Raw genomic sequence first — 109993 nt, 5'->3', positions numbered from 1 at the left:
GGTGACCGTCTCGGCGCTCGCCCGGCGGTTCGACGTCAAGGTCGCGAGTCTGTACTCGCACCTGAAGAACTCCCAGGACCTCAAGACCAGGATCGCCCTGTTCGCGCTGGAGGAACTCGCCGACCGGGTCGCCGCCGCCCTGGCGGGGCGAGCCGGCAAGGACGCCCTGGCCGCCTTCGCGGATGCCTACCGCGACTACGCCCGGGAGCATCCCGGTCGCTACGCCGCCGCCCGGCTCAGGCTCGACCCCGAGACGGCGGCCGCCAGCGCCGGGGTGCGGCACGCACAGATGACGCGGGCGATCCTGCGCGGCTACGACCTGACGGAGCCGGACCAGACGCACGCGGTCCGGATGCTGGGCAGCGTCTTCCACGGCTACGTCAGCCTGGAGATGGCCGGAGGCTTCAGCCACACCGCCGTCGACTCGCAGGAGTCCTGGGCCTGGACCCTGGACTCCCTCGACGCTCTGCTGCGAAACCGGACCACGCCCTGACCGACGGGGGCCGTGCCGCCGGAGGCGGTCCACCGCGCCGCGCACCGGCGTACCCGAACCAATCCGGAAATCCTGATCAACAGGCTGGGGCAATGGGCAATGAGCACTGAGCACGACTGGATCACCACACCCGTCACCGCGGACATCCTGCGCGGTTTCCTCGACGTGGAACCGACCGCGCACGGCCTGCTGCCGCATCGGCTGCCCGCTCGGGCGCGTCGGCAGATCCCCGACGACCAACTGGCCGTGGCCGAGGCCCAGCCCTCCGGCGTGCGGCTGGCCTTCCGCACCCGGGCCACCACCATCGAACTGGACACGCTGCCCACCAAGCGGGTCTACCGGGGTTTCCCGGCCCCGGCGGACGGTGTGTACGACCTGCTGGTCGACGGCCGGCTCACCGCCCAGGCCACGGTGACCGGCGGTAACGTCCGCACGGTTGTCGACATGGTCACCCAGTCCGCCGAACTGCGGGAGGGCCCTGCCGGTACCGCCCGGTTCGCCGGTCTGCCGGCGCGCGACAAGGACGTCGAGATCTGGCTTCCGCACACGGAGATCACCGAGCTGATCGCCCTGCGCACCGATGCCCCGGTCGAGCCGGCACCGGACCACGGGCGCAGGGTGTGGTTGCACCACGGAAGTTCCATCAGCCACGGCTCGAACGCCTCCCACCCGACCGCTGTCTGGCCGGTCCTGGCCGCGGCCCGGGGCGGCGTGGAACTGGTCAACCTGGGGTTCAGCGGCAGCGCGCTGCTCGACCCGTTCACCGCCCGTGCGATGCGGGACGCCCCCGCGGACCTGATCAGCCTCAAGATCGGCACAAACATCGTCAACGCCGACGTGATGCGCCTGCGCGCCTTCACCCCCGCGGTCCACGGCTTCCTCGACACCATCCGCGAGGGGCATCCGACCACGCCGCTGCTGGTCGTGTCCCCCACCCTGTGCCCGGTCCAGGAGGACACTCCCGGCCCCCTCGCGCCCGACTTCGACGGCGGGACCCTGCGGTTCAAGGCCACGGGCGACCCCGCCGAGCGCGCCGCCGGGCGCCTGACGCTCAACGTCATCCGTGATGAACTCGCCCGGATCGTCGAACAGCGGGCGGCCGACGACACGAACCTGCACTACCTCGACGGCCGTGACCTCTACGGCGAGAAGGACTACGCCGAACTGCCACTGCCCGACGAGATCCACCCCGACCCCGCGGGACACCGCCGCATCGGCGAGAACTTCGCGCGGCTCGCGTTCGGCGACGGCGGCCCCTTCGCCGCCAGGACCGGCTGACCACACCGCGGTCGCGCAGACCGCGGTCACTACGCGGCCTCGCTGCTGTTGGGGGAGAGCCCGGAGTACCGGACCGGCCCACCCTCGCACTGGCCGGACAGCACGATGACCGGAGCCCGGTCGACGCCGTCGGCGATCCGACGGCTCCAGCCGCGGGCCTCTCCCGGTGTCCGGTCGACACCGCCGGGATCACGGACCTCTCCGGCGAGGAGAACGCGCCCGGCGTCAGAACGCACCTCGCCGCAGGCGGCGCGCGAAACCGATCGTTCTCATCGGTAACCGCTGTACCGGTTCTCGCCGAGGCCGAGGCCGAGGCCGAGTCCGTCGTGCGGCCAGCGGGCGCGGGACTGCTCGCGGGAGCGGAGGAGGGCCAGGGCGGGCATGCCCCGGTCCGGGCCGGTGGCGAGGAGGTCCGGGAGCTGGGGGAGCGGGGCCACGGCCGCCACGTCGTCCAGGACCAGCGTGAATGGTGGGTCGAGCCGACCGGAGGATGACCGTTCGGCCATGCGCCGGCCGTGCTCGACCACGCTTGCGGTGAGGGCCGTCAGCAACGGCATCGCACCCGGGCGGGTGCGGGGATCCTCGATGGACTCACCCACCACGTAGAGCGTGCCCCCTTCGTGGACGAAGGAATCCAGGGCGAGCGCATCAGTTCGGTCGGGTGTGCAGGCCTCGCGGACGTTGACCGTCGACAGGGCCGACAGCGCACGCGTCGTCAGTTGCTGTGCGATGTCCCGGCGTTCCGGGTGGGCGGTGAGCGTCGACTCCAGTTCGCCGGCGGCGCCCGGGGCCGCCTTCGGGCTGGTGCGCAGGATGCGTACCGCGTCCTGGACCTGGGTGCCCTGCGCCCAGCGGTGGACGTGACGGACGGTACGGCCGTCGATGGCGGCGGCGTGCAGGTAGCAGCGCAGGAGGGTCTGGGCGGTGTCGCTGACGGCCTGGTCGAGGCGGGAGGCGGGACGGACCGGGGCCAGCAGGGCGGCGGCGCGCGCGACGGCCGTGTCCCTGTCCTCGCAGCCGCTGGTGGGCGACCAGTGGAGGCGGGCCGGGGTGTCGCAGCGGTGGGTCGGGTCGTAGAGGTGGGTGGGGCCGAGCTTGGCCCGCGCGTCCTTCGTCTCCTCCCAGAGGGCGGGGTTCGAAGTCAGGACGAGGGCGGGGCCCTCCGCGTCCCGTACGGCCGCGGCGGCGGCGGTACGACGGGCGTCCGGAGGGCCGTAGACCACCGGCTCGGAGGACGGGGAGTGGACCGCGAGAGCCGAGGGGGCCGGGTTCTTCGGCGGCGGGAGGACTTCGGTGGGGGCGGGTTCGGCCTCCTGCGGTGGGGCCGTGGCCGGGAGCGGTTCCGTTTCCCGTTCCCGTACGGGCCCGGGTGCCGTTCTCGGGGTCGGCACCTCGTGCCGGACCGGCTCCGGCGAAGGTTCCGGCTTTGCCGCCGGGACCGTAGGGACCGCCGGGGCCCTCGCCGCGCGCCCCGCCGCCCGCTCCGCCTTCTGCCGGGCCCGCACCGCCCGCCACCGGGCCACCGTGCCCAGGACGAAGACGGTGAGGACGACCAGCAGCATCAGCTGGCCGATGAACAGGCCCCAGAACAACCCGTACCCCGAGAGGGCCGAGGCCGGGGTGTCCGGCCAGGCGCCCGGGACGTCGCGGGGCTGGGAGACGAGGTGGCGTATGGCGACCGGGGCGCGGGTGAAGGTGACGCCGGACGGCCAGGAGCCGCGGGCGAAGAGGCCCGCGAGGCCCGTGGCCGTCCACACCATCAGGGTGATGCCGAGCAGGAACGCGAGCAGCCCGACCAGCAGCCCGTCCGGGACGCCGCCCCGGCCGTCCCGCACCTGACCCTGTCCGCCGCCGTGACCGTCCGGTCTCACGTCGGTTCCCTTCCCCCTCTACGCCACCGTCGATTCGGAGTCGCCGATGTGCTGTTCCACGAAGGCCGCCGCCCGTTGCTCCGCCTCCAGTTCCGCGGCGCGCAGGGCGTCGTCGGCGGCGAGGAAGTCGATGGAGGACTCGGTCATCGCGCGGTCGGTGAAGACCAGCGGGCGCTCCGTCTCGGTGATGAGGTGTTTGACCACCTGCACGTTGCCGTTGACGTCCCAGACGGCGATGCCCGGGGTGAGCGAGGGGATGATCTCCACCGCCCACCGGGGCAGGCCCAGCACTCTGCCCGTCGCCCGTGCCTCGTCGGCCTTCTGGGCGTAGATGGTCCGGGTCGACGCCATCTTGAGGATGGCCGCCGCCTCCTTCGCCGCCGCCCCGTCCACCACGTCGGACAGGTGGTGGACGACCGCGACGAACGACAGGCCGAGCCGCCGCCCGAACTTGAGCAGCCGCTGGAACAGCTGCGCCACGAACGGGCTGTTGATGATGTGCCAGGCCTCCTCGACCAGGAAGATGCGCTTCTTGCGGTCGGGGCGGATCCAGGTGTGCTCCAGCCAGACGCCGACGATCGCCATCAGGATCGGCATGGCGATGGAGTTGCGGTCGATGTGCGACAGGTCGAAGACGATCAGCGGAGCGTCCAGGTCGATGCCGACCGTCGTCGGGCCGTCGAACATGCCGCGCAGGTCACCGTCGACGAGCCGGTCGAGCACCAGGGCGACGTCCAGGCCCCAGGCCCGTACGTCGTCTATGGCGACGTTCATCGCCTCCGCCGACTCCGCCTCGGGGTGGCGCAGGCGTTCGACGATGTCGGTGAGGACCGGCTGGCGTTCGACGATCGTCTCGGTGACGAAGGCGTGCGCCACCTTGAGCGCGAAACCGGCGCGCTCGTCCAGGCCGTGCCCCATCGCGACCTCGATGATGGTGCGCAGCAGGGCGAGCTGGCCGGTCGTGGTGATCGACGGGTCGAGCGGGTTGAGGCGGATGCCGTGGTCCAGGGCGGCCCTCGGGTCCAGCCGGATGGGAGTGATGCCGAGTTCCTGCGCGATGAGGTTCCACTCGCCGACGCCGTCCTCGCCCTGCGCGTCCAGGACGACGACCTGGCGGTCGCGGAAGCGCAGCTGGCGCATGACGTACGTCTTCTCCAGCGCCGACTTGCCGTTGCCGGACTCGCCGAGGACCAGCCAGTGCGGCGCGGGGAGCTGCTGGCCGTAGAGCTGGAACGGGTCGTAGATGTAGCCCTTGCCGGAGTAGACCTCGCGGCCGATGATGACGCCGGAGTCGCCGAGGCCGGGGGCGGCGGTCGGGAGGTAGACGGCCTGCGCCTGGCCCGTGGAGGTGCGCACCGGCAGCCGTGTCGTCTCGACCTTGCCGAACAGGAACGACGTGAAGGCGTCGGTGACGACGGACAGCGGATCCCGCATCAGAACTCAGCCCCTACCTTCGAATGCCGGTGGCGAACGGGAGAGTGTTCACGAAGGCGCGGTGGTGCTCGCGGTCGCACCACTCCAGCTTCAGGTACGACTTTCCCGCCGACGCCCTGATGGTCCGCTTGTCGCGGGCCAGCGCCTCGGGGGTGCGGGAGGAGACGGTGATGTAGCCGACGAGGTTGACGCCGGCCGCGCCGCTGGCGAGGTCCTCGCCGCGCTGGTCGAGGCGGCCGTGGGCGGCGATGTCGCGCGGGTCGACCGTGCGGTTCATCTTCGCGGCGCGGGACGCCTCGGCCTCGTCGTTGGTCTTCTCCGTCAGCATGCGCTCGATGGCGACCTCGGTGGGCTCGAGGTCCATCGTCACGGCGACCGTGCGGATCACGTCCGGGGTGTGGACCAGGAGCGGCGCCAGGAAGTTGACGCCCACCGGGGTCATCGGCCACTCCTTCACCCAGGCCGTGGCGTGGCACCAGGGGGCGCGGGTGGAGGACTCGCGGGTCTTGGCCTGGAGGTAGGTGGGCTCCATGGCGTCGAGCTCGGCCGGCCAGGCGTTGCGCTTGGTCATCGCCTGGATGTGGTCGATCGGGTGGTCCGGGTCGTACATGGAGTGGATCAGCGAGGACAGGCGGCTCTGGCCGAGCGGCTGCCGTACGCGGATGTCGGCCTCCTGGAGCCGGGAGCAGATGTCGGTCAGCTCACGGGCCATGACGACGGCCAGCCCCGCGTCCCGGTCCACCTTGCCGCGCCCCTGGGTGCGCATCGCGCGCGCCATCGCGTTGGCCTCGGCGGCCAGGTCGCGGTTGAAGTGCATACAGGCGACGAGGTACGCGCGGTGCTGCTCGCTGCTGGTCGACACCATCGACTGCAGCTGGTCGTAGGACTGCTGGAGCCACGGCGGCGCCTTGTCGTCCCCGCGCTGCGAGACGTCCTTGGCGTGCGCGTCGGGGTCGGCGGGCAGCGTGCGGGCGAGCATCTGGATGCGGGTGACGAAGCCGTCGCCGTTGGCCACGTGCTTGAGCAGCGTGCCGAAGCGGTCGACGAGCGCCTCCTGGTCCTCCGAGTCGCGCAGGCCCACGCCGGGGCCCTCGATCTCGATGGCGGCGGTCACCGTCCTGCGGTCCGCGTGCAGCTGCACGGCGATCTCGTCGGGCCCGAACGGGGCGGCGAGCCAGGTGATCCGGCCGATCCCCGGCGGCGGGCCGATCTCGACCTCCCGGCCGTCGAGCCGGGTGCCGGCTTCGACGACGCCCGAGCGGTACGTCGTGCCCTGGCGCAGGGTTCGCTTGTAACTGCGGTTGATTTCAAACCATTTGTAGAAGGTGCGGCCCCTGTAGGGGACATACACGGCCGCCAGCGCGATCATCGGCAGGCCCGCGAGCAGCACGATCCGCAGGGTCAGGACGGGGACGAGCAGACCGGCCATCATGCCGAAGAACGCGCCCACGACGATCAGCGCGATCTCACCGGTCTCGCGATTGCGGCCGACGATCGCGTTCGGCCGGGCGCGGCCGATCAGATACGTACGGCGGGGCGTGACCGGATGGGACATATGGGCTTCGGTCGTCAACGCCCTTCACCTCCCGTGCTGTTGTTGCTGTTGCGGTTCCCGTGGGGCGTGCTCACCGGGCTGCCCTGGCGGGGGGCGGGTGCGGCGGAGGGGACGGCTCCGCCGCCGCCGCTCGGGGTGCGCGCGCTGTGCGCGGCGACACCGCCGGAGACGGGGTTGGACGGGCGGGCACCGCCGGAGGACTGGCCGCCCCCGCCGCCGTTGTTGTCGGCGCGCGTGCTGTGGGTCTTGATGCCCTGCGCGACCATCGTCGCCGGGGAGGCCATGACCGCCGCGGCCTTGCCCTCGGCGCCCTGCATGAGGCGGTTGCTGCGCGAGTTCGCGATCTCGTCGCCGAAGCCCGGCACGAAGCGGTAGATCATCGCGCTGGCGAAGATGGCCAGCAGGATGATCGCCAGACCGGACACCACGGCGGAGAACGCGTCCGGGCCGTCCTCGGCCGACAGCGCGCCCGCCAGGCCCAGCACTATGACGATGACCGGCTTCACCAGGATCACCGCGATCATGATGCCCGCCCAGCGCCGGACGTGGCCCCACAGGTTCTTGTCGACCAGACCCGCGTACACGACCGTGCCCAGCAGCGCGCCCACGTAGAGCAGCGCCGCGCGGATGACCAGCTCCAGCCACAGCACACCGGCCGCGACGATCGACACCAGCGAGACGACGATCAGCATGATCGGTCCGCCGCCGATGTCCTCGCCCTTCTCCAGGGCGCCGGCGAACGTGCCGAAGAACGTGTTCGTCTGGTCGCCGGTCGCCTTCGCCAGCACGTCGGTGACGCCGTCCGTGGCCGACACGATCGTGTAGAGGATCAGCGGGGTGAACGCCGAGGCCAGCACCGTCAGCCACAGGAAGCCGATCGCCTCGGACAGGGCCGTCGTGAGGGGGACACCCCGCACGGCCCGCTTGGCGACCGCCATCAGCCACAGCAGCAGCGTCAGGATCGTCGACGCGGCGAAGACGACCGCGTACTGCTTGAGGAACGTCGGGTTCGTGTAGTCCACGGCCGCGGTCTCGTCGACGGCGGCACTGAGCTTCTTGATCGTCCAGGACGCGGCATCGGCGCAGCCCTGGGCGAGGGAGGCGAGGGGGTCCAGGGCGGAGGTGGGGCTGTCGAGGGTGCCGGATCCTCCGGAGCCGCCGTCGGTCCCTTCCTCGCAGCGTGTCAGGGCGGGGCCGCGGATTAGGTCGCACGGATCGTTGCTGTCTTCAGGGGTCGGTGTGGGTGTGGGCGCAGCGACAGCCCGGGTGGCGAGTAGGACCGCAGTGGCTTGTACGACGGCGACAGCGGCTGTGAGCTTGAGGAAGTGGTGGTTAGCGTGCATACGTGAACCCTCCGAACTCCTCAACAGCCTTCGTCATGTCCTCGGCGGTGGAGGCTTGCTGGTCGCGTCCGACCGGAACGGGGCCGTCCTTCTGCTGAAAGTCCGTGATCTTCCAGTCGCTTTCGACCCACTTCAGCTGGTACGTGGTCGTGTACCAGCTTTCGGTCACTGGGTTGGTCGACCTCTCGCCGGAGAGACCGAACAGGGACGTGTACCAGACCTCAACAGTGGCATCGTTCTCGGTCGACTTCGTGACCTTGGTTCCCACCGGGATCACACGCGAGATGAAAGTCTGTCCGGCGGGGGCCTTGCCGTCCTTGTCGAGGCCGATGTTCACCAGGAACTCTTCGCTGGAGTACGCCCGGTCAAGGTCCGCCTGCCGAGCGGCAGCGACCTCAGGGGTGTAGACGGCCGTGATGATCTCGCGTCGACGGTCCGTGTTGAACAAGTCGGTTGAACCCAGCGCGACGGAATAGTTAGCCGCCGCGCTCTCCGCCCCCTGGCGGTCCCGGGCGAAGCCTGAGGGGATGCCGGCGTTCGCCGACCGGACCGGCTTCTCCCCCGAGGGGGCCGTCGCCTCCGCCTTCGGGGAGTCGTCGCCCTCGCCCGATGCGGAATCGTCTCCTCCACGGTTCGCGAAGGCGATCGCGGCGATCAGGAGCACCACCACGCCGACCACCGTGACCAGGCTCCGGGACGACGTACGGCCGCCGCCTCTGCGTCCGCCGCCGTGCGGGCCGCCGCTGTCCGGCATGCGGGTACGGGTCTGGCCCGATCCGCCGTACCCGCCGGTGTTCTCGTACTCGTTCCCGAGACTCATACCGCCTGCGCCCCCTCAGCGTCGTGCGGAAACACCTCGTACTCCGCGTACTCCTGGTACGACGGTAGCCGTGCTGGTCCCCGCGCGGGCGCGGTGTTATGAGTCGACATCAGGGAAACGCAACCTCGGGCGGTGGGCGCGACGGGCGGGTGGGGTGGAGGGGAGGCCGGGCGTGCCCGGTCGGACGCACGGGGCGGGGCCCTAAACGGCCATTCCGTACACGATGGTGAACACCGTGCCCAGTGAACCGATGATGAACACGCCCGTGAGACCGGCGATGATCAGGCCCTTGCCCTGCTCCGCGCTGAACGTGTCCCGCAGCGCCGTCGCACCGATGCGCTGCTTCGCCGCGCCCCAGATGGCGATGCCGAGGCAGATCAGGATGGCGAGCGCCATGACCACTTCGATCATGACCTTGGCCTCGTTGCCCAGGCTGCCGAAAGGACCCCAGTCGGGAGCGATCCCACCGATGATGGTGTTGATGTCTCCCTCGTCGGCCGCGAAGAACATGTAAGTCACCGCCCCTGTCGGGTCGTTCCAGGCCCCTGCTGGCGCAGAGGTCAGAGCCCATTGTCGCCGACGATGGCGCCGTCGTATGCCGACTCGGCGTCATTAGTTGGCAGGTTTTGTATGAATAACCGCTGTCACCGGCGTGCGCCGGTCCCCGGGAGGGGCGTGGGTCGATGGGTGAGGAGTCGTATCATCACTCTGTGTATCACGTTCGGGCCAAGAAATGGTCGAACTCACCCGCACGCACACCCCGGACGAACGTGTCCCACCTGCGCCGGTCCGTCGTGACGGCGATGCCGGGGGCCCCGGCGGCACGAATACGGACCGTGTTGTCCTCGCCGAGGACCACCTCGATGCCGGATGGTCGGCCGTCGGCCACCTCCCGTTCCTCCTTGAGGACCTGAACAAGGGTCAGGAAGTCGTCGGGCGTGGTGGTGAGTATCGCTCCGCTGGGGTCGGCGGACTCGGTTATGTGGATGGCCCGGGTGGTTGCGGCTACGTGGACGCAGGACTCGCCTTCGCCGCAGTACGAGGACTTCTGCCAGTGAGGTGTGTGCATGACTGCCTCTCAGGTGGACTGGATGATCCGGTGGATGAGAGCCCGGCTCTCGATCTCGATCAGGCTGATGGCCAACAGTCGATCGAGGACCTTGCGGTACTTCTCCAGCTGGGCGTCGGCGTCCAGCAGGGCGATGCCATGGGACTGGTCGAGCTGGACGGTGTCGAGGGCCGGTACGGGACCGTGCACGTAGTAGATGGGCTGTCCGGCTCCGGGGAAGCCGCCCGCGTCGAAGGGGATGACGTGGATCGAGATGTTGGGATACTCGCTCATCTTCAGCAAGTGCTTGAGCTGTCGCTTCGCCACATCCCGGCCGCCGAACCGCATGTGCAGGGCAGCCTCGTGGATGATCGCCCGGTAGGGGACGGGCTGCTTGCGGAAGATGACGGCTTGACGCTTGATGCGGAACGAGGTCCGGTGTTCCAGGTCGGGGGGTGAGAGGTCCGGGACGACCTGGTGGAACACCTCGCGGGCATGGTCCCTCGTCTGCAAGAGGCCGGGAATGCCGGAGGTGTGGGCGGTGCGTAGTGAGGTGCCGTGATGTTCCAGTTCGGCCAGGTCCAGCAGTCCGGACGGCAGGATGTCCCGGTACTCCTCCCACCAGCCGCGTCGGCGTTCGCCGGTCATCGAGGCGAGCCCTTCGACGAGGTCCTTGTCGGGGCAGTCGTATTGGCAGGCCAGAGTGCGGACGCGATCGGCGCTGACCGGTTGGCGCCCTGACTCCATATTGCTGACCTGGGCTTGCTTGGTTCCGAGGAGCTGTGCGGCCTCCGTCGAGGTCAGGCCGGCACGCTCACGCAGTTTGCGCAGCTCAACACCGAAGCGGCGCTGCCGGGCCGTGGGGTTGGTTCTCACGGGCATGCCCGTCGCTCCTCCGTACCACTCGTCACCCATACAGGTGGAGAGAGTAGTTATAGCTCCGATTGGGACAAAGGAATTAGTCCCTGACTGCTAGCTTCCTTCGTGGCGCCCCACCCCAGAAGTGCACTGGTCGACGGATCGGCACGCCACTGGGGAGCAACCGTACGCAACTCTTCAACTGCCCACGGTAATCGGAGACTTCCATGCCCACCGTAACGCCGCCCTGGTCCTACACCCTCCAGCTCCCGCACGACCCCCGCGCTCCGCGCATCGCCCGGGTCACGCTGCGGACCGTGCTGGGGGCGCACGGGCTCGGGGAGCTCGTGCCCACCGCCGAACTGGTGGCCGCGGAGCTGCTGGCCAACGCCCACCTGCACACCACCGGGCCCTACGCGCTGCGGCTGCGGGCCGCCGAGGCGGGGAGGCTGCGGGTCGGGGTGTGGGACACGGACCCGCGGGTGCCGCCCGGCTTCGACGGCACCGCACCGCTCGCCGTGCCGCTCGCCGCCCCGCCGGACGAGTCCGAGAGCGGGCGGGGGCTGCCGCTGGTGCGGGCGTGTGCGTCCGCGTGGGGTGTGGGGGTCGTGGGGGGAGGGAAGGTCCTGTGGGCGGAGTGCGGCGGTTGACGCCGCACCTCGTGGTGCGTCCCGGCCGGCCCGCGCGGCGCGTGGGTTGCTCTCCTCACATGATCACCCCGGAGGGGGACGCCCGCCTCTACACTGACCACGGACGTGGGCGGCGGACTCCTGGACGACGAGGGGCGGTTGACGGTGCGTAAGGCCTGGATCGCGGTGGGGGTCGCGGGAAGTTCGGCGATCGCCTTCGTCATGCTGCTCGCCGTCGGGGTCTACGTCGTCGCGGGGAACCTCGCGGGCGGGGCCGGCGGCGGGGCCGCCAAGACGCTGGCGAAGGGTGCCGTGCCGGCCGAGTACCAGAAGCTCGTGGCGACCTGGGGCAATCTCTGTCCCGCCATCAACCCGGCGCTGCTCGCCGCCCAGTTGTACCAGGAGAGCGGGTTCAACCCGAAGGCGCAGAGCCACGCGGCGGCGCAGGGCATCGCCCAGTTCATCCCCGGCACCTGGGCCACCCACGGTGTCGACGGGGACGGCGACGGCGACCGGGACGTATGGGACCCGAACGACGCGATTCCGTCGGCGGCGACGTACGACTGCGCCCTCGCGGGCTACGTGAAGGACGTCCCGGGGAATCCGACCGAAAACATGCTGGCCTCCTACAACGCCGGGGCCTATGCGGTCATCAAGTACAGCGGTGTCCCGCCGTACGAGGAGACGCAGAACTACGTCAAGCGCATCCTCTCCCTGGAGAAGAGCTTCGCCGCGCCGGTCGGCCGGGTCGACCCGTCCGAGCAGGCGGCCGGAGCCATCAACTACGCGCAGGAGAAGCTCGGCACGCTCTATCTCTGGGGCGGTAACGGTACCGCTGACCAGGGAGGACGCTTCGACTGCTCGGGGCTGACGAAGGCCGCGTACGAGAGTGTGGGGATCACGCTCCCGCGGGTGGCGAACGACCAGTACAACGCGGGACCGCATCCCGCGCGGGAGGAATTGCTCCCCGGTGATCTGGTCTTCTTCTCGGACGACCTCACCAATTCGCGGGCGATCCGCCATGTGGGCATTTATGTCGGCGGCGGACAAATGATCAACGCGCCCCGTCCGGGCGCTGTGATCCGGTTCGACCCGATCGACACACCGGACTATTTCGGGGCCACTCGTGTCACCGAGGATGGCGCGAAAGCACTCCCCACGACGGTCTGAACGGCCGGTGAGCCAACCCCCTGAGCTGCGAAGACGTATCTCTCTTCGATAACGTCTGCGTGCTCATTCAGTGGATGTTGGAACGTACGGGCAAGGGTCGTGCGTTCCTGTTGTCGTAGCCCGAACAGTCAGCGGACCTACACACCACGGGGGTGGCGGAGCGGCGTATCGCACTGTGCGCCGAGACAGACCGACGAAGGAGCCGCAGCACCATGGCTGGACTCGCCGACTCCGGGTCGAATCCCGACGTCGACCTGCTTTACGACATCAACGGCCTGGCGAAGGCCGCGCCTCCATGGGTCGACGAAATCATGGGCTTCATGGGCGAGTTCGGCTTGCTGTTCGCCCTGGTCGGGATGGTGGTGTGGTGTTGGTGGGGCGTCAGACGGCGGGGCGGCGAGGACGCGGCCCCGACCGTGGCGGCCCTGGTGTGGGCTCCGCTCGCGGCAGGTGTCGCGGTCCTGGTGAACGTGCCGATACGCGGGTTCGTGGAGCGGCGCAGGCCGTTCTACGACCATGAGGGACTCGAGGTCCTGGTCGACGGCAAGACCGACTTCTCGTTCGTCAGCGACCATGCGACGCTCACCATGGCGCTGGCGGTGGGGCTGTTCCTGGCCAACCGGAGGCTCGGGCTCGTCGCCCTGGTGATCGGGGTGCTGGGCGGGTTCATCCGGGTCTACATGGGTGTGCACTACCCGACCGACGTCGTGGGCGGGCTCGCGCTCGGCACGGCCGTCGCCCTGCTGCTGTCGCCGCCCGCGATGGCGCTGCTGACGCCGCTCATGAGGGCGGTCGAGCAGTCGCGGCGGGGGGCGTGGCTGATCAAAGGAGGGCAGGCCCGGGCGCGGGTGATCCCCGGTGAGGCGCGGTCGTCGCAGGCGGGCAGGCGGGACCTGGCGGCGTAGACCGCGCGGTACGGACGCAGGCCGCAGACCGTGGGCGGCGGATCGATGGGGTGGCCCCCGGGTGGACTCCCGGGAAGGTCACCCCATCGCGTGTTTCCGGCCCTCGGCGCGGGCCAGGCTTCTGGCCCTTCGCGCGGGGCCGCGCCAGCCGCAACTGCAGCGGGCGAAGCAGAAAGGTCCCAGTTCGGCGGTGGTGATCCGGTGCTCCTGGGGGTGCTCCGTGTCGTCCTGCTCTTCCACGTCACCACGGTACCGCCCGGGCGTGGCCGCGTGGCCGAGTGGCCGGGTCCGTGACGGGGTTCCCTACCGGTCGTTAACCCTGAAAAAGGGATAGCCCGTGTCGGATGTAGCGGGGGTGGGCGGACCATGACTGGACGGCAACCGCGGCGTACGCGGATCGGTGGTGCGGTCGTTGTGCTCGGCGTGGCCGGCGGGCTGGCCCTCGGTGGTGTCTCGGGGTGCGGCCGCAGCGGGGCGGCGACCGGCGGCGGGGACGGCGGCACGGCCGACGGTGAGGCGGCGGTGGTGGTGCGGGGGGCCGCGGACGCGCTGGTGGACGCGGGCAGCTCCAAGGCGCGTACCTCCATGGAGATGGCCACCGGCGGCACCCGCGTGACCATCCGCGGCGAGGGCGTCTACGACTACCGGAAGCGGATCGGCCGGCTGAAGGTGCTGCTGCCGCAGGACCCGTCCGGGGTGCCGGTGCGCCGGCCCATCACCGAACTGCTCGCACCGGGCGCGCTGTTCATGAAGAACCGGGGCGCCGGAGTGCCCGACGACAAGTGGGTCCGGGTGGACACCGGGACCCTGCCCGACGGGAACCTCGTCACCGGTGGCGCCACCGACCCGTTCACCGCCGCCGAGCTGCTGCGCGGCGCGCGAACGGCGACGTACGTGGGCAGGACGGAACTCGGGGGCGCCGAGGTGCGGCACTACCGGGGCACCGCGGACCTGCACGAGGCCGCGCGGGCCGCCTCGGACGCGAACAAGGGGCCGCTCGGCGCGGCGGCGGACGGGTTCGCCACCGCCGAGGTCCCCTTCGACGTCTACCTCGACGACCAGGGACGCATCCGCAAGGTCCGCCACCGCTTCAGCTTCGTGAACGACGAGGAGTCCGCCCCGGTCGCGGTCGCCTCCACCACCCTGCTCTACGCCTTCGGCACCCCCGCCGACGTACGCCTCCCGGAGACCGACGACATCTACGCGGGGCGGATCGCCCTGCGGTCGGGCCGGGAGCCGGCCGAGGAGTGAGGGGGCGCGGGCCGGCGCGCGGGCCGGGAATGACCGGCGTGAACTAGCCCTTACGTGCCATGCGCGGGGGGTCGGGAGCTGCCTACCCTAGGAAACCTCTGACCGTATGACCGTATGGATGAGGTGACGTGCGTGGCTCCGCTCGGGGGTGGGTTGGTTCAGGACCATGTGGCCCTCGCCGAGATCGAGCTGTGCGGGGAGCTGATCATCGCCGCCTCCGCCGCCCAGGGGCCGCTCAGCCTGGAGAGCATCGACCAGGTGTTGCGCGTGGCCGAGGCGCGTGCGGAGACGACGGCCGTGGCGCGCCCGTAGGAGGTCAGGTGCGGAGCATGCGGGCGATGGCCTGGGTGGCTTCCTTGACCTTGGCGTCGATCTCGTCGCCGCCCTTGAGGGCCGCGTCCGCGACGCAGTGGCGCAGGTGCTCCTCCAGCAGTTGCAGCGCGAAGGACTGCAGCGCCTTGGTGGAGGCGGACACCTGGGTGAGTATGTCGATGCAGTAGACGTCCTCGTCGACCATCCGCTGCAGGCCCCGGATCTGGCCCTCGATGCGGCGCAGGCGCTTGAGGTGTTCCTGCTTCTCGTGGTGGTAGCCGTGGATACCCCGGTCGTGGTCGGTCACGATCTCGGTCCCGGCCGTTCCGGCGGGCGCGGGGACGGTCGAATCGGGCACATGCGGTGCGGTGGGCGCGTCTTTCGCTCCCGTTGCGGCCGTTACTTCCGTCACGTCCTTCACGTCCGACCCGTCCGTTGCGTCCGGAGAGGGGGACGCGTCCGCGCCGGCCTCGGTGGTCGTCATCGCGTCCTCCTGGTGCAATGGCGGGCGACATATACCCCTGGTGGGTATATCGTACCGAACTTTGCCGGGTATAGGCACTGTGGCCGGTACCGCCGGTGCCGGCCGCGGCGCGGCCGTCGGACCGCCCCCGTGTCCGTCCCCCTGCCTGATGGGTGACACTGGTGGGCGGCCCATAGCCGTGGCTGGGTGGTGCGCCTAGCATCAGCCACACCGAACCCGATGCACCCCGAGGACCACACGTGCGCTTTCGTCTGACCCCCAGGGAGACGAGCTTCTACGACATGTTCGCCGCGTCGGCGGACAACATCGTCACGGGCTCGAAACTCCTCATGGAACTGCTCGGGGCGGACACCCCTGCCCGGGGCGAGATCGCCGAGCGTATGCGGGCCGCGGAACACGCGGGTGACGACGCCACCCATGCGATCTTCCACCAGCTGAACTCCTCGTTCATCACGCCCTTCGACCGCGAGGACATCTACTCCCTCGCCTCGTCCCTCGACGACATCATGGACTTCATGGAGGAGGCCGTCGACCTGGTCGTCCTCTACAACGTCGAGGAACTGCCCAAGGGCGTCGACCAGCAGATCGAGGTCCTCGCACGGGCCGCCGAGCTCACGGCCGAGGCCATGCCGAACCTGCGCACCATGGAGCACCTCACCGAGTACTGGATCGAGGTCAACCGCCTGGAGAACCAGGCCGACCAGATCCACCGCAAACTGCTGGCCCACCTCTTCAGCGGCAAGTACGACGCCATCGAGGTGCTCAAGCTGAAGCAGATCGTGGATGTCCTCGAGGAGGCGGCCGACGCCTTCGAGCATGTGGCGAACACGGTGGAGACCATCGCCGTCAAGGAGTCCTGAAACCGTCCATGGACACCTTCGCTCTGGTCGTGACCATCGGGGTCGCGCTCTTCTTCACGTACACGAACGGCTTCCACGACTCGGCGAACGCCATCGCCACCTCGGTGTCGACCCGTGCGCTCACCCCGCGCGTGGCGCTCGCCATGGCGGCCGTCATGAACCTGGCCGGCGCGTTCCTCGGCTCCGAGGTCGCCAAGACCGTCAGTGAGGGGCTGATCCAGACCCCCGAGGGCTCGAAGGGCATGGGGATCCTGTTCGCGGCGCTGGTCGGCGCGATCACCTGGAACCTCATCACCTGGTACTTCGGCCTGCCGTCCTCCTCCTCGCACGCCCTGTTCGGCGGCATGGTCGGAGCGGCGCTGGCCGGCGGGACGACGGTGTACTGGAGCGGGGTGCTCGAGAAGATCGTCATCCCGATGTTCGTCTCGCCGATCGTGGGCCTGCTCGCCGGCTACCTGGTCATGACCACGATCATGTGGATCTTCCGGAACTCCAACCCGCACAAGGCCAAGCGGGGCTTCCGCATAGCGCAGACGGTGTCGGCGGCAGGGATGGCGCTCGGCCACGGTCTCCAGGACGCGCAGAAGACCATGGGCATCGTGGTGATGGCCCTGGTCATCGCCGACGTCGAGGAGTACAGCGACCCGATCCCGGTCTGGGTGAAGATCTCCTGTGCGCTGATGCTGTCGGCGGGCACCTACGCCGGCGGCTGGCGCATCATGCGGACGCTCGGACGGAAGATCATCGAGCTGGACCCGCCGCAGGGCTTCGCGGCCGAGGCCACCGGTGCGACGATCATGTTCGGGTCGGCCTACCTGTTCCACGCGCCGATCTCGACGACGCACGTGATCACTTCGGCGATCATGGGCGTCGGCGCGACGAAGCGGGTGAACGCGGTGCGCTGGGGCGTCGCCAAGAACATCATCCTGGGCTGGTTCATCACGATGCCCGCGGCGGCCCTGGTGGCGGCGGTCTCGTACGGGCTCGTGTACCTGGCGTTCCTGTAGCCGGTGCTGACACCTGACACCTGTCACCACCTGGTGTCCGGTGTCCCGCGCCCTGCGTCCGGCACCGCACGGGCAGACGAAGGGGCCCGCCCCCGGTAGTGGGGGCGGGCCCTTCTGCGTCCTCGCGGTGGCACCGCCATGCAGCACCGCGAGGGGTTCGGATCAGCCGAAGCGGCCGGAGATGTAGTCCTCGGTGGCCTGGACCGACGGGTTGGAGAAGATGCGCTCCGTGTCGTCGATCTCGATCAGCCTGCCCGGCTGGCCGACGGCCGCCAGGTTGAAGAACGCCGTGCGGTCCGAGACGCGCGCGGCCTGCTGCATGTTGTGCGTCACGATGACGATCGTGAACTGCTCCTTGAGCTCACCGATCAGGTCCTCGATGGCGAGGGTGGAGATCGGGTCCAGGGCGGAGCAGGGCTCGTCCATCAGGAGCACCTTCGGCTCGACCGCGATCGCGCGGGCGATGCACAGGCGCTGCTGCTGACCGCCGGAGAGGCCCGAGCCGGGCTTGTTCAGGCGGTCCTTGACCTCGTTCCAGAGGTTGGCGCCCCTGAGGGACTTCTCGACGACGCCGTCCAGCTCGGACTTCTTGTACTTGCCGTTCAGCCGCAGTCCGGCCGCCACGTTGTCGTAGACCGACATGGTGGGGAACGGGTTGGGGCGCTGGAAGACCATGCCGACCTCGCGGCGCACGGCGACCGGGTCGATGCCGGGACCGTAGAGGTTCTCGTCGTCGAGCATGACCTTGCCCTCGACCCTGCCGCCGGGCGTGACCTCGTGCATGCGGTTGAGCGTGCGCAGGAAGGTCGACTTGCCGCAGCCGGACGGGCCGATGAAGGCCGTCACGGAGCGGGGCTCGACGGTCATCGAGATGTCCTCGATGGCGAGGAAGGAGCTGTAGTAGGCGTTGAGGCCGCTGATATCGATGCGCTTGGCCATGTGGATCACTGCTTCTTTCGGGTCCGAGTCGCCGGTGGGCCGCGTCAGCGACCGGTGTTCGGGGCCTTCCAGCGGGCGATGCCGCGGGCCACGAGGTTGAGGATCATGATGAACGCGATGAGCGTCAGGGCCGCCGCCCAGGCACGGTCGTAGGCCGCGCCGGAGCCGCCGCTGTTGGCGTACTGCAGGTAGATGTACATCGGCAGCGACGCCTGCGGGTCGGAGAAGGGGTTGGCGTTGATCACGCTCGTACCCCAGACCAGCAGCAGCACGGGGGCGGTCTCACCGGTGATGCGGGCGACGGCCAGCATGACACCGGTGGTGATGCCACCGAGGGACGTGGGCAGGACGACCTTCAGGATGGTGCGCCACTTCGGGATGCCGAGCGCGAGGGACGCCTCGCGCAGCTCGTTCGGGACGAGCTTGAGCATCTCCTCCGTGGAGCGGACGACCACCGGGATCATCAGGATGCACAGGGCGAGCGACCCGGCGAAGCCGGAGTAGCCCATGCCCAGGATCACGATCCACAGGCTGAGGATGAACAGACCGGCGACGATGGACGGGATGCCCGTCATGACGTCGACGAAGAAGGTGACGGCCTTGGCGAGCTTGCCCCGGCCGTACTCGACCAGGTAGATCGCGGTCAGCACGCCGACCGGGACCGAGATCAGCGCGGCGATGCCGACCTGCTCCAGGGTGCCGAGGATGGCGTGGTAGATACCGCCGCCCGGCTCGCTGTCGGCGACGACGCCCATGGAGTGGGTGAGGAAGTAGCCGTCGAGGACCTTCACGCCCCGCTTGAGGGTCTCCCAGATGAGGGAGGCCAGCGGGATGACGGCGATCAGGAAGGCGACCCAGACCAGGCTGGTCGCGGTGCGGTCCTTGGCCTGGCGCCTGCCCTCGACCGCGGCCGAGGCGGCGTAGGAGCCGAGGACGAAGAGGATCGCGGCGATCAGCGCCCACTGGACGCTGCTGTCCAGGCCGGCCACGGTGCTGATGCCGAGGCCCAGGACGACGGATCCCGCGGCGACGGCCCAGGCGAACCACTTGGGGAGCCGGTCGCCGTGCAGGGAGTGCGCGGACTTGGGGGTGATCGTTGAGTGGCTCATGCGTTGGCCCCCGAGTACTCCTTGCGACGGGCGATGATCAGGCGGGCGCCGCCGTTGACCAGCAGAGTGATCACGAAGAGCACCAGACCGGACGCGATCAGCGCGTCCCGGCCCATCACGGTGGCCTCGTTGAACTTGCTGGCGATGTTCTGCGCGAACGTGCCGCCGCCCGGGTCGAGCAGGCTGGCGTTGATGTCGAAGGACGGCGAGAGCACCATGGCCACGGCCATCGTCTCGCCGAGCGCGCGGCCGAGGCCCAGCATGGATGCGGAGATCACGCCGGAGCGGCCGAAGGGGATCACCGACATGCGGATGACCTCCCAGCGGGTGGCGCCCAGGGCGAGCGCGGCCTCCTGGTGCATCAGCGGGGCCTGCCGGAAGACCTCACGGCTGACGCTGGTGATGATCGGGAGGATCATCAGGGCGAGCAGGATGCCGACGGTGAACAGCGAGCGCGCGGCGCCGCCGTTCCACTCGAAGATCCCGGTCCAGCCGAGGTAGTCGTCCAGCCAGCCGTAGAGGCCGTCCATGTGCGGCACCAGGACGAGGGCGCCCCACAGGCCGTAGACGATGGACGGCACGGCGGCGAGCAGGTCGATCACGTACGCGATGGTGCCGCCGAACCTGCGCGGGGCGTAGTGCGTGATGAACAGCGCGATGCCCACCGAGACCGGGACCGCGATGACCATGGCGATGATCGACGACACGATGGTGCCGTAGGCCAGGACCGCGATGCCGAACTCCGGCGGGTCGCCGCTGGGGTTCCAGTCGAACGAGGTGAAGAAGTTGGCCTCGTTCTCACTCAGCGCGAGAACGGTGCGGTAGGTGAGGAAGGCCGCGATCGCGGCCATGATCACCAGAACGAGGATGCCGGACCCCCGGGAGAACCCGAGGAAGATCCGGTCGCCGGGACGGGTGGCGCCGCGTGCGGCACGCTTCTGCTCCGTCGTGGGCGGCGGGGGTACGGGGGGTGGGGCGGTCTGCTGTGTGGATGTGTCCATCGGGGTCTCCGGTCTGCGGGGCCTCCCGCTGTTCGGGGGCCCCTGGCGGCGGTGCACCGGACGGTGCGGTCCGGCCCCGGGTTCCGGGGCCGGACCGCACTCGGGTCAGCTCAGGCTCGTGATGGTCTCGCGAACCTTGGTGATGATCTCCTCGGGCATCGGGGCGTAGCCGGCGTCCGCCAGCAGGCCCTGACCGTCCTCGGAGGCCATGTAGTTCAGGAAGGACTTCATGGCGGGCAGGGTCTCCGCCTTGTTGCCCTTGTCGCAGGCGATCTCGTACGTCACCAGGACGAGCGGGTAGGCACCCTCGGCGTCCGGGGTGTAGTCCAGCTCCAGCGCGAGGTCCTTGCCGGTGCCGACGACCTTGGCGGCGCCGATGGCGGCCGTGGCGTTGTCGATCGTGGCCTCGACCGGCTCGGCGGCCTCGGTCTTCACGTCGACGGTCGTGATGCCGTCCTTGGCGTAGGAGAGCTCGAAGTACGAGATCGCACCCGAGGTCTGCTTCACCTGCTGCGCCACACCGGAGGAGCCCTGGGCGGACTGGCCGCCCTTGGCCTCCCACGACTTGCCGGGCTCGTAGGGCCAGGCGTCGGGCGAGGCGGCCTTCAGGTACTTGGTGAAGTTGTCCGTGGTGCCGGACTCGTCCGAGCGGTGGAAGGCCTGGATCTTCAGGTCGGGAAGCTTCGCGTCGGGGTTCAGCTTCGCGATCTTCTCGTCGTTCCAGTTGGTGATCTTGCTGTCGAAGATCTCCGAGAGGGTCGCCGCGTCCAGGACGAGCGTGTCGACACCCGGGACGTTGAAGCCGACGGCGATCGGACCGCCGACCATCGGCAGGTCGATGGCCTGACCGTCGGTGCAGACCTTCTTGGAGTCCTCGATCTCCTCCGGCTTGAGCGCCGAGTCGGAACCGGCGAACGCGGTCTGACCCTGGAGGAACGCGGTGATACCGGCGCCGGAACCGTCGGGACGGTAGTTGATCTGCGCGTCCTTGCAGGCGGCCGCGTAGTTCTTGACCCAGGCGTCGATCGCGTTCTTCTGCGCGGACGAGCCGGAGGCCTGGAGCTGGCCGGAGGCGTCGGTGCAGTCGATGTTGCCGGCCTGCGCCGTGGCCGAGCTGTCGCTGGTCCCGCTGTCGCCGCCGCTGGTGTCGTCCGAGCCGCACGCCGTGAGGGCCAGGGCGCCGGACACGGCGAGAGCACCGAGAGCGAGGGCACGCCGGTTCTTGCGCTGAAGCTTCACTTGAGTTCCTTCCAGGTGCCGCCGTCCTGAATTCCGGCGGCGTGCGAAGTCTTAAGTCGGAGTCCGAGTGGTGCGAGTGCCCGTTCGGCAGGCGCATCGCATCCCGTAAGACCGAAATTAGGCAGAACAGGTGAAGCACCCCACGGTCGTAAATGAACGGAAGGTGAACCCCTATGGGCGGTGCGGTGAGGTCACGGAACGCTTACGTCAAGGACACGGACGGATACCGGGCGGGAACGGGGCGGTGGGCACGTTCCTACGGGGTGCGCGCGGGTCCGTCGCCGTCGTCGCGGCCGCCGTTCGCCGCCGTCGCGCGGAAGGTGGCGAGCAGGGCGTCCACCAGGTCCGCGTCCCGCGGCTCGGTGAGCCGGCGGCGGGCCATGTGCGGGGGGAGCCACAGGACGCGGTCCACCTCGTCGTTGGGTGTGAAGGTGCCGGAGACCGCCTCGGCGGCCCAGTAGCGGACGCGTTTGGGACGGCCGTTGGCCAGATAGTGCGCCGACGGGAGTTCGGCCACCGCCACGGCCGAGTGGCCCGTCTCCTCGGCGACCTCGCGCAGCGCACCGGCGAGTGCGTCCTCGCCGCGCTTCAGCTTCCCCTTGGGCCAGGACCAGTCGTCGTACTTGGGGCGGTGGACGAGACACAGTTCGAGCGTGCGCGTGACCGGGGAGCGGCGCCACAGGACACAGCCGGCCGCCTGGACGGTCAGGCGACCGGGACGGCCGGGTGTGCGCGGGGCGCCGGACGCGCGGTCGCGGGTGCGGCCGGAGCCGTGGTCGAGCGGGGCCGAGCCCACCGGGGCCTCCCTGGATCCTGTCGTCGCGTACCTGTCGTCCGCCCGCAGGGCGCGCCTTGCGGGGCCATGAGGGTCTTCCCGCCCATGAGGGTCTTCCCACTCATGAGGTCCCCCCGCTCATGAGGTCCCCCCGCCCGGGCGAAGCGGAGAGCCCGGGGAGCGAGCACGGCGCCGGGGCGGGCGGGAGCGTGACGGCACGGCCTACGGCGAGCCGAGGACGTCCTTGTGCCAGCTGCGCTGGAACGCGTACCGCGCCGCCTCCACCTCGTGCCGCTGGTCCGCGTGGAGCACCCCGAGCGCGTACGCCGTGGCCGGGGCGATGCGCGGGGTCCGGGCGGCGTTCGCCGCGGCCGCCGACGCCTCGGACGCGTCCCGGTGCCGGTCGAGGGCCTCGCAGGCGGCGAGCAGACGGACGTCGGGGGGCGGGCCGGCGGCGGTGGCGGTGGGCTCCGCGACCGAGGTGGTGCCGTCCGCGCCGGCGGTGGGGTGGTGCAGTGCCTCACGGGCGTACCGGTGCAGGCGCAGGAGCAGGCGGACCTGGTGCCAGGGGGCGTCCTGCGGATGCGGGGCCAGATCCGGGGACAGCCCGTGGACCAGCGCCTCCGCGTTGTACGGGCTCCCAGCGGTGAGCAGGGGCAGCGCCGCGACGGCGTCGGCCAGCCGCTCCCGCGCGGCCTCGGCCGGGGGACGCAGGTCGGCTCCGCCGGCGCCCGGGACCAGCGGAACCTCGCTGGCCAGCACGGCGACCTTGTCGGCGACCGCGTGGAACCGGGAGGAGCCAAGGGCCTGGAGCGCCGTGGAGTGCGCCCTGGTCCGGGCCAGGGTGAGCTGCCGGTCCAGCAGGGCGCCGGCCTTGGCGGCACCCACGGTGAGGCCGGCGCGCTCGGGGACGGTGGTGGTTCCGGCTCGGGTGGAGCCGGTTTTGGTGGCGAGGGAGGCGGCATCACCCCTGACGGCGACGGAGGCCGGGGCGGGGAACCGGGCCACTCCGTCCGCTCCGCCCGCCGGACCGGTCCCGGCCGGGTCCTGGGCCGGGAGCGCCGCCGTGCCGGACAGCCGGTGCAGCGCCTGGAGCAGTCGCTCCAGGCGCTGCGAGCAGGCGTGCTCCAGGGCCAGGGTGCCGGAGACCCAGGCCAGCTCCGGGCGCATCGCCTCGGACCAGCCGGGGTCCAGGACCGCCTGGAAGGTGTGCAGGCTGCCGCTGATCCGGCGGGCCGAGCGGCGCAGCGCGAGCGCCGCTTCGACGGAACCCTCCGAGGCCGCGCCCGCCCCCGCCTCCCGGTGGAGGCGCAGCGCGCGGAGGAACTCGGTGGCCTGGGCCCGCAGGTAGCCCGCCAGGGCCTCCGCGGACACCGGGCCGGCCGTCGGGCCGGTCGTCAGGCCGGTCGTCAGGCCGGTCGTCAGGCCGGTCGTCGGACCGGATTTCGAGCCGGTGCCCGGGTCCGCCGGGTCAAGGTGTCGCTGTGCCACGCCGGCGCCTCCGGGCGTCTATGAGCATCTCCTGGACATGTCGCAGGGGCTGGCCGTCCGCGTCCGTCGCGTGCCGGGTCCACTCGCCGTCCGGACCGAGGTGCCAGGACGTGGTGCCGTCGGACATGCCGGACTCCAGCAGCCGGTTCAGGGAGGCCCGGTGGCCGGGGTCGGTGACCCTGACCAGCGCCTCGATACGGCGGTCCAGATTGCGGTGCATCATGTCCGCGCTGCCGAACCACACCTCGGGCTCGCCGCCGTTGCCGAAGGAGAAGACGCGGGAGTGTTCGAGGAACCGGCCGAGGACGGAACGGACCCGGATGTTCTCCGACAGCCCCTCGACGCCCGGCCGGATCGCGCAGATGCCGCGCACCCACACGTCCACCGGAACGCCCGCCTGCGAGGCCCGGTACAGGGCGTCGATGATCGCCTCGTCCACCATCGAGTTGACCTTGATGCGGACGTACGCGGGGCGTCCGGCGCGGTGGTGCTGGGCCTCCTTGTTGATCCGGGAGACCAGCCCGTCGCGCAGGGACTTGGGGGCGACCAGCAGCCGCCGGTACGTCTCGCGGCGCGAGTAGCCGGAGAGGCGGTTGAACAGGTCCGAGAGGTCCGCGCCGACCTGCGGGTCGGCGGTGAGCAGGCCGAGGTCCTCGTACAGCCGGGCCGTCTTCGGGTGGTAGTTGCCGGTGCCGACGTGGCAGTAGCGCCGGAGCGTCTCGCCCTCCTGGCGGACCACCAGGGACAGCTTGCAGTGGGTCTTCAGGCCCACCAGGCCGTACACGACGTGGCAGCCGGACTCCTCCAGCTTGCGCGCCCACTTGATGTTGGCGGACTCGTCGAAGCGGGCCTTGATCTCGACCAGGACGAGGACCTGCTTGCCGGACTCGGCCGCGTCGATGAGCGCGTCGACGATCGGGGAGTCGCCGGACGTCCGGTACAGGGTCTGCTTGATCGCGAGGACGTCCGGGTCGGCCGCCGCCTGCTCCAGGAAGGCCTGCACGGACGTGGAGAACGAGTCGTACGGGTGGTGCAGCAGCACGTCCCGGCTGCGCAGCGCGGCGAAGACGTCCGCCGCGGACGCCGACTCGACCTCGGCGAGATCGCGGTGCGTGCCGGCGATGAACGCCCGGTACTTCAGCTCCGGCCGGTCGATTCCGTGGATCCGGAAGAGGCCGGTGAGGTCGAGCGGCCCCGGCAGCGGGTACACCTCGGCCTCGCCGATATTCAGCTCGCGCACCAGGAGGTCCAGGATGTCGCGGTCGATGTTCTCCTCGACCTCCAGACGCACCGGCGGCCCGAAGCGGCGCCGCATGAGCTCCTTCTCCAGGGCCTGGAGCAGGTTCTCGGTGTCGTCCTCCTCGACCTCCAGGTCCTCGTTGCGGGTGAGCCGGAAGGCGTGGTGCTGGAGCACCTCCATGCCCGGGAACAGCTCCTCCAGGTGGGCGGCGATGACGTCCTCGACGGGGACGTAACGGCCCGGGGAGCTCTCCAGAAAGCGGGACAGCAGCGGCGGCACCTTGACCCGGGCGAAGTGCCGGTGACCGGTGACCGGGTTGCGCACGATCACGGCCAGGTTCAGCGACAGACCCGATATGTACGGGAAGGGGTGCGCCGGGTCGACCGCCAGGGGGGTCAGCACGGGGAAGATCTGGTGCCGGAAGAGGGTGAACAGGCGGGCCTGCTCCTTCTCCGTCAGCTCGCTCCAGCGGACCAGGTGGATGCCCGCGTCCGCCAGCCCGGGGAGGACGTCCTCGTGGAAGCAGGCGGCGTGCCGTGCCATCAGCTCGCGCGAACGGGCCCAGATCATCTCCAGCACCTCGCGCGGCTGGAGGCCGGACGCGGAGCGGGTGGCGACACCGGTGGCGATACGGCGCTTCAGGCCGGCCACCCGGACCATGAAGAACTCGTCCAGGTTGCTGGCGAAGATCGCGAGGAAGTTGGCCCGCTCGAGGAGGGGCGTGGTCGGGTCCTCGGCGAGCTCCAGGACCCGCTCGTTGAACGCCAGCCAGCTGCGCTCCCGGTCGAGGAACCTGCCGTGGGGCAGCGGCTCGCCGCCCGTGTCGGCCTCCTCGTAGGCGTCGAGATCCGAGTCGATGTCGGGTTCCAGGTCGGAGACCGTCCCGGCCACGGTGTGCGGCCGGTGGGCGGCGATCGAGCCCACGGAGGGCTGCGCGTGTTGTACCTGACCCTGGGCTTTGGTGCCACTTGTGGCGTTCGACTGGCTCATGAACCCATTGTTCCGCGCCACGGGCTTCACAAGCGCGTCGGAGCGCGCGGGTGGGAGTGATCGTGCCCCTGGGACGTCCCCGTTCCCCCTGTGGGGCGGCGGCTCTGGCGCGGCGGGATGCATTCGCCGAGCGTCGCAAGACAGTCTGAATCAACGGTTACGAAGACATGACGTGCGGGATATCGGGGGGCGGCCCGCGGGGGTCGGGACGGACGTCCGCTCCGCGCGCCGGGCCCCGGCGCGCGGAGCGGACGCCCACACGGCGGGTACTGCCTCGATCGGGTGTGCTCGGGTCGACCGTATGTGCCGAGAAGGAGAGGGGACGGGGGCGGGGGCGGTGGGGGTGGGGGTTCGGAGTCCGGCCGGGGACGTGTGAACCGATGCGCGGGGCTCGTGCGATGAGGGGACGTGAGCGAAACGAGAAGCGACGGTGAGCTGCTGCGTGCCGTTGCCGAGGACGCCGACCGGCGTGCCTTCGAGGAGCTGTACCGGCGCTACGCCCCGTGGCTGACCGCCCGGATGCGCGGCCGGTGCGCCGACGCGGGGATCGTCGACGACGTCGTCCAGGAGACGTTCCTCGCGGTGTGGCGGGGGACGGCCCGGTACCGGGAGGACGCGGCGAGCGCGGCGGGCGGTGCTCGCGGGGACGCCGCCGGGTGGCTGTGGCGGATCGCCTCGCGCCGGCTGATCGACGCGCTGCGCGGTGCCGGGGCGCGCGGCCGGCTGCGGCAGACACTGGCCCGGCTGCGGCACCGGGACGAGGTCTCGGCGGAGGAACGCGTGCTCGCGGGGGTGGAGCACGGAGACCTGGCCGGCGCGCTGGTCCGGCTGTCGCCGGAGCTGCGCGCGGTGCTCCAGGCCACCGTCGTCGACGGGCTGAGCACCCGCGAGGCGGCCGTACTGCTCGGCATACCGCCGGGGACGGTCAAGACGCGGGCGATGCGGGCCCGCAAGCAACTGCGGGAGGCACTGGCATGACGGACGACTCGATGTACGACTCGACGGACGGCGTGGCTCCCGGCGGTGCTGCTGGTGAAGCTGCTGGTGGAGCGCGGAACGGTTCGCGGTGGCACGTGCCGCGGGAGGATCTGCGGGCGTACGCGCGCGGTGAGCTGACGGCGCCCACGCTGTGGTCCGCCGACACCCACCTCACCGCCTGCGCGCACTGCCGGGGCGTCCTCGCCGAGGCAGGGGACCCCGTCGCGCTCGACGCGGGCTGGGAACGGCTCGACGCCGAGCTGGACGCGCCCAAGCCGGGGTTCCTGGAGTCCCTGCTGCTGCGCCTCGGCGTCGCCGACCACACCGTGCGCCTCCTCGCGGCCACGCCGGTCCTGCGCCGTTCCTGGCTGGGCGCGGTCGTCGCCGTGCTGCTGCTGACCGTGGCCGCGGGCCATTCCGGCGCCCCGGCCACCGGTTCGCCCCTCCTCTTCCTCGCCCTCGCGCCGCTGCTGCCGCTCGTCGGGGTCGCGCTGTCGTACGGGCCCGCGCTGGACCCCACGTACGAGATGGCGGTCGTCTCCCCGACCCACGGGTTCCGGCTGCTGATGATCCGCACGGTGGCGGTACTCGGCGCCGTGTTCGGTCTCAACGGCCTGGCGACGCTCGCCCTGCCCGGGTACGGCGCGGCCGCGCTGGCGTGGCTGCTGCCCGCCCTCGCGCTCACCGCGACCGGCCTCGCGCTGACGGCCCGTATGGGACCTGTGCTGGCCCCCTCCCTCGTCGGCGGCGGCTGGGTCGCGCTGCTGCTCGTCGCACAGGCGGGCCGGGACGCCGTGACCGACCCGCTCGCTCCGTTCACCGCCGCCGGGCAGGGGGTGTCGGCGCTGGTCGCCGTCCTCGCCGCCGGGCTGCTCTTCCTGCTCCGCGACCGTTTCGACCTCAGCCGGGCGGATGGCACGGGCGGCGCCGGCGCGGTCTGAAGTCCGCCTTCGCCGTCCGCCTTCATCGTCTGTGACGTCTCGTCCTCTCCGCCTCATCTCCTTCTCCTTCTCCTTCTCCTTCTCCTTCTCCTTCTCCTTCTCCTTCATCTCCTTCTCTGCTTATTCCACGACCTGTACGGGAGTTCTGCATGACCCCGACCGTCTCCGCCTCCGGGCTGAGTCTCCGCTTCGGCGGCACCCGGGCCCTCGACGACGTGTCGCTGCGGCTGTCCACCGGCGTCACCGGGCTGCTCGGGCCCAACGGCGCGGGCAAGACCACCCTGCTGAGGGTGCTCGCCACCGCCGTACCGGCCGACCGGGGCGCGTTCACGGTGCTCGGCCACGACCCCGGCACCTCACGCGGCCGCCAGGAGGTCCGGCGCCGCCTCGGCTATCTGCCGCAGGCACCCGGTTTCCATCCCGACTTCACCGCCTTCGAGTTCGTCGACTACGTGGCGATCCTCAAGGAGCTGACCGACCGCACCGCCCGGCACCGCGAGGTGCGGCGTCTGCTGGACGAGGTCGGGCTCACCGACGTACGCGGCAAGCGGCTGCGGAAGCTGTCCGGCGGGATGCGCCAGCGGACCGCCCTCGCCGCGGCCCTGGTCGGCGACCCCGCCTTCCTCGTCCTCGACGAGCCGACCGTCGGACTGGACCCCGAACAGCGCATGCGGTTCCGCGAGTTGGTCGCGCGGGCCGGGGAGGGGCGGACCGTGCTTCTGTCCACCCACCAGACCGAGGACGTGGCGATGCTCTGCAACCGGGTGGTGGTCATGGCCACCGGCAGCGTCCGCTTCGACGGCACCCCCGCCGAACTGACCGCGCGGGCCGACGGACGGGTGTGGACCAGCGCCGAACGCGACCCCGGCGCGCGGGCGGGGTGGCGCACCGGGCTGGGCACCTTCCGCAACGTGGGCGATCCGCCCGACGGTGCCGACCTCCTCGAACCCACCCTGGAGGACGGTTACCTGCTCACTCTCGACGGCGTCGGTGGCGTCGGTGGCGTCGGCGCGGAGGTGGCGGCATGACCACGACGACCACCGCGACCGTGCCTCCGCCCGCGGCGACCGCGCCGGACGGTCCGGGTACGTCCTGGGCGGCCGTGTTCGCCCTGGCCGGCTTCGAGGCGCGCAGACTGCTGACCCGGCTGCCGGTGCTCGTCGCCTTCGCCGTGTACACCGGCTGGACGGTGTGGCGGACCCGCACCTCCTTCGAGGGCTTCCCCGCCCTCCAGGACGCCGACCGCGCCACCCAGAGCGCGCCCCTGCTCGTCGGACTCGCGGTGCTGTTCTCCGTCAACCAGGCCGTGCTGCGTTCGCGGCGGTACGACACCGAGCGGCACTTCGACGTGCTGGTGCTGCCGCCGTGGCGCCGTACCGTCGCGCACCTGCTGTCCCTTCTGCCCGCGGTGCTGCTCGTCGCGGTCTGCGTGGGCGGGCAGTTCGGGTGGGAGGCGCTCAAGTCCGGCGCGGTCGGCAACGGTTCGCCGGGCGAACTCCTCGTCGGACCGTTGTCCGTGCTGTTGCTCGGGGCGTTCGGGGTGTTGCTCGCCCGGTTGTTCACCTCCGCCTTCGCGGTGCCGCTGCTGCTCGTCGTCCTGGTCTTCCTCGCCATGTTCAGCACGGCGCCCCGGGAGGGCGACGCGACCCGGTGGCTGATGCCGGTGGTCGTTGAGTACGGCTCCGGGACCCTGCCGTCCGAGCTGCTCGGCCGCCCGGCCGCCTGGCACGCCCTCTACCTCGCCGGGTTCGCGCTGAGCGCGGCGCTGGCGGCGGTGCTGGTCTCCGGTGAGGGCTCCGGGCCCGCCGGCGGACGGGGCGTGCGAGGCCGGTTCGTCGGCAACCGGAGTGTGCACGCCGGACTCGCCGGTGCGGTGGCGCTGACGCTGCTGGGCGCGGTGATGCAGACGGGAGGGGTGCCGGCGCGGACGGAGGAGGCCCGTACGCGGTACTCGACCGTCCCGCAGGAACTGCAGAAGTGCGTCGAACGGGACGGCACGTCGTACTGCGCCTTCCCGGAGTGGACCCCGCGCACCGGTGACTGGGCCGAGGTCGTGGACCGGGTGCGCTCCCTCGCGGGCGACGCCGTGCGGGACCGGTCGCTCGTCGTACGGCAGCGGGTCGAGGCGCGCTACGGACTGACCGGCGACGCGGCGATGCCCCCGCTCACCGACCCGGACGAGGTGAGCGTCGGTACGAGGTGGGGCGGCAACCGCGTCCCGGAGTTCGCCGTCGCCGTGGCCGGTGTGCTGGTCACCGGCAAGGAGGCGAGGGCGGGCGCGATGTGCGACGGCCGGCTCGTCACCGTGATGTGGCTGGCGCTGGCCGGCCGGCCCGACCCGCTGTCCGACCTGAGCGGCATCCGCCTCGACGACAGTACGTCCGGTTCGGCGCTCGTCGTCTCGGAGACGGAGCCGCTGTACATGACCGCCGCGCACACCGAACTCGTCCGCGAACTGCTGGACCTGCCGCGGGAGGAGGCCGGCGCGAAGGTCCGGGCGAACTGGGCCGGGCTGACGTCCCCGGAGGTGACGACGGACCGCACCGCCGAACTGCTGGGTCTGGACGCGCCAAAGGAGGCGGACGAGTGCCTGGAGTGAGCAAAGGCCGCCCGGGCCTGTGGCGCGCGCTGGCGCGGCCGGTCGCGCGGACGGTGCCGTGGCGGGCGATCGGGGTGGTGGGCGGACTCGGGCTGCTGCTCGCCACCGCGCCCCGGCTGGTGGGGGAGGACGCGACCGACCGGCTGGCGCTGAACGTGCTGCGGGTGTCCGCCGTCGCCTTCGCACTCGGCGCGGCCTTCCTGCTGGACGACCCGGCCCGGCACACCACCGCCGCCGTACCGGCCCGGCGTGCCGTCCGGCACACCCTGCGGTTCGTTCTCGTCGTCCCGGTCGCGCTCTCGTGGTGGACGGCCGCGCTGCTGCTCGTCCCCGCGGGCATACGTCCCCCGGTCGCCGGCGTCACCCTCGAAGCGGCGGCGGTCCTCGCCCTCGCCCTGGCGGGAGCGGCGTTCGCCGTCCGCCGGTCGGACAGCACGCGGCCGGGGCAGGCGGTCGCGGGTGCCTTGTTCGCGTCGGCGGTGCTGGCGCCCCTGCTGTGGCCGGAGCGCTGGGCGCTGTTCGTGGCGCCGGACGACGAGAGGTGGGCGGCCGCCCATGACCGGTGGACGGTGCTGCTGTGCGCGGCGCTGGCGGTGTGGGCGGTGTGCGGGGCGGAACCGGTACGGAGGTGGAGGGGGAGAGCGGCTCTCCGGTCGCCGGGATCCTGAGCCGCGGACCTCCCGGCCTCCCCGGGGTCCGGGTACCGGGTTCCGGTCCTGCCGGTCCTGCCGGTCCTGCCGGTCTCTCAGGTCTCGGTGCGGTACATGAGGTCCGTCTCGTGGGTGAGGAAGCCCAGCCGTTCGTAGACGGCCACCGCCGCCTTGTTGTCGGCGTCGACGTACAGCATCGCGGTGGGCAGCCCCAGCTCCGCGAGGTGCCGCAGCCCGATCGTCGTGAGGGACTTGCCGAGCCCGCCGCCCTGGGCCTGCGGGCTCACCCCGAGGACGTACACCTCGCCCAGGCCCTCCGCCCGGTGCACCTTGGTCCAGTGGAAGCCGACGAGGCGGCCGTCCCGCTCGGCGAGGAAGAAGCCCTCGGGCTCGAACCACGGCTCGGCCTTGCGGTCGTCGAGGTCGCGCTGGGTGAAGGAGCCCTGTTCGGGGTGGTGGGCGAACGCGGCGGCGTTCAGCGCGAGCCAGGCGGCGTCGTCCTGACCGGGGACGAAGGCGCGCACGGTCACCCCCTCGGGGAGCACCGGGTCGGGCAGGTTCAGGCCGGCCAACGGCAGACGCATCTGACGCAGTTCGCGGAACAGGGTGAGCCCGAGGACCTGGGCGAGGTGCCGGGCGGCGGAGTGGCCGCCGTGTGCCCAGACGCGCAGCCGCTTGCCGGAGGCGGCGAGCAGCGCGGACCCGAGCGCCCGCCCGTGCCCCTGCCCACGGCGCGACGGGTGCACGACGAGTTCGGCGGCGGGGGGCTCGACCGGGTCGGTGTCCTCCAGTTGGGCGTAGCCGACGAGTTCGCCCTCGTCGGCCTTGTCGTCCTCGCCCGTGAGGGAGAGCAGCAGATGCGAGACACCCGCCCGCTCCCCGCCGCGCAACTGCAACCGCCCCTGCTCGGACACCGCCTGCTGTCCGTCGGTCCCGGCGGCCTCGTCCAGCAGGGCGAGGACCGCCTCGACCTGCTCCGGGGAGAGCACGGCGTACGTCCGAAGCGAGCGGGTGCGGCCGGAGCGTGCGATGTCGTCGCTGGTCATGCGTACGAGGGTAAGCGGAGCCCGCCGAAAACGGACGGGACACGGAGCACACCGTGACGGCCGATCGGGTCCGGCAACCAGTCACGGCGCGAAACATAACCAGGATGTAACCGCGAAACCCCTGTCGCGCTACGCGCGTTGACTTTAGGCTGCGGGGCGGTCGGCGCGCCTCGCGAGGCTCCCGCCCGGATTCACGTAGACCGGCCCCGACCACCCCGGACGCATCCCGAACCACGTACACGCAGACCCACTGGGGGGCACATGCCAGCCACACCCGATTCCTCGGCCTCGTCGGTGCACCGGCGCAGACGCCGTACGAACCGCCTTCTCGCGACCGCGGCCGGTGTGCTCACCGTCGGCGCGCTGACCGCGGCCGCCCTGCCCGCCGGTGCGGCGAGTGCCGACGGGGGCAAGGGCGGCACGTCGCACGGCCACCACGAGGGCCACAAGGGCGGAAAGGGCGACAAGGGCCGCTACCAGGATGTGCAGCTGCTGTCCTTCAACGACCTGCACGGCAACCTCGAACCCCCGACGGGCTCCTCGGGCCGGGTCACCCACCTCCACGAGGACGGCACGACGGAGACCATCGACGCGGGCGGTGTCGAGTACCTCGCCACCCACCTGCGCGAGGCCCGCAAGGGCAACCGGTACTCCGTCACCGCGGCCGGCGGCGACATGGTCGGCGCGTCCCCGCTGCTCTCGGGCCTGTTCCACGACGAACCCGCCATCGAGGCGCTGAACAAGCTCGACCTCGACGTCACGTCCGTCGGCAACCACGAGTTCGACGAGGGCGCCCAGGAGCTGGCCCGGCTGCAGAACGGCGGCTGCCACCCCACCGACGGCTGCTACACGGACAAGAAGTTCAAGGGCGCCGACTTCCCCTACCTGGCGGCCAACGTCCTGGACGAGAGGACGGGCAAGCCCGTCCTCAAGCCGTACTGGGTGTGGAAGCAGGACGGTGTCAAGGTCGGCTTCATCGGCGTGACGCTGGAGGGCACCCCGGACATCGTGTCCGCCGAGGGCGTCAAGGGCCTGTCCTTCAAGGACGAGGTCGACACCATCAACAAGTACGCCAAGGAGCTCCAGCGCCAGGGCGTGAAGTCGATCGTCGCCCTGGTCCACGAGGGCGGCTTCCCCGCCTCGTCCTCCTACAACTACGACTGCGACTCCCCGGGTGCGGGCGACGGCATCTCCGGCCCGATCGCGGACATCGCCGAGAACGTGTCGCCCCAGGTGGACGCGCTGGTCACCGGCCACACCCACGCGGCGTACGTCTGCACGGTCCCGGACCCGGCGGGCAAGCCCCGCATGGTCACCTCGGCCGCGTCCTTCGGTCGCCTCTACACGGACACGACGCTGACGTACGACCGCCGCACGGGTGACATCGCCCGTACGGCCGTGAGGTCGGCGAACCACGTGGTGACGCGGGACGTCCCGAAGGCGCCCGACATGACCCGGCTGATCGCCAAGTGGGACACCCTCGCAGCCCCCATCGGCAACCGCGCGATCGGCTACATCTCCGGTGACATCGTCAAGGACGGCACCGAGTCCCCGCTCGGCGACCTGATCGCCGACGCCCAGCTGGCGTACGGCAGGACGCTGGACCCGGAGACCGACCTGGCCCTGATGAACCCGGGCGGCATCCGCGCGCCCCTCACCCACGCGGCGAGCGCGGGCGAGGGCGACGGCGTGGTCACCTACGCCGAGGGCTTCACCGTCCAGCCCTTCGCCAACACGGTCAACCTCCAGGACTTCACCGGCGCGCAGCTGGTCCAGGTCCTCAAGGAGCAGGTGAGCGGCGCGAACGAGGCCTCGACGAAGATCCTCCAGGTCTCCGCCGGCCTGACCTACACCCTGGACCTGACCAGGTCCGGCGCGGACCGGGTGGTCACGGACTCCATCAGGCTGAACGGCGAGCCGATCGACGAGGCCGCCACCTACCGCGTGGCCACGAACAGCTTCCTCGCGGGCGGCGGCGACGGCTTCACCACCCTCGGCGAGGGCACGGACGACCTGGTCGGCGAGGACGACCTGACGGCCCTGGAGCAGTACCTGACGGCCAACTCCTCGGCGACGGACCCGATCGCACCGCCGGCGGCGGACCGCATCACGATCGTGCAGTAGCACGCCACAGCCTCAGGGCCCGGAAGCGACCCCCGGGCCCTGAGGCGCACCAAGACGGGTTCCAAAGACCCGGGGCCCGGCAGACTCCACGTGGCGGGTAACAAGGCTGCCGGACGGCAGTGGGCAAGCCGGTACCCCGGGGCGATCAGGGAAGCGGACGGCAGGTACGCGGCCTGCCTTGAGGCACTGGAGCAGGAGAAGAAGGCAGGGCAGGGCAGGGCAGGGCAGATGAGACTCGGCACCATGGCCGACCTGACGGCCGACATCACTCCCGAGCAGCGCGAGCGCATCGACGCCGCCAAAGCCGAACCGGTCGATGCCGAGCGGGGTCATGAACTGGCCGTTCTCCGTAAGGCCCAGGGTTTCACGCAGGCCCGGGTCGCCGCAGCGATGGGGGTCACGCAGGGGAGGGTGAGCCAGATCGAGCGGGGCGCCGCCCACTTGGACACCTCGACCATGGCCGCGTATCCGAACGCGATCGGTGGCGAGTTGACGACAACCGCCACCGTGGGAAACCTCTCCGTACGGCTGTAGGGCACAGCGAGCCGGCGCGAGGCCGCGGCGATCGGCGCGCGGTCTCGCACGGGGGAGCCGGCCGCCACGCGAGACCTGCGGGCGCCGGGCGCCTGCTTTCGGGTGAAGTCCGGGTGAAGAGGGACGCAGCCGTCAGACGGCGACCAGGTCGATGACGTTGATGACGACGTGGCGGTTGGACACGACGTAGGTGACGAAGCCGTCCTGGAAGCCCGCGGACCAGCTGTTGTCCCGATTGCTGACCGCCGGCGGTCCGAACGGGTTGAGAACGAGCAGCTTCTCGAGGTTCTCGAGCGAGGTCCGCCGGGAGGCCGGTAAGGCGGCCTTCCGCTGTGCCGCGCGGTCCACGTACCGGATGGCGTAGGCGCTCACCGGAGCTCTCCCGCATCGACGGACCGGCCGTCCGCGTCGTAGGCGTGGCCGTCCGCGTCGCGGAACACGAGGCCCTCGGTGTCGTCCTCCGCCATGCGCTTGGCGGTGTGCTCGACGTCCTCGAGATACCCCGGTGTGGCGCAGGCGCAGGCGAACGGGAACCACCTGTCGACGGCGGCGTCGAGCGCCGGCCGGTCGAAGTCGGCGGCAGCGCTCAGCCACTCCTGCTCGAAGGCCCGCAGCCAGTCCGGGCGCCGTTGCAGGGCGGTCCGGATCGCCTCGGGTGTCTTCTCGCAGGAGTTCGGATCCACCTCGTGGGCCATGGTCGGCTCCTTCTCTCCGGCCGGGGTGTGACCTGTGCGCCGGAGGTCCACGGTAGAACGCGAGGGGCGCCGGGCGGCTCCGGTCGTGCGTGTCCCCTGCCACCTGTCCCCTGTCACCTGTCCCCTGCCGCCTGTCCCCTGCCGCCTGTCCCCTGCCCCGACGCGTGCTCCCCGGCCGACCGCGACACGGAGCACGTCCTCCAGCGACCCCGTCGCCCTGGTCGGCGCGAAACGCACCGCCCGCTCACCGGCCCCCGGATCACCGGGCACGGCCCTGGCGCCCGCGAGCACCTGCTCGCCCGAGTCCAGTCGGTCCGCCTCGACGTCGTCGGCGAGCAGCGACAACCGGCTCCGGCTGCCGTCGTGTTCTCAACCGGCTTCCGGTGCGTCGTAGGAGAACCTGTACCCGGCGAAGTCGGCGACGTGGACGTATCCGATGCGCTGGTAGAGGGCGTTGCTGGTGGGGTTGGCCGGGTTCGTGAACAGGACGACGTCCGTCGCGCCCGCGGCCAGCGCGGCACGGCTCACCTCGACCGTCACGGCACCCGCGTAGCCGCGGCCCCGGAGGCGGGCCGGGGTGTAGACGGGGTCCACCCGGACCATGCCGCCGACGATCGAGGTCGCGGCCGCCATGGAGACGGGAGTACCGTCCGGGGTCTCCCAGAACGTGAAGTGTCTGTCGCCGAAGCGCGAGTCGGCCCAGGAGCCGGAGTCGATCAAGTCGATGGAAGGCCGCTCCCCGACGTCGACGCAGAACTCACGGCACCAGCGCACGATTTGCTCATGGTCCCTCCCACCCGCGATGCGCCCCTGGCCTTCTGGGCGCGGCTGCGGTGGGGTGAGCGTGCCGAGACGGTACAGATGAGTCCGCCAGAAGGGTTCCGGCGCTGCGCCCGCGTGCTGCTGCCACGCCTCGGCGAAAGCGGTGGCGGTGTCGTGGTCCGCGATGACGTGGGAGGGGAAGTGGCCGAGCCCGGCCAGATGAGCGGCGAGGTGACCGGCCTGCAGGGCAGAGAGGGGTGTGAGCCCCAGACGGCCACGCGGAGTGTGATAAAAGATGGCGCGGACCTCACCTCCTGACTCCAGTCGGCCGAAGACGGCGGCTTCGGCACCGTGTGCGTCCGCCCCGCGGGTACGCAGTTTCTCGATGTCCGTCAGCGGCGTGTTGTGGAGGGCGGGCCGCAAGCGCAGGAAGTCTCCGGCTCGGGCGAGGAAGCCGTCGACGTCTTCGGTGAGGTGCCAGTCGTCCGGGCGCATACTTCATGATCCCGGATGACCGGACTGCCAGGAAGGTGAAGGTCCAAAGACGAGTCGTCGCCATGCCGTGGACCCGTCGCCGAGAACGTTTGTTCACGCAGGAGTTGGTCCTGTCCAGCAGAGAGACGCCGGGCAGGAGAGGAGTTCTCCTCTCCTGCGGCCGGGGTGTGGCAGAGGGCGGGGCCACAGCAGAACGCGGGAGGTGCCGGGCGGGGCTGCTCGAACGTGGCACCTGCATCCGCCCACCGGCCGGCGGGCCGCCCGGTACGTCCGGTACGTCCGGGTGTCGGCCCCGCCCCGGGTCAGGCCCGCTTGGGGCCAGTGATCGCCTCTCCGATCACGAAGCCCATGGCGGGGCCCTTCGGGATGTCGACGTCGGTTCCGTAGGGGACCCGTACGACGCCCAGCCAGTCGGCCTTGTCGGGTCGTGGCTCGGTGAGGACGGTGACGGTGCCCTGTGCGTCATGGTCGTCGATGATCACGTACACGGGAATGCCGGCGCGGGCGTACTCACGGCGCTTCCTGACCCGGTCGCGGTCCTCGTGACGCTTCCCGGGAGAGACCACCTCGACCACCAGGCGAACCGCCGCCGCATCGACACCGAGCCCGTCCTCGTCCGCGTACGGCTCCAGGTCCTCCGGGGCGACGAAGACATCAGGGATCCATCCCTTGCGCCGGAAGATGACATTGGCGTCCTGGTACGCCGAGTACTCGCCGTTTCCCAGGAACGCACCAGCGCGTTGCGCAGCCGGTTGGCGATCTGGGCATGGAACAGGCGGCCGGTGGGCGACGCCTCGATGGCTCCCTCGATGATCTCGGCGCGGTAGCCCTCCGGGAGTTCCACAGTCTTCCACGCCTGCCACACGACCTCGTCCAGGTCGGGCCCGTTCTCGGTTCCGTTCTCCGGCCCGGCCGCGGTCCTGATCTCAGACATGGTCTCGGGCCTCTCGTACGCAAGAGCGGTCATGGTGACGTCACCTCCTCAAGTGTGGGCTGAGCGTGCCCAGGGCACAAGCAACGCGATCACGGTAGCCGCGGCGGTACGGCGGACCGGGGAAACGGCTTCGGCTCACCCGATCGGGGGAGAAACGGCGCCCGGCCCGGCCGACTGCGAGAACCCCTCGGCGGTTCAGGTCCCAAGCCCTCAGGTGCCAGCGCGGACCCGTCACGCTGAGGGGGCGTCTTTCGCCCCCGGCCACACGACTGCCTGTGCGACGACCACCCGGTCACCGTCGAACGTGACCGACGGTCCTTCGTGGAGCCGACAACCCGTCGCGAGGGCCTCGCTCACGCGACGACGGAACGCCAGGTCATCGGGACCGGTCAGCACGCGGTACACAGGCAGCCCATCCGGCGGTGCCTTCATGGCCCAAGCGTGTCGCACGCACCCTGCCGACCGTCGAGATGGCCACGCCACCCGTCCGTGGTCCGGGACGGTTACGGCGGCCCGGACACGTGTCACGCCCTGTACTGCTCCCTGCCGCGTCCCGAGTTCACCGGCATGTCCATCCTGCTGACGGACCGCGAGGAGAGCTGTCCGCCCGGTGTGGTCACCGTGGACATCGACTCCCCCGGGATGCTCGGCTTCCACTGAGGAGTCCGGACTGCCCCGGCCGCATGAAAGCCTGCGGCCGGAGACGGCTGCGCAGGCGTCAGAGGGCGACGAGGGCGACGACGTCTCCGGCCCCTCCGGCGTCTCTGGCCCCGATCGGCCCCTCCGGCCCCGATCGGCCCCTCCGGCCCCGGTCGGCCACTCCGGCTACGGCACCTCGGGGGGCGGGGTCGGGGCTCCGGGGAGGCGGATCGTGGCCGTGGTGCCCCCGGCGCCGTCCTCGGCGCGGGTCAGGGCGACCTCGCCGCCCGCCTGCTGGACCGTGCGGGCCACGATGGACAGGCCGAGGCCCGAACCGGGGAGCGCGCGGGCGGTCGGGGAGCGCCAGAAACGGTCGAAGACGTAGGGGAGTTCGTCGGCGGGTATGCCCGGCCCGTGGTCGCGGACGGTGAGGACGCCGTCGGCGAGGCGGACCTCGACCGTGCCGCCCCGAGGACTGAACTTCACCGCGTTGTCGAGGATGTTGACCACGGCCCGCTCCAGTGTGGAGGGCTCCGCGCGGACGTACCACGGCTGTACGTCCGCCGTGACGGTCAGCTCCGGTCCGCGCAGCCGGGCGCGGCGCAGCGCCGACTCCACGACGTCCTGCCAGGCGACGATCTGCGCACGCCCCTCGTGCTGCCCGGTGTCCGGGCGTGACAGTTCCTGCAGGTCACCGATGAGCGCGGCCAGTTCGGTCATCTGTGCCTTGACCGAGGCGAGCAGCGCCTTGCGGTCCCCGGCGGGCAGCGGGCGGCCCGTCTCCTCGCTGCGGGTGAGGAGTTCGATGTTGGTGCGCAGGGAGGTGAGCGGGGTGCGCAGCTCGTGACCGGCGTCCGCGATGAGCTGCTGCTGCAGGTCGCGGGAGCTGGCGAGGGCGGACGTCATGGAGTTGAAGGAGCGGGAGAGGCGGGCGACCTCGTCCTCGGCGTCGTCCGCCACGGGGATGCGGATGCCCAGGTCCTCGGTGCGGGCCACCTCCTCCACGGCCTCGGTGAGTTCGTCCACGGGGCGCAGGCCGGCGCGGGCGACCGCGAGGCCGGCGGCGGCGGCGCCCAGGACGCCCACGCCGGAGACGAGGAGCAGGATCAGCGCGAGGTCGTTCAGCGTCGACCGGGTGCCCTCGAGCGGTACGGCGACGAGGATGGCGGCCTTCGAACTGGTCAGCGTAACGGGGTCGTTGATCACCAGCGGCAGGGTCAGTACGCGCACCTCGGCGCCGTCCTGGTCGGTGCCGTTGCGGTAGAGGCCCGTCGAGCCGTCGCCGGCGCGCGCGATGACGTCCTGGTCGGACGAGGTGACCTTGATCCTGCCCGACGAGCGGGGGAGCAGGCAGACGGTGCCGTCGTCCCCGACCACCTGGGAGAACGTCTCGCCGAAGCCGCCGTTGACCCTGTCCCGGGGCGTGTCCGTGCAGTTGTTCAGCGCGCTGCGGATCTCGTCGCCCTGCTGCGGGCCCTGGAGCTCCGTCGCCTGCTCCAGGTCGCTGTCGAGCTGCTCGTACAGCTTCCCCTGCACGATGAACCAGCACGTCACCGACACCGCCGCCACCGCGAACGCCACCGCCGCCGCCACCAGCAGCGACAGCCGCGCCCGGATCGGAAGCGAACGGAACCTGCGGGCCAGCCTGTTCACTCCGCGCCGCCCTGCCGCAGGGCGTAGCCGACGCCCCTCACCGTGTGCACCAGACGCGGCTCGCCGCCCGCCTCGGTCTTGCGGCGCAGGTACATGACGTAGACGTCGAGGGAGTTCGACGACGGCTCGAAGTCGAAGCCCCAGACCGCCTTCAGGATCTGCTCCCGCGTGAGTACCTGGCGCGGGTGCGCCATGAACATCTCCAGCAGCGTGAACTCCGTACGGGTCAGCTCCACCTGACGCGCGCCCCGCGTCACCTCGCGGGTCGACAGGTCCATGCTCAGGTCGGCGAAGGTGAGGAGGTCGTTCTCCTCGTCGGCACCGGCCACGGCGGCCGCGTACGAGCTGCGGCGCAGCAGCGCGCGGATCCGGGCGAACAGCTCGTCCAGCTCGAACGGCTTGACCAGGTAGTCGTCCGCCCCGGCGTCCAGTCCCGTCACCCGGTCGCCGACCGTGTCCCGGGCGGTCAGCATCAGGATGGGCGTGGTGTCGCCGGTGGCGCGGATGCGGCGTGCGGCGGTCAGGCCGTCCATCCGGGGCATCTGGATGTCGAGGACGACCAGGTCGGGCCGGTACGCCGCAGCCTTCTCCAGGGCGTCCGCACCGTCGACGGCGACCTCGGTGCCGTACCCCTCGAAGGCGAGGCTGCGCTGGAGCGCTTCGCGCACCGCCGGCTCGTCGTCGACGATCAGGATGCGCTGGGGGTCACGGTCGCCTTCTGCGGGGCTCATGGGGTCGTGGTTCCTCTGGTCTGCCGGTCTGCCGGTCTGCCGGTTTACCGGTTTGCTGGACTGGGAGGGGAGCGCGGCCGGGGGCTCGCCGGGCTCTCAGGATCCCAGGCTCGCACGACTGCCCGGGGCGCGGAGAGGTGCGGTCCCTCACGGGCCGGCCGTGATCCGGTGGGGACCGGGTGGGGAGGGAGGTGAGGGGGAGGTGCGGATCAGCCGCGTACGGTACGGCGTCCGCGTCCGTCCGCGTCCGTCGGCGGTCCGTCGGCGGTCCTGCGGCGGGTCGTGGCCGGGGTGGCCTCCGGGGCCCGCCGCACCGGCGGGTGCAGCCCGGCCGCGACCTCCAGCGCGAGTACGAGACCGGCCGGGCCGGCGCCGGGGGCCCGGTGGGTGACCTGCTCGATCTGCCTGGTCTGCGTGATCATGCCGGACTCCTCGGGTGAGAACCTCGTCGGCCGGGTGTGTGCCGTGTCAGTTCGTGGCGCCGGACCGCAGGTCCGCCAGGTCCGCCTTGACTGTGTTGACCGGGATGGCGAAGCCCAGGCCCACGCTGCCGGCGTCGGCCGAGGAGTCGCTGCCGCTCGACGAGTACATCGCGGAGTTGATGCCGATGATGTCGCCGTTCATGTCGATCAGCGCGCCGCCGGAGTTCCCGGGGTTCAGGGAGGCGTCGGTCTGGATCGCCTTGTACGTCGTCGTGGACCCGCCGGTGTCGCCGTTGAACTCCTGGCCGCCGAACTCGAACGGCCAGCCGCCGGGCTGCCCCTGCTGCTGTTGCTGCCCCTGGCTCTCGTCGGTGGAGACGGTCACGTCGCGGTCGAGCGCCGAGACGATGCCGCTGGTGACGGTGCCGGTCAGCCCCTCGGGGGAGCCGATCGCCACGACCTCGTCGCCGACCCGCACCCCGTCGGAGTCGCCGAGGGTGGCCACCGTGAGGCCCGAGGCGTCCCGCAGCTTGATCAGCGCGAGGTCCTTCGAGCTCTCCGTGCCGACGACGTCCGCGGTGTACGTCCTGCCGTCGCTGGTCCGCACCTCGACCGAGGAGGCACCGCTGACGACGTGGTTGTTGGTGATGATCTCGCCGTCGTCCGTGATGATCACGCCGGACCCGGTGGACGACCCCGCGTTGGATTCGGCGTTGATCTCGACGATGCTCGGGCTGACCGCCTCGGCGACGCCGGACACCGTGCCCTTCTGGCCGGCCGGCACCACGCTGGTACCGGCCGAGCTCGAGGACGTGACGGTACCGCCGTCGGCCAGCTCCTGGATGCCGTAGGCGGTGCCGCCGCCCACGGCCGCCGCGACGATCGCCACGGCGGCGAGCAGCGCGACCGGGCCCCGGTTCCGCTTCCGGCGGGGCCTCGGGGCGGCCGGATCGGCCGCGTGGGCCGCGCCCTCGGGGGCCGTCGGGGCCTCGGAACCGGAGCCGGCCATGCCGTGCGGCTGTCCTGCCTGCGGCTCCGGCTCCGACTGCCGCACCGGCTGCTGTACCGATTGCTGCTCCGACCGCTGATCCGGTGCGTAAGCCGGCGGGGCCGGCCACTCCGGGTTCACGGGGGAGGAGTAGGGCTGGGAGCCGCCCGTCTGGGGGCTCTCGTACTCGCTGCTGCGGCGAAGGCTCTCGGTCATGTCGACGAGCCTGGCGCCCGACGATGAGAGCACCCTGAGTGTCCGCTGAGAAGCCCGACAGAACCTCGTATGCCCGATATAAAGGCGGCGAGGCCGCCCCTTCCATGGAGCCCGGAGCCCGGAGCTACCCGCAGCCGCAGGAGCGGCGGATCACCAGTTCGGACGGGAAGATCTTCAGCCGCTCGCGCTGCGAGCCGGCCACCCGCAGCCCGTCGTCGAGGACGAGGTCGACCGCCGCGCGCGCCATCGCCGAGCGGTCGGAGGCGACCGTCGTCATCGGCGGGTCGGTGAGCCCCGCCTCCTTGATGTCGTCGAACCCGACGACCGCCAGCTCGCCGGGCACGTCGATGCGCAGTTCACGGGCCGCGCGCAGCATGCCGACCGCCTGGTCGTCGGTGGAGCAGAAGACCGCGGGCGGGCGGTCGGGCCCGGAGAGGATGTCGAGCCCGACGCGGTAGGCGTCGTAACGGTTGTACGGGGCCTCGAAGAGGCGGCCCTCGGTCGGGATGCCGGCGTCCTCCATGGCCCGGCGCCAGCCCTCGACGTGGTCGGAGACCGGGTCGCCGACGGAGGGGGTCTCGGCGGTGCCGCCGACACAGGCCACGTACGCGTTGCCGTGTTCCAGCAGGTGGCGGACGGCGAGCTGGGCGCCCCCGAGGTCGTCGGTGACGACGGCGACGTCGTCGATGGCCTCGGGGCGCTCGTGCAGCAGGACGACCCGGGCGTCCCAGGCGTCTATCTCCGCGGCGGCCAGGTCGTTCAGCGCGTGGCTGACCAGGATCAGCCCGGAGACGCGCATGCCGAGGAAAGCCCGCAGGTAGTGGACCTCGCGCTCGCCGACGTAGTCGGAGTTCCCGACGAGCACCATCTTCCCGCGCTCGGACGCCGCCTGTTCGACCGCGTGCGCCATCTCCCCGAAGAAGGGCTGGCGCGCGTCCGGCACGATCAGGCCTATGAGGTCCGTCCGCCGCGACGCCATCGCCTGGGCGACCCGGTCCGGGCGGTACCCCAGCTCCTTGATCGCGGCGAGTACGCGTTCGCGCGTGGCCGGGGCGACCGGCCTCGGTCCGTTGTTGATGACATAGCTGACGACGGCGGTGGAGGTACCCGCCAGCCGAGCCACGTCATCCCTAGTCACCTTGGCCACGCGCGGAGTCTACGCGGATATAACCCGGCCGGGGCAGGCCGTGAACGACCCTGTGAACGGCACGGAAACGGCTCGCGGGCGCGGGTGCGGCGCTCGTGCGGGTGCCGCTCACGCCTGGGTCGGGGCCTCGGTGGCGTCCAGGGCGGCCGTCTCGTCCGCATCCGCCGCCTTTTGGCGGTCGGCCCCGGCCTCCTGCCGGTCGGCCTTGGCCTTCGTCTCCTCGGCGGCCCGCTCGACCTTCTCCGGCATAACGAATCGATAACCCACGTTCCGCACGGTGCCGATCAGCGACTCGTGCTCGGGGCCCAGCTTGGCGCGCAGCCGCCGCACGTGGACGTCGACCGTCCGGGTGCCGCCGAAGTAGTCGTAGCCCCAGACCTCCTGCAGCAGCTGGGCGCGGGTGAAGACCCGGCCGGGGTGCTGGGCGAGGTACTTCAGGAGCTCGAACTCCTTGAACGTGAGATCGAGGACGCGGCCCTTGAGCTTGGCGCTGTAGGTCGCCTCGTCGACGGAGAGGTCGCCGTTGCGGATCTCCATGGGGGAGTCGTCGCTGACGATCTGCTGGCGGCCCATGGCGAGCCGCAGCCGGGCCTCCACCTCCGCCGGTCCGGCGGTGTCGAGGAGGACGTCGTCGATGCCCCACTCCGCGGTGACGGCGGCGAGGCCGCCCTCGGTCACCACGAGGACGAGGGGGCAGCCGGGGCCCGTGGAACGCAGCAGCTGGCACAGGTTGCGGACCTGCGGGAGGTCGCGCCGGCCGTCGACGAGGATGACGTCGGCGCCGGGGGTGTCGACCAGGGCGGGGCCCTCGGCGGGGGCCACGCGCACATGGTGGAGCAGCAGGCCGAGGGCGGGGAGCACCTCCGCCGACGGCTGGAGGGCGTTGGTCAGCAGGAGCAGTGAACTCATCGCACCCCTCCTTGGTGTCCTTCGTGTCCGTCGTATCCGTCGAGGACACGGTCCTTGCCCCGGTGGTCGGTCCGTGGTGCTGCCCACGACCGGGCCGTCATTCGTACGTGCACGGTTCGCTCGCCCATAACGTCTGGTTCCTCCTCGGTCCCTGCGAGGACGTTTACGGCACTGCTTCGTGCGTTTCGACGGCTCGTACACCGGCGGTTTCCCGCGTCGTATACAACGCTTCCGAAAGCACAAAAGGACCCGGGGGCTTCACTGCCCGAGTCCTCTCCCCAGGAGAATAGCCGACATGAGCACCGGTTCGGCAGGTCGTGTGGCGCGTTCCCCCAAGGGGCCGCATGCCAGGACACGTGGTGTGACGCGCGAAGTCACAGGTGGCGGTATGTCTTTCCGGACGTTCTTGCACACGGCGGACGGTGTGCGAATCGATTCCGTATACAACCCGGCGGCGCCCGAAAAGGTGATCGTGAAGGACGACTCACGGCCACCCTCCCGTGACCTCGTGTTCGTGATCGCACACGGGTTCACGGGGAATGCGGACCGGCCGCATGTACGGCGGGTTGCGCGCGTGTTCGCGCGGTACGGGGCCGTCGTCACCTTCTCCTTCCGCGGGCACGGCGCTTCGGGCGGGCGGTCCACGGTCGGGGACCGTGAGGTGCTGGACCTGGCGGCGGCGGTGTCGTGGGCCCGGGAACTGGGGCACGCGCGCGTGGCGACGGTCGGGTTCTCGATGGGCGGCTCGGTGGTGCTGCGGCACGCGGCGCTGGGCGGGGAGACGGAGAGGGCGGGGGAGGGGGACGGAGGGCTCTTCGCGGGTGCCGGTGCCGGTGGTCCGGACGCCGTGGTGTCGGTGAGCGGTCCGGCCCGGTGGTTCTACCGGGGCACGGCTCCGATGCGGCGGCTGCACTGGCTGGTGACCCGGCCCTCGGGCCGGCTCGTGGGGCGCTACGGGCTGCGGACCCGGATCCATCACCGGGACTGGGACCCCGTACCGCTGTCCCCGGTCGAGGCGGTGCCGAGGATCGCGCCGACGCCGCTGCTGGTCGTACACGGCGACCGCGACGGCTACTTCCCGCTCGACCACCCGCGCATGCTGGCGGCCGCGGCCGGCGAGCACGGGGAGCTGTGGGTGGAGCCGGGCATGGGCCACGCGGAGAACGCGGCCCCCGACGGCCTGCTGCACCGGATAGGTGACTGGGCGGTGGCCCGGGCGGGCTAGCCTGACCGTGTCCACTGTCGAACGATGAGGAACCTGTTGATGGCAAAGGTCACGGTGCGGTACTGGGCCGCCGCCAAGGCCGCGGCCGGGGTGGCCGAGGAGTCGTACGAGGCGGTCACGCTCGCCGGCGCGCTCGCCGCGGCGCGTGAGCGACACCCCGGCGAACTCACACGTGTCCTGCGGCGATGCTCGTTCCTCGTCGACAGTGACCCCGTGGGCACCCGTGAGCATGAGACGGTACGGCTGGCCGACGGCGGCACGGTCGAGGTGCTCCCGCCGTTCGCAGGAGGGTGAGCGATGACCAACCAGCCGTATCAGGGCTACGACGGGTACGACGGACGCCGCGAGGGCCACGAGGGCTACGAGGGCTACGACCCCTATGGCGACCCCTACGGCCGGCCCCGGCATCAGCCCCAGCGGCCTGAGGACCAGGTGCAGCAGGGGCAGGCGCAGGCGTGGCCCGGTGGGCAGCAGGCGTACGACGATCCGCACGCCGCCCAGCAGTACACGCAGCAGTGGCAGGGACAGACGTGGGAGACGCGGATGCAGCCGCCGGTCCCGCCGACGGCCGCGGAGGAGACGTCGTACCTGCCCCCGCAGACCGGACAGGTTCCGCAGCCCCCTGCCGCCCCGCGGGCCCCGCAGTCCTCACAGATCGCGCAGACCCCTCCGGGACATGCCGGATACGCGGGTCGGGGTGACGGCGGCATGCCGAGCGGGCCCGCGGTGTACGCGGGGTACGGGGTGGCCTCCACCTACGAGGCGCCGATCCCCGCCTCCGCCCCGCCTGCCGCACCCCCGGCCCCCGACGCTCCCCATCTCCGTCCCCACCCCCACCCCCATCCCGCTCCCACTCCGCCTCCCGCTCCCGACGCCCAGGGCGGTCCCGGGTACGGGTCCGCCACCCTCGCCGGGAACGCCCGGGTCACGGACGCGCAGCGCGCCCGCGCGGAGGGGCGTTCGCCGATCATCGAGCCGGGCATGCAGCCGGCGGCGCTCACCGCGCTGCTGGGGCTGCTGCTCGCCGGCGGGGCGGCGCTGGGCACGTACGCCCTGCTCGTACCGCTGGTGGCCCTCCAGGGGCTCACCGCGGCCGGCTGGTTCCGGCTGAACGGCATGTGGCCCGCGCGGCAGGGCATCGCGCTGGGCTTCCTCGGGGCGCTGGTCGCGGACGTGGCACTGCTCGCGTCCGACCGGTCGCCGACGGCCGTCCTCGGCACGCTCGGCGTGTGGGTGCTGCTGTCACTGGTGCTCCAGCTCCGGTCGCACGCCGATCCCGACGAGCGGATGTACGGCCTGACGGCGACGGTCGCCGCGGCCGCGCTGGCGATCGTGGCGAGCGGCTACCTGGCGGCCGACGCCGACGCGGTGACCGTCGGCGGGATCGCTGTGGCGGCGGCGGTCGTGGCACGGGCGCTGCCCTTGCCGACGCCGGCGTCCGTGGTGGCGGCGCTGCTCGTGGCGGCCGGTGCGGGTGCGCTGGCCGGCGGGACGACGGGGTTCGGCGCCTCGGGCGCGCTGATCGGCGCGGGCGCGGCGGTCTGCGCCCTGATCGGCCACCGCGCCGCGAGCTACGACTACCCGTCCCGGTTCGTCCACTTCACGGCCGGAGTGGCCCTGCCCCTGGCCGCGGCGGCACCGGCGGTGTACGCACTGGGCCGCGTGGCCGGCTGACGTGGTGAGCTGTGCCTGTGACGGGTGCCCCCGGCGGGTGCCCCCGGCGGGTGCCTGTCACAGGTGATCGACAATTCCGGGGTTCTCCCGGCCGGGAGGGTTACTCTCGCGCAGGACGGCTGCCCGGTCGTCGGCCCGGTTGTCGGGGGACTGCCGTCGAAACGCACCTAGGTGGGGATTCAACCGCATGCGCGCACTGCGAATACTGCTGATCATCGTCGTGATCCTGGGCGGGATCTTCGTGATCGTCGACCGCCTCGCGGTCAACTTCGCGGAGGGCGAGGTGGCCGACCGGCTCAAGGCGAGCGAGAACCTCAGCACCGCCCCCGACGTGTCCATCAACGGTTTCCCCTTCCTCACCCAGATCGCCGGCGGCTCCCTCGACGAGGTGCAGATCGGGATCGAGGAGTACGAGGCCGGCACCGGCGACGGCGCGCAGAACATCCGGATCGACGATCTGCGCGCCGACATGAAGGGCGTCGCGTTCTCCGGTGACTTCGGCTCCGCGACCGCCGCCGACGCGATCGGCACCGCGAGCGTGACCTACGACGAGCTGCTCAAGACCGCCAAGTCCGAGTCCACGGACGTGGGCCCCGGGGTCACGGCCTCCGTCGTAGGCCTGACCGACGGCGGCAACGGGAAGCTCGAGGTCGCGGTGGAGGCCACCGTGCTCGGCACCAGGCTGCCCGAGCCGGTCACCGTCCTCAGCTCCGTGACGGTCGTGGACGGCGACACCGTGCGGGTCCGGGCGGACTCCCTGCCGTCGTTCGGCGGCGTCGAGATGGCCGAGGCGCGGGTGCGGGAGATCACCGACTTCGAGCAGAAGATCGACGGCCTGCCCGGCGGGATCGAGCTGGACAAGGTCGAGGCGGGGAAGTCCGGCGTCGACATCACCGTGCGGGGTTCCGACGTCCGGCTCGCCGGGTAGGCGGGTAGGCGGGCAGACGGTCGGGCCGGCGGGTCCGACGGACCTCGGGTGTCCGGCACGTGAGACAGGGGAGTCCGTAGAGCAGCCGCGAGAGTGGGCGCGGTCGGGCCCGGGGCGGGAGGCGGCGGGCTCGGTGCTCCCAGGATCCCGCATCGCGGACAATCTTGTCTCAGCATGCGACACGGCGGTGACACGCCCGCCCCGCCCTCCTTACGATCGACGGCATGCAGTGTCAGACGAGCGTCCTCCGAGCGCGGGGACAAGCGGATCTCACGAAGCGGCGGGCAGTGGACCTCTGCCGCGTCGCCGCCATGCTCTGTCGGCCTTTCTGAGCGGACGCCCCGCCGTCCGCGTCCCCACCTCGCCCCGCCGAGGTGTATCCGTGCGCCCGCTCCCGTCGGAGTGGCCGCGCGCTCTCGCACTCGCACGCCCTGCCGCAACTGCCCCGGAGGAGACAGAGCATGAGCCGTAACGACGTACTGGTCGACGCAGACTGGGTCCAGGATCACCTGGACGACCCGAAGATCGCCATCGTCGAGGTGGACGAGGACACCACCGCGTACGAGAAGAACCACATCAAGAACGCCATCCGGATCGACTGGACCAAGGACCTCCAGGACCCGGTCCGCCGTGACTTCGTCGACCAGGCGGGCTTCGAGAAGCTGCTGTCGGAGAAGGGCATCTCCAACGACCACACGGTGGTCCTCTACGGCGGCAACAACAACTGGTTCGCCTCGTACGCGTACTGGTACTTCAAGCTGTACGGCCACGAGAACGTCAGGCTCCTCGACGGCGGCCGCAAGAAGTGGGAGCTGGACGCCCGCGAGCTGGTCCCCGGCGACGAGGTCCCCGAGCGCGCGAAGACGGACTACAAGGCCAAGCCGCAGGACCAGTCCATCCGCGCCTACCGTGACGACGTCGTCGCCGCCATCGGCGCGCAGAACATCGTCGACGTGCGCTCGCCCGACGAGTTCAGCGGCAAGCTGCTCGCGCCGGCCCACCTGCCGCAGGAGCAGTCGCAGCGCCCCGGCCACGTGCCGAGCTCCCGGAACATCCCGTGGTCGAAGAACGCCAACGACGACGGCACCTTCAAGTCCGACGAGGAGCTCAAGGCCCTCTACGAGGACGAGCAGGTCGACCTCTCCAAGGACACCATCGCCCTGTGCCGCATCGGTGAGCGCTCCGCGCTGACCTGGTTCGTGCTGCACGAGCTGCTGGGCGTGGAGAACGTCAAGAACTACGACGGCTCCTGGACCGAGTACGGCTCCCTCGTCGGCGTGCCGATCGAGCTCGGCTCCGGCAAGTAGGCCCCGCCCGGACCACGACCCCGACCCCGACCAGACCACTAGACCAGTTCAGGAGTACGCCATGTGCGGTGCGAAGGCCGGTGGCCCGGACGCCTCGACGATCAAGCCCGGCGAGACCACCATCCAGGGTCACGTGACCCGTGACGGCGAGCCGGTGACGGGCTACGTCCGTCTGCTGGACTCGACCGGCGAGTTCACCGCGGAGGTCCCGACCTCCGCCACCGGGCAGTTCCGCTTCTACGCGGCGGAGGGCACCTGGACCGTCCGCGCCCTGGTGCCCGGCGGTACCGCGGACCGCACGGTCGTCGCCCAGCAGGGCGGGCTGGCCGAGGTCGCCATCGCGGTGTGAGGGCTCGCCGAAGGGCCGCGTTCCCCGGGGGACGCGGCCCTTCGGCACACCTGCGTATGCGCACCTGCGCGCCCGCGGCCCCGGTTCTACGCTGGAGGCATGTACGCGCGCAGGCGGCATGTCTACTTCGTCATGATGGGCACGTGCCTCGCACTGTTCCTCCTGGCCTGCGGTGTCGTGCGGCTCTGGTCGGTGCCGGTGGCCGTGGGCATGTGCGTGGTGGCCATGGTCATCCCGCCGTTCGCCGCCGTGGTCGCCAACCGGCGCGGCCCCGAGGACCGCTGGTGGGACGACCCCTCGGGCGACCCCGAGTCCGACGCGTGGTGGGACGAGCTGGACGGGAGGAAACGGCCGCGCTAGAACAGCGGCCATGCCCCCGACGAAGCTGTCCACCGTCGTGCTCGACGCGCACGACGCCCACGAACTCGCCGGTTTCTACCTACGGCTGCTGGGTTACGAGGTGCGCGCCGAGGAACCGCACTGGGTCCTCATCGGCCCGCCGCCCGGCACGGAGGGGACGGCACTGGCCTTCGAGACGGAACCCGCGTACGTGCCGCCCGTGTGGCCGACCAGGAGTCCGGGCGACCAGCAGATGATGCTGCACCTCGACATCGAGGTCGACGACCTGGCGGCACAGACCGCGCGGGCCGTGGCCGAGGGCGCCCGGCTCGCCGAGCAGCAGCCCCAGGACGACGTACGCGTCCTGTTCGACCCCGCGGGACACCCCTTCTGCCTGTGGACGCGGGCCGGTCAGTAGACGAGGGCCTGCGTGTCGTCCGCCAGTGCCTCCTGGACGAACACCTGGGCGCCCGCGATGCGTACGCCCGCGATGACGTCCTTCTCCGTGATGTCCCGGCGCGCCGCGCACTGGGTGCACAGGGTGAGACGGCCCCCCGCGACGATCGAGTCCAGCAGGTCGGGCAGCGGCGCCGCGTGCGGCAACTCGAACTCCGCGGCCCTGCCCGGCAGCGCGAACCACGCCGACTCACCGGTGAGCCACAGCGAGACGTCCACCCCGCTGGCCACCGCCACCGCCGCCACCGTGAACGCCTGCGAGCAGCGTTCGGGAGCGTCGGCCCCCGCGGTCACCTTGATCACGAGCTTCTTCGCCATGCGCGAATCGTAGTCACCCTCATCCCTCCGTACCCGCGAGCCCGCCGCCGGGTGACCGCAGGTCCCGGCCGCCACCCCCGCCGCCGGGTGGGTGCACGACGGGGCCGGGGGCCGGCCGCGTAAGCTGGGGGCTGCCCTGTGCACACGTCATGCACCGCACCCCGCTCAAGGAGCATCCCGTGGTTCTCTTCTACGAAGCCCTGCTGGTCCTGGTCGCCGTCGGCGTTCTCGCCTTCGCCGGGCTCGCCGTGAAGAAGCTGTACCAGGGTCAGCGCTGACCGCCCACTCCAGGAACTGTCACTGATGATCGAGATCCCGTCCGACCTCCACAAGGACCTCGTACCGCTCGCCTTTCTGCTCGGCGACTGGGCGGGCGCAGGCGTGCACGACTTCCCCGGCGCCGAGAAGTGCAACTTCGGGCAGGAGGTCTCCTTCACCCACGACGGCCGGGACTTCCTGGAGTACTCCTCCCGCACCTGGGTGCTCGACGAGGACGGCGGCAAGGCCCGGCCGCTCGAGTCCGAGCACGGCTTCTGGCGGATCGACGCCCAGCGCAAGGTCGAGGTCACGATGACCCGCGACGACGGCGTCATCGAGATCTGGTACGGCGAGCTGGCCCACCAGAAGCCGCAGATCGACCTGGTGACGGACGCCGTGGCGCGCACCGCCGCCTCCCGGCCCTACAGCGGCGGCAAGCGGCTGTACGGCTACGTCAAGAGCGACCTGATGTGGGTCGGCGAGAAGCAGACCCCCGAGGTCGAGCTGCGCCCCTACATGTCGGCGCAGCTGAAGAAGGTCGTCACCCCCGAGGACGTCGAGCGCTGGGCCAAGGCCCTGCCCGACGACATGCCGGACGACGGGATCGCCTTCTTCAAGTGAGTTCAGCGCCTCACTGATTCCCTCGCATCCCCCGGGACCGCACTGGCCGGGGGATGCGGCGCGTGGTGTCCCGATGGAGTGTGCCCGCCTGGACGGGGGTTAACAGAAATCACCGCATGGCAATGCTCTTGCTTGCGGGCGGCCTGTGTGGCTACAGTGTCGATGTCTTCGTGGAGCGGGTTACGGGGCTTCGCGAATGCGCGGAGCCCCGGTCGCACTACTTCTACGACCGGGGCTCCGGAGGCTGTGTCCTGGGTGGCTTGCGATGCAGAGGCGAGCCCAGAACGTTCGTCCACGACATTAGCACAACGCACACAACGAGGCGCTGGGGGAACTGTGAGCAATCGCCTGCCCGAATGGATGCTGCGGGACCTGTCCCTGCCGCGACTGCGGCGGTACATCCGCGCCGTGCACGGCGATGCCCGGGCCGCCGAACGCCTGTACTGGTGGAACGTCGAGGCATCTGCCGCCCTGCTCGGCCCGCTGCACTGCCTGGAACTGGCGCTGCGCAACGCCCTGCACAACGCGCTCGCGCGCCACCACGGCAGACCGGACTGGTGGGCGGCGGCGCCGTTGAACGAACGTGGGCACAGGCTCGTGAACGATGCGCGCCGTACCTGCGCGCGCCGCCTGAGGCGGGTCACGCCGGACGACGTGGTGGCGGAGCTGTCCTTCGGCTTCTGGGTCTCGCTGCTCAGCCATGGCTCGGGCTACGACCGGCACTTCTGGGTGCCCGTTCTGCACTCGGCGTTTCCGCATTACCGCGGCCGCCGTGACGGCCTCTACCGTGAACTGACCTCGTTGGTCCTGCTCCGCAACCGGGTCATGCACCACGAACCGGTGCACCACCGGCACCTCTCCGCCGACCATGACACCATCTATCGGGTGCTCGGGTACCTGAGCCTGGAGCTGGCCAAGGAGTCGAGGGCCATGGACCGGTTCCCGTCCGTGCTTGCCGGCCGGCCGGCCGTCCTGAGCGGCGTCCGCCCGCCGCGGTTCTGAGGGAGGAAGCGCTGTGACGGACTTCGACGCACGACGGGCCGGCACAGGTGCTGGGGCGGAGTTCGCCGACGTGCTCGTCTCCCGTTCCGACATCGCGCGGCTCACGGGAGTCAAACGTCCGGCCGTCACCAACTGGGAGCGTCGGCACGCGGACTTTCCCCGACCTGTGACCACCGGAGCCGGAGGCGGTGAAGCAGCCGGTGCCGAGGGCGAGCGGTTCCGCGCCGACGCGTTGCTGGCCTGGCTCTCCGGACGGACCGTTGCCGTGAACGCCCTGCGCCCGGGCGAGCCGTCGGGGACGACCTACGGCGACCGGTTCCGCGCGGGTCTGACCGGGAGGGCGGGAGGCGGACTGCTCAGGGCGGTCGAGCGGCTCGCGGGACCGGAGGCGGACCGACTGCGGGGGCCCATGCCACTGGACCAGTACCTCCTGTGGCTGCTGTACCTCGTCCTGAACCGGATCGTGGAACCCGGCGAAGGCCTGCCCAGGACTGTGGACGACTTCCGCGGGATGGCGCGGGACCACGGCCCGCCCGGAGAAGTGGTCCCCCGTCAACTGCTGAACACGCTCGCCGACACGCTCGGCCGTACCTCCGCGGGCTCCGCGCAGGAGGGCCGCGCGGCGTTCGACCACGTCCTGGTGCTGTGGCGAGCCGCGCAGGCGCGCGAGGGCGGCGCTTTCTTCACCCCACCTTCCGTGAGCCGGGTCATGGCCGGGGCGCTGGCCGCTGTCAGGCCTGGGGCGGTGCGCGTCCACGATCCGTACGGCCGTACCGGGGAACTGCTCGTGGCCTACTTGGACGCGGTCGCCGCACAGGCCGGCAGCGCGCCTCCCCGGGTGAGCGGCCGGGTGCCCGAGGCCCTGGAACGACAGGTGGCGCACATGAACCTGAGGGTGCACCACGGCTTGGCCCCGCGGCTCGACGAAGGACCGCTCACCCCGGCGCACGACCCCTTCGCCGACCCTCCCGGCGCCTTCGACGTGCTGCTGACCAACCCGCCCTTCGGCCGGCGTGTGGAGAACGCGGCCCCGCCCCCGTACTGGACCTTTGGTACCGCCCGCCGGACCGAGTTCGACTGGCTGCAGTACATCGTCTCGCGTCTTGCTCCGGAGGGCCGCGCCGCCGTGCTGCTGCCGGCCGGAGCCTCCTTCAACGCCGGTGCTGCCGAGACGGTACGGGCGGGACTGGTCGAAGCCGGGGCCGTGGAGTGTGTGATCGGGCTTCCTGCCGGACTCTTCGCGCTCACCGCCGTCAAGACGCAGATCTGGTTCCTGCGGGCACCTGGCTCCGGGGAGGCGACGGATCGCGAGGTGCTGTTCGTGGCGGGTGAGAACCTCGGGTACCGCCTCACCCGGACCCAGCAGACCCTGACCGATGACGACATCGCACGGTTGGTGGGGGAGTACGTGTCCTGGCACACGGCCGGAACGGCCGGACGTCGTTTTCCGGGGTCCCCCGGGCTGAGCCGGGGGGTGGCCGTGTCGGCGATAGCCGATCGTGGTCACTGTCTGGATCCCTCGCTGTACGTCAGGCCGCCCGGCTCGGCCTCGGCCGCCCGTGCGGCCGGCCCCGTCGAGACCCGGAACCGGCTGGCGAGGCTGACCGAGGAGACCGCGGCCCTGCACGCGAGAGCGGAGGCGGCCGACGCCCAGGCGACCCGGTGGCTGAGGAGGTACGGACTGTGACTACGGCCGACGAGTTCGTGCCACCCGCCGGATGGTCGTGCAGCCCCCTGCGGGAACTCTGCGCGTCCATCCAGTCCGGGCCGGGCCCGCGTGCCCAGGACAAAGGCCATACCCGGGCGAACGGCGGGACTCCCCTTGTACTGCCCCGCCACCTTGCGGGACAGCGGATCGTCACCGAGACCGAGGAAGCCGGGGCCGACCCTGCGATCCCCCGGGACCGGGCGCGGACACTGATGAAGTACGAGCTGGCCGAAGGAGACATCCTCCTCACCCGGACCGGCACCGTGGGCCGCTGCGCCCTGGTCACCGGGGAGCACGCAGGCTGGCTGTTCCACCCCAACCTGGTACGACTCAGGCTGCCGGAGGTGAGGCGGGTGTCGGCCCCGTATCTCACTGCTTGTCTGAGCGCGACGGCCGCGCAGGACTGGATCAAGGCCCGGACGGCCGGCTCGGTCATTCCGTCGTTGAGTATCCGGACAGTGGGCGAGCTGCCCGTCCTCGTGCCGCCGGCTGCCGAGCAAGCGATGATCGGTGCCACGCTCGCCGCCCTCGACGCCAAGATCCAGGCACACAGCGGGATCGTTCGCGTGACCCGTGAATACCGCAGCGTGCTCGCCGACGCCCTGATGACCGGCACTCTGCCGGCCGAACCGTGAGCCGGCCGGGAGCACCCTAGACTCGTGGTGTGGTGAGCACCGACTGGAAGAGCGATCTCAGGCAGCGCGGCTACCGGCTGACGCCGCAGCGCCAACTCGTGCTCGAAGCCGTCGACACGCTTGAGCACGCGACCCCCGACGACATTCTCGTGGAAGTGCGGAGAACGGCGTCGGGGGTCAACATCTCGACCGTCTACCGCACCCTGGAGCTCCTGGAGGAGCTGGGCCTGGTCAGCCACGCCCACCTCGGGCACGGCGCTCCGACCTACCACCTCGCGGACCGGCACCACCACCTCCACCTCGTCTGCCGGGACTGCACCGAGGTCATCGAGGCGGACGTGGAGGTGGCCGCCGAGTTCACGGCGAAGCTGCGCGACACCTTCGGTTTCGACACCGACATGAAGCACTTCGCGATCTTCGGCCGCTGCAAGGACTGTTCCCTGAAGGGTTCAACTACCGAGTCGTAGGCTAGGAGTATGAAAAGCCCCCTGCTGACCCTGCCCGGCGCCGTTCCCGCCGAGGGCGTGGACGAAGGCGTCGCCGCCCACTACGGCGACCTGTTCCGCGAGCAGCGTGCCCTCGCCGAAGGCACCGGCTTCGTCGACCTGTCCCATCGCGGAGTCGTCACCGTCTCCGGGCCGCAGCGGCTGAGCTGGCTGCATCTGCTGCTCACCCAGCACGTCAGCGACCTCCCGCCGCACCGGGCCACCGAGGCGCTGATCCTCTCCGCGAACGGCCACATCGAGCACGCGCTCTACCTCGTCGACGACGGCGAGACGGTCTGGGCCCATGTCGAACCCGGCACCCAGGAGGCGCTGATCGCCTACCTGGAGTCGATGAAGTTCTTCTACCGGGTCGAGGTCGCCGACCGCACCGCCGACTTCGCGGTGGTGCACCTGCCCGCCGGTTCCATCGCGGAGGTGCCCGAGGGCGTCGCCGTCCGTGAGACACCGTACGGCCGTGACCTGTTCCTGCCCCGCGCCGACCTGGAGTCGTACGCCCAAAAGGCCGGGCCGCCCGCCGGTCTCCTCGCCCACGAGGCGCTGCGGGTCGAGCAGCACCGCCCCCGGCTCGGTTTCGAGACCGACCACCGCACCATCCCGCACGAGCTGGGCTGGATCGGCGGCGCGGTGCATCTGCAGAAGGGCTGCTACCGGGGCCAGGAGACGGTCGCCCGGGTCCAGAACCTGGGGAAGCCGCCACGCAGGATGGTCTTCCTGCACCTGGACGGCAGCGAGGTCCACCTGCCGCCGGCCGGCACCGACCTCCGGCTCGCCGACGACGGCCCGGACGGCCGCCGGATCGGCTTCGTCACCACGTCCGTACGTCACCACGAGCTGGGCCCGGTCGCCCTCGCGCTGGTCAAGCGAAACGTTCCGGTCGACGCCCGCCTGATGGCCGGGGACACGGCGGCGGCCCAGGAGACCGTGGTCGAGCCCTGACCCGCGTCGGGCACGACGTGGATCAGATCTCGAGGAGGACGGTGAACGGGCCGTCGTTGGTCAGCGAGACCCGCATCCGCGCGCCGAAGCGGCCCGTCGCCACCGTCGCGCCCAGCGAACGCAGCTGGGCGACCACCTCGTCCACCAGCGGTTCGGCGACGTCCCCGGGGGCGGCGGCGTTCCAGGTGGGGCGGCGGCCCTTGCGGGCGTCGCCGTAAAGGGTGAACTGGCTGATCACCAGGAGGGGGGCGTCGAGGTCGCTGCACGACTTCTCGTCCTGGAGCATCCGCACCGACCAGAGCTTGCGGGCGAGCTGCGCCGCCTTCTCCTTGGTGTCCTCATGGGTGACGCCGACCAGGACGCACAGCCCCTCGCCCTCGATCGCCCCCACCGTCTCGCCGTCCACGACGACGCTCGCGCCGTCCACCCTCTGCACCACTGCACGCATACGTCCATCATGCCGGTCGGCGAACGGATGGCCGACGGTGGTCCACGCGGGGCCCCGGGCGGGCTATTTTTACTCATTGGCCCCCATCCGGGGCGGATCGTGGGCACTCGGTCACACAGCGGCCACCAGGGGTGGCACGATGCTGACACACACCGGTCGAGGGGACGGTTGAGGCACATGAGCACACCAGGAACCGGGCAGCAGTCCGGGCCCGTCTCGTCGGCCCGGACGGGGGCGGGGGAACGCGAGTTCCACCGCCCGCCCGCACAGCGCACCGACAGCCCGGCGCTGCCCGGTGAACACCCGGGCCCCGAGCCCGCCCTGGCCGTCCGCAGCCTGCCCGAGCTGCGCACCCTGCGCCGCGACGCCCAGCGCGACGAGGCCGACCTCAGCTACGTGCGGCGGCTGCTCCAGGGGCGGATCGACATCCTGCGGGCGGAGCTGGCCCGGCGTGCACCGGTGGGCGCGGCCTCGGTCGCCGTGCCGGGCGGGACGTCCGTGGTGGAGCGGCTCGCGGAGATCCTGCGGGACACCCCGGCCCGCCAGCGTTCGTCCGCCCGCCATGTGACGCTGGGGACGCCGCAGAGCGAGCGGTACCGGCGGCTGGCGGCGGAGATGCTCGCCGAGGTCGAGCTCTCGGACCTGGACGCGCGTACGGACGGGGAGCTGATCGCCGCGATGGGGCGGCTGGTGCGCTGCGAGCAGCAGGTGTCCCGAAACCGGCAGGGCCTGCAGCGCACCGCCGACGGCTGCAGCGCGGAGATCACGCGCCGGTACCGCGAGGGGGAGGCCCGGGTCGACGACCTGCTGGTGTGAGGCGGGGCGGGGTGCCGGGCGGCCCGCACGCGGTGGCCGGGCCGTGGGCGGTCGGAAAAGCGCGCGACACCTCCTCCGGGGCCGACCTACCGTGAAGGCATGACCCCCAGCGACAAAACACCCCGCACCGACATCGACGTACGCCCGATCACAAAGACCGAGTTCGCCGACTGGAACCGGGCCCTGAACACCGGGTTCCTGCGGGAGCCCACCTCTTGCGAGGAGAACCTCGACGCGCGGCGCCGCCTGAATTTCACGCCGGGCCGGTCGCTGGGGGCCTTCGACGGCGGCCGCTGTGTCGCGACGTTCCGTTCGTTCGCGCAGGAGATCACCGCGGTCGGCGGGGCAGTCGTGCCCGCCGACGCGATCACGAACGTCAGTGTGACCCCCACGCACCGCCGGCGCGGTCTGCTCACCCGCATGATGGCGCAGGACCTCGCCGCCGCGAAGGCGCGCGGGGACGTCGTCGCGACCCTCATCGCCGCCGAGTACCCGATCTACGGCCGCTACGGCTTCGGTCCCGCCACCTGGTCCACCGAGTGGACCGTCGACGTCCCGCGCGCCGGTCTCGACCCGCGCCTGTCCCACCCGGAGGACGGCGGACGGGTCGACCTCGTGGACGCGGAGGACGTACGCAAGCTCGGCCCGGACCTGCACGAGCGGCTGCGCGCGCTCCAGCCGGGCGCGGTCAGCCGGACCGATGCGTGGTGGAAGACCGCCACCGGCGCCGTGCGCTTCCACCCGACGTGGAACGAGCCCTTCTTCGCCGTGTACCGCTCGGCGGGCGGCGAGGTCGAGGGCATGGCCTCCTACACGGCGGACGACACGTGGGGCGACTCCAAGCAGCCGTTGAACACGGTGCGGGTGGACTGGCTGCTCGCGGTGAGCCCGGCCGCGGAGCGGGCCCTGTGGCGCTACCTGTGCTCGATCGACTGGGTCGTGAAGGTGAAGAGCGGCTGGCGGGCCCCGGACGACCTGCTCCCGCTCCTCCTGCCGGACCCGCGCGCCGCCGCCGTGACGACGCAGGCGGACTGGCTGTGGGTGCGGGTCCTGGACGTCGTACGGGCGCTGGAGGCCCGGACGTACGAGGCGGCCGGGTCGCTGGTGCTGGAGGTGGCCGACGGTGCGGGGCTGGCCGGCGGGCGCTACCGGCTCCAGGCGTCGAAGGACGGCACCGGGACCTGTGCGGCGACCACCGACGACGCCGATCTGGCCCTGGACGTCGCCGAGTTGGCGCCGCTGTGGCTGGGTGACGAGTCGGCGGTGCGGCTGGCGGCGCTGGGCCGGGTCCGGGAAGAACGAGCGGGCGCCGCCCGTGAGGCCGACGCCCTGCTGCGTACGTCCAGGCGACCGTGGTGCCCGGACATATTCTGAGCGCTGCCGCTGCCGCTGCCGCGCTCCCTCGGCGGTGCTTCCTCTCCTCCCTTCCTCCTCCCTCTCGTCCGGCGGGTGCCGGTGCACCCGTAGCTGTAGCCGTCCTCGTGCCATCCGTAGCTGTTCTCGCGGTTCTTGCTGTTCAGTTGTGGTTGTGGTGGTGCTGACCGACCGGGTTCCCGGCTCCCCTCCGGAAGGGAAGCCCGGTCGGCGGCTCGAGGAGTGGCCCCCACTGTCACCGTGATGGCCAACCTCCTGAGAGATCGACCATGTTGCTCAAGTTGGCGACCAACTTCTCTTCACTTATCTCCGCTTGGATGCGGCTCATAACCACCTTTCGCTGAACTGACGAAAGATGGCGAGAAGTTGTAGGGTTTCGGTGTGGACCCGGAATACGCCCCCGTCAATGGACGGAAGAGGCCACAGCGGTCACAGAGGACACATCGCGAGGTGGCCGACGAGTTGCGCGCCCGGATCAGGTCCGGAGAGCTGCGACCCGGCCAGCGCATGCCCACTCAGGCGAAGCTCGCGGACGAGTTCGGCGTCGAGCGCGGCGCCGTACGCCAGGCGCTGCGCATCCTGCAGTCCGAGCAGTTGCTCACCAACGTCGCCAAGGGTGCTCCGGCGACCGTCGCCGACCGCCCCGGCGGCGCGCCGACCGGCCCGGAAGCGCTGCCCCAGCCCACCACGGCGGTCCTCGCGCCCCGTATCGCCGCGGCCTTCGAGGCCGAGCACGTCGAGATCGACGCCGTCTGCCTGACCGCGGTGTCCCTCACCCTCGCCATCGGTGAACCGCTGCGCCGGATCCATGCCGGACGGATGAAACCGGCCAAGGTCGACGTCCGCGTCCTGCTGCCCGGCAGGAACATCGACCTCGCCTTCCCGGTGGCGGTCCAGGACCCGGACGGCGACCGGGGCGGCAGCCGCCGTGGCGGCCGTGGCGACGATCCCGTGCACGAGCGGTGGCTGTCGATGCGCAACGCCCAGGGGCAGGTGCTCCGGCACAGTCTGCTCGCCCTGCGCGCCACCCACGGCATCGACGTGCGGGTCTCCTTCCGGGCTCTGCCCTTCACCCCGCCGGTGAAGCTGTACCTGCTCAACGGCGCGGAGGCGCTGTTCGCCTACTACACGCTGTCCCGCAGCGAGGCGCAGATCGACCGGGAGAACGTCCAGACGTACGACGCGCAGGGCACCCGCTCCACGCTGTTCACGTTCGGGCAGGACGCCGGGATGCGGGACAGCGCCTTCGTGGCGCAGTCCCGGCTGTGGTTCGACGCGTTGTGGGAGACGATCAGTTCGGAGCTGCTGCTCACGAGCTGACGTCCCCCGCCCCCATGGGCGGGGGCTCGGCAGGTGCGGTGGGATCAGAGTGCGGGCCGCGCCACCAGCAGCGCGAGCAGGACGGCCCCGGCGGAGCTGACGCCCGGGCTGTTGGCCTTGATGCCGACGGTGAGCAGCAGCAGACCGATGATGCCGGCGATGCCGTACTTCCATTCGACGTACTGCTCGAGGGTGACGACGAGGACCGCGGAGATGAGAGCGAGGACTGGCACGATTTCCCCCTTCGTGCTACTTCGTGCTTCCCTGTCGACGGAAGCGAAACCTCCGCCAACTCGGTCAAGTTGGCAACCAACTCTAGCTAGGTTGTCCCCACTTGGTGGGTACTTGTAAACAACTTTCAAACAACTCCCCATGGATAAATCAGAGTTGTAGCGTTTGGTCGTGACCCAGGAGAACGTCGCAGTGAACGGCAACAGCAGGAAATCGCCCCAGCAGATCGCCGACATCCTGCGCGAACGTATCCGCGCCGGGGAGCTCAGGGCCGGCGAACGCCTGCCCACCCAGGCCGAACTCGCCGAGGAGTTCGGTGTGGAACGCGGCGTCGTCCGCCAGGCACTGCGCGTCCTCGCCGACGACGGCCTGCTGAGCAACGTCAGCAAGGGCAGCCCGCCCAGGATCGCCGAACCGGCCCCGGCGTCCGGCGAGCCCCAGCCGACCATGGTGGGCCTCGCCCCCCGCCTCACCGACGCCTTCCACGCGGCGCACGTCCGTATCGACGTCGTGTCCCACACGTCCGAGACGCTGATGGTCGCCGTCGGTGAACCCGTCCGGCTGATCCACGAGGGCAGGCTCCGTCCCGAGTCGATCGAGTTCCGCGTCCTCCTGCCGTCCCGGACCATCAACCTGGCCTTCCCCGTCCTGGTCGCCGACGCCGACGCCGACGCCGACGCCGACGCCGATCCGGTGCACGAGCGGTGGCTGCAGATGCGCAACGCCCAGGCCCAGGTGCTCCAGCACAACCTGCAGTCCGTCCGCCACACCCACGGCATCGACGTCCACGTCAGGTTCCGGGCCCTTCCCTTCACCCCGCCGATGAAGCTCTACCTGCTCAACGGACAGGAGGCGCTGCTCGGTTACTACCTGCTGGCCAGACGCGAGGAGGAGTGGGGCACCCAGATCCTGGACATGTACGACGCCCTCGGCTCCCAGTCCCTGCTCTTCTCCTTCACCAAGCAGGCCGGCCGGCGGGACCAGGCGTTCGTGGAGGAATCCCAGAAGTGGTTCGACGCCCTCTGGGAAACCATCACAACGGACCTGACACTCTCCTAGTGACTTCTGATGCGATGCGGACCGAACCGGTGGCACACGGGACCGAGGACGACCGGAAGGATCCCAGAGATCCGGACGAACCGAATGCGCTGGGAGACCTGATCAGGGGCGCCCGCGTCGTGCTGTGGGACTTCGACGGTCCCGTCTGCCGCCTGTTCGCGGGGCACTCGGCGGAGCGGGTGGCGAGGGAGCTCGTCGAGTGGCTGGAGGGCCGGGGCCTGCACGGGCTGCTGACGGAGCCCGAACGCGACTCCCTGGACCCGCACGTGGTGCTCCGCGCCGTCGACCGCAGACACCCGGGCAGCGACCTGGTGGACGAACTGGAGGCGCGGCTCACCCAGGAGGAGATGCTGGCCGCCTCCTCGGCCTGGCCCACCCCCTACGCCGACCCGCTGATCCGCACCTGGACCGCGGTGGGCTCCCGGCTGGCCATAGCGACGAACAACTCCCCCCGAGTGGTCCGCGAGTACCTCGCCGGCCGAGGCCTCCTCGGCTGCTTCGCTCCCCACGTCTACGGCCGCGCCCAGCAGCTGAGCCGGCTCAAGCCGGACCCCCACTGCCTCAACCGGGCCCTGAACGCCGTGGGTGCGGCCCCGAGCTCCGCCCTGATGATCGGCGACACCCCCTCCGACCTCCACGCCGCCAGAGCGGCGGGCGTGCCCTTCCTCGGCTACGCCCGCAACGAGGCGAAGGGAAAGATCCTGCGGGCCGCCGGCGCCACCGTGATCCTGCCCTCGCTGGAACCCGTCCTCACCCTGATCCGCACCGCGTCCCAGGCCTGAACCATCAGCAGGGCCAGGAACACGGCGGCCCCCACGGCAAGACCGTCCCGCCGGGCCCGCGCCCACATGCCGACTGCGGATCCGTCACACACCGCCGGCCCCCACGTTCAAGCTCTACCTGTTCAACGCCGTCGAGGCCCTGCACGGGATGTACGAGGTGATCGAACGGCCGATGGAGCCGGCGGCCGAAGAGGTGATCATGGCATTGGACGTCCTGGGCCTCGGCGCCGCGCTCACCCACCACGTGAAGGACGCGTCCCCGACGTCTTCGGGACCGGTCTTCGCCGACAGCATGCGGCAGTGGTTCGACTCGGTGTGGAATCCGCTCTCCACCGATGTGTGAGCGGGACTCGGGGCGCCTTCCTGTAGCATGCCCGCACCGGCTGAGCAAACCCTCCTCGGCGTTCGTGTCAAGAGGCTGACGAGCCAGTCTCGAACAAGCCCGCGCGGCCCTCACGCAGCACGGTGCCACCCACCTGTGCGCCGGGCGCGCTACTCCGTCGCGGGCGCTCATCGTGCGTGACACCGGCCTCGTGCCTACCGTTTGCCATGTCGTGACTCCCCTCGCACCATCGGAGTGGTCAGTGGGCGCACCTCCCCTTCCCCGTCCCGACCTCGGGGAACGTCCCGCGTCCTTTCCGGGATACCGCTCCTTCGTCGACCTGGCCGAGCGGACGGGGCAGGCGATCAGCGGCCATCACAACCGGAACTACGTCGTACCGGTCACACCGGCCATGGCGAAACCGCTGGGCCGTGAGACCGGCACCTCCGTGACCGTACGGATCCGGCGCCCCGAGGTACTGCCGGTGGTGATCAGGACGTGGCGCAACGAACAGGAGATCCTCAGCGCCGTCAAGGGGACCCTGCCGTACGTGCCGGAGGTTCTGGCCAGGGGAGACGGCTTCGCGATCCACAGCTATGTGGAAGGAGTCCCGCTCTCCAGCGTCTGTGGGAACGGCAAGCCCGTCGACTCCCTGCTCGTCCGGGAGCTGGCCCGGCTCCTGGCCCGTACGGCTCTGGTACGACGCAGCGGTCTCCCTCCGCTGCCGCCCGCCTGGCCCCGCAGCAACACGGACAGCCAGGGCTTTCTGCGCACACTGACGCGTCTCTCGGACCAGCAGATCAGAGAGCCCAACTGGTCCTCGTTCGGCGGGCTGTTCGCGGCCCTGGGCATTCCCGGGGACGCTCTGCTCGGACTGGCCGAGCGGGTCCCCGTCATGGCGCGGCGACCGTTCGGCCTGCTCCACGCCGACCTGCACCGCGACAATCTGATCCTGCCGTACGCCGGTGACCGGCCGCCCGTCTGCGTGGACTGGGAACTGGCGACCTACGGCGATCCGCTGCACGACCTGGCGATCCATCTGGTGCGGATGCGGTACCCGGCACACCAGTTCTCCGAAGTGGTGGACGCCTGGGCGGACGCCATGCGGGAGGTCCGTCCGGCCGCCGTCAACGGCCTGGGGAAGGACCTGCGCCACTACCTGGCCTTCGAGCGCGCCCAGTCCGTGTATCCCGACGTGATGAGGGCGGCGCGGTCCCTCGGGGAGTCGTTCACCCGGAACAGACTGGACGGGGCGACGGCGGAGGTGCGCAGGGCGCTGGAGGCGGCGGCCGAGCCGCTGCGGCTCCGGAGTGTGCCGGGGGAGGGGGAGATCGAACGGGCGCTGTTCCGCTGGCTGGCGGCCCGCGCCGGTGGGAGCGGTGCCGGCCGCAGCCTGATGGCGAGAGCCTTCTCCTGGCAACCGGACCGGCGCCTGGAGCAGCCGGTGGACTTTCCAGAGTCCGCGGTGCGCGACGCGCTGGCGCTCGAGGGAGCGGCTCCGGCGAGCCGGGTGTTCAAGGGGACCGCGCACCTCAACTCGGTGGTGCGCGTGTCGGGTTTCGACCGTCCGGTGGTCGTCCGGCGGAAGCTGCCCGAGGAATGCCGGAGGGAACGCAGCGTCCTCAGCGAGCATGCCGTGCTGCGGGCCATCGAGGAGGCGTTCGTCCCCGTGGCCGCACCCAGGGCCCTGGCGCTGGGCGTCAGCTACCCGGAGGACCCTTTCGCCATCCACACCTACGTGGGGCCGGACGACACCGGCCGCCCCCCGAACCACCCGGTCAACGGCCTGCTGCCGCACGAAGCGGATGGTCTCGTGGACCAGCTCCGCGCCCTGACACGGGTGGACTACGGACAACTCGATCCGCTGGCGGGTGCGAGGGGTTTCCACCGCCGGCTCAAGGACCACCTGGTCCTGCTGGTGGCCGAACTTCCCGAGAGGTCGCAACGCCTGGCGCGGCACCTCGGGCTGCCGGACGCCGACCGCCTCGACCAGATCCTGTCCCGCCACACCGTCAGCGACCGGAGTCCCTCCCTGCTGCACGGCGATCTCAACCCGTGGAACCTGGTGCGCAGGGACGACGCCCTCGCGCTGACCATCATCGACTGGGAGATGGCCCTGGTCGGCGATCCTCTCCACGACCTGGTGCGCCATATGCACCTGACGCCCACCCGCCCCGAGATCCGGGACCGGATGTTCCGCCGCTGGGAACACCGGCTGCCGTCCGAACACACCCGTGACTGGCGGAAGGACTGGCAGGTGTACCGCCTGCTGGAAATCGTGCGCTCCGCCTACATCGACCTCGACCGCATCGTGACCGGGGCGAGCCTGGACGCTCCCAACGTCCAGCGGGCGGTGGACTCGTACACGATGACTCTGGCAGTGGCCACCGGTTCGCTCGGCCTGCCGACCCGTGCCACCGCCAATTCCCGTCTTGCCCGGGCCCTGGTGCGGGCGGAGCCGGCGCCGACCCGTGTCGTCAGGCGGCGGTGCCGTCCTTCCCGTCGGCTTCCGCGTCGTCCGTGAGGGGTCCTGCTGCCGGTGATGCGCCCCGGGATCGTGGCCGCGTTCATCCTCAACTTCGTCAACTGCTGGAACGAGCTGTTCCTCTCGGTGACGCTGATGAACAGCGAGGCCAACAAGACGGTCCCGACGGCGCTCAACGGCTTCATCTCCAGCTTCAACATCGACTGGGGCTCGATGTCCGCGGCGGCCGTCCTCACCATCCTCCCCACCATGCTCGCCTTCGCCTTCGCCAGCCGCCACATCGTCCGGGGCCTCACCTCGGGCGCGGTCAAGGGCTGAGGGCCCCGGCCGGGTGACGGGAGGGCGCGGCCCCGGATCCGGCGGCGCGCTCCCCGCCCGCCGGGCGAGCCGAAGCGGCTGTACCGGGGGTCGTAGCGTCCCGTCCGCCCCCGTCCGCCCCGGTTCGGGCCGGCAGGCCGGCAGGTCGGGCGAAGGCCCTGGGAGGCATGGGAGGACGAGACGACAGACGACAAAGGCAAGGAGAGTATCCGTCTCCTTGCCCTTCTCAACGTATAGCGCACCGGGGGGCTTGCGGCAAGGCCCCGGTCGTGCCGCAGAATCGTCGCCCTGGGCCGGAACCTGCGTAAATCGGCGATTCGCGAAATGCGTGCGCCGTTGTCAAGGTATGCGCCTCGCGCGGGGCGTCGGACCGTCGGTGCCGCGCGCGGTGCGGTCCGTGCGGTGCGGTCCGCGCGGTATCCGGCATCAGACATCGTTCGTCCGGGTGGGGGTTTTCATGATTGACGTGATCGTGGCCGGCGGTGGGCCGACCGGGCTGATGCTGGCCGCCGAACTGCGGCTGCGGGGTGTGCGGGTGGTCGTGCTGGAGAAGGAGGCCGAGCCGACAGGGCACGCCCGTGCGCTCGGGCTGCACGCGCGCAGTGTCGAGGTGATGGACCAGCGCGGTCTGCTGGGGCGGTTCCTCGCGGAGGGCAAGAAGTACGCGGTCGGCGGTTTCTTCGCCGGCATCGACAAGGGGTGGCCCGAACGGCTGGACACCGCGCATTCGTACGTCCTCGGCATTCCGCAGCCGGTCACCGAACGCCTGTTGACCGAGCACGCCGTCGGGCTCGGTACCGAGATCCGGCGCGGCTGCGAACTGGTCGGGCTGAGCCAGGACGAGGACGGGGTGAGTGTCGAACTGGCCGGTGGGGGAGGCACGCGGCTGCGCTCGCGCTATCTCGTCGGCTGCGACGGCGGCCGCAGCACCGTGCGCAAGCTGCTCGGCGTCGGCTTCCCCGGCGAGCCGAGCAGGGTCGAGACGCTGCTCGGCGAGGTGGAGCTGGACGTGGCGCCGGAAACGCTGGCCGCCGTGGTGGCCGAGGTCCGCAGGACCCAGTTCCGGTTCGGCGTCATCCCCGAGGGGGGTGGGGTGTACCGCGTCATCGTGCCCGCCGAGGGCGTGGCCGAGGACCGTACGGTCCCGCCGACGCTCGAGGAACTCAAGCAGCAGCTGCGGGCGTACGCCGGCACCGACTTCGGCGTGCACTCGCCACGCCGGATCTCCCGCTTCGGTGACGCGACCCGCCTCGCCGAGCGCTACCGGGCCGGCCGGGTGCTGCTGGCCGGCGACGCGGCGCACATCCACCCGCCGACCGGCGGTCAGGGCCTCAACCTCGGCATCCAGGACGCCTTCAACCTCGGCTGGAAACTCGCCGCCGAGGTGGGCGGCCGGGCACCGGAAGGGCTGCTGGACAGTTACGAGGCCGAACGGCGCCCGGTGGCCGCCGACGTGCTGGACGGCACCCGCGCGCAGACGCTCCTGCTGTCCCACGAGCCGGGCCCCCGGTCGGTGCGCAGGCTGCTGACGGAGCTGATGGACTTCGAGAACGTGAACCGGTACCTGATCGAGAAGATCACCGCGATCGGGATCCGCTACGACGTCGGCCACGATTTTGGGGAGGAACACGAGCTGCTCGGCCGACGGCTGCGGGACGTGGAGTTGAAGCGGGGACGCCTGTACGAGCTGATGCACGCCGGCCGCGGACTGCTGCTCGACCAGACCGGCGGCCTGCTCTCGGTGCGGGGCTGGGCGGACCGGGTCGACCACGTCGTCGACGTCAGCGGGGAACTGGACGGCGTACCCGCGGTCCTGCTGCGGCCGGACGGACACGTGGCGTGGGTCGGCGACGACCAGGAGGGCCTGCTCCGCCACCTGCCCCGGTGGTTCGGCGCCGCCGGCGGCAGGTAGGCGACCGGCCGGGGCTTCTCGTCCCCGCCGGCTTCGCGGACCCTCCGCCCGCCGCTGTCGGCGTACAGGTCCGTCCGGCCCTGGCAAGATTTCCGTGAAGCCGAGGTGTGCAACCGTGCGCCGGTGACGCTCCGTCACCCGTAGTGGTGTCGGAGCAGGGCTATGAGGATGACGCGGTGGCGGAGCAGTGGGACCCCCGCGCGTCCGGCCATGATCCGTTTCTGGAGCTTCAGGTCGGTGATGCGGCCTTCGTTGACGCCGGAGTTGAACGGGGTGGTGATGCCCTGCATGACTGCGGGCTGGTCCTCGCGGATGGCTTTGGCCAGGCTGGCCAGGGCCGGAAGGCGGGCGGTGGTGAGTTGCTCGAGCCAGTGCGGCAGCGGGGCGGCGTCGCGGGCGTCGAGCATGGCGGCGAACTGTCGCACCAGGTCGTGGGTGCGCTTCAGTTCCGGACAGTGCTGGAACAGTCGCTCGAGTGAGTCGGCTGCGTGCAAGCTGCGGCGGGATGGCGTGGTGGTGATCCAGCGGGCGACTTCGCGGGGCGAGGGCGGCCGTTCGTGTGGGGTGTCGATCGGCAGGCCGCGACGTAGCGGTGCGATGGCCGTCTTGACCCGTTGGTAGTGGCCGCGGTAGCCCTTGGCGGCGATCTCCTGGTGGAGCACCGTTGCCGTGTGCTCGCCTTCCTCCCACCGCTGCCGCAGGTACTCCAGGTATGGATCGAGGCTGCTGGTGCGGCGGGGTCGGGTGCGGCGTACGCATTCCTGCCAAGTGGCGGCTCGGGCGTACTTGGCCACGGTACGCCGGTTCAGGCCCAGCTCGCGGGCTGCGGCGCTGAGCGAGCAGCCGGTGCCGGTCACCGCGTGGACCGCCTCGAACAGCCGCTTCGCGTGGCGGCGGGCTGGGGTGTCAACCTGGTCGCAAGGGCCAGCTCGGTTTGCTGGTGGCGGTGCCGGTTCGGGCTCGAGTACTGCGGCAGGCAGGCAGCCTCGGTGCGTGGCGGCGACATCCCCGACCCGCTTCGACAGCCCTTGCCACAGATGGAAACGATCGCTGGCCTGCACCGCGTCAGGGGCGCCGTCGGTGATGCCCTGACGGTAGACCAGCGAGCCGTCCCGGCAGACCACCTCAACACCGGGGTGCGCGCGCAGCCAGGCTGCCAGCTGCTCGGAGTCGCGCCCGGCCCACAGCTCGATCGGCAGCCTGGTCTCGGCGTCCACCAGCAGGGTTCCGTAGACGTCTGCGTACAGCGCGAAGTCGTCCACGCCCAGCACCTGTGGAATCGCTGCCGGCGGAAGCGGCAAACGCATCAGGTGGAAGAGCACGCTGGTCCGCGACAGCGGCACCTTCAGGATCTGCAGGAGCCGGGTGCCGCCGCGGCCGGCGAGCAGTACCCCGGCCGTCTCCACCAGGTGCTGCAGGAGCGGGCTGCGGCGCTGATAGCGCGCCGTCAGCCCGGCGATCTGCTCAGCGAACGTCCGTCGGCCGCAGTTCGGGCTGTCACAGAACAACCGCCGCACGGACAGCCCGATCAACACCGGGCGCCCACCGACAGAGACATCGGACAGCATGCGGTCATAGCGACTGTGCACCCGCGCAGAACCACGACCGCAGTCTGGACACGCCACCGTCAACTCCCGGGTGCAGGCCGCAACGCGAACCACACCGCCCGCCACCCACACTCGTTCCACCCGCACCACGTCCAGGTGCGGAGACATGATCCGTACGAGGTCATCACACTCGCCGACAGTGCCACCATCCGTTACGGAGCGTCACCGGCGCACGGTTGCACACCTCGGCTTCACGGAAATCTTGCCAGGGCCACTTTTCTCCCCGGTTGCGTACGGACCAACGTGCCCAGCCTTGACCGCCGTCGCCGCCGGCACGGCCCCCGACCGGCCCGCCGATCGACACCACCCGGCCCGCAGCAGCGACCCGATCTCCCTGACCGTCCCGGAGATCCGCCACCTGTTCGCCGCCGTATTCAACCCACCGGCCGTGACCACAGCCAGACTGCGGCACTGGTCCACCTGGCGCAGACGCCACCAGGCAACAGCCCGACGCAGCCACTACCGACGGCGGTCCCCCGACGAACCTGCTGGACAGGCCACGAAACCGCACTGGAGTATTAGGCAATGCCACCTAACGAGCTCGTGCATGGTTGGCATTGGCGCGTCGAGACCTTGATCGTCGATCATGGTCTGTGTGGTGGGGAACCGGACGCGTGCAGCGATCATCCGCAGTCGACAGATCACCGGATCGGACTCCTGTCCGAGGGCCCCGTGGTGGAGATCCTCGCGGATGCCGACTACCAGGGCCTGGGTGCCCAGACCGGCGGCCGCGTGGTGACCCCGCCCCACCGCAAGTTCAAGAAGAACGCTCCCCAGTGGTACGAGGAGATTCATGAGCAACGGCGCAAGGCCCATTCCGCACGCCGCATCCGTGTCGAGCACGGCATCGCCCACCTGAAGAACTGGAGAGCCCTCGCCCGCCACCACGGTCGACGTGAGCACATGAGTGACACCATCCAAGCTGTCGCCGCACTGCTCTCTCACCAACAGACGATCACCCTCGCGATCGATGAACGAGTGTGAACACCGGGCCGGTTCACACCCCTCGACGCGCCAATGCCAACCATGCACGAGCTCGTTGGGGTCGCGGCAACTCTGCTGACTCCCGCACTGCAGGCGGAAGGATTCCCATGTCGACCGTGGCCACAGAAAAAAGCCTGGGCTTGGGCTCCATCGCCGCGAGACTCGAACGGCTGCCGCACTCGCGGTGGCACGTCAAGGTCCGCTTCCTGATCGGCGCTGTCACCTTCTTCGAGGGGTTTGACTTGCTGCTCGCCGCCTCCGCACTGCCCGTCCTGACCGAGCGGTGGAACCTCTCCACCGGTCAGGCGACCTTCGCCGTCACCGCCGCCTCGGTCGGCATGCTGTTCGGCGCGTTCGGCGCCGGCTGGCTCGGCGACAAGATCGGCCGGGTGCGCACCGTCGCCCTCGGCGTGCTGATCACCGGCCTCGCCAGCATCGCGGTGGCCTGCTCCGCCAACATCGAGATGTTCGCCGGCTTCCGCTTCGTCCAGGGCATCGGCATCGGCGGCGTGGTGCCCATCGCCGCCACCTACATCAACGAGATCGCCCGCTCCGACAACCGCGGCAAGCTGGTGCTGCTCTACGAGTTGATCTTCCCCGCCGGTCTCTCGGCGGCCTCCCTGACCGCCGTCTGGGTCGTCCCCAACCTCGGCTGGCAGGCGATGTTCCTGATCGGCGGCCTGCCGGTGCTGCTGGCCCTGTTTTTGGTCCGCAAGGTGCCCGAGTCGCCGCGCTGGCTGGCCTCCCAGGGACGCCTGGAGGAAGCCGAGGAGGTCATCACCAAGATCGAGACCGAGGTCCAGGCCTCGGCCAAGGAGCCGCTGCCCAAGCCCTCCCTGGACATCCCGGCCGAGGAGTCCCGCGGCCGCCTGCGCGAGATCTTCCAGGGCCGCTACCTGCGCCGCACCGTCATCCTGTCAACCATGTGGTTCGTGGCCTACTACGTGAACCACGGCATCATCACCTGGCTGCCGTCGCTCTACACCAAGCAGTTCGGGCTGGACCTCGCCACCGCGCTGATCTACTCCCTGATCAGCAACACCACCGGTCTGCTGGGCACGCTGATCGCCGCGCTGGTGGTCGACCGCATCGGCCGCAAGCCGCTGCTGCTCACCGCGCTGATCGGCACCACGGCCGCGCTGGCCGCGCTCGCGGCGGCCGGCGCCACCTCCGGCGGTCAGGTCGCGCTCTTCGCCTCCTGCACCACCTTCTTCATCTTCGTCATCAACGCCTCGCTCTACCTCTACTCGCCGGAGCTGTACCCGACGCGCAACCGCGCCAAGGGCGCCGCGTTCGGCGGTGTGTGGAACCGCCTCGGCGTGATCCTCGGCCCGATCACGGTCGGCGCGATCATCGCCTCCGGAGCGAGCCTCAACGTCATCTTCATCCAGCTGGCGGTCGTCGCCGCGGTGGGCGCGATCGTCGCCTGCTTCGCAGTGGAGACCAAGGGCAGGACGCTCGAGGAGCTCAACGCCTGACGGCTGCCGCGCGCATCCCGCAGTCCGCTGCTTTCCTCCGACGGCAGAAGGGCCGGAGGTCCCCGATTTCCGGGGTCGTCCGGCCCTTCTCACATCCGGGCGCCCACCCGAAGCCATTAATACTCCAGTGCGGTTTCGTGGCCTGTCCAGCAGGTTCGTCGGGGGACCGCCGTCGGTAGTGGCTGCGTCCTTGCGCTTCCGTGAGCGGCAGGAGGTCGAGGCGGAGCTGATCGCGCAGGGCTGTGAGGTGGAGGACGTTCGCGACGCGCCCGACGGGCCGGGCAAGGAGTTCGTCTTCGTCGCGCGACGTCCGTAGCTCAGCCCACGAGAGACCTCGCCGCGCAGATTGATCGGGACTCGACCACTTCGCCGAGCAGATCCAGCGGGAAACCTCACAAGCACTGGGAACGGCCAACAGCCGTCGCGTGCGTGGACGGGGGGGCGCGCGTGGCGTGGCGCACTATTGCAAGCAGCTGCTTGCAATAGTTAGCGGAGTGGGGCAGGGTGGAGGCATGGCATCACTCAACGTCGGCAATCTCGGTGAGTATCTGCGGGAGCAGCGGCGCAACGCGCAGTTGTCGCTGCGGCAGCTCGCCGATGCCGCCGGGGTGTCCAATCCGTATCTGAGCCAGATCGAGCGCGGGCTGCGCAAGCCGAGCGCGGAGGTGCTCCAGCAGGTCGCCAAGGCGCTGCGGATCTCCGCCGAGACGCTGTACGTGCGCGCCGGCATCCTCGACGCCGAGCGGGACCGCGACGACGTGGAGACACGGGCCGTCATCCTCGCCGACCTCACCCTGACCGAGCGTCAGAAGCAGGTGCTCCTCCAGATCTACGAGTCCTTCCGCAAGGAGAACGGGTTCGCGGGTCCCGAGGACGGCGAGACGACGGGGAGCACCGGTGCTGCCGGCACCGCTCAGGGGGCCGAGGTCCGGGAGGTTCCGGACGTCGCAAAGGCTCCGGACGGTTCCGTGGGTGGTGCCGGGATGCGGAGAGGGCGCCAGGGCGGTGGCGGCGCGTCCGCCGGGCGCCGGGCTCCCTCCACCCGCAAGGGCGGTACGTCCGCCGAGCGCCGCCCCCGTACGGCCGGCGGCAGTGACACCGATCCGCAGCAGACGGCCGGCTGAGCCGGACCAGGGCACCGGCCGCCGCCGCGGATCACACAGACCCTCAGCCGAAAACGAATCCGGGAGGACCCTCACCATGGCCATCACCGACGACCTGCGCAAGACCTTCAGCCACCCGACCCCCCTCTACTTCGCCGCCGGCACCGCCGACCTCGCTCTGCAGCAGGCCAAGAAGGTGCCGGGGCTGGTGGAGCAGATCCGCGCCGAGGCTCCTTCGCGCATCGAGGCCGTCCGCCAGACCGACCCGAAGGCCGTCCAGGAGAAGGCGACCATCAGGGTCAAGGAGACGCAGGAGACCGTCCAGACCAAGGTCGGCGAGTTCTTCGGCTCGCTCGACACCGACCTGAAGAAGTTCGGCGAGAGTGCTCAGGACCTCGCCCTGCGCGGCGTCGGCGTCGCCGCCGAGTACGCCGTCAGGGCCCGGGAGACCTACGAGAAGGTCGCCGAGCACGGTGAGCAGACCGTGCGGACCTGGCGCGGCGAGGCCGCCGAGGGCATCGAGGACATCGCCGTGGCCGTCGAGCCGAAGACCGAGCCCAAGCCGAAGCTCGAGGCCGTCGAGGTCACGGACGACAAGGACGCCAGGGGCGAGAAGGCCGTCCCGGCTCCCTCCGCGTCCGCCGAGACGAAGAAGCCCGCCGCCAAGAAGGCGCCGGTGCGCAAGCCCACGGCCAAGAAGACGACGCCGTCCGCCGAGTAGGCGCGGGCGGAGCAGCAGCGGTGAGCCGTGGGTGAATCCGAACGGGCCGGGCACTCCTGTGGTGTCCGGCCCGTTCCACGGATAGCCGGCCGGCGGTTGTGGGTACGGTGGACCGCGTAAGGACAAACCGAATCGGGTGGTGGACGTTGTGCTGATGCAGGGCTTCGCTGGGTTCATGTGGCTGCTGAGCGTGGCCCTGATCGTTTTCAGCGGCTTCGCGCTGATCGACGCGGCCACCCGCCGTGAGGACGCCTACCGCGCGGCGGACAAGAAGACCAAGCCGTTCTGGCTGATCATCCTCGGGCTCGCCTTCGTGGTGAACCTGATCTTCAACATCCTGTCGTTCCTGCCGATCATCGGGCTGATCGCGACCATCGTCTACATGGTCGACGTCCGTCCCGCCCTGCGAGGCCTCTCCGGCGGCGGGCGCAGCCACAGGGGATCCAGCAGCGACGGCCCGTACGGTCCGTACAACGGCGGACGGTAGGACGGACCGTACGGGGAGCAGCGGTCACGGCTGCGGCTGCGGCTGCGGCTGCGGCTGGGGCACTCGGTCCAGGAGGAGTACCGCCACGTCGTCGGTCAGCTCGCCGCCGTTGAGGTCGCGGGCCTCGTCGAGGGCCGCCTGGAGCAGTTCCTCGCCGCGCAGGCCGTCGGTGAGCCGGCGGTCGACCATGCCGACCATGCCGTCCTGGCCGAGCCGTTCCCCGGTGTCGCCGACGCGGCCCTCGATGAGGCCGTCGGTGTAGAGCATCAGGCTCCACTCGGCACCCAGTTCCACCTGTGTACGCGGCCAGTGGGCGCCGGGCAGCAGTCCGAGCGCGGGGCCGTTGTCGTCGTACGGCAGCAGTCGCGCGGGGTGTCCCGGGCGGGCGAGCAGCGGTGACGGATGGCCGGCCAGCCACAGGCCCGCCTCCCGGCCGTCGGGGGAGATGTCCACCGCGCAGAGGGTCGCGAAGATCTCGTCGTCCGCGCGCTCGTGTTCCAGCACCTGCTGCAGCGTGCCCAGCAGCTCGTCCCCGCACAGGCCCGCGAGCGTCAGCGCGCGCCAGGCGATCCGCAGCTCCACGCCGAGGGCCGCCTCGTCCGGACCGTGGCCGCAGACGTCGCCGATCATGGCGTGCACGGTGCCGTCCGGGGTGCGGACGACATCGTAGAAGTCACCGCCGAGCAGGGCGCGTGAGCGGCCCGGACGGTAGCGGGCGGCGAAGTGGAGCGGGGAGCCGGCCAGCAGCGGCGTCGGCAGCAGCCCGCGTTCCAGCCGGCGGTTCTCCCGGACGTGCAGCCTGCCCTCGGCGAGCCGGCGCTCTGCCGAGTCGGAGCGCTTGCGCTCCACCGCGTACCGGATCGCCCTGCTCAGCAGCCGGCCGTCCAGCTCGTCGCGGAAGAGGTAGTCCTGCGCGCCCACGCGTACCGCCTCGGCGCCCCGCTCGGCGTCGCCGGACGCGGTCAGCGCGAGAACGGCGTGCCGGGGCGCGAGCTCCAGCACGTGCTTGAGCACGGCGAGCTCGTCGTTTCCCGCACCGCCGGCGGTGCCGTCACCGTTGCCGGCTCCGTTCGCCGCCCGGCCGCCGGGTGCGGGCAGGGCGAGGTCCAGCAGGATGCAGTGGACGTCGTCGGTCAGCAGCCGCTCGGCCTCGGTGAGGTTGCGGGCGGTGCGGACGCGGATCGGCCTGCCGCTCCGGTCGAGCAGGGCGGGCACGATCGGCGAGCCCGCCGGGTCGTCCTCGATCAGCAGCAGGGTGAGGTTGGTGGGGGCGGTCGAGGTCGCCTCGGCGCTGTCCGGCGTGATCCTGGTCCTGGCCTTCTCCGTGTGGTTCTCGGTGTCGGTGCGGGCTGTGGCGCTGTCCGCGGTGTGTTCCGTGGGGCGCGGGGCCGTGGTACCGGCCGCCGGGGTGCCGTCGGTGGGGCCGCTGTTCATGGATGCGGCGTGCGCCTGACCGCTTTCCGCGGCCGGGAGCGTTCTCTGCCGCGGTATGGGTACGGGCATCGTTCCGGGTTCCTTCCCTCCCCCCGAGGGCGTGGTGGGGGCACGGGATCTCGGCCCGTCCCCGTGCTCACGAACTGTCCGCGAGCGGGGGTGCCCCTTTCCAGCGGGGACGATAGCGGGTGTCGACGCCGCAGCGGAATGGCGTGGAGCACGTCGTTCGGCCATCCGTCAGTGCCATATGCCGCGTTATGGGCGGCATTTGGACGGGCTCGCAGATGCAGCCCGAATGACGAACGTCACGTCCACGGGGGTTCGGCGGGGCCCGCCGCGTGGACTGGGTCACACGGTGCGGGTCACGGGGGTGTTGGGCGGGCCGGGGCGGGCCGAGCGGAGCGGGAGTGGCAGGGCGGGCCCCGCGTCACTCAGTCCGCGTCCCCGTCGTCGTCGCTCCCGCTTTCACCGCCGGTCCCGCCCGGGCGCACCACCCCGAGGATCGGCATCGAACCGGCGCCCGCGGTCGTCACCGTCCGTCCCGGGCGCGGGGCGTGCACCATGGAGCCGTCGCCGATGTACATGCCGACATGGCTGGCGTCGTCCCAGTAGACGATGAGGTCGCCCGGCCGCATGTCCTCGACGGCCACGCGCGGCAGCCGGCGCCACTGCTCCTGCGAGGTGCGCGGGATGCCCTGCCCGGCGGATGTCCACGCCTGTGAGGTCAGCCCCGAGCAGTCGTACGCCTTCGGGCCCTCGGCACCCCACACGTACGGCTTGCCGATCTGCGCGGTGGCGTACGCGACGGCCTTCTCGCCCTGCCCGGTCGCCTCGGCCGCGGCGCCGTCGAGGGCGCCGGACCTCAGCCAGGCGGCCTGGGCCCTTCGGGCGGCCTGCCGTTCCAGTTCGGCCAGGCGCTCCTTCTCCTCCTGCTCCAGCTCGGACTCGACCTTCTCGGCCGCCGCGATCTGCTTCTCGATCTTCTTCTGCGCCTTGGCCTTCGCCTCGCGACCCGTCTCCAGCTTCCGCCACTGGGCCTCGGCGTCCTGTGCGTACTGCTCCAAGTCCTCCTGCGTACGCCTCATCTCGCCGAGCAGGCCCTTGGTCGCGTGCTGGCCCTGACGTATCCGGCCCGCGCCGACGAGGAAGTCCTGCGGGGTGTCGCTCAGCATCAGACGGGCCTCGGGCGGAAGCCCGCCGACGCGGTACTGGGAAGCGGCCGACGCGCCCGCGCGGGCCTTCAGGTCGTCGAGTTTCTCCCGGCCCTTGACGGTCTTCCCGGCCAGCTCGACGATCTCGGCGGACTGCTGCTTCGCCTTCTCCTCGGCGGCGTTGTACTCCTCGGTGGCGACGGCCGCCGCGCGGTAGAGCTCGTCGAGCTTCTTGCGTACGGCTTCGAGGTCCCTGGAGGGGGCCGCCCCGGGAGCCGCGCCCGGACCGGCACCCGGGTCCGCTCCGGCGCTCGTGCTCGGACCGGGGGACGGCGGGGGAGCGGGGGCCGCGAACGCCGCGCCCGGTGCCGCCAGCACGGTGATCGCGCAGACCACGGTCACCGCCGTCGTCGTCAGAGTGCGCCTGCCCGCCTTCATGACCCCGCCCCCGAACCGATCGGCCGTCAGTGGCATCCCGTCGTCCGGGGGATGCTGCCATGCCGGCCCGTGAAGTGACCAGAGGTGACACTTCCCATCTCCCCCTCCGCGTCATGACGGTCACCCCGTCGATGTGACGAACGACCCACCGGGGTCGTTCCCGGTGTCGGTCCGGGCGCAGGGGGCGCGGGAGTGCCGCCTCACCTCCGCGGCGCCAAGGCCTCCCACCGCACCGTGACTTCGCCCTGCCGCCACCGTGCCGGGCCGTCCGTCACCGGCCAGTCGGCCGCGAGATCCCGCACCGCACGGATCCAGCGCTGGCGGGCGCCGTACGAGGCGTAGGGCGCCGCTGCCGCCCAGGCGCGGTCGAAGTCGCGCAGGAAGGCGTGGACCGGCTCGCCGGGGACGTTGCGGTGGATGAGCACCTTCGGCAGGCGTTCCGCCAGGTCGGAGGGGCGTTCCAGGGAGCCGAGACGGGTCGCGAACGTGACCGTGCGCGGCCCCTCGGGGCCGAGGGCGACCCATACGTGCCGCCGCCCGATCTCGTCGCAGGTCCCCTCGACCAGCAGTCCTCCGCGCGAGCCCCGCTGCGGGGCGGCCGGGGCGAGCCGCGCGCACAGCCGCTCCCAGACGGCGGCGACCTCGGCCTCGTCGTACTGGCGCAGGACGTTCGCCGCGCGGACCAGCGTCGGCCGGCCGGGGAGCGGGACCTCGAAGCCGCCGTGCCGGAAGGACAGCCCTTCCCGCTCGTAGGGGCGGGCCGCCGCGACCCGGGCCGGTTCGATCTCGACGCCCACCACGTGCGCGCGGGGGGCCACGGTGCGGAGGCGGTGCAGCAGTTCGACCGCTGTCCAGGGGGCGGCGCCGTAGCCGAGGTCGACGGCGACGGGGGTCTTCGCGCGGCGCAGTTCGGCGCCGTGCGTGGCCGCGATCCAGCGGTCCATGCGGCGCAGGCGGTTCGGGTTGGTCGTTCCGCGCGTCACCGCGCCCACGACGCGGGTCCCCCCGCTCATGGGGGTCCCCCCGCTCGAGCGGAGCCGAGAGTGGGGGAGGAGCCGAGAGTGGGGGAGGGTGACGGCGCGGGCGGTCATGTGTACGAGGGTATGCGGGTACCCGGAACGGGTCCGAATCGGCACCGAACGGGCCCGATGGGGCGCCGGTGAAAGCCGCTGTCCGCGCGGACGGGCCCCTCCTTGCCACGCACCCCGCTCTCGAACGGTTGAGCGACATCCGGTAATGGTTCGGCAAAAACCCGATCCGGGGAGGCCGTCCGGAAATGGCGACGCCCACCTCCGGTGTTGGAGAGCAGGAGGGCTCCGCACGCCCCCGCAAGCCATGCCCGCAGCGAGGAGGACCGGCACGTGAGCCAGTACATGGCCAGGCTCGGGCGGCGTTCCCCCGCCGCATCCCCACGGCTGCGACTGCACCGCAGGCCCCGCCGTGTGGCGATGCTCTCCGTGCACACCTCTCCGCTCCACCAGCCGGGCACCGGCGACGCCGGCGGCATGAACGTCTACATCGTGGAGCTCGCCCAGCGCCTCGCCGCGATCAACATCGAGGTCGAGATCTTCACGCGCGCGACCGCCGCCGCCCTCCCCCCCACCGTCGACCTGGCGCCCGGTGTCCTCGTCCGGCACGTCGACGCCGGCCCCTACGAGGGCCTCGCCAAGGAGGAACTGCCGGCCCAGCTGTGCGCCTTCACGCACGGTGTGATGCAGGCATGGGCCGGCCACCGTCCCGGCCACTACGACCTGGTCCACTCCCACTACTGGCTCTCCGGCCACGTCGGCTGGCTCGCCGCCCAGCGCTGGGGCGTTCCCCTGGTGCACGCCATGCACACCATGGCCAAGGTCAAGAACGCCAGCCTCGCCGCCGGCGACACCCCGGAACCGGCCGCCCGCGTCATCGGCGAGACCCAGATCGTCGCCGCCGCGGACCGGCTGATCGCCAACACCGCCGAGGAGGCGGACGAGCTCGTCCGGCACTACGCGGCCGGGCAGGACAAGGTCGCCGTCGTCCACCCCGGCGTCAACCTCTCCCGCTTTCGCCCCGCCGACGGAAGGGCCGCGGCCCGCGCCCGCCTCGGCCTGCCCCAGGACGCGCTGATCCCGCTCTTCGCGGGCCGCATCCAGCCCCTCAAGGCTCCGGACGTGCTGCTCCGCGCGGTGGCGGTCCTGCTCGGCGAGCGTCCCGAACTGCGCTCGAGGATCTGCGTCCCCGTCGTCGGCGGCCCCAGCGGAAGCGGCCTCGCCAAGCCCGAGGGGCTGCAGAAACTCGCCGCCCGCCTGGGCATCGCCGACGTCGTACGGTTCTGTCCGCCGGTCGGGCAGGAGCAGCTCGCCGACTGGTTCCGGGCCGCGTCCGTCCTCGTCATGCCGTCCTACAGCGAGTCCTTCGGCCTGGTCGCCATAGAGGCGCAGGCGGCCGGCACGCCGGTGCTCGCGGCCTCGGTCGGCGGACTGCCGGTGGCCGTACGGGACGGGGACACCGGTTTCCTCGTCCAGGGCCACGACCCGCGCGCGTACGCGCGTGTGCTGCGCGAGCTCGCCGACGCGCCGCACCTCGTCGACCGGATGGGCGACGCCGCCGCCCGGCACGCCCTGTCCTTCGGCTGGGACAGGTCGGCCGCCGCCACGGCAGACGTCTACACGGCCGCGACGCAGGCGCACCGCCGTCACGTACGCTCGCACCATGGCTGACAGGGCGGCGGAAGCGGCGAAAGCGGAGCATGGGGCGGCGCAGGTCGTCGAGGGCGTGCTGAAGGACGCCGAGCTCGACTGGGAGAGCCCCGCGCCCGGCACATACGTCGTGAAACTGCCCGGCACCCGCAAGCTGTCCACGACGGTCTCCCTCATCGTCGGCCGCCACTCGCTCTCCCTCAACGCCTTCGTCGTCCGTCACCCCGACGAGAACGAGGCAGGCGTCCACCGCTGGCTCCTCGAGCGCAACCTCAAGCTGTACGGCGTGGGTTACGCCGTGGACCCGCTCGGCGACATCTACGTCACCGGGCGCTTCCCACTGGCCGCCGTCACCCCCGACGAGGTCGACCGGCTGCTGGGCCAGGTCCTGGAGGCGGCCGACGGCAGCTTCAACACCCTCCTGGAGCTCGGGTTCGCCACCGCGATCCGCAAGGAGCACGCCTGGCGGGTGTCGCGCGGCGAATCGACCCGGAACCTCGACGCGTTCGCCCGGCTGATCGAGCGCCCCTCGGAGGGATGACGACCGCGCAGGTCACCGCGGAATTCCGAACGGACGTGCGGGAATGTGCTGTTAATCTGCCTCGATCCGGATCCTGTCGGTCAGGGTCCCCGCATGAAGAGGACGTGCATGCGCACAGGCAGATCCGCGGTCGTGGCCGCGCTCACGGGAGCGCTCACCCTCGGGGTGTTCGCCGCCCCGTCCGCGCACGCGGCCGACACCGGCGTCACGGTGACGGACATGGTCGTGAACAAGGGCAAGCCCATCGTCGTGGGCGTTTCCGAGGAGAAGAACCCCGGCGTCGGCTTCCGCATGACCTGGCCCGTGGGCTACACCTCCGGTGACATCACCGCCTTCCCGTACCTGTACCACGACACCACGGCCGCCAAGGCCCGGGACAAGGGCGGCATCTACACGGGCTTCGTCACCTACTACGACGACACCCCCCGCGCGGCGGACGTCGAGGGCGAGCTCTACATCGATCCCCGCTGGACCCTGGACTCCAACAACGACGCCACCACGTGGAAGATCGCTGTCAACGTTCGCCTCTGGACCCCCAACGACAAGCTCAAGGCCGAGGAGAACCTGACCGGTTTCGGTACGGTCCAGGTCAAACGCGCCGCGCGGGCCACGGTCAACGCCTCCCCGGAGCCGGTCGCCAAGAACAAGACGCTCACGGTGACGGGCAAGCTGACGCGCGCCGACTGGGTGAAGCACGCGTACGTCGGCTACGGCTCCAAGCTGGCCAAGCTGCAGTTCCGCAAGGCGGGCACCAGCACCTACACCACGGTCAAGACCGTGCGGGCGAACTCCACGGGCTCCCTGAGGACCACCGTGAAGGCCACCACCGACGGCTACTGGCGCTGGACGTTCGGCGAGACGTCCACGACGGGCGGGGCGACGGCGGCGGGCGACTACGTCGACGTGAAGTGACGTGGAGTGACATGAAGTGAAGTGACGTGACGCGGCGGTACGGCCGCCGGCCGGTCGGCCGTCCGGGGGCCGGTGCCCCGCCTCAGCAGGGGCTACCGGCCCCCGCGCGGTAACGGCCCGGCGGAACGCCGACCAGTTTCCGGAAATGCCGCGTGAGATGGGCCTGGTCGTAGAAGCCGGTGACCACCGCGACCTCACTCGGCGCCCGCCCCTCGAGCAGCAGCCGGCGGGCCCGGCCCACCCGGCGGGACATCAGGTACTGGTGCGGGGCGATGCCGTAGGCGCCGCTGAACGCCCTTACGAGATGGGCGGGATGCGCGGACAGCAGCCCCGCGGCCTCCGCCAGGCCGAGACCCTCCACGACCCGCTCGTCGAGCAACTCCCGCAGCCGCCGCGCGAGGACGGGGTCCCGCCGCGGCTCCGGTGCGCCGGCCCGGGACCGCAGACGGGTTCGCAGGTGGGCCCGCAGCCGCTCCCCGACGAGCGTCAGCCGGCTCTCCGCCTCGAACTCGTCACCGGGCCCCACGAGCGCCGCGTGCACCTGCCCGACGCGCTGCCGCAGCAGCGGATCACGCAGCTCGGGGCGGTCGACGGCGGCCCCGATCAACTCGTCCCCGAGGTGCGTCCCGTCGAGATACAGCACCCGCTTGCGGAAGCCGTCCGAGGTGGCGGAGGCACCGTTGTGCGGAACGTGCGGCGGCAGCAGGGACACGGTGCCGTGCGGGGTGCCGTGCTCGTGCCGGTCCAGGTCGTACCGTACGGCGCCGTCGTCGACGACGAGGAGCGTCCAGGCGTCGTGGACGTGCATCGGATAGGCGTACTCGGTGAAGCGGGCGTGGAACACCTCGACGACCCCCGGGACGCGGGGACGCCAGGCGGAGACGGTCCGCTCGGGACGACCCGCACGCGCTGCGGTCATGCAAACAACGTACAAGACGGGGCCGTACGCCGAGCGGCAGTCTCAGGGCATGAGCACTCGCTTCGACACGAAGATCGCCGTCCTGCTGCGCGAGGACCTGGAAACCTGGCAGCGCCTCAACGTCACCGCGTTCCTGGTCAGCGGCCTGGGCAGCCAGGTACCCGAACTGATCGGCGAGCCCTACGAGGACGCGGACGGCGTCGCCTATCTGCCGATGTTCCGCCAGCCGGTGCTGGTCTTCGAGGGCACCAAGGAAACCCTGACGGCCGCCCACGCGCGCGTGCTGTCCCGCGCCCTGCCGCGCGCACTGTTCACCGGCGACCTGTTCGCCACGGGCCACGACGACGCCAACCGCGCGGCGGTACGGGCGGTCCCGACGGCGGACCTGGACCTGGTCGGCCTGGCCGTCCACGGCCCGAGGAACGCGGTCGACAAGATCCTCAGGGGAGCCCACATGCACCCGTGAGAAGCCGTGAGAACCCACGAGAACCCGGGAAGCCCGTGGAAGGCCGCCCCATGCCGACAGGCCCACCGCCCGGCCGCCACCGTCCTGTCCTCTTCCTGGACGGTGACGGTGACGGTGACCGGTACGGCGAAGGCGGCCGCAGACGTGTGGTCTGCGGCCGCCCGGGGGCTGCCTGGCCGGTGACGGCGTCAGGCCGGCCATGGGTCGGTCGTGGGTCAGTCGCGGCCGAAGATCTTCTTGCTGGAGCCGAGGCGCAGGAAGACGGTCTCGCCGGAGGCGTCGTCCAGGGCGTCGTTGTCGGTCACGGCGTAGACGTGGCCGTCGCCGCCGACGGTCAGGCCCTCGAGCTTCTCCTGGGTCCAGCCGTTCGTGGCCCTCAGGTCGGGCAGGACGTCGTGGGCGAGCTTCTTGCGCAGGACGGGCAGCTCGTCCGACGGCGCGGCCGACTTCGGCAGGCCGACGGTGTAGACGCGCTTGACCTTCGCGGCGGGACCGTTCAGCTTGTCCCGCTCGATGACGGCGAGCCTGTCGCCGACCACGGTGATCTCGGAGAGGCCGATCCAGTCGCCGGGAGTGGTGGTGGCGCCGAGGCGGTAGCCGTACCAGCTCCAGGTGCCGGCCGCGACGTCGTACCGGCCGAGGCGGACGGTCCCGGCCGGGTCGCCCTCGGCCTCGCGCTGCAGCGCGGCCCAGACGATCTCGCGGCCGTGGCGGTCGGTGGTGGCGGTGACGCCCTCGAAGCCCTGGCTCCCGAGACCCTCGGCGACGTCCGCGGGCAGGGCGACGACCTGCCGGGTGACACCGGAACGGTCCAGCCGGACCAGCTTGTTGCCGGCGCCGGTCTTGCCCTCGACGGCGAGCCAGTAGCCGCCCTGCGGCCGCGCGAAGATGCCCTCGGCGTCGTAGCCGACGGGCTGCCCCTCGGCGTCCTTGACGGTCAGCTCACCGGTGATCAGCGCCGGCTGCTGCTCGGACCGGCCGGACCGCCCCTTGGACCCTTGCCCTGTGTCGACGGTCAGGACGCGGGTGGGCGTGTACGCCGCGTCGGTCACGCTGACCAGCCGGTCCCGTTTGCCGGGCACGGCGGACAGCGCGCCCAGGGCGCCCCAGCCGATCGGCGCGCCGGTGGAGTCGGACGCCGAGACGATGCTCGGGAACGCCGGGGTGCCCTTGCCGAGGCGGAACAGGCTCACCGAGGCCCGGATGCCGGCCGAGGCGTCGTCCTCCTCGCTGGAGACCGCGAGCAGACCGCGCTCGGGGATCGGCAGCAGACCCTCGGGGCCGTTGGTGGCGGGCAGCATCTGGCGGAAGACGGGGGAGGCCGGCCGGCTGACGTCGTACACGGCGACGAAGTTGCTCCGCTCCGAGCCGACGAAGGCGTAGCGCACCCCGTCGTACTCGGCGACGGCCAGACCCTCGGGCTCGGTGCCCTTCTTCCCGGCCCGGTCCTCGTTGTGCAGTCCGTACCGCACGGCGAGCCGTTCGAAGGTGTTGCCCGCGTCCCAGGCGACCTTGCCGGTGCGGCTGTCGAAGACGGTCCAGCCGCGGGAGCCGCCGCGCCAGTCGCCCTCGTTGGCGGTCGCGAAGTAACGGTCGTCGATCCAGTTCAGCGTATCGGGCTCGCGGGGTACGCCGGTGATCGAACCGGTGAGGTCGATCGTGCCGTCGTCGGCCGTGTCGATGCCGTCGACCGACACCGTGCCGGCGTCGAACGCCCTGGTGACCTTGCCCGTCGGCAGGTCCACCAGGACGATGCCGTTGTTCTCCTGCAGGGTCACCGCGAGCTGGTTGCGGCCGTTGATGGAGACGTACTCCGGCTCCGGGTCGGTCGGTTCGGTGATCCTGGCCGCGACGAGCTCGGGCAGCGCGCTGCCGTCCTTTTGGGTCAGCGGCACGGGCCGGACCCGCCACTTCGCCGGAGACGTGCCCTTGAGGTCGACGATCTGCACGAAGCCGGCGGGGAGCTGGGGCAGGTCGCCCTCCTCGCCGCCGGGCGGGGTCGCCTCCTCGTCGCGCTCGTTCTCCATCGCGATGGCGGCGTACCGCTCGTCCTTGCTGATCGCGATGGAGTCGGGCTGGCCGCCGAGCTCGTGGCTCGCCACTCGCTTGCGGTCGCGCAGCGAGATCACGTCGAGCCGGCCGGACGGGTCGGTGAAGGAGGCGCTGGTGTTCACCACCACCAGGACGTACTGGCCGACCACGGACACCGAGGTCGGTTCGTCCTCGGCGTCGCCGAGCTCCGCCAGCGACAGCGTGCCGAGTCCGCGCGGGCGGTCGGCGCGGCTGATGTCGAGGAAGCCGATCCGCTTGCCCGCGGCGTCGGTGTAGACGAGCGTGCGGCCGTCCTCGCTGGTGTCCGAGATCTCGGCGACGGTCTCGGCGGCGGGGTCCTCACCGGCCGGCCGGTTCTGGAAGACCGGGTAGGTGGCGGTCCGTTCGAAGGCCACCGGCCGGTGACGCTCGTGAGCCTCACGCTCCGCAGCCTTGTGGTCCGCGCTCGCCACGCCCGTGCCGGCCAGGGTGCCGGCGGCGACGACGAGTGCCGCGAGAGCGGCGTTGGTTCTCCTGGAGGGCATCTTCTCTCCGTTGCAGTCCGGCTTCTTGGCCGGATCGTCGCACCCGGTCGCCCGCGCTGACGGACGCCCGGATGAACAACGGACGAAGATCGCCTACTTATCAGGCGCACGGCAGGCGCGGGCTCTATAGCCCCCGGCCAACTCCCCTACTGCACAGTTCTGTTCGGGAGCGGCTGGGGCGGACCGCCGTTCGGCCGGTCGGTGCGGCGTCGCAGGGTGTCCGCCGGCTGCGCGGTCAGGAAGCGGTCGAAGGGGCGTGGCGCGGTGCCCGTGATCCGCTCGACCGTGGTGGTCGTCCGGTCCTCGGCACCGGCCGCGATCGCCGTGTCCAGCCCGGCCAGCAGGTCCGCGAAGGCGGCCGGGATCCCGCGCTGCCGCAGGTGGGCGGAGAGCTCCTGCGCGCTGACCCGCCGGTGGCGCACGGTGCGGCCGGCGAACCCGGACAGCGCTGCCGCGACGTCGTCGAAGCCGAGCGGGCGTGGGCCGGTCAGCACCAGGTCGGGGGCCGGTGGCGCGGGGCTCGTGAGCACGTGGCGCGCGACGGACGCGATGTCCTCCGGGTCGATGAACGGGACGCGGCCGTCGCCGGTGGCGCTGACGATCTCGTCGTCGCTGCGGACGGACTCGGCGTGCAGGTGGTCGCCGGTGAAGTTGCTGGCGAACCAGGTCGGACGCAGCACCGTCGCCTGCGGGACGTAGCGCGGCAGCAGCGTGCCGAGCGCGCCCCATCCGGGACTGCCGACCGGGACCGCGGACGAACCCAGCAGCGCGACCCGTTCCACGCCCGCGTGCCGCGCGGCGGCGAGGAACGGTTCCACGACCGGGACCGGTTCGGCGACGCCGACCGGCGCCACCAGATAGACGGCGCGCACACCGCGTACCGCCGGGGCGAACGTGGCCGGGTCCGTCCAGTCGAAGCGGACGTCGGCCCGCGCGGACCGGCCGGCCCGGCGGACCGGGGTGCCCTGATCGTGCAGTTGCCGCGCGAGCCGGCTGCCGGTGGTCCCGCTCGCGCCGGTGACGAGGACGACGTTCACGCGGCGGCCACTTCCTGGAGCATCAGAGGGTTCCAGTAGTCGCGGTAGTGCCGGATACGGCCGTCGACGACGGTCAGCACCGCGACGTAGCGGGCCGTGTACGGCGCGCCCGTGGCGACGACCCGGCCGCTCGCGGCCATCTCCGCGACGACGACGTCCGAATCGGCGGTCTCGTGCACGGTCACGTCGTGGATGCGCTGGATGTCGACCATGTCCGTGTAGCCGTCGAGATACGCCTCGACCGCGGCCCGGCCGTCGAGCCGCTGCGGCCGGCCGGGCGGCGCGAACGGGAACTCCATGACGGCGTCGTCCGCGTACAGCGCCGTGAACGCGGACATGTCGTGCGCGAGCAGGTGCTCGACGGCGCGGCGGAAGACGGCCACCGGGCCGCCGGGGCGCTCGGGGTGCTCGGGGCGCCCCGGGTTTTCGGGGCGCCCGGGGTTTTCGGGGCGTCGGGTGTGTCCGGGGTGTCCGGGCATGGGTCCTCCTCGGGGAACGCGGCACACTAGAATTCGGACCGCTGGTCCGCATTCACTGTAGCGGACTATTGGTCCGTTTCAAGAGGGAGGCATGCCATGCGGGCGGACAAGGCGCGCAACCGGGACGCGGTGCTGGCGGCGGCGGGCCGCCTGTTCGACGCCGCCGCGGACCCGGACGACGTCTCCATGGACGCGGTCGCGGCCGCCGCGGGCGTGGGAAAGGGCACGATCTTCCGGGGCTTCGGCGACCGGCGCGGACTGCTCCGCGCGCTCTACGAAGAGCGGGCCGCGCGGGCGTTCGGCTCGGTCGGCGGCGAGCCCGAGGCGGCCGGCGGCGAGCCCGCGGAGATCGCGCTGGACCTGCTGCTCCATACGTGGCGGTTCAAGGAACAGAACCGGGTCCTCACCCTCGCGCTGGAACGCGAGGGTTTCGGCAGCCCGTACCGGAACAGCAGCTACGACCGGCTGCACGCGCACCTCGCGACGCTGGCCACCCGCGCGCGCGGCACCGCCCACGCCGCGGACTTCCTGGCCCACGCCCTGCTGGCCGCCGTACGCAGCGACCTGGTGGAACACCTGCACCACCACCCCGGAACGGATCCGCGGGCAGGGCTCCACGCGCTGGTCCGGAGCATCTTCACGGCGAGCGACGACAACGCCCAGGAGCCGCCCCCGTAGGAGAGCGGTAGCGGGACCGTACGGGACGCCCCCTGCCGGTCAGCCCTCCCGTTCGATCCATTCGCTGCCGCCCAGCGGGTAGTCGTAACCGGGCCTCCCGGTGCCGGTGCTCGTGCGGAACGGGGCGCCGTCGCCGTCGATGTGCACCGTGCCGCGGCGGCTGCCGCTGGACCAGTCCAGGGTGAGGTCCCAGCGGACGTCGTGCGCCTCGGTGTGCGCGGTGACGTAGAAGACCTCCGGGTCGGACTCGCTGACCTTGTACGGGAAGTCGCGTTGGCCGTTCCCGGCGGTGACCGTGGGGCTGCCGTCGTCGAGGTCGACGTCGAACGACTTGGTCTCGACGTTGCCGCCGCAGCCGACCCCCATCGCGTAGTCGTTCCAGGCCAGCGGCGCCCCCTTGGTGAGGACACGCACGTGGAGCGCCTCCAGGACGACTGTCTCCCGCCCCGTGCCCTGGACGGTCAGGGCGACCCGCTGCTCCCCCGAGGAGACCGCGCCGTAGGCGGCGGCCCAGCGCGGCGCGTCCTGCTCGCTCGCGGGCGGGCCGACCTGCTCGGGTGCGCTGTCGACGAGGAAGTGCTGACTGCACGGGCTGTCGTAGACGTAGGAGCGGGTGGCCACGTTCAGCGGGACGGCGCCGCTGCCACCGGTGGGTTCGCCGTCGCCCTTCTCGCCGTCGTTCTTCGAGGTGCCGGGGCTGTCGGTGGCGGATTCGGCGACGGAGGAGGAGGCGGACGGCCTGCCGCTCCCACCGCTGGGGGAGGGGGAGGCGGAGTCCTCCGCCGACGGCTCGGTGGAGTCCGCCGCGCCGGTGGCCGCGGCGCCGGCACCGACTGCCCGCCGGTCGTCCGTGTGGTCACCACCCCCGCCGGAGGGCAGATTGACGGCGAGCACCGCGGCTCCCAGCACGGCGGCCACCGCGACGGAGGCGATCAACGCACTGCGGCGGCGTCGTGACGGTGCGGGCCCTCGCGGGGTGTCGACGAAGACCGGCTCACCGCCCTCGGCGCCCGCGCGCTGTTCGTGCGCCGGTGCCTTGTCGGCCTTGTCGGCCTTGTCGGGCGCGGGTGCCGGGTCTGCCGGGGCCGGATCCGCGCTGGTGTCACCCGCGTTCTCGGCCCCCGCCGCCCCTGTCTCCGCCGCCCCTGTCTCCGCCCGCGCCACCCGCGCCGCCTCCGCCGCAGTCGTCGCGGCCCGGTCCGGCCTGTCCCTTCGGGCCGCGTCCGCCAGGATCCAGCGCCGGTGCAGCTCCACCAGCTCCTGCGGCGTCGCCCGGCACACTCTGGCGAGGCGCTCCACCGGCGCGTACTCGTGGGGCACCGCGGTGCCGTTGCAGTAGCGGTGCAGCGTCGAGGTGCTCATGTGCAGCCGCTTGGCCAGTGTCCCGTAACTCAGCCCCGAGCGGTCCTTCAGCCCCCGCAGCAGCGCCGCGAACTCTTCCGTCCGCCCGGCCCCTGTTGCCTCCGGCACTCGTTCCACCATCTCCCCATGTCCCATGCAGGCGTTCCAGGAGGACTGCGTTTCCCCTGGTCACAGCCCATTCCAGCGTTCCGCTGTCCCTGACTCCCCACTGCCCGTGGCGAGCGGGACGGATCACCCCACAAGCTCCAGTCATCCAAGCACCACACCCACCCGAACACCGAAGGGGCACAGCCGACATGGCCGGTATCCGCACCTCCCGCACCCGCCTTCTGACCGCCGCCGCGACCGTGGCACTCGCCACGCTCTCCCTGACCGCGTGCAGCGACGGAACGGGCATCACCGACGAGGGCGCGTCCGCGGGTTCCTCCACGACCGCCTCGTCCTCCGCGACCGCCCCCGAGTCGACGGCGTCCTCGTCCGGGGCCTCCGGCCAGGACTCCACCTCCGGGGCCTCCGGCCAGGGCTCCTCCTCCGGTGACGCGAAGCAGGACGCCGGTACCTCGAAGGTCCCCGCCTCCACCGGAAAGAAGGTCACCTGCGAGGGCTCCAGCACCAAGACCGTCGCAGCCCTTCTGACCCGCCCCCTGAACCACATGCTGCTCACCGTCACCAACACCGGCAGCAGCACCTGCCACCTGTACGGCTACCCGGCCGTACGCTTCGGCGAGGCCCAGTCGGTGCCGCCGGTCATCGAGGGCTCCCGCCCGCAGGCCGTCGTCACCCTCGAGCCGGGCGAGTCCGGCTACGCGTCCGTGAACCTGTCCGCCGCCGACGGCAGCGGCTCCTCCGGCCGCACGGAGAAGTCCCTGGCCGTCTACTTCCGCGGCCCGTCCGGCAACGAGAGCGTCGGTGAGGGTGCCAACCCCGCACTGCCCGCCGAGGGCGTGTACGTCGACGACTCGCTCAAGGTCACGTACTGGCAGCAGTCGATGGAGGACGCCGTCATGTGGTGACCGGGGTCCCGCCGGAGAGCTTGAGGATCTCCGGGGCCTTCGGGATCCCGGGGATCACCGCTGGGTGTCGTCGGGCCGTCCCTCCGGACGGCCCGCGCGCGGTCCCCCGTTTCCGAGGCGGCGGTGGTCCTCCTCGTCCCACTTCCTGGTGTCGCGCGGCTGGACGTAGGGCTCCTCGCCGGCCGGATGGCCGCCGGCGACGGCGCGCTGGCGGGCCAGCTCCGCGTCGAACTCCAGGCCGAGCAGGATGGCCAGGTTGGTGATCCACAACCACACCAGGAAGATGATCACACCGGCGAACGTGCCGTAGGTCTTGTTGTACGAGCCGAAGTTCGCCACGTACACCGCGAACCCGGCCGAGGCGGCCATCCAGATCAGCAGGGCCAGGAAGCTGCCCGGCGTGAGCCAGCGGAAGCCGCGGACCTTCGCGTTCGGGGTGGCCCAGTACAGGAGCGCGATCATGATGGTGACCAGGAGCAACAGCACCGGCCACTTGGCGATCGACCAGACGGTCAGCGCCGTGTCACCGATCCCCAGGGCGCTGCCGACCTGCTGGGCCAGGCTGCCGGTGAACACCACGATCAGCGAACTGATCACAGCCATCACCATCAGCACCACGGTCACACCGACCCGCACCGGCAGCACCTTCCACACCGGACGGCCCTCGGGGACGTCGTAGACGGCGTTGGCGCTGCGGATGAACGCGGCGACATAACCCGAAGCCGACCACACCGCCAGCAGCAGACCCGCGATCGCCACGACCGAGCCGAGTCCGCTCTGGCCCTCCATCTGCTGCACCGCGGTGCGCAGGACGTCCTGAACCGCGCCCGGCGCGAGCTGCTCGACGTTGTCCAGGACCGTCTGCGTGGCCGACTGCCCGACGATCCCCAGCAGCGACACCAGCGCCAGCAGCGCGGGGAACAGCGCCAGGATCGAGTAGTAGGTCAGCGCGGCGGCCCGGTCGGCCAGCTCGTCCTTCTTGAACTCCTTCAGCGTGCCTTTCAGGACCGCCATCCAGGAGCGTTTGGGCAGGTCCGTCGGACTGTCCGGCGCCCGCTCCTCCACCCGTTCGTCGGGCCCGGCGTCAGGAGCGCGCCCCGCTTCGGCCCGGCGGTCCTCCGCCCGGCGGTTCCCGGCCTGGGGGTCCTCCGCCCGACGGCCTTCGTCCTCACGGCTCTCGGCAGAGGTCTGCCCGCCGTGCTTTCTGTGCCATCCCACTGTCCGCGCCATTTCATGCGGGTATCCGGCTCACCGCCGGCTATGCATGCGTGTGAACATATCGACCTTTTCGGACTTCTCTTCCGGGTAGGTGCGTCTCGTCCCTGGCGTGGCACCTGCTGTTCCATGGAGTGGATGCACAGTGCGGACCGGGCTGTCCGGCGTTGGGCCGGGACAGCCGTATCGACGGTGCGGCGGGCCTGGGAGGGCCCGGGCCGCGAGCGGGATCTGGCGGTGCAGGCGGGCAAGGGGGCGCTGGCCGCCTGGGTGGCATGGGCGGTGGTGGGCTGGTGGCTCGAGGCGCCGATGGCGTTCGTGGCGCCGTGGGTCGCGGTGGTACTGGTGGAGTCGACGGTGTACCGGTCGGTCGCGCACGGGTTGCAGCAGCTCGCGGCGATCGCGGTCGGTACGACGGTGGCGACCGCGGTGGCGCTGCTGCTGAACAGCACGATGGCCGCGATGGCCCTGGTCCTCCCGGCGGTCCTGCTCCTCGGGCAGTGGCAGCGCCTGGGAAACCAGGGCGTCTACGCCGCGACCGGTGCGCTGTTCGTGCTGACCGGCGGCCCCGTGACCTTCGCCGCGTCGGGCGCCCGTGTCCTGGAGGCGGTCTTCGGCGCGGCGGTCGGAGTGACGGTCAACATGCTGATCCGGCCTCCGGTGTACCTGCGGGACGCGCGCTCCGCGCTGCAGGACGCGACCCGTGAGGCGCACGAGCTCCTGGGCGCGGTGGCCGAAGGACTGGCCACCGGCGAGTGGGACGCCCATGCGGCCGGCGACTGGCATGTGCGGGCCCTGCGTCTTGGCCGGCTGGTCGACCAGGCGCGGTCGGCGATCGGATGGAGCCGCGAAAGCATGCGGGCCAATCCACGCGGGCGCCGCGAGCGGGCTCTCTCCCCGCCCGGCGAGGAGTACACGGACGCGGTGGAGGTACTCGACTACGTCGCCGTCCACACCGCGGGCGTGACCAGGACCGTATGGGAGACGGCGGACAGCGGGAAGGCGGCCCAGCCGGCCCCGGAACTCACCCGCGCCTACGCGGACTTCCTCCGCCAGACAGCGCACGCCGTCCGGTTGTACGGCCGGACCCGGTTCGGCCCGGGCGACCACGACGACTCCGCCGCGGAGCAGCTGCGGGAGGCGGTCGGGGAACTTCACCGCACCCTGCGCGTGTTCCGCCAACAGCTGCCGGGGGCGGTGTCCGACGACCCGGCCGCGCTGGTGACCTACGGAACCCTGCTGGCCCAGGCGCATCGCCTGGCCGACCAACTCGTGCAGGACTGACACCCACGGCCGAGTGACGGCGTGGGAGGGCACGGCGACCGCGTGTTCGGGCGGGTCCCTGCGGGGAACCCGTCCGTCCCAACGGCCCCGGACCCGGCCCCGACACCCGCCGGGCGGGACCGCGTGACCGCGAGAAGACCGCGAGACCGCGACGGCGCGAGACAGGGAGAAGCACCATGCCGGCCGGATCCAACGCCAAGCGTGAACGTCAGTACGAGCACATCAAGGAGAGCACCGAGGACCGCGGCGAGTCGCCGGAGCGGGCCAAGGAGATCGCGGCCCGGACGGTCAACAAGGAGCGGGCCAGGTCGGGCGAGTCCAGGACCGCGAGCAGAACCTCCACGCAGGACCCGAAGTCGGCCTACGAGCGCGGCGGACAGCGCTCGCACAGCGGCGCGGAGGGGCCGACCAAGGACCAGCTGTACGAGGAGGCCAAGAAGCGCGACATCCACGGCCGCTCCTCGATGAGCAAGAAGCAGCTGAAGGACGCCCTCGGCCGCTGAGGCGGGGCGGGGCCCGCCCACGACCGGCGGACGGGCCCCGCCCCTCAGACGCCCATGCCGCAGCGGCGAGAAGAGAACCCCGGCCGGGGCGGCCGGCAACGGTTGCACGGTCGGTGTGTGTCCGTGCGGCGCCGAAGAGGCTGGAGAAACGGTCGCACGCTCCCTTAGGACTACACCCCTTAGGACTACACTCCTAAGGGGTGTAGTCCTAAGGAGAACCGAATGCCACGTCATGAGCGTCCGGGCAAGCCGCCCCACGTCTTCGACCGTGGTGCCGAGTGGGAGGGCCTCTCGGCCTTCGTGGACCGGCCTTTGCCCCATGCCATGCTCGGCGTCGTCAGTGGCAGGCGGCGCATGGGGAAGACGTATCTGCTGCGCGCTCTGGTCGAACGCCACGGGGGCTTCTACTTCGGGGCCACGGCGGGGACGGAGACGGAGTCACTGCGTCAGTTCGCCGCGGCCCTCGCCGAACACACGGGGTCCCCGGTGCCGTTCTCGTTCGCCACATGGGACGACGCGATCTCCTACCTGTTCGGGCTCGCCACGCCCCGAGAGGGGGGAGCGCCGCTGCTCGTGGTCATCGACGAGTTTCCGTACCTGGCGAAGACCGCCCCCGAGCTGCCGTCCCTGATCCAGCGGGAGATCGACCGGTTCCAGGTCGAGGAGAGCCGGATGCGGCTGCTGCTGTGCGGATCGGCGATGTCCGTCATGGGTGGCCTTCTCGCGAGCACCGCACCCTTGCGGGGGCGTGCACAGCTGGAACTCGTCGTGCGCCCCTTCGGATACCGGGCGGCGGCCGACTTCTGGGGGGTCGCCGACGATCCGGCCCTCGCGGCTCGACTTCATGCCGTGGTCGGTGGCACACCGGCGTACCGAAGGCAGTTCCTGGCCGACGACGTTCCCGGCAGCCTGGAGGAATTCGACGACTGGCTCTGCCGTACGGTCCTGTCGCCTTTCAGTCCTCTCTTCCGGGAGGCGCGGTACCTCCTTGCCGAGGAGGCGGACATCCGGGACACCGCGCTGTATCACTCGGTCCTGGCCGCGGTGGCTCAGGGCAACACCACGCGGGGTGGGATCGCCGGGTACATCGGCCGTAAGTCGGTGGACATCTCGCATCCTCTCAACGTGCTGGAGGACAGCCACCTGCTGGTGCGGGAAACGGACATCTTCAGGGCCGGGAAGTCCCAGTACCGCATCACCGAGCCACTGATCAATTTCTACGAGGCCGTGATGCGGCCCTCCTGGGCCCGCCTGGAGGCCGGCCAGGCGTCGGACGTATGGGCACAGTCGGCGGAGCGCTTCGCGGCTCAGGTCGCCGGGCCCCACTTCGAGGCCATGTGCCGGGAGTACGTCCTTGGACCCGGGCGGTCCCTGCTCGGCTCCGCGTTGGGCCAGGTCGGTGGCGGCGTGGTGACCGACCAGGCCGCACGGAGGCAGATCCAGATCGATGTCGCCGTGGCCGAACCCGGGACCGATGGCAGGAAGCCGGCGGTGCACCTGCTCGGCGAGGCGAAGTGGGGCACGGTCATGGGGATGAGCCACCTGGAGCGGCTCGCCCGGGCACGGGAACTCCTTGCCGGCCGAGCCATGGACACCACCCGGTGCGCGCTCGCCTGCTTCAGCGCCGCAGGCTTCAGTGAGGCGTTGCGCGCCGAAGCGGCACGCAGCGACGACCGCGTCCTGCTCCTCGGCCTCGACGAGCTCTACGGGCGGACGGCAGCCTAGCCCTTCGAGTCCGGCCGCCAGTCCTGGACGAGGAGCCCGAGCAGCACCTCGTCCAGGAACTCGCCCATCACCCAGGCCGAGGAGCGCAGCACGCCCTCGCGGACGAAGCCGTTGCGCTCGGCGGAGCGCAGCATCGCGGTGTTGTCCGACAGCGTCTCGATCTGCAGCCGCTGCAGGCCGCGCACGACGAAACCGTAGTGGCACAGCACCGCGACCACGTCGGTGCCGTAGCCCTTGCCGCGCGAGGACGGCAGCAGCCCCAGCCCGATGTGCGCGGACCGGTTGTGGTTGTCGATGCCCCACAGCGTCGCGGTGCCGACCGGTGTGCCGCCGTCCGACCCCACCACGGAGAACGAGACGCGCCCCTGTTCCTTGTCGTCCCCCACGAGCCGCGGGTCCTTCGAGCCCGGTGTGACCGGCCGCCACGGCCGGCCTTCGGCCCGCGAGGAGTTGACCACGTCGTCGTACAACTCGACCCGTAGGACCGGGATGTCCTCCTCGTGCCGGGCCCGCAGTGCGACCTTGTCGCCCTTCAGCATGCAGGCTTCCTGTCCGACCGGGCCGGCCTGCGGCAAACGAGTGGGAAGTCGGCTCAGTCGACGTGGCGGCGGTGGCGGATGAGGGCGTCGGCGATGCCGGCGAAGGCCGGGAGGCGCTCGGCTTCGCGCTCGTAGCGCCTGTGCGGGCAGGGACAGCCATTGAGCCGGGACAGCGGGCCCGATGGGCCCGGTGTCAGTGGAGGCAGAGGCAGAACGGATGGCCGGCCGGGTCCGCGTAGACCCGCCAGTTGGCCTCGGCACGGAGCTGGTCCGTCCGCTCCAGCACGGTCGCACCGAGGGCGAGCGCCCGCTTCTCCTCCCCGTCGAGGTCGTCCACGTCGAAGTCCAGGTGGAGCTGCTGCGGGCGCTCCTGGCCGGGCCATTCGGGCGGTTGGTAGCCGTCCGCCCGCTGGCATGCCAGAGGTGCCCCCTCGAACCCGTGCACCTCGACCCAGTCGGGAGCCTCGGGGTCCGCGACCACCCGGCCACCGAGCAGCTCCGCGTAGAACTCGGCGAGCCGTACCGGATCGGCACAGTCCAGCGCGACCGCCTGCAGCTTTCGAATCACTTCCGACACTCCTCGTTCCCCGGCCGCTTCCGCGATGCCCTTCGTACCGGAGAGGTCGTACCCGCCACCGCGGCGGGCATGCGCGACGGGCACACCGGACCGCCGCCGGACTTCGCCCGGAAGGGAGGCTGCTGCGGGATCCGCCATCCCCCGCACCAGGCACAGCGACACATCCCGGGCGTCACGGCCGAGCGGTGGTGAGGTCATCGGGCGTGAGGCCGAGAAGGCCGTTGGTGGTGCTTCCGCTGTGGGCGACGGCGAGCAGGAGGGGTGGAGTCGTCGGTTTGCTTTCACGGGTGAAAGTCGCGCACATGCAATGCGTTCCTCCGCCGACGATGGTTGGCAAGTTTCCGGAGCCTTCCCCGTCACGCTCCGGACGCCTTGAGTACGTTACGTACTCCAAGTACTTTACGTACTTGCCCAAGAAAGGCATCCTGACAGGAACCCGGAGGAGGGTGCCATGTCCGCAGTGCACTACGAGAGCTACACCGAGGCGCGCACGCACCTCAAGGATCTCCTCGATGCGGCCGGCGAGGGCCGGGTGGCAACAGTGCGCCGGGACACCGGCCGCGCTGCGGTGGTGGATGTCGAGCGACTGCGCCATCACCTGTCACTGGTCTGCTCGGCGAAGGCGCAGGCCGTCGCGGAGTCCGGTGGCTGGTCGATCTTCATCCCGGGGCTCCCGGTAGCGGCGGACGGAGCGTCCTTCGACGAGGCCATCAGTGAAATGGTCGATGCTCTGCGTGAATACGCCGAGGACTGGCAGGACCGTCTGCGTACAGCCCCCAACCATCGGGACAACTGGGGCCTGGTGCAGCTGATCGCTCTGAGCGACGACCAGCAGCTTGCCGACTGGCTGGTCGGAGCGGGCCGGTGAACCGACCACAGCCGGACCGTGAGCGCCATGAGAAGTTCTGTGCGGCCGAAAAATGGGACCGTGTACGAGACGCACGCGGGCGCACCGGCACTCATCACGTCACCTACGAGCTGACGCTCCACGACGCACGGATCCTGCGCACGAGGATCTCCCACCCGGCGGACCGCACGGTCTACGGCGCGGGGATGCGGGGTCACATCCTGCGCGATCAGCTCGACGTCTCCGAGGGCGAATTCTGGGACTGTGTGCTCGATGGCCGGCTCCCGGACCGGGGAGCCCCGGTGGTGCCGAAGGAAGCCCTGCCCGCGGACCTGGTGTACTTGCTGATCCATCGGGTCGGTCTCGCGGAGGAGACGGTCGCCGAGCTGACCAAGGAGCATGCGGTGGCTCGGCTCCATCAGTACTGGACCGAAGGAACCTGAGTGCAGGTGGGCAACCGGTAACGGCACCGCGCCCGCCCGGCGCAGGGTGCCGAGAGTGCCGGATCTTCGGACGGGCGGAGCCCCTGAAGCTCCGAGGTCTGGATGAGGGAACAAGGACCAGGCCGCTGACCTGGGTCTTCGTCATGGAGCGGATGACGGGAATCGAACTCGCGCTCCAAGCTCGGGAATCACCGGTGCTCACACGGGCGCGATGTCGTCCGACCTGGTGATGCGTGGTTGTGGACGTCGCTCGGTCAGGGTCTCCCGGTCCCGCTGTTCACCGCTGTTCACCGCTGTTCACCGTTCTGCCGGGCACGGGCGGGGCACTCCGGTCCGGGGCTGACGCTGAAGGTGCAGGCACACTTCGTGTCCAGTAGCCGGAACCGCGCCCGGAGGGAGCTCGGCCCGGCACTCCGGCCGTAAAAGCCGGGATGTCGAGGGCCCGCAGAGGGCCCGGGCCGTTGTCATCGCCATGAGGACCGGGGGCGCACCGTCAGCCGGCACAGTGAGCGGCGCATCCGGGGGTGGTGGATCCCGAGCCAGGCTGCAGCACGCCTTCACCCCCGCAGCGTAAGCAACCGCTGTCCGGGATCAGGGGGAGTTTCAGGCGACACCTGCCCCGTCCCCGCCCGCCCTGCACTCGTGGGCGTCCTCCGCTCCTGGTCGAAACGGGACGGTCTCCAGCCCGGTGCTTCCTCTTTCCGCCTGCCGTTTCCTACGCCTGATTCCTTGCCCGCCCCGCGTTGCCAGGTCCGGCCCAGGGGGCGGCAAGACCTCTGCATCCGGCCCCGTCGTTCAGTCGGCGATGGCGACCCCGTATCCACGTGCGAGGGCGTCGAGGCCGTGGTCGTAGCCCTGGCCGACGGCGCGTAGGCGCCAGACCGGACCTCTGCGGTAGATCTCCACGAGCAGCATGGTGCGCTCGGTGGTGGCGGCGTCCAGGGTGGCTCGGGCGAGAGGCGCCCCGCTGCTGCCGGGAGCCGCACCGATCTGGATCGCGCCGACAGTCCCGAAGGTGGCGGTGCCGTCGATGGCCGCAGCGATGACGATCTTCCGCGTCGCAGGCGGCAGGGATGCCAGGTCGAGGGCGATGGTCTGTTCGGCAGGGCCTCCGGTCAGCAGGCGCGCTGTCCCGGCAGGGCTCTCCGGGGCTCCGTAGAAGATGAAGTCCTCGTCGAAGGTGACCTGCTCGTCCTCGTCGAGGAGGAAGGCGACGACGTCGATCCCGCAGTCGGACTGCGGGGCCCAACCGGCGGTGACGTACCACTCCGGCGAGGGTCTGCCGTGCGGCATGGGCAGGTCGATGACGCCGCCCCTCGGCATCACGTGCGGCTCCTGAGGCCGGAGAGCCACCGCGTCCCGCTCCGCTGCGATCGGAGAGGTGAGCCAGTGCAGGCCGTGCACCGGGAGTCCAAGGGCGGTGATGCGCCTCATGCGCCGATCGCCCTCCCCTTCCGGCAGGAGCACGACGTCGGTGACGCTGGCGGACAGGTTGACCGCTGCGGATCCGCCCAGCTCGACGACGCGAGTACGAGCGGTTACGGCATCGGCGTGGACGCCACCGAGTACCAGCACTCGACGTCCCGCCAAGGGCTTGTCCAAGGTGCTGCCGGAAGGCTTCGGTTGGCGCGGAGCGGGGACCGACACACCGGGGGAGGCCGTGGGGAGGACCGCGGCTTTTGGGGCGGGTGCGGCAGAGGTCGTGGTGGACACCGGTTCTACGGGCCCGACCCGTTCTGCTTTCGGCTCAGCCACCGGGGTACCTCTGATGGCTGTCGCCTCGTGCGCTGTCCCCGGCCGTACGTCGGCCAGCAGCCGCAGGAAGGTCTGCTCGTCGATGACCGGCACGCCTTCGGCGAGTGCACGTCGGGCTTTTGCTGAATCGGACGCCGGTTCGTTGGTGACCAGCACGCTGGTGTGCCGGCTGACGGAGGTCATCAGGTTCAACCCGGCGGTGACCGCACGCCCGACCAGTTCCGTCCGGGCGTGGGCGGTTTCCCCGGTGATCGCGACCTTCATCCCCTGCAGGAGCGACCCGCCGGGAGTCATACGTCCCGGATTGCGGTAGGCGCAGGGAGTCTTCGGCGGCTTCGGCGTGAACTGGGATTCCGCCCGTGGTGGGCAGGTCACCAGTGGCAGGGGCAGATCGAGCCGAGCTGCCTCGCGCAGCGACGCCCGCAGGATCCCGGCAAGCACCCGGGTGTCGTCGAACGCATCGTGAGCGTGCTGCTGGGAGACGCCGTAGTGGGCGGCGAGGGTGCCGAGCTTCATGTCGTCCGTGGGCGGATCCACCTGGCGGTTCAGAGCCAAGGTGCACAGCCGCTGCGACACCGGCAGCCACATCCGCGCACGGGCGAACTCGTAGGCCAGGAAGTCGTAGTCGAATTGGGCGTTGTGGGCTACCAGGACCCGGTCCTGGAGCATCGCTCCGATCCGCCCGGCGACCTGGTCGAAGGTCGGCGCATCCTGCAGTCGCTCGACGGTGAGCCCGTGTACTTCCACTGGGCCCGGATCGCACCCTGGATTGAGCAACGTCGAGAACTCCCCGGTCTGTTCGCCGTCCGGACCGATCGTGATGACCGCAACGGACAGGACCCGGTCCCGCCGGGCGATGAGTCCCGAGGTTTCCACATCGACCAGGGCCCAGTCGTAGGCGTAGTCGCCCATGGCGGGCATGTCGAAGGAGGGGGAGAGGAGACTCATGGTGCCAAGGATGATCCGATATGCGGTCTTCCTTCAAGCTGCATGACGATGTGCCTTCGTCCGGAAGGCTGTGACGAGGCGGTCATTTCACGTCGACCGCGGAACCGGCGGGTGGCGCAAGTGCCGTCAGTGCTCCAGTGCCAGTTCTTGGAATGGGCCTGCCGGCTGATCCGCAAGCCGCCCATCGCTCCCCTTGGGCCTGGATCGCCGTCGACCGTGCCGTGGATGCTGCGGAACGGGCGAATGATCCGCTGCCGATGGCGGCCGGTGTGTTCCGGCTGTCGCCGGTCTTTCTCGGCGCGCATCACTTCGAGCGCCCGAGACCGTCGGCGATGTTGGGCTCCGTAGTGGAAGCCCGGGCGAGGAGCGCCGGGAAGAGGCGGCCGGCCTCGATGCCATGATCGGAATGCTCGGGCTGCCGCCGCACATTTCACGCGCGGCGGTTGAGAGCCGGGCACAGCAACAAGGCCCGGATCTCGGACCTGGGCCTTCAGCGTGGAGCGGGTGACGAGAATCGAACTCGCGCTCTCAGCCATGGGTGGGGTGCGGGCAGCGGGGGCGCTGTGGGTGTCCGCCAGGGTTGCACGCCATGGAACATCTCTGTGAGTAGGCGCCGAGGCCACCTTCTCGAAGGGGCTGGTGAGTCACAGGGGGATGATTCGGACCTGGCTACCGCAGAGCTTCGTCATGTCGTCGCTGTCGGACGTCACCAGTGCGACCGGCTTTGGTCGGCGAAGGGCTACGTCGGCCACGGTGGCGTCGATGGCGTACTTGTGGCCGTGCAGCCCCGCTCCTTTGAGGAGCTCTGCGGCGGCCTTTGCCGCCTGCTCGGTGACCGGTTCCACCTTGATGCGCGACAGGACCCAGTTGAGGCGTGGAATGTCGGTGCGCGAGTGGCTGACCTCCACAATGGTGTTCGCTCCGATGACAAGGTCGGCACCCATCTCGTGGAACACCTTCAGCATCGCGAGGAACTTGCGGTCCTGTGCGATCCAGGCCGAAAGCCCTTCCGAGTCCAGGACGACGGTCTCGATGCGCCCAGTCATGCGGCGTCCGCGTCCTTGGAGGGGGCAAGGGCGCCGAGGATCTTCGACCGGGCCTCCGCCAGTTCCTCGTCGCTGAACTTCCCGTGCTCTTCCTCATGGCGTCGCAGGTCGTCGCCCAGCAGTTGGTGCCGGATCTGGCGGGCGACCGCTTCCGCCACGTAGCCGGACACGTTGTCCGTGAGCCTGCGGAGCTCCGCCACCTGGTCGCTGGGCAGGGTGACGGTAATGCGAGTAGTCGAGGACATGTGGCAAGCATACTGGAGTATGCGCAAAGGGGATTGTGGTTGCTCCCGCCGGGTGGCGCCGAGGGCGGGCGGTCCCGAGCGATCCGGCCGGCCTTCCGGCGGGCCCGGTGCAGAGAACCCGGACGACAGCAGTGGACGGACCGGTGCGAGTGGACCGACGGGGAGGCGGGGTTCGCCCGCTCCTCGCCGAGGCGCACGGCCATCAGCTCGCCGAGGCGCGCAAGCAGTCCGGTCTCGCACCCGCTGGCGTCTGACGGCGCTGCCGGGCAACTGACGGCCCAGGAGTGACCCAACCCCAGCAGTAAGCCCCCGACTTGCCAAGAAACCGCAGGTCGGGGGCTTATTGGAATCGGCTTACTTCTTCTTGCCCTGGTTCTTGACCGCCTCGATGGCCGCCGCTGCCGCGTCCGGGTCGAGGTAGGTGCCGCCCGGGTTGAGCGGCTTGAAGTCGGCGTCGAGTTCGTAGGACAGGGGGATGCCCGTCGGGATGTTCAGGCCCGCGATGTCGGCGTCGGAGACGCCGTCGAGGTGCTTGACCAGGGCGCGCAGGCTGTTGCCGTGGGCGGCGACGAGGACCGTGCGGCCGGTCAGGAGGTCGGGGACGATGCTGTCGAACCAGTACGGCAGCATGCGGACGACGACGTCCTTCAGACACTCCGTGCGCGGGCGCAGCTCCGGCGGGAGGGTGGCGTAGCGCGGGTCGTCGAACTGGGAGTACTCGGCGTCGGTGTCCAGCGGGGGCGGCGGGGTGTCGTAGGAGCGGCGCCACAGCATGAACTGCTCCTCGCCGAACTCCGCGAGGGTCTGCGCCTTGTCCTTGCCCTGGAGGGCGCCGTAGTGACGCTCGTTGAGGCGCCAGCTGCGGTTCACCGGGATCCACAGGCGGTCGGCGGACTCCAGCGCCAGCTGGGCGGTGCGGATGGCACGCTTCTGGAGCGACGTGTGGAGTACGTCGGGCAGCAGGCCGGCGTCCTTCAGCAGCTCACCGCCGCGGACCGCCTCCTTCTCGCCCTTCTCGGTGAGGTTGACGTCCACCCAGCCGGTGAACAGGTTCTTCGCGTTCCACTCGCTCTCGCCGTGGCGGAGGAGGATCAGCTTGTACGGTGCGTCGGCCATGGGCCCGAGCGTAATCGAAGCCCGGGGTGAGTCGCCGCCCCCGTCCGGTGGGTGAATGGTGGCCGCCGGGTTGACGGGACGGGTTGACGGGGTCCGTTGATCGGGTGGTGGGTGGGCCATCGGCCTTCGTAATGTGTGCCTGCCGGTTCAGGTGCTTACATTCAGGGGGTCCCATGGCGTCCGTCGTGTGTGCTCGGAAGGCGGTCCGGGAGACCGTGTCCGGGCTGCCGCCCGCCTTCCGGTGGCTGTGGACCAGCACCCTCGTCAACCGCCTCGGTGCCTTCGTCGCCACCTTCATGGCGCTCCACCTCACCCTCGACCGCGACCACAGGGCACGTACACCATGTCCTGGGCCGTCGCCGCGCTCGTCGCCCCGCTGATGTCGGGGCTCGTCATCGACCGGTACGGGGCGGAGTGGCTCTGGGGTGTGTGCGCCGTCGTCGGCACGGTGGCGGGACTCGGGTACGGGCTGCTGATACGACGTGTTCCGGCCGGGGCCGCAATCGCCGCTCCTGCCGCTCCTGCCCCTCCTGCCCCTCCGCCACTCCTGTCACTCCCGCCCCCGCACCCGTCCGTTCGGGTGTAGGGCGGTCGGAGGTCGGCCCCGCCTGAGTCCTGCCGGGGCCGGGATGCCGAGGGCCCCGTCGGCCGGACGGCGGCGGCAGCGCAAGGATGCCGTCACCGTCCGGCCACCGGGGCCCTCGGCGCGTGCGTGTGCATGCGGACAGCGCGGGACAGCGCGGACAGGTGCGGGTGTGCTCAGCCGCACTGACAGGGGCTGCCCGACTGGCAGCCGCAGCCGCAGCCCGAGCCGCAGCCGCACGCGGCGATCAGGGGCAGGCTCCTGATACCGGCCGGCTGCTCGGTCTCGCGCTCCCGCGTGGGATCGGGCGTCGTGCCGGTGGAGCCGGTGGAGCCGGGTGAATCGGCCATGGGTCCCTCCTCGAGGACTGGTGCCTGTGCCCATTGGACGCCCGCTCCACCGAGCGCATCAACGGCGCATCAACGGCGCATTGGTACTCGCGCACGCCCCTGGCCGATTCCCTGTGTCGCCCGTGTCGCCCGTGCTCTTTGTGCTCTCCGTGTTGTCCGTGTTGTCCGTGTTGTCCGTGCTGTCCGTGCCGTCCGGTCAGGCGTCCTTCGCCGGCGTGGCCTGGATGCCGGGCTGGATGTCCGCCTGGAGCTCGTCCGCGTGCTCGCCGGTGACCAGGTAGACGACCCGCTTGGCGACCGAGACCGCGTGGTCGGCGTAGCGCTCGTAGTAGCGGCCCAGCAGGGTCACGTCCACGGCCGTCTCGATGCCGTGCTTCCAGCGGTCGTCCATCAGGTGCTGGAAGAGCGTGCGGTGCAGCAGGTCCATCTCGTCGTCGTCCTGCTCCAGCTGGAGCGCCAGGTCGACGTCCTTGGTGATGATCACCTCGGCCGCCTTGGCCATCAGGCGCTGGGCGAGCTGGCCCATCTCCAGAATGGTCGCGTGCAGGTCGTGCGGAACGGCACGCTCCGGGTACCGCAGCCGCGCGAGCTTCGCCACGTGCTGTGCCAGGTCGCCGGAGCGTTCCAGGTCGGCCGACATCCGCAGCGAGGTGACGACGATCCGCAGGTCGGTCGCCACCGGCTGCTGGCGTGCCAGCAGGGCTATGGCCAGGGCCTCCAGCTCGTGCTGGAGCTCGTCGACCTTCTGGTCGGCCTCGATCACGTTCTCGGCCAGCTTCAGATCGGCGTCGAGGATGGCCGTCGTGGCGCGTCCGATCGCCGACCCGACCAGTCGGGCCATCTCCACCAGACCGTCGCCGATCGAATCCAGTTCCTCGTGGTACGCGTCACGCATCAGGGTTCCTCTCCTGCGTCCGAAGGGGTTTCGGGAGCCGGGGCTCCCATGGGGGTCTCGGGGCGTCTACCCCGCCACGCAGCCGACAGCGCGAACCCCGCGCGACCGACGGTGCGAACCCCAGGCTTACACGTTCCGTCCCCTACGCGTCCGGATCCGGCCCCTCACATGAATCATCCCTGGCTCCGAGGTGAACTCTGGGCGACGAGTGTTCGAGCTTGTCGTCCTGTGGCTGTGGTCACCCGTCGGCGCATGCCTAACCTGGACACATGGACGTGAACGCGGCGGTCGCCGCAGTGGCAGCGATCGCCGGAGTGCTCACCGGTGTCATCGCCGTGCTGGCGTTCCGCTTCAGCGAGCGCGAACAGAGGCGCCCCAGTCGTTCCTCGCTGCACACGGAACCGGTGCTGCCGCCGGGCGTGGACACTGTGCTGTCCGTACTGCGCTCCTCCGCCGTCGTCCTGGACGAGGCGGACGGCGTGGTCAAGGCCAGCTCCGCCGCGTACGCCCTCGGGCTGGTCCGCGGCGGCAAGCTCGCCGTGGATCCCATGCTGCAGATGGCCCGCGACACCCGGCGCGACGGCGAGATACGGCAGGTCGAGCTGGACCTGCCCCGCCGCGGCACCGGACGCGGCGAGGCCCTCGCCGTCTCCGCGCGGGTGGCCCCCCTCGGCTCCCGGCTCGTCCTGCTGCTGGTGGAGGACCTCACCGAGGCCCGCCGCATAGAAGCGGTACGGCGCGACTTCGTCGCCAACGTCAGCCATGAGCTGAAGACTCCGGTCGGCGCGCTCTCCCTGCTCTCCGAAGCCGTCATGGACGCCTCCGACGACCCCCAGGCCGTCGAGCGCTTCGCCGGCCGCATGCAGGGCGAGGCCACCCGCCTCACCAACCTGGTGCAGGAACTCATCGACCTCTCCCGGGTCCAGAACGACGACCCGCTCGAGGACGCCGAACCCGTCCGCGTGGAGGACCTCGTCGCGGAGGCCGTCGACCGCTGCCGGCACGCGGCGGGCACCAAACAGATCACCATGGCCTCGAACGTGTGGATGCCCGAAGCCGCCGATCAGGGCGAGTCCGGGCGCAGGGCGGAATCGACCGCCACCGGTGACCTGCGCATCTGGGGCAACCGGGGCCAGCTCGCCGCCGCCCTCGGCAACCTCGTCGAGAACGCCGTCAACTACTCACCCGCCCGTACACGGGTCGGCATCGCGGCCCGCAGGGTCGGCCAGCCGGGCGGGGACATGATCGAGATCGCCGTGACCGACCAGGGCATCGGCATCTCGGAGAAGGAGAAGGAGCGCGTCTTCGAGCGCTTCTACCGTGTCGACCCGGCCCGTTCCCGTGCCACGGGCGGTACGGGTCTCGGCCTCGCGATCGTGAAACACGTGGCTGCCTCGCACGGCGGGGAAGTCACCGTGTGGAGCGCCGAGGGCCAGGGCTCCACCTTCACCCTGCGGCTTCCCGAGGCGGCCACGGCCCCCGCCCGCGGCCGCGCACCCCAGTCGTCCCACCAGGACGAACCCGAAGGCCTCAACGCCGAGACCGGACGGTCCACCTCCCCCCACTCCACCGATTCATCCGCGTACGAAACGCTTCCCTCCCCGGAGGTCCTTCCGTGACCCGAGTGCTCGTCGTCGAGGACGAGGAGTCCTTCTCCGACGCCCTGTCGTACATGCTCCGCAAGGAGGGCTTCGAGGTCGCCGTGGCGGCCACCGGCCCCGACGGCCTCGACGAGTTCGAGCGCAACGGCGCCGACCTCGTTCTCCTCGACCTGATGCTGCCCGGCCTGCCGGGCACCGAGGTGTGCCGTCAGCTGCGCGGCCGTTCCAACGTCCCCGTCATCATGGTGACCGCCAAGGACAGTGAGATCGACAAGGTGGTGGGCCTGGAGATAGGGGCCGACGACTACGTCACCAAGCCGTTCTCCTCGCGCGAGCTGGTCGCCCGTATCCGCGCCGTGCTGCGCCGCAGGGGGGAGCCCGAGGAGGTCGCCCCCGCGGCCCTGGAGGCCGGCCCCGTCCGCATGGACGTCGACCGGCACGTGGTCACCGTGAGCGGCACCAAGGTCGACCTGCCCCTGAAGGAGTTCGACCTGCTGGAGATGCTGCTGCGCAACGCCGGGCGCGTGCTGACCCGGATGCAGCTCATCGACCGGGTCTGGGGCGCCGACTACGTGGGCGACACCAAGACCCTCGACGTCCACGTCAAGCGGCTGCGCGCCAAGATCGAGCCGGACCCGGGCGCGCCGCGTTACCTGGTGACGGTCCGCGGGCTCGGCTACAAGTTCGAGCCGTAGCCGGCCCCCGGGGCCGGGCCGCCTTCGTCCGTCGCCCGGCACCCGGCACCCGGTCACCGAATACGCCGGTGGGCGGGACCCTCGCAGGGTCCCGCCCACCGGCGTGTTCGTATTCGGTGCGTGCGTGTACGCGCGCTGCCGCTGCCGCTCAGTTGCCGGCCGGCTGGCTGGCCGAGGCGGCGTCGGTCGGGGTGCCCTCGGGGCCGTCCGCCGCGTCGGTGGAGCCCTCGGTCTCCCCGGCTTCGTCGGTCGCGGGGTCGTCCGGCGAGCCCGCGGGGTCGCCGGTGGCCTCGTCGGCGGTCTCCTCGCCCTCTTCCGCCGGCGACTCGGCCGGGGCCTCGGGCGCGGTCGGGACATCGCTCGGGCCCCAGTCGCTGAAGAAGCCCTCGGCCGGGTAGACGAGCGCGCGCAGGCTCACGTCACCGGTCTCGCTGAAGGTGAACGTGACCGGCTGCGCGTTGCCGTCCTGGACGGCTTCACGGCTGCTGGACAGCACGGCCGACGCGTTGCCCGCGCCGCCGAGGATGAGCCGGCCGCCGGCCGGGACGGTCAGGCTGCCGCCCTCGGCGGGGGAGAGCTCGGCGGTCTTGCCGGTTCCGGGAAGGGTGACCGACTCCAGCGTCTGGTCCGTGCGGCCCTCGTTGAACAGGGTCGCGGAGACGACGGCCGGGCCCGTGGACTCGCGGTCCGGCTGGGTGACGACGATGGCGTTCTGGACCTTGATGACGCCGACGGTCGTCGCGGCGTTGTCCGGCTGGATCTGCAGGGACTGGGCGTTGTTGCCGGCCGCGCACGCGGAGAGCGGGGCGATCGAGAAAGCGAGGGCGGCGGCGGCGATGGCGCCGCGTCGAAGGCTGCTGCTCACGGCGGCGGCAACTCCTTGACTCGAGCGAGCGGGGGCGACCGGTCAGCCGCCCTGAGTGTCTGTCAGTCGCTGCCAGTGCGTGTCTGCCAGCGGCCTCAGGTTATCGAGCCGCTCCCGTACGCCCGCACCCGACCCTCCCTGCGGCGCCCACTGTTCACCCCGGATCATCCCGGATCACCCCGGATGGCGCGCACGGGCGCCGCGGACGCCCTCGGCCGCGTGCGGTCCCCGGGCGGGACGCCCGGTCGGGACGAGAACGGGTGCGAGTCCGCGCGTGATGTCCGCCGTGGTGTTCGCGCGTGACGCCTGTCACTGACTCGCGTAAGTGACTCGCGGGTCGCTTCGGCCGGATGCTCCTCCGGCATTCGCATAAGTACGGCCGGGGGTGTCCGCCCCTCGGTGCGGAGCATATTCCGTGAAGGAATGCGGGACCGGACCGGAAAATGCGGCAGACGGTCGGGAAATTGATCACCGACGGCGCGTCCGGGGGGCGCGTGATCAATTTTTGATTCGACCGGAACCCGGCCGCCCGCACCGAACGGAGTAGCGGAACTCGAGCACTTGGAGTCAGACATACGGGGACGTATGGGTGTCTGTGGGGGGCTCCGGATACGTGTAACGTACGCGTTTCGCTCGCCCCGGAGAGCCCCTCCGACCTGCGAATACCCACTTCCGTTCGGCGGTCGAAGCACGTTCCTGATGCTGTTGTCAAGCCCCGAGAATGGCCCTGACCTGCGAAAACGCCATTCAGAACACGCCGTATCCGTGTTACCCTTGATAGCCACGGAAGGGGTACCTGTCACATGACGTTCAAGGTTGGCGACACCGTGGTCTATCCCCATCACGGGGCCGCGCTGATCGAGGCTATCGAAACTCGCCAGATCAAAGGCGTGGACAAGACCTACTTGGTGCTGAAGGTCGCCCAGGGCGACCTGACGGTACGTGTGCCAGCGGACAATGCGGAGTTCGTCGGCGTGCGTGATGTGGTCGGTCAGGACGGGCTGGACCGGGTCTTCGAGGTACTGCGCGCACCGTATGCCGAGGAGCCCACGAACTGGTCCCGCCGGTACAAGGCAAACCTGGAGAAGCTCGCCTCGGGCGATGTCATCAAGGTCGCGGAAGTCGTGCGTGACCTGTGGCGTCGTGAGCGTGAGCGCGGACTCTCCGCCGGTGAGAAGCGGATGCTCGCCAAGGCGCGCCAGATTCTGGTCAGTGAGCTCGCTCTCGCTGAGAAGACCAACGAGGACAAGGCCGAAGCTCTCCTCGACGAGGTTCTCGCCTCCTGAGGCGACGAAGGCAGCAGGCGGGGCACGGACGGAGCTTCGTCGCCCGGTGCTCGGAGGCACACCGGATCCCAGGTGCACTCCGAGGACCAGCACACCGAAATGCCGCGGTGCCCGATGACGTTTGTGAAGTCGCCGGGCGCTGCGGCATGTCCGTATCCGGACACCGTCCGTATGCCGCGCAGCCCGTACGCTTCGCACTCGCCGCGTTTCCCCGCACTGTGCCGGGTCCGGGCGGCCGGCCCGACCAGAGTCACGGAAGGGGCTGGTCAAGGCGGTACGCCCGGCGCTACCCCCACTCCACCAGCAGGGGCTACGCCCAGGCCATACCCACCCGGCCCGAGCACACAAACCTGACAGGAACCGATGTCTGACGCTCCCCTCCCGCAGCCGCCGGCACAGCCCGTGCCCGGCCGTCCGACCGCCCGCACGGCGGCCGTGATCCCGGCCGCCGGCCGGGGTGTGCGCCTCGGTCCGGGCGCCCCCAAGGCGCTCCGCACCCTGGGCGGCACGCCCATGCTCATCCACGCGATCCGCGCGATGGCCGATTCCCGCGCCGTCTCCCTGGTCGTCGTCGTGGCCCCGCCCGAGGGCGCCGCGGAGGTCAGGACGCTGCTCGACGCGCACTCGCTGCCCGACCGCACCGATTTCGTCGTCGTCCCCGGCGGCCGGACCCGTCAGGAATCGGTGAGACTCGGCCTCGACGCGCTGCCGCCCGGCTTCGACATCGTCCTGGTGCACGACGCGGCCCGCCCGCTGGTCCCCGTCGACACCGTGGACGCCGTCGTCGAGGCCGTCCGCGACGGCGCCCCCGCCGTGGTCCCGGCGCTGCCGCTCGCCGACACCGTCAAGCAGGTCGAACCCGCCGCCGTCCCCGGCGAACCGGAGCCCGTGGTCGCCACCCCCGACCGGTCCCTGCTGCGTGCCGTGCAGACCCCGCAGGGCTTCGACCGGGCCGCGCTGGTGCGCGCGCACGAGTCGGTGACCGACAACGTCACCGACGACGCGAGCATGGTCGAACAGCTGGGCCTGACCGTCGTCACCGTGCCCGGCCACGAGGAGGCGTTCAAGGTCACCCGCCCCCTCGACCTCGTCCTCGCCGAGGCGGTCCTCGCCCGCAGGAGGCTCAACGATGGCTTCTGAGCCGCAGGCCGTCCTCCCGCAGGCCGTCCTTCCGCAGGTCGGCATCGGGACCGACATCCACGCCTTCGAGGACGGCCGGGAGCTGTGGTGCGCCGGTCTGAAGTGGGAGGGCCAGGGGCCCGGACTCGCCGGGCACTCCGACGCCGACGTCGTGGCGCACGCCGCCTGCAACGCCCTGTTCTCCGCCGCCGGCCTCGGCGACCTGGGACAGCACTTCGGCACCGGCCGGCCCGAGTGGTCCGGCGCCTCCGGCGTGACCCTGCTGACCGAGGCCGCGCGGATCGTCCGGGCGGCCGGGTTCGGGATCGGCAACGTGGCGGTGCAGGTCGTCGGCGACCGTCCCAAGATCGGCAAGCGCCGGGACGAGGCCCAGAAGA

114 protein-coding genes and 5 pseudogenes (2 of these 119 only partly in view) are annotated in these 109993 nt (G+C 71.1%); 66 read left to right on the top strand and 53 right to left on the bottom strand.

Annotated features, from left to right (window positions below; genetic code table 11):
• Nucleotides 1-493, top strand: the 3' portion of a protein-coding gene (locus tag ACWZEH_RS16040) for a TetR/AcrR family transcriptional regulator (protein ID WP_384019463.1). The gene continues 77 nt to the left of window position 1, outside the view; only the last 493 of its 570 coding nucleotides appear in the window; its start codon lies beyond the left edge, outside the window; its stop codon occupies nt 491-493.
• Between the two features lie 99 nt (nt 494-592).
• On the top strand, nt 593-1771 hold the full coding sequence (locus ACWZEH_RS16035; RefSeq protein WP_456199131.1) for a GDSL-type esterase/lipase family protein: 1179 nt from the start codon (nt 593-595) through the stop codon (nt 1769-1771).
• A gap of 29 nt (nt 1772-1800) precedes the next feature.
• Here ACWZEH_RS16035 and ACWZEH_RS16030 read toward each other — a convergent pair whose 3' ends face one another.
• The 9 genes from ACWZEH_RS16030 to ACWZEH_RS15990 form a co-directional block, all read right to left on the bottom strand.
• On the bottom strand, nt 1801-2007 hold the full coding sequence (locus ACWZEH_RS16030; protein ID WP_456199129.1) for a hypothetical protein: 207 nt from the start codon (nt 2005-2007) through the stop codon (nt 1801-1803).
• Between the two features lie 33 nt (nt 2008-2040).
• Nucleotides 2041-3642, bottom strand: a complete 1602-nt coding sequence (locus ACWZEH_RS16025; RefSeq protein ID WP_456199127.1) for a type VI secretion protein — start codon at nt 3640-3642, stop codon at nt 2041-2043.
• Nucleotides 3643-3660: 18 nt separating this feature from the next.
• Complete coding sequence (locus ACWZEH_RS16020; protein ID WP_456199125.1) at nt 3661-5076, bottom strand: ATP-binding protein; 1416 nt, start codon at nt 5074-5076, stop codon at nt 3661-3663.
• 13 nt (nt 5077-5089) lie between these two features.
• The gene (locus ACWZEH_RS16015) at nt 5090-6631 is read right to left on the bottom strand and encodes an SCO6880 family protein (RefSeq protein WP_456199623.1); all 1542 of its coding nucleotides are present in this window, start codon (nt 6629-6631) and stop codon (nt 5090-5092) included.
• Nucleotides 6632-6645: 14 nt separating this feature from the next.
• A complete protein-coding gene (locus ACWZEH_RS16010; RefSeq protein ID WP_456199123.1) occupies nt 6646-7974 on the bottom strand; it encodes a hypothetical protein in 1329 nt (442 codons plus the stop codon).
• Nucleotides 7964-8794 carry a hypothetical protein gene (locus ACWZEH_RS16005; protein WP_456199122.1) on the bottom strand — a complete coding sequence of 277 codons (831 nt, stop codon included), beginning with the start codon at nt 8792-8794 and terminating at the stop codon, nt 7964-7966. Before ACWZEH_RS16005 ends, ACWZEH_RS16010 begins: the two co-directional genes overlap by 11 nt.
• A 201-nt stretch (nt 8795-8995) precedes the next feature.
• A complete protein-coding gene (locus tag ACWZEH_RS16000; RefSeq protein ID WP_042174769.1) occupies nt 8996-9304 on the bottom strand; it encodes a hypothetical protein in 309 nt (102 codons plus the stop codon).
• Between the two features lie 205 nt (nt 9305-9509).
• Complete coding sequence (locus tag ACWZEH_RS15995; RefSeq protein ID WP_456199120.1) at nt 9510-9863, bottom strand: DUF397 domain-containing protein; 354 nt, start codon at nt 9861-9863, stop codon at nt 9510-9512.
• Nucleotides 9864-9872: 9 nt separating this feature from the next.
• Complete coding sequence (locus ACWZEH_RS15990) at nt 9873-10724, bottom strand: helix-turn-helix domain-containing protein (protein WP_456199118.1); 852 nt, start codon at nt 10722-10724, stop codon at nt 9873-9875.
• Nucleotides 10725-10927: 203 nt separating this feature from the next.
• Between ACWZEH_RS15990 and ACWZEH_RS15985 the strand changes: the two genes are divergently transcribed.
• The 3 genes from ACWZEH_RS15985 to ACWZEH_RS15975 all read left to right on the top strand — a co-directional run bounded on the left by ACWZEH_RS15985 (nt 10928) and on the right by ACWZEH_RS15975 (nt 13404).
• On the top strand, nt 10928-11350 hold the full coding sequence (locus ACWZEH_RS15985; protein WP_456199116.1) for an ATP-binding protein: 423 nt from the start codon (nt 10928-10930) through the stop codon (nt 11348-11350).
• A gap of 144 nt (nt 11351-11494) precedes the next feature.
• The gene (locus ACWZEH_RS15980) at nt 11495-12499 is read left to right on the top strand and encodes a C40 family peptidase (protein WP_456199622.1); all 1005 of its coding nucleotides are present in this window, start codon (nt 11495-11497) and stop codon (nt 12497-12499) included.
• Nucleotides 12500-12711: 212 nt separating this feature from the next.
• On the top strand, nt 12712-13404 hold the full coding sequence (locus ACWZEH_RS15975; protein ID WP_456199114.1) for a phosphatase PAP2 family protein: 693 nt from the start codon (nt 12712-12714) through the stop codon (nt 13402-13404).
• Nucleotides 13405-13482: 78 nt separating this feature from the next.
• Here ACWZEH_RS15975 and ACWZEH_RS15970 read toward each other — a convergent pair whose 3' ends face one another.
• Nucleotides 13483-13644, bottom strand: a complete 162-nt coding sequence (locus ACWZEH_RS15970) for a hypothetical protein (protein WP_176726108.1) — start codon at nt 13642-13644, stop codon at nt 13483-13485.
• Between the two features lie 126 nt (nt 13645-13770).
• Between ACWZEH_RS15970 and ACWZEH_RS15965 the strand changes: the two genes are divergently transcribed.
• Both ACWZEH_RS15965 and ACWZEH_RS15960 read left to right on the top strand, forming a co-directional pair.
• Nucleotides 13771-14655, top strand: a complete 885-nt coding sequence (locus ACWZEH_RS15965) for an SCO4651 family lipoprotein (RefSeq protein ID WP_456199112.1) — start codon at nt 13771-13773, stop codon at nt 14653-14655.
• 114 nt (nt 14656-14769) lie between these two features.
• Nucleotides 14770-14967 (top strand): hypothetical protein, encoded by a 198-nt coding sequence (locus ACWZEH_RS15960; RefSeq protein WP_456199111.1) that lies wholly within the window; start codon nt 14770-14772, stop codon nt 14965-14967.
• Nucleotides 14968-14971: 4 nt separating this feature from the next.
• Here ACWZEH_RS15960 and ACWZEH_RS15955 read toward each other — a convergent pair whose 3' ends face one another.
• Nucleotides 14972-15451, bottom strand: a complete 480-nt coding sequence (locus tag ACWZEH_RS15955; protein WP_456199109.1) for a metal-sensitive transcriptional regulator — start codon at nt 15449-15451, stop codon at nt 14972-14974.
• A 239-nt stretch (nt 15452-15690) separates the two neighbouring features.
• Here ACWZEH_RS15955 and ACWZEH_RS15950 point away from each other — a divergent pair, with 239 nt between their 5' ends.
• Both ACWZEH_RS15950 and ACWZEH_RS15945 read left to right on the top strand, forming a co-directional pair.
• Complete coding sequence (locus ACWZEH_RS15950) at nt 15691-16311, top strand: DUF47 domain-containing protein (RefSeq protein ID WP_456199107.1); 621 nt, start codon at nt 15691-15693, stop codon at nt 16309-16311.
• Between the two features lie 8 nt (nt 16312-16319).
• Entirely contained in the window at nt 16320-17318 is a 999-nt protein-coding gene (locus ACWZEH_RS15945; protein WP_456199106.1) for an inorganic phosphate transporter, read from the top strand.
• Between the two features lie 162 nt (nt 17319-17480).
• Here the strand turns inward: ACWZEH_RS15945 and pstB are convergent, their stop codons facing one another.
• The 7 genes from pstB to ACWZEH_RS15910 form a co-directional block, all read right to left on the bottom strand.
• The gene (gene pstB, locus ACWZEH_RS15940; protein WP_042174892.1) at nt 17481-18257 is read right to left on the bottom strand and encodes a phosphate ABC transporter ATP-binding protein PstB; all 777 of its coding nucleotides are present in this window, start codon (nt 18255-18257) and stop codon (nt 17481-17483) included.
• Nucleotides 18258-18301: 44 nt separating this feature from the next.
• On the bottom strand, nt 18302-19366 hold the full coding sequence (gene pstA, locus ACWZEH_RS15935) for a phosphate ABC transporter permease PstA (RefSeq protein ID WP_456199105.1): 1065 nt from the start codon (nt 19364-19366) through the stop codon (nt 18302-18304).
• Nucleotides 19363-20367 (bottom strand): phosphate ABC transporter permease subunit PstC, encoded by a 1005-nt coding sequence (gene pstC / locus ACWZEH_RS15930; protein WP_456199104.1) that lies wholly within the window; start codon nt 20365-20367, stop codon nt 19363-19365. Before pstC ends, pstA begins: the two co-directional genes overlap by 4 nt.
• 105 nt (nt 20368-20472) lie before the next feature.
• Entirely contained in the window at nt 20473-21606 is a 1134-nt protein-coding gene (gene pstS, locus ACWZEH_RS15925; RefSeq protein WP_456199102.1) for a phosphate ABC transporter substrate-binding protein PstS, read from the bottom strand.
• A 256-nt stretch (nt 21607-21862) separates the two neighbouring features.
• Nucleotides 21863-22315 (bottom strand): NUDIX hydrolase, encoded by a 453-nt coding sequence (locus ACWZEH_RS15920; protein ID WP_456199620.1) that lies wholly within the window; start codon nt 22313-22315, stop codon nt 21863-21865.
• 288 nt (nt 22316-22603) lie between these two features.
• Nucleotides 22604-23872 carry a CHAD domain-containing protein gene (locus tag ACWZEH_RS15915; protein WP_456199101.1) on the bottom strand — a complete coding sequence of 423 codons (1269 nt, stop codon included), beginning with the start codon at nt 23870-23872 and terminating at the stop codon, nt 22604-22606.
• Nucleotides 23853-26102: an RNA degradosome polyphosphate kinase gene (locus ACWZEH_RS15910; protein ID WP_456199100.1), complete on the bottom strand. Its 2250-nt coding sequence runs from the start codon at nt 26100-26102 to the stop codon at nt 23853-23855. The genes ACWZEH_RS15915 and ACWZEH_RS15910 overlap by 20 nt, the downstream gene beginning before the upstream one ends.
• 408 nt (nt 26103-26510) lie before the next feature.
• Between ACWZEH_RS15910 and ACWZEH_RS15905 the strand changes: the two genes are divergently transcribed.
• From ACWZEH_RS15905 to ACWZEH_RS15885, 5 genes are all read left to right on the top strand, one after another.
• Nucleotides 26511-27080 (top strand): RNA polymerase sigma factor, encoded by a 570-nt coding sequence (locus tag ACWZEH_RS15905; RefSeq protein ID WP_456199098.1) that lies wholly within the window; start codon nt 26511-26513, stop codon nt 27078-27080.
• Nucleotides 27077-28021, top strand: coding sequence for a cupin domain-containing protein (locus ACWZEH_RS15900; RefSeq protein WP_456199096.1), 945 nt, complete (start codon nt 27077-27079; stop codon nt 28019-28021). The genes ACWZEH_RS15905 and ACWZEH_RS15900 overlap by 4 nt, the downstream gene beginning before the upstream one ends.
• 149 nt (nt 28022-28170) lie before the next feature.
• A complete protein-coding gene (locus ACWZEH_RS15895) occupies nt 28171-29049 on the top strand; it encodes an ABC transporter ATP-binding protein (protein WP_456199095.1) in 879 nt (292 codons plus the stop codon).
• Nucleotides 29046-30620, top strand: coding sequence for an ABC transporter permease (locus ACWZEH_RS15890; RefSeq protein ID WP_456199093.1), 1575 nt, complete (start codon nt 29046-29048; stop codon nt 30618-30620). The genes ACWZEH_RS15895 and ACWZEH_RS15890 overlap by 4 nt, the downstream gene beginning before the upstream one ends.
• On the top strand, nt 30608-31288 hold the full coding sequence (locus ACWZEH_RS15885; RefSeq protein ID WP_456199091.1) for an ABC transporter: 681 nt from the start codon (nt 30608-30610) through the stop codon (nt 31286-31288). The genes ACWZEH_RS15890 and ACWZEH_RS15885 overlap by 13 nt, the downstream gene beginning before the upstream one ends.
• A 77-nt stretch (nt 31289-31365) precedes the next feature.
• Here the strand turns inward: ACWZEH_RS15885 and mshD are convergent, their stop codons facing one another.
• Nucleotides 31366-32316 carry a mycothiol synthase gene (gene mshD, locus ACWZEH_RS15880; RefSeq protein ID WP_456199089.1) on the bottom strand — a complete coding sequence of 317 codons (951 nt, stop codon included), beginning with the start codon at nt 32314-32316 and terminating at the stop codon, nt 31366-31368.
• A 261-nt stretch (nt 32317-32577) separates the two neighbouring features.
• Here mshD and ACWZEH_RS15875 point away from each other — a divergent pair, with 261 nt between their 5' ends.
• On the top strand, nt 32578-34440 hold the full coding sequence (locus ACWZEH_RS15875) for a bifunctional metallophosphatase/5'-nucleotidase (RefSeq protein ID WP_456199087.1): 1863 nt from the start codon (nt 32578-32580) through the stop codon (nt 34438-34440).
• Between the two features lie 90 nt (nt 34441-34530).
• Nucleotides 34531-34974: a helix-turn-helix domain-containing protein gene (locus ACWZEH_RS15870; protein WP_456199085.1), complete on the top strand. Its 444-nt coding sequence runs from the start codon at nt 34531-34533 to the stop codon at nt 34972-34974.
• Between the two features lie 132 nt (nt 34975-35106).
• Here ACWZEH_RS15870 and ACWZEH_RS15865 read toward each other — a convergent pair whose 3' ends face one another.
• The 6 genes and pseudogenes from ACWZEH_RS15865 to ACWZEH_RS15840 all read right to left on the bottom strand — a co-directional run bounded on the left by ACWZEH_RS15865 (nt 35107) and on the right by ACWZEH_RS15840 (nt 38292).
• Nucleotides 35107-35346 (bottom strand): hypothetical protein, encoded by a 240-nt coding sequence (locus ACWZEH_RS15865; protein ID WP_456199083.1) that lies wholly within the window; start codon nt 35344-35346, stop codon nt 35107-35109.
• The gene (locus ACWZEH_RS15860) at nt 35343-35669 is read right to left on the bottom strand and encodes a DUF6247 family protein (RefSeq protein WP_456199082.1); all 327 of its coding nucleotides are present in this window, start codon (nt 35667-35669) and stop codon (nt 35343-35345) included. The genes ACWZEH_RS15865 and ACWZEH_RS15860 overlap by 4 nt, the downstream gene beginning before the upstream one ends.
• Before the next feature lie 159 nt (nt 35670-35828).
• A pseudogene (locus ACWZEH_RS15855) lies at nt 35829-36032 on the bottom strand (hypothetical protein); the annotation flags it as partial.
• Nucleotides 36033-36038: 6 nt separating this feature from the next.
• Nucleotides 36039-36926, bottom strand: coding sequence for a GNAT family N-acetyltransferase (locus ACWZEH_RS15850; RefSeq protein WP_456199080.1), 888 nt, complete (start codon nt 36924-36926; stop codon nt 36039-36041).
• A 302-nt stretch (nt 36927-37228) separates the two neighbouring features.
• A complete protein-coding gene (locus ACWZEH_RS15845) occupies nt 37229-37780 on the bottom strand; it encodes a Uma2 family endonuclease (RefSeq protein WP_456199079.1) in 552 nt (183 codons plus the stop codon).
• A 311-nt stretch (nt 37781-38091) separates the two neighbouring features.
• Complete coding sequence (locus tag ACWZEH_RS15840) at nt 38092-38292, bottom strand: DUF1737 domain-containing protein (protein ID WP_456199077.1); 201 nt, start codon at nt 38290-38292, stop codon at nt 38092-38094.
• Nucleotides 38293-38349: 57 nt separating this feature from the next.
• Between ACWZEH_RS15840 and ACWZEH_RS15835 the strand changes: the two genes are divergently transcribed.
• Complete coding sequence (locus ACWZEH_RS15835) at nt 38350-38520, top strand: hypothetical protein (RefSeq protein WP_456199076.1); 171 nt, start codon at nt 38350-38352, stop codon at nt 38518-38520.
• A 165-nt stretch (nt 38521-38685) separates the two neighbouring features.
• Here the strand turns inward: ACWZEH_RS15835 and ACWZEH_RS15830 are convergent, their stop codons facing one another.
• The 6 genes from ACWZEH_RS15830 to ACWZEH_RS15805 form a co-directional block, all read right to left on the bottom strand.
• Nucleotides 38686-40152 (bottom strand): sensor histidine kinase, encoded by a 1467-nt coding sequence (locus tag ACWZEH_RS15830; RefSeq protein ID WP_456199075.1) that lies wholly within the window; start codon nt 40150-40152, stop codon nt 38686-38688.
• Nucleotides 40149-40883: a response regulator transcription factor gene (locus ACWZEH_RS15825; RefSeq protein WP_456199073.1), complete on the bottom strand. Its 735-nt coding sequence runs from the start codon at nt 40881-40883 to the stop codon at nt 40149-40151. The genes ACWZEH_RS15830 and ACWZEH_RS15825 overlap by 4 nt, the downstream gene beginning before the upstream one ends.
• Nucleotides 40884-41092: 209 nt before the next feature.
• Entirely contained in the window at nt 41093-41305 is a 213-nt protein-coding gene (locus tag ACWZEH_RS15820; RefSeq protein ID WP_456199072.1) for a hypothetical protein, read from the bottom strand.
• A 46-nt stretch (nt 41306-41351) separates the two neighbouring features.
• Nucleotides 41352-42509, bottom strand: coding sequence for a S1C family serine protease (locus ACWZEH_RS15815; RefSeq protein WP_456199071.1), 1158 nt, complete (start codon nt 42507-42509; stop codon nt 41352-41354).
• Between the two features lie 124 nt (nt 42510-42633).
• A complete protein-coding gene (locus ACWZEH_RS15810; protein WP_456199070.1) occupies nt 42634-43656 on the bottom strand; it encodes a LacI family DNA-binding transcriptional regulator in 1023 nt (340 codons plus the stop codon).
• A gap of 108 nt (nt 43657-43764) precedes the next feature.
• Nucleotides 43765-44565, bottom strand: coding sequence for a winged helix-turn-helix transcriptional regulator (locus tag ACWZEH_RS15805; RefSeq protein ID WP_456199069.1), 801 nt, complete (start codon nt 44563-44565; stop codon nt 43765-43767).
• Nucleotides 44566-44860: 295 nt separating this feature from the next.
• On the opposite strand from ACWZEH_RS15805, the gene ACWZEH_RS15800 reads away from it, so the two are divergent.
• From ACWZEH_RS15800 to ACWZEH_RS15760, 9 genes are all read left to right on the top strand, one after another.
• Nucleotides 44861-45790, top strand: a complete 930-nt coding sequence (locus tag ACWZEH_RS15800) for an alpha/beta hydrolase (protein ID WP_456199068.1) — start codon at nt 44861-44863, stop codon at nt 45788-45790.
• A 39-nt stretch (nt 45791-45829) separates the two neighbouring features.
• Complete coding sequence (locus ACWZEH_RS15795; protein WP_456199067.1) at nt 45830-46084, top strand: MoaD/ThiS family protein; 255 nt, start codon at nt 45830-45832, stop codon at nt 46082-46084.
• A gap of 3 nt (nt 46085-46087) precedes the next feature.
• On the top strand, nt 46088-47464 hold the full coding sequence (locus ACWZEH_RS15790) for a hypothetical protein (RefSeq protein ID WP_456199066.1): 1377 nt from the start codon (nt 46088-46090) through the stop codon (nt 47462-47464).
• Between the two features lie 187 nt (nt 47465-47651).
• On the top strand, nt 47652-48392 hold the full coding sequence (locus ACWZEH_RS15785; protein ID WP_456199064.1) for an LmeA family phospholipid-binding protein: 741 nt from the start codon (nt 47652-47654) through the stop codon (nt 48390-48392).
• A 224-nt stretch (nt 48393-48616) separates the two neighbouring features.
• Entirely contained in the window at nt 48617-48724 is a 108-nt protein-coding gene (locus ACWZEH_RS15780; protein ID WP_350849312.1) for an Ms5788A family Cys-rich leader peptide, read from the top strand.
• Nucleotides 48725-48853: 129 nt separating this feature from the next.
• On the top strand, nt 48854-49699 hold the full coding sequence (locus ACWZEH_RS15775) for a sulfurtransferase (protein WP_456199063.1): 846 nt from the start codon (nt 48854-48856) through the stop codon (nt 49697-49699).
• Between the two features lie 61 nt (nt 49700-49760).
• Nucleotides 49761-50048 (top strand): DUF1416 domain-containing protein, encoded by a 288-nt coding sequence (locus tag ACWZEH_RS15770; RefSeq protein WP_042174833.1) that lies wholly within the window; start codon nt 49761-49763, stop codon nt 50046-50048.
• Between the two features lie 99 nt (nt 50049-50147).
• Nucleotides 50148-50408 carry a DUF3099 domain-containing protein gene (locus tag ACWZEH_RS15765; RefSeq protein WP_456199061.1) on the top strand — a complete coding sequence of 87 codons (261 nt, stop codon included), beginning with the start codon at nt 50148-50150 and terminating at the stop codon, nt 50406-50408.
• A gap of 10 nt (nt 50409-50418) precedes the next feature.
• A complete protein-coding gene (locus ACWZEH_RS15760; protein WP_456199060.1) occupies nt 50419-50805 on the top strand; it encodes a VOC family protein in 387 nt (128 codons plus the stop codon).
• Here the strand turns inward: ACWZEH_RS15760 and ACWZEH_RS15755 are convergent.
• On the bottom strand, nt 50799-51161 hold the full coding sequence (locus ACWZEH_RS15755; RefSeq protein WP_384015761.1) for a DsrE family protein: 363 nt from the start codon (nt 51159-51161) through the stop codon (nt 50799-50801). The two genes, ACWZEH_RS15760 and ACWZEH_RS15755, sit on opposite strands and share 7 nt — an antisense overlap.
• 303 nt (nt 51162-51464) lie before the next feature.
• Here ACWZEH_RS15755 and ACWZEH_RS15750 point away from each other — a divergent pair, with 303 nt between their 5' ends.
• From ACWZEH_RS15750 to ygfZ, 6 genes are all read left to right on the top strand, one after another.
• Nucleotides 51465-52040, top strand: coding sequence for a heme-binding beta-barrel domain-containing protein (locus ACWZEH_RS15750; RefSeq protein ID WP_456199058.1), 576 nt, complete (start codon nt 51465-51467; stop codon nt 52038-52040).
• 336 nt (nt 52041-52376) lie between these two features.
• Nucleotides 52377-53042 (top strand): hypothetical protein, encoded by a 666-nt coding sequence (locus tag ACWZEH_RS15745; protein ID WP_456199056.1) that lies wholly within the window; start codon nt 52377-52379, stop codon nt 53040-53042.
• Nucleotides 53043-53055: 13 nt separating this feature from the next.
• Nucleotides 53056-54729, top strand: coding sequence for an N-6 DNA methylase (locus ACWZEH_RS15740; protein ID WP_456199055.1), 1674 nt, complete (start codon nt 53056-53058; stop codon nt 54727-54729).
• A complete protein-coding gene (locus ACWZEH_RS15735) occupies nt 54726-55385 on the top strand; it encodes a restriction endonuclease subunit S (protein WP_456199053.1) in 660 nt (219 codons plus the stop codon). Before ACWZEH_RS15740 ends, ACWZEH_RS15735 begins: the two co-directional genes overlap by 4 nt.
• Before the next feature lie 29 nt (nt 55386-55414).
• A complete protein-coding gene (locus ACWZEH_RS15730) occupies nt 55415-55852 on the top strand; it encodes a Fur family transcriptional regulator (protein WP_055626043.1) in 438 nt (145 codons plus the stop codon).
• Nucleotides 55853-55861: 9 nt separating this feature from the next.
• On the top strand, nt 55862-56827 hold the full coding sequence (gene ygfZ / locus ACWZEH_RS15725) for a CAF17-like 4Fe-4S cluster assembly/insertion protein YgfZ (RefSeq protein ID WP_456199050.1): 966 nt from the start codon (nt 55862-55864) through the stop codon (nt 56825-56827).
• A gap of 22 nt (nt 56828-56849) precedes the next feature.
• Here the strand turns inward: ygfZ and dtd are convergent, their stop codons facing one another.
• Nucleotides 56850-57275, bottom strand: a complete 426-nt coding sequence (gene dtd, locus ACWZEH_RS15720) for a D-aminoacyl-tRNA deacylase (RefSeq protein WP_456199049.1) — start codon at nt 57273-57275, stop codon at nt 56850-56852.
• Between the two features lie 177 nt (nt 57276-57452).
• Between dtd and ACWZEH_RS15715 the strand changes: the two genes are divergently transcribed.
• The 3 genes from ACWZEH_RS15715 to ACWZEH_RS15705 all read left to right on the top strand — a co-directional run bounded on the left by ACWZEH_RS15715 (nt 57453) and on the right by ACWZEH_RS15705 (nt 60785).
• Entirely contained in the window at nt 57453-58091 is a 639-nt protein-coding gene (locus ACWZEH_RS15715; RefSeq protein ID WP_456199048.1) for an RsiG family protein, read from the top strand.
• A gap of 99 nt (nt 58092-58190) precedes the next feature.
• Entirely contained in the window at nt 58191-59465 is a 1275-nt protein-coding gene (locus tag ACWZEH_RS15710) for a GNAT family N-acetyltransferase (RefSeq protein WP_456199047.1), read from the top strand.
• 381 nt (nt 59466-59846) lie between these two features.
• On the top strand, nt 59847-60785 hold the full coding sequence (locus ACWZEH_RS15705; RefSeq protein ID WP_456199046.1) for a FadR/GntR family transcriptional regulator: 939 nt from the start codon (nt 59847-59849) through the stop codon (nt 60783-60785).
• A 44-nt stretch (nt 60786-60829) separates the two neighbouring features.
• Here the strand turns inward: ACWZEH_RS15705 and ACWZEH_RS15700 are convergent, their stop codons facing one another.
• On the bottom strand, nt 60830-61018 hold the full coding sequence (locus ACWZEH_RS15700; protein ID WP_456199045.1) for a hypothetical protein: 189 nt from the start codon (nt 61016-61018) through the stop codon (nt 60830-60832).
• 163 nt (nt 61019-61181) lie between these two features.
• Between ACWZEH_RS15700 and ACWZEH_RS15695 the strand changes: the two genes are divergently transcribed.
• From ACWZEH_RS15695 to rox, 6 genes are all read left to right on the top strand, one after another.
• A complete protein-coding gene (locus ACWZEH_RS15695) occupies nt 61182-62075 on the top strand; it encodes a GntR family transcriptional regulator (protein ID WP_456199043.1) in 894 nt (297 codons plus the stop codon).
• Nucleotides 62024-62857: an HAD family hydrolase gene (locus ACWZEH_RS15690; protein ID WP_456199041.1), complete on the top strand. Its 834-nt coding sequence runs from the start codon at nt 62024-62026 to the stop codon at nt 62855-62857. Before ACWZEH_RS15695 ends, ACWZEH_RS15690 begins: the two co-directional genes overlap by 52 nt.
• Nucleotides 62858-63014: 157 nt before the next feature.
• Nucleotides 63015-63200 carry a hypothetical protein gene (locus ACWZEH_RS15685; protein ID WP_456199040.1) on the top strand — a complete coding sequence of 62 codons (186 nt, stop codon included), beginning with the start codon at nt 63015-63017 and terminating at the stop codon, nt 63198-63200.
• Between the two features lie 241 nt (nt 63201-63441).
• The gene (locus ACWZEH_RS15680) at nt 63442-65703 is read left to right on the top strand and encodes a phosphotransferase family protein (RefSeq protein ID WP_456199039.1); all 2262 of its coding nucleotides are present in this window, start codon (nt 63442-63444) and stop codon (nt 65701-65703) included.
• 15 nt (nt 65704-65718) lie between these two features.
• Nucleotides 65719-65982, top strand: a complete 264-nt coding sequence (locus ACWZEH_RS15675; RefSeq protein WP_456199037.1) for an ABC transporter permease family protein — start codon at nt 65719-65721, stop codon at nt 65980-65982.
• A 457-nt stretch (nt 65983-66439) separates the two neighbouring features.
• Nucleotides 66440-67894, top strand: a complete 1455-nt coding sequence (rox, locus tag ACWZEH_RS15670) for a rifampin monooxygenase (RefSeq protein WP_456199036.1) — start codon at nt 66440-66442, stop codon at nt 67892-67894.
• Nucleotides 67895-68028: 134 nt separating this feature from the next.
• On the opposite strand, the gene ACWZEH_RS15665 is transcribed toward rox, so the two are convergent.
• Complete coding sequence (locus tag ACWZEH_RS15665) at nt 68029-69609, bottom strand: ISL3 family transposase (RefSeq protein WP_456199035.1); 1581 nt, start codon at nt 69607-69609, stop codon at nt 68029-68031.
• A 145-nt stretch (nt 69610-69754) separates the two neighbouring features.
• On the opposite strand from ACWZEH_RS15665, the pseudogene ACWZEH_RS15660 reads away from it, so the two are divergent.
• From ACWZEH_RS15660 to ACWZEH_RS15630, 7 genes and pseudogenes are all read left to right on the top strand, one after another.
• Nucleotides 69755-69973, top strand: a pseudogene (locus ACWZEH_RS15660) (IS701 family transposase); the annotation flags it as partial.
• 53 nt (nt 69974-70026) lie between these two features.
• A complete protein-coding gene (locus ACWZEH_RS15655; protein ID WP_456199033.1) occupies nt 70027-70485 on the top strand; it encodes a transposase family protein in 459 nt (152 codons plus the stop codon).
• Nucleotides 70486-70592: 107 nt separating this feature from the next.
• Entirely contained in the window at nt 70593-71963 is a 1371-nt protein-coding gene (locus tag ACWZEH_RS15650; protein ID WP_456199031.1) for an MFS transporter, read from the top strand.
• A gap of 184 nt (nt 71964-72147) precedes the next feature.
• Nucleotides 72148-72279, top strand: a pseudogene (locus ACWZEH_RS15645) (SAM-dependent methyltransferase); the annotation flags it as partial.
• Between the two features lie 196 nt (nt 72280-72475).
• A complete protein-coding gene (locus ACWZEH_RS15640) occupies nt 72476-73087 on the top strand; it encodes a helix-turn-helix domain-containing protein (RefSeq protein ID WP_456199029.1) in 612 nt (203 codons plus the stop codon).
• A 76-nt stretch (nt 73088-73163) separates the two neighbouring features.
• Nucleotides 73164-73787, top strand: a complete 624-nt coding sequence (locus ACWZEH_RS15635; protein ID WP_456199027.1) for a hypothetical protein — start codon at nt 73164-73166, stop codon at nt 73785-73787.
• A 154-nt stretch (nt 73788-73941) separates the two neighbouring features.
• Entirely contained in the window at nt 73942-74274 is a 333-nt protein-coding gene (locus ACWZEH_RS15630) for a DUF2516 family protein (protein ID WP_456199026.1), read from the top strand.
• A 24-nt stretch (nt 74275-74298) separates the two neighbouring features.
• Here the strand turns inward: ACWZEH_RS15630 and ACWZEH_RS15625 are convergent, their stop codons facing one another.
• The 3 genes from ACWZEH_RS15625 to ACWZEH_RS15615 form a co-directional block, all read right to left on the bottom strand.
• Nucleotides 74299-75777, bottom strand: a complete 1479-nt coding sequence (locus ACWZEH_RS15625) for a PP2C family protein-serine/threonine phosphatase (protein WP_456199024.1) — start codon at nt 75775-75777, stop codon at nt 74299-74301.
• Nucleotides 75778-76139: 362 nt separating this feature from the next.
• Nucleotides 76140-77297, bottom strand: coding sequence for a C40 family peptidase (locus ACWZEH_RS15620; RefSeq protein ID WP_456199022.1), 1158 nt, complete (start codon nt 77295-77297; stop codon nt 76140-76142).
• A 200-nt stretch (nt 77298-77497) separates the two neighbouring features.
• On the bottom strand, nt 77498-78310 hold the full coding sequence (locus tag ACWZEH_RS15615) for a class I SAM-dependent methyltransferase (RefSeq protein WP_456199020.1): 813 nt from the start codon (nt 78308-78310) through the stop codon (nt 77498-77500).
• 348 nt (nt 78311-78658) lie between these two features.
• Here ACWZEH_RS15615 and mshA point away from each other — a divergent pair, with 348 nt between their 5' ends.
• From mshA to ACWZEH_RS15600, 3 genes are all read left to right on the top strand, one after another.
• Nucleotides 78659-79996 carry a D-inositol-3-phosphate glycosyltransferase gene (gene mshA, locus ACWZEH_RS15610; RefSeq protein ID WP_456199018.1) on the top strand — a complete coding sequence of 446 codons (1338 nt, stop codon included), beginning with the start codon at nt 78659-78661 and terminating at the stop codon, nt 79994-79996.
• The gene (locus ACWZEH_RS15605) at nt 79989-80516 is read left to right on the top strand and encodes a type III secretion system chaperone family protein (RefSeq protein WP_456199016.1); all 528 of its coding nucleotides are present in this window, start codon (nt 79989-79991) and stop codon (nt 80514-80516) included. The genes mshA and ACWZEH_RS15605 overlap by 8 nt, the downstream gene beginning before the upstream one ends.
• A 108-nt stretch (nt 80517-80624) precedes the next feature.
• On the top strand, nt 80625-81428 hold the full coding sequence (locus ACWZEH_RS15600) for a hypothetical protein (RefSeq protein WP_456199014.1): 804 nt from the start codon (nt 80625-80627) through the stop codon (nt 81426-81428).
• 82 nt (nt 81429-81510) lie between these two features.
• Here the strand turns inward: ACWZEH_RS15600 and ACWZEH_RS15595 are convergent, their stop codons facing one another.
• Nucleotides 81511-82347 (bottom strand): helix-turn-helix domain-containing protein, encoded by an 837-nt coding sequence (locus ACWZEH_RS15595; RefSeq protein WP_456199013.1) that lies wholly within the window; start codon nt 82345-82347, stop codon nt 81511-81513.
• On the opposite strand from ACWZEH_RS15595, the gene ACWZEH_RS15590 reads away from it, so the two are divergent.
• Nucleotides 82346-82813: a DUF2000 family protein gene (locus ACWZEH_RS15590; protein WP_456199012.1), complete on the top strand. Its 468-nt coding sequence runs from the start codon at nt 82346-82348 to the stop codon at nt 82811-82813. The two genes, ACWZEH_RS15595 and ACWZEH_RS15590, sit on opposite strands and share 2 nt — an antisense overlap.
• A gap of 215 nt (nt 82814-83028) precedes the next feature.
• Here ACWZEH_RS15590 and ACWZEH_RS15585 read toward each other — a convergent pair whose 3' ends face one another.
• From ACWZEH_RS15585 to ACWZEH_RS15575, 3 genes are all read right to left on the bottom strand, one after another.
• Nucleotides 83029-85389, bottom strand: coding sequence for an esterase-like activity of phytase family protein (locus ACWZEH_RS15585; RefSeq protein WP_456199010.1), 2361 nt, complete (start codon nt 85387-85389; stop codon nt 83029-83031).
• Between the two features lie 146 nt (nt 85390-85535).
• Nucleotides 85536-86426: an NAD-dependent epimerase/dehydratase family protein gene (locus ACWZEH_RS15580; RefSeq protein WP_456199008.1), complete on the bottom strand. Its 891-nt coding sequence runs from the start codon at nt 86424-86426 to the stop codon at nt 85536-85538.
• On the bottom strand, nt 86423-86905 hold the full coding sequence (locus ACWZEH_RS15575) for a nuclear transport factor 2 family protein (protein ID WP_456199007.1): 483 nt from the start codon (nt 86903-86905) through the stop codon (nt 86423-86425). Before ACWZEH_RS15575 ends, ACWZEH_RS15580 begins: the two co-directional genes overlap by 4 nt.
• Before the next feature lie 96 nt (nt 86906-87001).
• Here ACWZEH_RS15575 and ACWZEH_RS15570 point away from each other — a divergent pair, with 96 nt between their 5' ends.
• Nucleotides 87002-87583 carry a TetR/AcrR family transcriptional regulator gene (locus ACWZEH_RS15570; protein WP_456199005.1) on the top strand — a complete coding sequence of 194 codons (582 nt, stop codon included), beginning with the start codon at nt 87002-87004 and terminating at the stop codon, nt 87581-87583.
• 39 nt (nt 87584-87622) lie between these two features.
• Here the strand turns inward: ACWZEH_RS15570 and ACWZEH_RS15565 are convergent, their stop codons facing one another.
• Entirely contained in the window at nt 87623-89065 is a 1443-nt protein-coding gene (locus ACWZEH_RS15565) for a helix-turn-helix domain-containing protein (protein WP_456199619.1), read from the bottom strand.
• A gap of 176 nt (nt 89066-89241) precedes the next feature.
• On the opposite strand from ACWZEH_RS15565, the gene ACWZEH_RS15560 reads away from it, so the two are divergent.
• Nucleotides 89242-89958, top strand: coding sequence for a DUF4232 domain-containing protein (locus ACWZEH_RS15560; RefSeq protein ID WP_456199004.1), 717 nt, complete (start codon nt 89242-89244; stop codon nt 89956-89958).
• A gap of 54 nt (nt 89959-90012) precedes the next feature.
• Here the strand turns inward: ACWZEH_RS15560 and ACWZEH_RS15555 are convergent, their stop codons facing one another.
• The gene (locus ACWZEH_RS15555) at nt 90013-91188 is read right to left on the bottom strand and encodes a YihY/virulence factor BrkB family protein (protein ID WP_456199002.1); all 1176 of its coding nucleotides are present in this window, start codon (nt 91186-91188) and stop codon (nt 90013-90015) included.
• A 114-nt stretch (nt 91189-91302) separates the two neighbouring features.
• Here ACWZEH_RS15555 and ACWZEH_RS15550 point away from each other — a divergent pair, with 114 nt between their 5' ends.
• The 3 genes from ACWZEH_RS15550 (at nt 91303) to ACWZEH_RS15540 (ending at nt 94685) form a co-directional block, all read left to right on the top strand.
• Nucleotides 91303-92457 (top strand): FUSC family protein, encoded by a 1155-nt coding sequence (locus ACWZEH_RS15550; RefSeq protein ID WP_456199000.1) that lies wholly within the window; start codon nt 91303-91305, stop codon nt 92455-92457.
• 176 nt (nt 92458-92633) lie between these two features.
• On the top strand, nt 92634-92960 hold the full coding sequence (locus ACWZEH_RS15545) for a plasmid stabilization protein (protein WP_456198998.1): 327 nt from the start codon (nt 92634-92636) through the stop codon (nt 92958-92960).
• 222 nt (nt 92961-93182) lie between these two features.
• Nucleotides 93183-94685 (top strand): AAA family ATPase, encoded by a 1503-nt coding sequence (locus tag ACWZEH_RS15540; RefSeq protein ID WP_456198996.1) that lies wholly within the window; start codon nt 93183-93185, stop codon nt 94683-94685.
• On the opposite strand, the gene ACWZEH_RS15535 is transcribed toward ACWZEH_RS15540, so the two are convergent.
• A complete protein-coding gene (locus tag ACWZEH_RS15535) occupies nt 94682-95224 on the bottom strand; it encodes a GNAT family N-acetyltransferase (RefSeq protein ID WP_456198994.1) in 543 nt (180 codons plus the stop codon). The genes ACWZEH_RS15540 and ACWZEH_RS15535 overlap by 4 nt on opposite strands.
• Before the next feature lie 193 nt (nt 95225-95417).
• Nucleotides 95418-95792, bottom strand: coding sequence for a VOC family protein (locus ACWZEH_RS15530; protein WP_456198993.1), 375 nt, complete (start codon nt 95790-95792; stop codon nt 95418-95420).
• A 460-nt stretch (nt 95793-96252) separates the two neighbouring features.
• On the opposite strand from ACWZEH_RS15530, the gene ACWZEH_RS15525 reads away from it, so the two are divergent.
• A complete protein-coding gene (locus tag ACWZEH_RS15525; protein WP_456198992.1) occupies nt 96253-96669 on the top strand; it encodes a prevent-host-death protein in 417 nt (138 codons plus the stop codon).
• Nucleotides 96666-97091, top strand: coding sequence for a cytotoxic translational repressor of toxin-antitoxin stability system (locus tag ACWZEH_RS15520; RefSeq protein WP_456198991.1), 426 nt, complete (start codon nt 96666-96668; stop codon nt 97089-97091). Before ACWZEH_RS15525 ends, ACWZEH_RS15520 begins: the two co-directional genes overlap by 4 nt.
• 795 nt (nt 97092-97886) lie before the next feature.
• Here the strand turns inward: ACWZEH_RS15520 and ACWZEH_RS15515 are convergent.
• The 4 genes from ACWZEH_RS15515 to ACWZEH_RS15500 form a co-directional block, all read right to left on the bottom strand.
• Nucleotides 97887-99794, bottom strand: a complete 1908-nt coding sequence (locus ACWZEH_RS15515) for a TerD family protein (RefSeq protein WP_456198990.1) — start codon at nt 99792-99794, stop codon at nt 97887-97889.
• Between the two features lie 644 nt (nt 99795-100438).
• Complete coding sequence (locus tag ACWZEH_RS15510; RefSeq protein WP_456198988.1) at nt 100439-100840, bottom strand: PIN domain-containing protein; 402 nt, start codon at nt 100838-100840, stop codon at nt 100439-100441.
• On the bottom strand, nt 100837-101085 hold the full coding sequence (locus tag ACWZEH_RS15505) for a type II toxin-antitoxin system CcdA family antitoxin (RefSeq protein ID WP_456198987.1): 249 nt from the start codon (nt 101083-101085) through the stop codon (nt 100837-100839). Before ACWZEH_RS15505 ends, ACWZEH_RS15510 begins: the two co-directional genes overlap by 4 nt.
• Before the next feature lie 354 nt (nt 101086-101439).
• The gene (locus ACWZEH_RS15500; protein WP_042168901.1) at nt 101440-102201 is read right to left on the bottom strand and encodes a phosphoglyceromutase; all 762 of its coding nucleotides are present in this window, start codon (nt 102199-102201) and stop codon (nt 101440-101442) included.
• 173 nt (nt 102202-102374) lie between these two features.
• Here ACWZEH_RS15500 and ACWZEH_RS15495 point away from each other — a divergent pair.
• A pseudogene (locus ACWZEH_RS15495) lies at nt 102375-102536 on the top strand (MFS transporter); the annotation flags it as partial.
• A pseudogene (locus ACWZEH_RS15490) lies at nt 102503-102787 on the top strand (MFS transporter); the annotation flags it as partial. The pseudogenes ACWZEH_RS15495 and ACWZEH_RS15490, both read left to right, overlap by 34 nt.
• 173 nt (nt 102788-102960) lie before the next feature.
• On the opposite strand, the gene ACWZEH_RS15485 reads toward ACWZEH_RS15490, so the two are convergent.
• Nucleotides 102961-103134, bottom strand: a complete 174-nt coding sequence (locus ACWZEH_RS15485; protein WP_456198985.1) for a hypothetical protein — start codon at nt 103132-103134, stop codon at nt 102961-102963.
• 196 nt (nt 103135-103330) lie between these two features.
• Nucleotides 103331-104029 (bottom strand): phosphate signaling complex protein PhoU, encoded by a 699-nt coding sequence (gene phoU / locus ACWZEH_RS15480; RefSeq protein WP_456198983.1) that lies wholly within the window; start codon nt 104027-104029, stop codon nt 103331-103333.
• 269 nt (nt 104030-104298) lie between these two features.
• On the opposite strand from phoU, the gene phoR reads away from it, so the two are divergent.
• Both phoR and phoP read left to right on the top strand, forming a co-directional pair.
• The gene (gene phoR / locus ACWZEH_RS15475; RefSeq protein WP_456198982.1) at nt 104299-105648 is read left to right on the top strand and encodes a two-component system sensor histidine kinase PhoR; all 1350 of its coding nucleotides are present in this window, start codon (nt 104299-104301) and stop codon (nt 105646-105648) included.
• A gap of 5 nt (nt 105649-105653) precedes the next feature.
• Nucleotides 105654-106325 (top strand): two-component system response regulator PhoP, encoded by a 672-nt coding sequence (phoP, locus tag ACWZEH_RS15470; protein ID WP_465269202.1) that lies wholly within the window; start codon nt 105654-105656, stop codon nt 106323-106325.
• A gap of 148 nt (nt 106326-106473) precedes the next feature.
• Here the strand turns inward: phoP and ACWZEH_RS15465 are convergent, their stop codons facing one another.
• Nucleotides 106474-107190 carry a copper chaperone PCu(A)C domain-containing protein gene (locus tag ACWZEH_RS15465; RefSeq protein WP_456198980.1) on the bottom strand — a complete coding sequence of 239 codons (717 nt, stop codon included), beginning with the start codon at nt 107188-107190 and terminating at the stop codon, nt 106474-106476.
• A gap of 803 nt (nt 107191-107993) precedes the next feature.
• On the opposite strand from ACWZEH_RS15465, the gene ACWZEH_RS15460 reads away from it, so the two are divergent.
• From ACWZEH_RS15460 to ispF, 3 genes are all read left to right on the top strand, one after another.
• Entirely contained in the window at nt 107994-108476 is a 483-nt protein-coding gene (locus ACWZEH_RS15460; RefSeq protein ID WP_042168913.1) for a CarD family transcriptional regulator, read from the top strand.
• A gap of 363 nt (nt 108477-108839) precedes the next feature.
• A complete protein-coding gene (gene ispD / locus ACWZEH_RS15455) occupies nt 108840-109616 on the top strand; it encodes a 2-C-methyl-D-erythritol 4-phosphate cytidylyltransferase (protein WP_456198978.1) in 777 nt (258 codons plus the stop codon).
• Nucleotides 109606-109993: the 5' portion of a 2-C-methyl-D-erythritol 2,4-cyclodiphosphate synthase gene (gene ispF, locus ACWZEH_RS15450; protein ID WP_456198977.1), read on the top strand. 131 nt of this gene lie beyond the right edge of the window; 388 of the gene's 519 nt are visible here — the first part of the coding sequence; its start codon is at nt 109606-109608; its stop codon lies beyond the right edge, outside the window. The genes ispD and ispF overlap by 11 nt, the downstream gene beginning before the upstream one ends.

The organism is Streptomyces yamdrokensis (assembly GCF_053890455.1).
Note: the sequence above shows the minus strand (reverse complement) of the source record. Positions and strands in the feature narration are given on the sequence as shown.

Excerpts from the sequence above, each read along its gene's own strand:
- ACWZEH_RS16035 (WP_456199131.1), top strand. The coding sequence starts at position 593 with ATGAGCACTGAGCACGACTGGATCACCACACCCGTCACCGCGGACATC.
- ACWZEH_RS16020 (WP_456199125.1), bottom strand. The coding sequence starts at position 5,076 with ATGCGGGATCCGCTGTCCGTCGTCACCGACGCCTTCACGTCGTTCCTG.
- ACWZEH_RS16015 (WP_456199623.1), bottom strand. The coding sequence starts at position 6,631 with ATGTCCCATCCGGTCACGCCCCGCCGTACGTATCTGATCGGCCGCGCC.
- ACWZEH_RS16010 (WP_456199123.1), bottom strand. The coding sequence starts at position 7,974 with ATGCACGCTAACCACCACTTCCTCAAGCTCACAGCCGCTGTCGCCGTC.
- ACWZEH_RS16005 (WP_456199122.1), bottom strand. The coding sequence starts at position 8,794 with ATGAGTCTCGGGAACGAGTACGAGAACACCGGCGGGTACGGCGGATCG.
- ACWZEH_RS16000 (WP_042174769.1), bottom strand. The coding sequence starts at position 9,304 with ATGTTCTTCGCGGCCGACGAGGGAGACATCAACACCATCATCGGTGGG.
- ACWZEH_RS15995 (WP_456199120.1), bottom strand. The coding sequence starts at position 9,863 with ATGCACACACCTCACTGGCAGAAGTCCTCGTACTGCGGCGAAGGCGAG.
- ACWZEH_RS15990 (WP_456199118.1), bottom strand. The coding sequence starts at position 10,724 with ATGCCCGTGAGAACCAACCCCACGGCCCGGCAGCGCCGCTTCGGTGTT.
- ACWZEH_RS15985 (WP_456199116.1), top strand. The coding sequence starts at position 10,928 with ATGCCCACCGTAACGCCGCCCTGGTCCTACACCCTCCAGCTCCCGCAC.
- ACWZEH_RS15975 (WP_456199114.1), top strand. The coding sequence starts at position 12,712 with ATGGCTGGACTCGCCGACTCCGGGTCGAATCCCGACGTCGACCTGCTT.
- ACWZEH_RS15965 (WP_456199112.1), top strand. The coding sequence starts at position 13,771 with ATGACTGGACGGCAACCGCGGCGTACGCGGATCGGTGGTGCGGTCGTT.
- ACWZEH_RS15960 (WP_456199111.1), top strand. The coding sequence starts at position 14,770 with ATGGATGAGGTGACGTGCGTGGCTCCGCTCGGGGGTGGGTTGGTTCAG.
- ACWZEH_RS15955 (WP_456199109.1), bottom strand. The coding sequence starts at position 15,451 with ATGACGACCACCGAGGCCGGCGCGGACGCGTCCCCCTCTCCGGACGCA.
- ACWZEH_RS15945 (WP_456199106.1), top strand. The coding sequence starts at position 16,320 with ATGGACACCTTCGCTCTGGTCGTGACCATCGGGGTCGCGCTCTTCTTC.
- pstB (WP_042174892.1), bottom strand. The coding sequence starts at position 18,257 with ATGGCCAAGCGCATCGATATCAGCGGCCTCAACGCCTACTACAGCTCC.
- pstA (WP_456199105.1), bottom strand. The coding sequence starts at position 19,366 with ATGAGCCACTCAACGATCACCCCCAAGTCCGCGCACTCCCTGCACGGC.
- pstC (WP_456199104.1), bottom strand. The coding sequence starts at position 20,367 with ATGGACACATCCACACAGCAGACCGCCCCACCCCCCGTACCCCCGCCG.
- ACWZEH_RS15910 (WP_456199100.1), bottom strand. The coding sequence starts at position 26,102 with ATGAGCCAGTCGAACGCCACAAGTGGCACCAAAGCCCAGGGTCAGGTA.
- ACWZEH_RS15900 (WP_456199096.1), top strand. The coding sequence starts at position 27,077 with ATGACGGACGACTCGATGTACGACTCGACGGACGGCGTGGCTCCCGGC.
- ACWZEH_RS15895 (WP_456199095.1), top strand. The coding sequence starts at position 28,171 with ATGACCCCGACCGTCTCCGCCTCCGGGCTGAGTCTCCGCTTCGGCGGC.
- ACWZEH_RS15890 (WP_456199093.1), top strand. The coding sequence starts at position 29,046 with ATGACCACGACGACCACCGCGACCGTGCCTCCGCCCGCGGCGACCGCG.
- mshD (WP_456199089.1), bottom strand. The coding sequence starts at position 32,316 with ATGACCAGCGACGACATCGCACGCTCCGGCCGCACCCGCTCGCTTCGG.
- ACWZEH_RS15875 (WP_456199087.1), top strand. The coding sequence starts at position 32,578 with ATGCCAGCCACACCCGATTCCTCGGCCTCGTCGGTGCACCGGCGCAGA.
- ACWZEH_RS15860 (WP_456199082.1), bottom strand. The coding sequence starts at position 35,669 with ATGGCCCACGAGGTGGATCCGAACTCCTGCGAGAAGACACCCGAGGCG.
- ACWZEH_RS15850 (WP_456199080.1), bottom strand. The coding sequence starts at position 36,926 with ATGCGCCCGGACGACTGGCACCTCACCGAAGACGTCGACGGCTTCCTC.
- ACWZEH_RS15840 (WP_456199077.1), bottom strand. The coding sequence starts at position 38,292 with ATGAAGGCACCGCCGGATGGGCTGCCTGTGTACCGCGTGCTGACCGGT.
- ACWZEH_RS15825 (WP_456199073.1), bottom strand. The coding sequence starts at position 40,883 with ATGAGCCCCGCAGAAGGCGACCGTGACCCCCAGCGCATCCTGATCGTC.
- ACWZEH_RS15820 (WP_456199072.1), bottom strand. The coding sequence starts at position 41,305 with ATGATCACGCAGACCAGGCAGATCGAGCAGGTCACCCACCGGGCCCCC.
- ACWZEH_RS15815 (WP_456199071.1), bottom strand. The coding sequence starts at position 42,509 with ATGACCGAGAGCCTTCGCCGCAGCAGCGAGTACGAGAGCCCCCAGACG.
- ACWZEH_RS15805 (WP_456199069.1), bottom strand. The coding sequence starts at position 44,565 with ATGAGTTCACTGCTCCTGCTGACCAACGCCCTCCAGCCGTCGGCGGAG.
- ACWZEH_RS15800 (WP_456199068.1), top strand. The coding sequence starts at position 44,861 with ATGAGCACCGGTTCGGCAGGTCGTGTGGCGCGTTCCCCCAAGGGGCCG.
- ACWZEH_RS15795 (WP_456199067.1), top strand. The coding sequence starts at position 45,830 with ATGGCAAAGGTCACGGTGCGGTACTGGGCCGCCGCCAAGGCCGCGGCC.
- ACWZEH_RS15790 (WP_456199066.1), top strand. The coding sequence starts at position 46,088 with ATGACCAACCAGCCGTATCAGGGCTACGACGGGTACGACGGACGCCGC.
- ACWZEH_RS15785 (WP_456199064.1), top strand. The coding sequence starts at position 47,652 with ATGCGCGCACTGCGAATACTGCTGATCATCGTCGTGATCCTGGGCGGG.
- ACWZEH_RS15780 (WP_350849312.1), top strand. The coding sequence starts at position 48,617 with ATGCAGTGTCAGACGAGCGTCCTCCGAGCGCGGGGACAAGCGGATCTC.
- ACWZEH_RS15775 (WP_456199063.1), top strand. The coding sequence starts at position 48,854 with ATGAGCCGTAACGACGTACTGGTCGACGCAGACTGGGTCCAGGATCAC.
- ACWZEH_RS15770 (WP_042174833.1), top strand. The coding sequence starts at position 49,761 with ATGTGCGGTGCGAAGGCCGGTGGCCCGGACGCCTCGACGATCAAGCCC.
- ACWZEH_RS15765 (WP_456199061.1), top strand. The coding sequence starts at position 50,148 with ATGTACGCGCGCAGGCGGCATGTCTACTTCGTCATGATGGGCACGTGC.
- ACWZEH_RS15760 (WP_456199060.1), top strand. The coding sequence starts at position 50,419 with ATGCCCCCGACGAAGCTGTCCACCGTCGTGCTCGACGCGCACGACGCC.
- ACWZEH_RS15755 (WP_384015761.1), bottom strand. The coding sequence starts at position 51,161 with ATGGCGAAGAAGCTCGTGATCAAGGTGACCGCGGGGGCCGACGCTCCC.
- ACWZEH_RS15750 (WP_456199058.1), top strand. The coding sequence starts at position 51,465 with ATGATCGAGATCCCGTCCGACCTCCACAAGGACCTCGTACCGCTCGCC.
- ygfZ (WP_456199050.1), top strand. The coding sequence starts at position 55,862 with ATGAAAAGCCCCCTGCTGACCCTGCCCGGCGCCGTTCCCGCCGAGGGC.
- dtd (WP_456199049.1), bottom strand. The coding sequence starts at position 57,275 with ATGCGTGCAGTGGTGCAGAGGGTGGACGGCGCGAGCGTCGTCGTGGAC.
- ACWZEH_RS15715 (WP_456199048.1), top strand. The coding sequence starts at position 57,453 with ATGAGCACACCAGGAACCGGGCAGCAGTCCGGGCCCGTCTCGTCGGCC.
- ACWZEH_RS15710 (WP_456199047.1), top strand. The coding sequence starts at position 58,191 with ATGACCCCCAGCGACAAAACACCCCGCACCGACATCGACGTACGCCCG.
- rox (WP_456199036.1), top strand. The coding sequence starts at position 66,440 with ATGATTGACGTGATCGTGGCCGGCGGTGGGCCGACCGGGCTGATGCTG.
- ACWZEH_RS15665 (WP_456199035.1), bottom strand. The coding sequence starts at position 69,609 with ATGTCTCCGCACCTGGACGTGGTGCGGGTGGAACGAGTGTGGGTGGCG.
- ACWZEH_RS15655 (WP_456199033.1), top strand. The coding sequence starts at position 70,027 with ATGCCACCTAACGAGCTCGTGCATGGTTGGCATTGGCGCGTCGAGACC.
- ACWZEH_RS15650 (WP_456199031.1), top strand. The coding sequence starts at position 70,593 with ATGTCGACCGTGGCCACAGAAAAAAGCCTGGGCTTGGGCTCCATCGCC.
- ACWZEH_RS15640 (WP_456199029.1), top strand. The coding sequence starts at position 72,476 with ATGGCATCACTCAACGTCGGCAATCTCGGTGAGTATCTGCGGGAGCAG.
- ACWZEH_RS15635 (WP_456199027.1), top strand. The coding sequence starts at position 73,164 with ATGGCCATCACCGACGACCTGCGCAAGACCTTCAGCCACCCGACCCCC.
- ACWZEH_RS15630 (WP_456199026.1), top strand. The coding sequence starts at position 73,942 with ATGCAGGGCTTCGCTGGGTTCATGTGGCTGCTGAGCGTGGCCCTGATC.
- ACWZEH_RS15625 (WP_456199024.1), bottom strand. The coding sequence starts at position 75,777 with ATGCCCGTACCCATACCGCGGCAGAGAACGCTCCCGGCCGCGGAAAGC.
- ACWZEH_RS15620 (WP_456199022.1), bottom strand. The coding sequence starts at position 77,297 with ATGAAGGCGGGCAGGCGCACTCTGACGACGACGGCGGTGACCGTGGTC.
- ACWZEH_RS15615 (WP_456199020.1), bottom strand. The coding sequence starts at position 78,310 with ATGAGCGGGGGGACCCGCGTCGTGGGCGCGGTGACGCGCGGAACGACC.
- ACWZEH_RS15605 (WP_456199016.1), top strand. The coding sequence starts at position 79,989 with ATGGCTGACAGGGCGGCGGAAGCGGCGAAAGCGGAGCATGGGGCGGCG.
- ACWZEH_RS15600 (WP_456199014.1), top strand. The coding sequence starts at position 80,625 with ATGCGCACAGGCAGATCCGCGGTCGTGGCCGCGCTCACGGGAGCGCTC.
- ACWZEH_RS15590 (WP_456199012.1), top strand. The coding sequence starts at position 82,346 with ATGCAAACAACGTACAAGACGGGGCCGTACGCCGAGCGGCAGTCTCAG.
- ACWZEH_RS15595 (WP_456199013.1), bottom strand. The coding sequence starts at position 82,347 with ATGACCGCAGCGCGTGCGGGTCGTCCCGAGCGGACCGTCTCCGCCTGG.
- ACWZEH_RS15585 (WP_456199010.1), bottom strand. The coding sequence starts at position 85,389 with ATGCCCTCCAGGAGAACCAACGCCGCTCTCGCGGCACTCGTCGTCGCC.
- ACWZEH_RS15575 (WP_456199007.1), bottom strand. The coding sequence starts at position 86,905 with ATGCCCGGACACCCCGGACACACCCGACGCCCCGAAAACCCCGGGCGC.
- ACWZEH_RS15570 (WP_456199005.1), top strand. The coding sequence starts at position 87,002 with ATGCGGGCGGACAAGGCGCGCAACCGGGACGCGGTGCTGGCGGCGGCG.
- ACWZEH_RS15565 (WP_456199619.1), bottom strand. The coding sequence starts at position 89,065 with ATGGTGGAACGAGTGCCGGAGGCAACAGGGGCCGGGCGGACGGAAGAG.
- ACWZEH_RS15560 (WP_456199004.1), top strand. The coding sequence starts at position 89,242 with ATGGCCGGTATCCGCACCTCCCGCACCCGCCTTCTGACCGCCGCCGCG.
- ACWZEH_RS15555 (WP_456199002.1), bottom strand. The coding sequence starts at position 91,188 with ATGGCGCGGACAGTGGGATGGCACAGAAAGCACGGCGGGCAGACCTCT.
- ACWZEH_RS15550 (WP_456199000.1), top strand. The coding sequence starts at position 91,303 with ATGGAGTGGATGCACAGTGCGGACCGGGCTGTCCGGCGTTGGGCCGGG.
- ACWZEH_RS15545 (WP_456198998.1), top strand. The coding sequence starts at position 92,634 with ATGCCGGCCGGATCCAACGCCAAGCGTGAACGTCAGTACGAGCACATC.
- ACWZEH_RS15540 (WP_456198996.1), top strand. The coding sequence starts at position 93,183 with ATGCCACGTCATGAGCGTCCGGGCAAGCCGCCCCACGTCTTCGACCGT.
- ACWZEH_RS15535 (WP_456198994.1), bottom strand. The coding sequence starts at position 95,224 with ATGCTGAAGGGCGACAAGGTCGCACTGCGGGCCCGGCACGAGGAGGAC.
- ACWZEH_RS15525 (WP_456198992.1), top strand. The coding sequence starts at position 96,253 with ATGTCCGCAGTGCACTACGAGAGCTACACCGAGGCGCGCACGCACCTC.
- ACWZEH_RS15515 (WP_456198990.1), bottom strand. The coding sequence starts at position 99,794 with ATGAGTCTCCTCTCCCCCTCCTTCGACATGCCCGCCATGGGCGACTAC.
- ACWZEH_RS15510 (WP_456198988.1), bottom strand. The coding sequence starts at position 100,840 with ATGACTGGGCGCATCGAGACCGTCGTCCTGGACTCGGAAGGGCTTTCG.
- ACWZEH_RS15505 (WP_456198987.1), bottom strand. The coding sequence starts at position 101,085 with ATGTCCTCGACTACTCGCATTACCGTCACCCTGCCCAGCGACCAGGTG.
- ACWZEH_RS15500 (WP_042168901.1), bottom strand. The coding sequence starts at position 102,201 with ATGGCCGACGCACCGTACAAGCTGATCCTCCTCCGCCACGGCGAGAGC.
- ACWZEH_RS15485 (WP_456198985.1), bottom strand. The coding sequence starts at position 103,134 with ATGGCCGATTCACCCGGCTCCACCGGCTCCACCGGCACGACGCCCGAT.
- phoU (WP_456198983.1), bottom strand. The coding sequence starts at position 104,029 with ATGCGTGACGCGTACCACGAGGAACTGGATTCGATCGGCGACGGTCTG.
- phoR (WP_456198982.1), top strand. The coding sequence starts at position 104,299 with ATGGACGTGAACGCGGCGGTCGCCGCAGTGGCAGCGATCGCCGGAGTG.
- ACWZEH_RS15460 (WP_042168913.1), top strand. The coding sequence starts at position 107,994 with ATGACGTTCAAGGTTGGCGACACCGTGGTCTATCCCCATCACGGGGCC.
- ispD (WP_456198978.1), top strand. The coding sequence starts at position 108,840 with ATGTCTGACGCTCCCCTCCCGCAGCCGCCGGCACAGCCCGTGCCCGGC.